Source organism: Caballeronia sp. LZ035 (genome assembly GCF_031451175.1).
In the GTDB taxonomy this organism is placed as follows: Bacteria; Pseudomonadota; Gammaproteobacteria; order Burkholderiales; family Burkholderiaceae; genus Caballeronia.
Window position 1 is genome coordinate 3,004,005 of record NZ_JARUXS010000001.1, and the last position, 115,343, is coordinate 3,119,347.

A 115,343-nucleotide genomic window follows, 5' to 3' on the forward strand; every position below is an offset into this window, starting at 1 on the left:
GGCGCGGCTGGTGAAGCGCTGGCGCGCCTGGTAAAGCGCGAAGGCGGTTGGTGAAGCGCTGGGGCGGTTGATATTGTGCTGGGGCGGCTGGTGAAGCGCTGGCGCGGCTCGTAAAGCGCGAGAGCGCAGTGGCCGCGCCCCAAAAACCAATCAGCCCGAGGAACGCGGCGCGCTCATCGGGCTGATTGACTGACGGGTGATCCGGACGGCGGCGAGCTTACGAAGGCCGTGTGTCTCACACGAACGAATAGAAGACGCGGAACGCCACCTTGCGCTCGGCCCAGAACTCGGCCGCGTCGCGGAAGACATCGAGCAGCACTTCGCGCCCTTCCTTGTCGAATTTCTGCGCAATAGGAAGCTGCTCCAGCACGATCACGAAGCCCGGCTGCGAACCCGCCTTGTGGACGAGCTCGGTCAGCGAATCATAAAGCGCGTCGTAATTCTTGCCGAAGTGCTTCGGAAACAGGAACGACGTGGCGATCGTTTCCAGTATTTCCTGCTTGCTCTGCGCTTGGCCAAGGTACGCATACAAAAAATGCTGGCCGAGGCGCGTGGCTTCGTCGGCCAGATCCTGCACGCGAAACGCGCGGATGGACTGGACGATGTTCGGCCGCACCGTGGCGAACATGGCTTCCGCATCTTCTTCATGCAGGTGAGGCGCATGGGACTCGTCGGGACTGGTCTCGTCGCCGGGTCTGTTGTCGTGTTCTGTCATGCGTAGCCGCAATACTCGCTGGAACAGGTTGCCATCGCCGGTGGCGAAAAGATCACTCGCGACGCTGTGATCGTGCGCGTAGATGCTGTCGCTCATGCCGTTTATCCCTGGTTAATCCGTAATGCGTTTGAAACTGGTGTAGTGATCGTCCGTGTAGAAGCACTCGCCGATCTGCCTGCGCGGCCCGCCACATACGATGCGGCGCGCGCCGCGGTCCCTCGCGCGCGGGGTGGGAACCGTGTATTCATGGTAGTAGCCGCGCGGATGCCGAGGCAGCAGACGCTCGCGATTGCCGAACACCACGCCGTCCTTCTCGAAAGGGAACGGTCCGCCCGCCTCGATGAGCCGCAGCGTCGTGACCGCCTGCTTCGGCAACTGCGCGGTTCGGACGATGGCCAGGCCGTCCTGGCCTGATGCGGCCGGCGCGGCTGGCTGTGCCCGTTGAACCGCTTCTGCCGGCTGAACCGGCGCCGGGGTAGCGGACGCGACGGGTTCCTGGGAATGGCTGCCCGGCTCGTCCTTGCCACACCCGACGAGAACGATGCTCAAGCCGAGCAAGCAGGAAAGAGCCCAGACGCGCCTCACGAAACGATTGTCCCCGGGTTGAACCGAAATCTGGCGACCATTAAAGGTGTAAGGGTATCGCTAATAACAGGGCGAATCAATGTTCGCTCGGAAATCAGAAATTTTTCCCGAAGAAGCGGTCATCGGGCGCTTCGACAGGTTTCGGCGGCACCCACAATTTCGAACTATTCTGAGTGAAATTTATCCTCAACGAGATAATAATCAATGCCTGTGGGACTCGAGACCTCTGGACAAGCCGCCTCACTTGTCGCCAGTCTCACGGCACGCGCTCCGCCGACAGTCTTGCATTTTGGTGAAAAAGACAGCCTCGCATTTCGCCTGGGCGTGCCGCGCATCCTTTGCGGCACGCCTTTTTTTTGGTCATGGCCCTACCGCTCCCCTTTCTGTACTTATTCGGCCGGCTGTTGCGTTGTTTGACAATGACACACTGTGCGTGCGGGATAATTTCTCCGTTCTCTGAATCATGCGGACGGGGTCGTCCGTCTCGCGCCACGCGGCTTCCGATCTACACTGAATGATGTGAAGCCTGGAGCAGCAACCGATCAGCATCGCCAAATGATTGCATCGACTCGCCATTCGCCAGCCAGCACGCTCGACGTCTTCGAGGCGTTCCTGCGCAACGCGCTGGACGCGCAGCAGCGCAACGAATCCATCGTCCGCGACACCTGGCTCGACGCTGCACGACACTTGTTTCCCACGGATGGCGCGTCCGTCGGCGCGATGCTCCGGCAACTGGCGACGGAGCAACGGCTCGTCGATGCCGAAGCCATCGCGGGCACGCTCGCACAACTCGAACCGCACAACGCACTCGCGCAATTCAATCTCGGGCTGGCGCTGCAGTTCGCGAACCGCCACGACGAAGCGATTGCGCCCTATCTCGACGCGCTGGCCATCGATCCCGACCTGTACAGCCTGCGCAACAACCTCGCCGCCGCGCTGCTCGACCGGGATCCGGCGTCGTCCGAAGCGGCCCGGCTGCTCGAAACCGCGCTCGAGTGCGACACACGCGACGCCAACCTGTGGGTCAATCTCGCGAAGGTGCGTCTGGCGCGCTTCGACCTCGCGGGCTCGCTCGCGGCGAGCGAACAGGCTGTCAGGTTTGCGCCGGACGATCCGGTCGTCGTCAGCAACCACGGACAGAAGCTGCGCGAAGCCCAGCGCTGGGACGACGCCGAGCATCACGCCACCCGGGCGTTGCAACTCGCTCCGGACTACGCCGGGCATCGCTCGAACCTGGGCATGCTGCACCTCTTGCGCGGCCGCTACGCCGCGGGATGGCCGGGACACGAGGCGCGCTGGGACGGCTCGAAGGAACTGGCCGGCAAACGGCCGGTGTTCCCCGGCCCCACATGGACGGGCCAGCCGCTCGCGGGCAAGACGCTGCTGCTCTGGGGCGAGCAAGGGATGGGCGACCTGCTTCAGTTCTGCCGCTACGTCCCGCTGCTCGCCGAGCGCGTGCATCGCGAGGGTGGCCGACTGGTGTGGAACTCGTTTCCGCAGATGGGCGGGCTGCTCGGGCGCACGCTGGCCCGATTCGTCGACGAATTCACCCTGGGCGGCGGGCTGGAGTCGTTGCCGCCATTCGACTACGAAGTGTCGATGGTGACGCTCCCGTACGTCTTCGACACCCGCGAAGACACGATTCCATCGCACGTGCCGTATTTGCGGGCCGATCCGGCCGCCATCGATGGCTGGCGCGCACGCCTCGCCGGGGAAACGCGTCTGAAGGTCGGGCTGACCTGGACCGGCAGCCGCACGCACCAGCGCAATCCGTTTCGTCGCGTGGGACTGGAACGCCATGAAGCGTATTTGCGCGACCTCGACAACGTCGCGTTCTATTCCTTGCAGCCCGATGCCGCCGCGGACGTCGCCGCCGCGCGCTCAGCGGGATTCGACATCGCCGATCATACGGGCGAGTTCAAAAGCTTCGACGACACGGCGGCGTTCATCGGCGCGCTCGATCTGGTGATTTCGGTTTGCACGTCGGTGGCGCATCTGAGCGGCGCGCTGGGACAACGCACGTGGGTTCTGCTCGACGTCAATCCGCACTGGGTCTGGCTGCTCGATCGCCCGGACAGCCCCTGGTATCCGACCGCCACGCTGTATCGGCAAAGCAGGTTTGCCGAGTGGGACGCGGTGTTCGAGCGGCTCCGGGCCGACCTCGGCAAGCTCGCGGGCGAAGCGGCGGGAGGCACAGCGTCTTGAGTCATGGGCCATGAGTTGCTGGGCGCGTTTCGCATCGGTCGCGCTGAACGCCCATCCGAAGCCGCTCAAGCGGCGGACGAGAATTCGTCGGACGCCATCAAGGCTCGAATCAGCGGAGCATCAGGTCCAACCGCCCGATGCAGACGTCCCGGCTCACATCGGACGCGCTGAACGCCCATCCGAAGCCGCTCAGGCCGCGGACGAGAATTCGTCGGGCGCCATCAAGGCTCGAATCAGCGGAGCATCAGGTCCAAACGCTTGATGCAGACGTCCCGGCTCGCATCGGTCATGCGGAACGCCCATCCGAGGCCGCTCAATCCGAGGACGGGAATTGGTCGAGCGCCGTCAGGGCCGCTCGAATCAACAGAGCATCAGGTCCACCCGCCCGATGCAGACGTCCCGGCTCGCCGCGATAAAGCCGTCGAGCCTGCGCGGCCTGCGTTCCTCGATTCGAGCGCGGCCTGTCGCCCGGTTCGCGCCGGACAGCCGGCCGGGTTCGCCGAAGCGTCACGCGGCGCCCTCGCCGCGACCGGCGGCCATGCCGCGACGTCGCCACATACGAAAGTCAGCTCGTGCGGATCGGTGACATCGGTCTCCTCGCCCGGCATCGTGGCGACGGTATCGAGCACCGTCACCGACTGTTGCTCGCAAATCGATCTCGCGCGCTGCATGCAGGTCTCGCCGCTTGCGAACCAGCCGTGGCACTGCACTTGCCACGCTTGCTCGCCCGATCCGAGTGTCAGGAGACCGGCCGCGGACATCGGCGAGGACCAGTTCGTGCCGCCCGTCACGACGACCGCGACGAGCGCCACCAGAAGAAGTTGAAGGTTCATGACGTGCATTCGTGGATATCAGGGATCTCCGTCTGGCGCCTTTGCAGGCGGACGACGCGCGCCGTCCGCCTGTGACCGGCCGGAGCCGGAGCGTGTTACCACGGTGTCACCACTGATAAGACGCGCCTGCGCCGAATGCCGTCCCCGCGGCGCTGACACCGGCCCCGATCTTCACCTTGACGTTCTCCATGATCCGCGCCGAAGCACCGAGCGCCGCTGCCTGATAGCCCTTGTAGGTGGCTGTGCCGACACCGACCGCGATCGTCTTGCCCTGATCGACGTCCGGAATCATCGTCAGCGCCGTGGCGGCCGCGACGCCCGAGTAGGCATAGCGCGCCACGGAATTGACCTGATTGCCGAGAGCGTTGAACTGCTGGTTCGTGTAGGCGTTGGCCTGGTTGACGCCTTCCGCGACGCTCTGGTTCAGCTGATTCACGTTCACCGCGTCGGTGCCTTGCGACCCCGGCGCGACGTTCGCGATCTGCCGCTCGCTGCCCGGCGCGCCGACCGACACGGTGTTGTCGCGATCCGCCACCGAATTCGAGCCGAGCGCCACCGAGTTCGCGCCCGTCGCCTGGCTGCCTGTACCGATCGCAGCCGAATTGGCGCCGGAGGCCTTGGCGCCCGAACCGATCGCGGCCGCTTGCGTGCCGGTCGCGCTGGCGTTGTAGCCGAGCGCCGCCGCCTGCGTGCCGGTCGCGCCGGCACTGGCGCCGAGCGCGGTCGAATGAGCGCCGGTGGCGACGGCGGCCTCGGTCGCACGATCGCCATTGGCGGCGACGAGCGGACTGCTGGCAGCCTGCGCCATGTTCGCGACGGTGCCGATGGCCTCGTTCAACTGATCGACGTTCACGGCATCGCCCCCGGCCAGACCGTACCCCACGTTGTGGAGCGTCGTGCCGCCCGTGTGCGTGGCCGTGCTGTAGGTCACGCCGTTCAGCGTGGCGCTGCTGTAGTTGGGCGTGCCGTTGGCGGTGGTGTCGTACTTCACGGCCGAGTTGCCCAGCGTGCTCGCGGTGTTCGAGATGGTCGTCACCTGAGTCTGCAGGCTGCCAACGGCCTGGTTCGTCGCGTTGAGCTGGGAGCCGTTCACGGCGTCGGTGGAGGTGGCGGAGAGGCGTCCCGCCGCCACGTTCGTGAGCGTGCGTTCGGCGCCCGGCGAGCCAACCGATACCGTGCTCGTCGCATTGGTGCCGGCGAACGTGTACGGGTTGCCGGCGATGGTCGCGTTCGGCGTATTGACGACCGGGGCGGTCGTCGAACCGGCGCCAAGGGCGACATCGCCGGGATTGGTCGACACCGCGCCCGAACCGATCGCCACCGAATCGAGACCGGTCGCCGTCGGGGCCGCGCCGGTGCTGTTGGCGTGGAAGTACAGGCTGCCGGTGCTCGTGATGGTGTTGATCGAGTTGATGGCGTTGGTGATGTCGGTCGAGTTTTGATCGATTGCCAGGTTCGAAGCGAAGAGCTGCGAGCCGTTCACCGCGTCGGTCGAGTTGCCGGCGAGGCGCCCCGCGGCGACGTTGGTGATCGTGCGTTCCGCGCCCGGCGCGCCCACCGAGACCGTGCTCGTCGCATTGTTGCCGGCGAACGTGTAGGGATTGCCGCCGATCGTCGCGCCTGGGGTGTTCACGACGGGCGCCGTCGTCGAACCGGCGCCGAGAGCGATATCGCCGGGAAGGGTCGCCACCGCGCCCGAGCCGATCGCCACTGAATTGGCACCTGTCGCCGTGGAGCCGGCACCGGTGCTGTTGTCCTGGAAGTACTTCGTGCCCGTCGTCGCGAGGTTGTTGATGGAGTTGACCGCGTTGCTGATGTCGGTCGAGTTCTGATCGATCGCCTGGTTGGAAGCGAAGAGCTGCGAGCCGTTCACCGCGTCGGTCGAGGTGCCGGAAAGACGCCCCGCCGCGACGTTGGTGATCGTGCGTTCAGCGCCAGGCGCGCCGACCGATACCGTGCTCGTCGCGTTGATGCCGGCGAACGTGTACGGGTTGCCGCCGATGGTCGCGTTCGGCGTGTTCACGACCGCTGCTGTCGTCGAACCGGCGCCGAGCGCTACGTCGCCGGCATTGCTCGAGATTGCCCCGGAACCGATGGCGACCGAATCGAGACCTGTCGCCATCGAGCCCGCACCGGTGCTGTTGGCCTGGAAGTACTTGGTGCCTGTGCTCGTGATGCTGTTGATCGAGTTGAGGGCGTTGCTGATGTCGGTCGAGTTCTGATCGATCGCCTGGTTGGAAGCGAAGAGCTGCGAGCCGTTCACCGCGTCGGTCGAGGTGCCGGAGAGACGCCCTGCCGCTACGTTGGTGATCGTGCGTTCCGCGCCCGGCGCGCCGACCGATACCGTGCTCGTCGCGGTGGTGCCGGCGAAGGTGTACGGATTGCCGCCGATCGTCGCGCCCGGCGTGTTCACGACCGGCGCCGTCGTCGAAGCGGAGCCAAGAGCGACGTCGTTTGCGTTGTTGGCGTGCGCGTTCATGCCAAGCGCAGTCGCGCCGTCTGCCGAAGCCGATGCGAGCGGGCCATAGGCACTCGCCCCGATGCCGCTCGCGCTGGACTGCGTGCCGATCGCCGTTGCGCCCGCTCCTGCAGCCGACGCCTGGGCGCCATATGCACTCGCACCGATGCCGCTTGCGCTGGACTCCGAGCCGATCGCCGTTGCGCCCGCTCCCGCAGCCGACGCCTGGGAGCCAAACGCACTCGCACCGTTGCCGCTCGCGCTGGCCTGTTCGCCAACCGCCGTTGCGCCAATATCCGAAGCGTTGGCGGAAGCGCCCACTGCCGTCGCGCCGTTGGCTGAAGCCGACGCTTGATTGCCGTATGCGCTCGCCCCCTCGTCGCTCGCCAGCGCTCCCCCGCCCGCAGCGACCGAGTCCGTGCCGGTCGCGGCCGCGGCCGGACCGGTGCTGTTGACGTGGAAGTACGCGCCCGTGGTCGCCAGGCTGTTGATCGCCTGATCCGCTGCGAAGAGCTGCGAGCCGTTCACCGCGTCAGTCGACGTGGCGGAAAGACGCCCCGCCGCGACGTTGGTGATCGTGCGCTCCACACCCGGCACGCCCACTGATACCGTGCTCGTTGCAGCGGTTCCCGCGAACGTGTACGTGGTGCCACCGATCGTCGCGTTCGGCGTGTTCACGACCGCTGCCGTCGTCGAACCGAGGCCGAGCGCTACATCTCCGGCATTCCCGGCAGTGGCACGCGCGCCCAGCGCGAGCGCCCCCGCGCCGGTGGCCGTGGCCTGATAGCCCAGAACGCCCGTAAATTCGCCGCTCGCCGTCGCGCCCGCGCCGAGTGCGGTGGCACTGATGCCCGACGCGCTTGCACTGCTTCCCAATGCCGTCGCCGCGGTGTTCGAAGCCAGGGCGCCGTCGCCAAAGGCAACCGCACTGCCGCCATTCGCCGTCGCGCTTGCGCCGATCGCGAGCCCGGGTTGCGCCCCCGCGGCGTCGCCGTTCGCAAACGACCCTTGACCGATCGCTATGGATGCCGGAGTCAACGCCTGCGCCCCGGTCGATATTGCGACCGAATTCAACCCCGCCGCCGTCGTGGTCTGACCGAGCGCAATGGCTGCCCCCACGCCCGACGCGGTCGCTTGATTGCCGAACGCGATCGAGTTCGGCGCCGACGCCGTCGCATTCGGTCCGATGGACGTAGAACCCGCACCGGACGTCACCGCGCCCGTACCGATCGCCACCGAGTCGACGCCCGTGGCCGTCGAGTCCACGCCCGTGCTGTTGGCGTGGAAGTACTTCGTGCTCGTGGTCCCGAGGGCGTTGATCGAGTTGAACGCGTTGCTGATGTCAGTCGAGTTCTGGTTGATCGCCTGGTCCGCGGCGAAGAGCTGCGAGCCGTTCACCGCGTCGGTCGAGGTGCCGGAGAGACGCCCCGCCGCGACGTTGGTGATCGTGCGCTCTGCGCCCGGCGCGCCCACCGAGACGGTGCTCGTCGCGTTGGTGCCCGCGAACGTGTACGGGTTGCCGCCGATCGTCGCGTTCGGCGTGTTCACGACCGCTGCCGTCGTCGAAGTGGAGCCGAGGGCGACGTCGTTCGCGTTGATGGCGTGCGCATTCGTGCCGAGAGCGGTCGCGCCCACAGCCGAGGCTGACGCGAGCGCGCCATAGGCATTCGCCCCGTTGCTGTTGGCGTTGGACTGCGTGCCGATCGCCGTTGCGCCCGCTGCCGCAGCCGACGCCTCGGAGCCCAACGCAATCGCACCGTTGCCGCTCGCGCTGGCCTGGCTGCCAAGCGCCGTCGCACCCGTATTCGAAGCGTTCGCGGCAGAACCCACTGCCGTCGAGCCGTTGCCTGAAGCTGACGCTTGATCGCCGTATGCGCTCGCCCCCTGGCTGCTCGCCAACGCGCCCCCGCCCGCAGCGACGGATTGCGTGCCGGTCGCGGCGGCGGCCGCTTCGGTGCTGTTGGCGTGGAAGTAGGTCGGGCCCGTGGTCGCCAGGCTGTTGATCGAATTGACCGCGTTGCTGATGTCAGTCGTGTTCTGATTGATCGCCTGGTTCGAGGCGAAGAGCTGCGAGCCGTTCACCGCGTCGGTGGAGGCGCTGGAAAGACGCCCCGCCGCGACGTTCGTGACCGTGCGCTCCGCTCCAAGTGCACCCACCGATACCGTGCTCGTCGCATTGGTGCCCTGGAACGTGTACGTGTTGCCGCCGATCGTCGCGTTCGGGGTGTTCACGACCGCTGCCGTCGTCGAAGCTTGGCCGAGGGCTACGTCGCCGGCATTGTTCGCGACTGCGCTCGAGCCCAGCGCGAGCGAACCCGGCCCGATGGACTTGGCCAACGTACCCATGGCTCCAGACAGGTCGCCGCTTGCAATGGCGCCTGCTCCGAGCGCCATTGCGGCACTACCGGTGGCTGCCGACTGCGACCCCAATGCAGTCGCCGCAACGTTCGAGGCGGTGGCACGGAGGCCAAGTGCTACCGTTTGGTTGCCGTTCGCTGTTGCCAGCGAGCCGATCGCGAGTCCGGGTGTCGCCCCCCCGGCGTCGCCGCTCGCAAGCGAACCTTGACCGATTGCGATGGATGTGGGCGTCAACGCCTGCGCCCCGGTCGATATTGCAACCGTATTCAACCCTGCCGCCGTCGCGGTCTGGCCGAGCGCGATGGCTGCCCCCGTGCCAGACGTGATCGCGCCATTTCCGAACGCGATCGAGTTCTGCGCCGCTGCCGTCGCATTCAGCCCGATGGCCGTGGAAGTACCACCTGAAGCCGTCGCATTATTCCCCAAGGCCACGGAGTCATTCCCCGACGCCAGCGTATGATCCGTCCCGGCGCCGCCCAAAGTTCCCATGGCGACGGCGCCCGAGCCGCTCGATGTTGCACCGTTTCCGACCGCGACGGCACCGTTGAAGCCCGTGGCCGTCCCGCCATCGACCGAACCGGCGGAGGCCGTATCCGCCATCGACAGCATCCCTCCAAGCAGGGCCACCGCGCAGGCCGCTGCAATCTTGCTGCTCGCTTTCTTTCCCCGTGCCTTCGCCGATTCCGCCACCGCGACCCACGTGCCGGTGGTCTCGTTCCACACTGTCCGATATGTCTTATTCATTTGTATGCCTAAGTCTTCAATAATGTTGCTGATACTTCATATCCGCAACGCAAGGTTCTTCAATGTCCAGGCGCTCCCCACCGGAACCACCTGACGCGTCAAGCGATCGATGCCGATGCGCCGCGGTCACTGGCGCGCCATGTCGGCATTGCGGCATCACTGATTGCGCAAGCTCCCACTCTTGCTTTCGGGCTTCACCCAACCTCCCCTTGACGGCTGCAGCGTTGCAAATCGACGACGATTTCCAGCGAATCGATCTGACCGAAATCGGCTTCCCTGGTTGATGCCGCCTGTGAATTCACTCGCGTCCCTGAAGCGTCATGTGGGACGCGACGGCTCGCCACGCGCCGTCGCGGCGCACGAACACGTCGGTGAAAGAGAACAGGAGTGCCGCCGGCTGACTGGACTGATTGAACCGGTTGGTCCCCGTGATGATTGCCGTGTCGCCGTAGGTCCTGACCTGCATGTCCTGCAATTGCTGTGTGGAGCCCACGGGCGGAGGCGCTGCGCTCAACACGTCGGCCTTGTTGCGGCGATGCCCGTTGCTGAGCGTCTCCACGAACGACGGGTCGAGAATCCGGTCGAGCGCCGCGATATCCCTGCTCGCCGTGGCCTGAACCCACACGCGCTCGAGCGCTTCCGGCGACGCAGAATCGCCCGTCGTTTGCGCAATGCATTGCATGCTCAACAGCGCGAACGAGATCGAAACAAAGCATTTATTGCGCGCGACACAAGATTTCATGGCGTGGACTCCAATACAGCCGTAACTGCGAACCAGCGATAAAAACGCTCGTTCTTCAAATGACATCGGGATTTCGCAATCAAGCTTTCGGCAATAGCTCACCCGCGCCGCCGAACGAGTGAAATCGTCGGCTGCGTGCGTGCAAGCGCGTTGCGTTCAAAGCGGCGGTCGCGTCACGGAGAGAACGGGATGCGACGGATGGCGACTCCCCAGAATCGCCACATGATTGGTTATCCGAAATTTATATGCGAATATTTACCTAAGACAATCTGTTTCAGCGTTGATCACGCCGTGTTTTCTCCCCAGCCTTCTTTCGCTCTTCCCCGGCGAAAGATTCAGCAGGAAACGTCATGGGTCAACAAAGTGTTGACCTCGATTTTCGATGGAGTATTCGATTGCAAGCAAAGCGCACATTGCTCGCGCCAGATAGCTTGAAACGCACGTTCCATTCCCCGTGCGAAGCGCGCACCGTCCATCAATGAAGAACGCTCCATGACCGTTCTCAGTTCAGACCGAAGCTTGCGCAAGCGACTCAGATCGTGGGCCGCTTCAACCGCCTTTTCAATGAAGCTCTCTTCCGAATCCGCGATCCATTCCGGCATGCTCAGATTGGACAGCAACGCATGACCCGCGCGACTGGCCGGCGTCTGGCCGGTCATCGTGAGGACCGGCACGCCCATCCACAATGCGTCGAGACTCGTGGTGTGGCCGTTGTACGGAAACGTGTCGAGCACGATATCGATCTCGAGATACGTAGCCATATAACGCTCGCGCGGACGGTAATCGACGAAGTCGAGTCGCGATGCCTCGATTCCCGCCGCTTCGAACTTCGCCACCACGTCCTCCCGCGCACGCCCCCAGGCAAGCAGCAGCATCAGGGTCGAGCCGGGAATGCGCCGCATCGCCTCGGCCCACAGTGCAAGAGTCCGATCGGTGAGCTTGCACGGATTGTTCAGGCATCCGAACGTGATGTGTCCCTTGGCGTCGGCGGGCAACGTGTTCACGTGGTGCGCCTGGTTGAGTGGCGCGTAACACCAGAACGTATCGGGCAGGTGAATCGACGTTTCGCTGTAGCAGTCTTCCCGGTTCGAACCCGGCGGATCGAGCCACGGATCGGTGAGGCGGTATCCGATCGCGCTGCTTCCCGTGGTCCCCGGATACGCCAGCCAGGCCACCTGGACCGGCGCGGGCTTCCGCGCGAAGAGCTGCGGACGCCCGCCCGCCATGTGCATGGTCAGATCGACCAGAACGTCGATGCGGTCGTCGCGGATCTGCTGTGCGAGTTGTTCGTCGTCGAGGCTGCGTACCTCGCGCCAGGCATCGGCGAGATGCGCGATCTCGTCGGTGATGCGATCACGGATATCGACGCTCGAATAACAGAATATCTCGACCGCGCGATGATCGTGATTGCGCAACAGCGGCAACATGAACAGGGCCTGGCAATGGTCGCGAAAGTCCGGCGAAACGTAGCCGATGCGCAAGCGCCGTTCGGGTGCCGGATCATTCCGGTACTGCAACGCCGCAGCGGCATGCCGGGCTTCGAAGCGGGCGGCGAAGCGCCGGCCCTCTTCGAGCACGTCGTAACCGGCCTCGCTGACGAAGCTGAGCGCGTAGACCAGATTCGAATGAGCGATCAGACAGTCCGGATCGATCTCGATGGCGCTGCGAAAACAGTTCAACGCCTCCTCGATGTTCCCCGAGTTCTTCGCCAGCAACACGGTGCCCAGTCCGACGTGCGCGGCGGCGAGACGCGGCTGCAATTCGAGCACCCGGCGCGTGAGCCCTTCGGCTTCGTCGAGCTTGCGCCGATTTTTAAGGAAAGCCCCGAAGTTGAAGAGCGCGCCCCAATGATTCGGGTCCACTTCGAGGGCGTGCCGGTAAGCGGCCTCGGCGGCTTCGGCGCGGCGCGTCTCCGCGAGGATATTGGCGAGATTGATCAGCGCCAGCACGAAACGCGGCGTCAATTCGAGCGCGCGACGCAACAATGCTTCCGCTTCTTCGAAACGGCGTTTTTCCGCCAGCAGACTGCCCAGCGCATTCAACGTACCGACATTGTTCGGCGACAGTTGCAGCGACATCCGAAAGGTATCGATCGCTTCATTCGAGCGTCCGAGCTCATTCAAAAGCCTCGCCAGCATTTCGCTTGCGCCTGCGAATTGCGGATCGGCGCGCAATGCATGACGCAAGGCCTGCTCTGCTTCCGCTTTTCGGCCCGTGTCTTTAAAAAGGGAGCCCAGATTGCACAGCGCCTGAGCAAAGCCAGGTCGAATCTCCAGCGCATGACGAAATGCAGATTCGGCATCGTCGAACATTCTTTGTTCGGCCAGCACCGTGCCCAGACTATTGAGCGCTTCAGGCCAATTGGGACGCAGCACGATTGCGCGACGCAGTTGCTCGAGCGCATCGGCGCCATTACCGAGTCTCGAAAGCAATCTTCCGAAATTGAAGCGGTACTCCGCCGAGTTCGGATCGAGTTCGACTGCGCGGTGAAACGCTGTCTTCGCTTCTTCGAGCTGATTCAGCTCCTCGTGCAGCCGCGCGAGATTGAAATGCGCGATGGCGAAATCGGGATCGATGTCCAATGCGCGACGCTGCGCGCTCATCGCTTCCTCATAGCGCTTCTGTGCTCTCAACGCCAGCCCGAGATCGGACTCGCCCGCCGCGCTTTGAGTGATCGAAAGAGAAATCTGAATGAGCGCTTCCGCTTTGGCGGGATCGCCATCCAGCAAATGAAGCACTCCCAGAAGATGATTGGCTTCGCAATGAAGCGGCACTTCGCTCAGGATGCTTCTGCAGCGGATTGCGGCCTGTACGCGGTCACCCGCGCGAAAGCATTCCAATGCAGATTCGAAAGACTGTGAGGTTACGAGTCCGGTGGCTTGCACGTCCGGCTTCCCTATATTGATTTGTATTGCGACCGCGCAGCGGACCAGCAGCCTCCGCTGAATTGCGCCTGCACTGGTGAGGTGCGAGATCCACGCAATGTTACAACAAGCAACTTATTGTTAGGAAGACGATTCAAGTCCTATTTGGTCTTCTCTTCTATTTTCTCGCGACTCCACTGAAACAATGCACAAATCAATTTCATTAAAGTGAATCTTGAGTACACGCATAGCTTTGTGTTTATCCTGAAGACATTCGATTCGGATTTTCAGGTTGTTTCATTGAGCGAATCACCGATAAACATCGACTTCATATTTATGAATCTGAAAGGAATAATATGAGTCAGTTATTTGAATAACAGGCTTCAAACAATTGCGGGAATCGGGTTGGCAAAATGCAAGCGGGCGGCTTGCGCCGTCCGCTTGCAATCAGCCTTGCATTACCACTGATAGGAAGCGCCTCCGCCCACGGCCGTCCCAGCGGCACTGATGCCGGCCCCGAGCTTCAGCTTGACGTTCGCTGACACGCGCGCCGAGGCGCCCAGTGCCGTTGCCTGATAGCCCTTGTAGTTGGCGGTGCCGACACCGACCGCGATGGTCTTGCCCGGATCGACGTCCGGAATCATCGACAAGGCCGTTGCCGCTGCCACGCCGGCATAGGCGCCGCGTGCAACGGAACTCACCTGGCTGCCGAGCGCGGTGATCTTCTGATCCGTGTAGGCGTTGGCCTGGTTCACGCCCTGCGAGAAGCTCTGGTTCATCTGGCTCAGATTCACGGCGTCGGTGCCCTGGGTACCGGCTGCCACGTTCGTGATCTGGCGCTCTTCACCCGCGGCGCCAACCGACACGGAGTTGTCGCGATCCGCGACCGATCCGGCGCCGAGCGCTACCGAATTCGCCGCCGACGCGCTTGCGCCTGAGCCGACCGCCGTCGCACGCGCTCCGCTGGCCTTGGCGAGGGCGCCCATCGCGGTCGAATGGGTGCCGGTGGCCGCGGCGCCCTCCGTGTCGCGATTGCCTTCGGCTGCCATGAACGGGTTGTTGGCCGCGTTTGCCACGTTGGTCACGGTGCCGATCACCTCGTTCAGCTGACTCACGTTCACGGCATCGCCGCCATTGACGCCGTACGCCACGTTGTGGATGGCGGTGCCTCCGGTGTGCGTCGAGCTGTCGTAGGCGCTGCCGCTCAACGTGATGCTGCTGGTATCCGGCGTGCCGTCCGCATGGGTGTCGTATTTCACGGATGCATTGTTGAGCGCGTTGACGTCGGTCGAGATGTTCGAGACTTCCGTCTGCAGGCTGCTGACCGCCTGATTGGTCGCGTGGAGCTGCGAGCCGTTCACGGCGTCGGTCGAGTCGGCCGAGATGCGGCCGGCCGCGACGTTCGTGACGGTGCGTTCAGCGCCCGCCGAGCCGACGCTCAAGGTGCCGACCGGAGCCGCACCGGCGAACGCGTAGTTCACGCCGTTGATGGCGATGCCCGCCGTCGCGACGGCCTCCGACGTGATCGAGTTCGAACCGAGCGCGATGCTGTTGGCATGAGTCGCCGCCGCGCCCTGGCCGATTGCGATGGCATCGAGACCTGTGGCCGTCGAGTCGTCTCCGGTGCTGTTCGCGTGGAAGTACTTCGTGCCCGTGGCGACAATGGTGCTGATCGAGTTGACCGTGTTGCTGATATCGGCCGTGTTCTGATCCACCGCCTGATTGGTCGCAAAGAGTTGCGAGCCGTTCACCGCATCGGTCGAAGTTGCGGAGAGGCGGCCTGCGGCAACGTTCGTCACGGTGCGTTCCGCGCCGACCGAACCCACCGATAACGTGCTCTGCGCATTGCTGCCTGCGAACGTGTAGGCCTTCCCGCCGATCGTCGCGCCGAGGGTATTCATCACGTCAGCCGTCGTCGAGTTCGAACCGAGCGCGATGTCGTTTGCGTTGGCCGCGACCGCGCCCTGACCGATTGCAACCGAGTCCAGACCGATGGCCGTCGAATCGTCTCCCGTGCTGTTCGCGTGGAAGTACTTCGTGCCTGTGGAAACGATCGTGTTGATCGAGTTGACCGTGTTGCTGATATCGGCCGTGTTCTGATCCACGGCCTGATTGGTCGCATGGAGTTGCGAACCGTTCACTGCATCGGTCGAGCTGGCGGAGAGGCGGCCTGCGGCGACATTCGTCACGGTGCGTTCCGCGCCCAACGCGCCCACCGACAACGTGCTCTGCGCATTGCTGCCCGCGAACGTGTAGTCCTTGCCGCCGATGGTCGCGCTGGCGGTGTTCACCACGGCTGCCGTCGTCGAATTTGAACCGAGTGCGATGTCGTTTGCGTTGGCCGCCACCGCGCCCTGACCGATCGCGACCGCGTCCTGGCCCGTGGCCGCCGAATCCGTGCCGGTGCTGTTCGCGTGGAAGTACTTCGTGCCCGTGGAGACGAGGGTATTGATCGAGTTGACTGCGTTGTTGATGTCGGTGGTGTTCTGGTTGATCGCCTGATCCGCCGCGTAGAGTTGCGAACCGTTCACCGCATCCGTTGAACTTGCCGACAAGCGACCCGCCGCGACATTCGTCACTGTGCGCTCCAAACCTGCCGAACCCACCGATACCGTGCTTTTCGCGTTGCTGCCGGCGAACGTATAGGCCTTGCCGCCGATCGTCGCGCTGGTGGTGTTCGCTACGGCAGCCGTCGAGGAGTACGAGCCCAGTGCTACGTCGTCGGTATTGACAGCGTTCGTGTGGAAACCGAGAGCAGTCGATCTCACCGAAGTGGCCGTTGCCTCTCGTCCCATGGCCGTGCTGTTGTCACTCTGGGCAAGCGAAAGCGCACCTATTGCCGTCGTGTTCTGGCCGGAAGCCGTGGCGGCGTACCCCATTGCAATCGCCGTGTTCCTGTTCGCCAGTGAACTCGTCCCGAACGCTATCGCACTCGTTGCCAGCGCTTGAGCGTCCTTGCCTATCGCGGTTGCGGGGAAGGGGTTGCCGCCGCTGGCGATTGCGTTCAGGCCCAGCGCGATATCCGCTTGAGCCGTCGCGGTCGTTGCCTGACCGATTGCGATCGCGTCGGCACCCAGGGCCACCGAATCCGCCCCCGTGCTGTTCGCGTGGAAGTACTTCGTGCCGGTGGAGACGATCGTGTTGATCGAGTTGACAGCGTTGTTGATGTCGGTGGTGTTCTGGTTGATCGCCTGATCCGCTGCGTAGAGTTGGGAGCCGTTCACCGCATCAGTCGAGCTGGCGGAGAGGCGGCCTGCAGCGACATTCGTCACTGTGCGTTCCGCACCCGCCGAGCCCACCGATACCGTGCTTCCCGCATTGCTGCCCGCGAACGTATAAGCCTTGCCGCCGATCGTCGCGCTGGCAGTGTTCACGACGGCCGCGGTGGTCGAATCGGAACCGAGTGCGATGTCGCTGGCGTTACTTGCCTTGGCGCCCGTACCCAGCGCGACGGATTTCGCTCCAGCCGCGTTGCTGTTGCCGCCAAGCGCCGTCGCTCCACTGGTCGCCGAGGCGCTGTAGCCCGTGGCCACGGAGAACTGGCCGGCAGTGCCTCCTCCCGACGCACTGGCATAACCACCTACAGCCGTATCGCCGAAATTTCCTGACTCAGCGTGATTGCCGAGTGCCGACGAGAAGCTGCCGGTCGCGTGTGCATTGACGCCCACTGCCGTAGCACCGTCAACGCCGGTTCCGGTCGCCTTTGCCATGCCGCCAATCGCCAGATCTCCATTGACCGACGTACTCGCCTGGTATCCGATCGCCACGGTATGACTGCCCGAGGCCGTGGTGCTGGATCCGATCGCGATGGCATTCGCACCCGACGCCGTCGAATCCGCCCCCGTGCTGTTCGCGTGGAAGTATTTCGTGCCGCTGGCGACGACCGTATTGATCGTGTTGACCGTGTTGCTGATGTCGGTGGTGTTCTGGTTGATCGCCTGGTCTGCCGCGTAGAGTTGCGAGCCATTGACCGCATCGGTCGAGCCTGACGACAAGCGGCCTGCCGCAACATTCGTCACCGTGCGCTCCGCGCCCGCCGAGCCCACCGATACCGTGCTTCCCGCATTGCTGCCGGCGAACGTATAGGCCTTGCCGCCGATCGTCGCGCCTGTGGTGTTCGCGACCGCGGCAGTGGTGGAGAAGGAACCCAGCGCCACCGAGTTGTTCGTTGACGCGTTGGCACCGTAGCCAAGCGCCTCCGAGAAGCTTCCCGACGCAATCGCATGTTCCCCAATCGCCACGCCGCCGTTGTCAGACGAGACACGCGCATCCACACCAACTGCCACGCCATTCATCCCGCTCGCCGTGGCTACCGCGCCGATTACGGTGTTGTTGCCATACGCAGCGCTGTTTGCATTAGCCCCCACACCGATGGCAGTACTGCGGCCGGTTTGAAAGTCGCCCCCGGTCGTCGTAGTCAGCGCCTGCGCGCCCGCTCCGATGGCAATGCTGCTCTGACCAGCCGCTCCGCCCGCGCTCGCGCCGTTGCCCATCGCCACCGTGTCCTTGGCGTCCGACAACGCGCCCTGCCCGATCGCGATGGCATTCGCCCCCGACGCCACCGAATCCGCGCCCGTGCTGTTCGCGTGGAAGTACATCGAGCCGGCGCTCTTGACGTTGTTGATCGCGTTGAATGCGTTGGCGATATCCGTCGTGTTCTGATTCACCGCCTGATCGGTGGCGAAGACCTGGGAGCCATTCACTGCATCCGTCGAACTCGCCGACAACTGGCCCGCCGCGACGTTGGTCACCGTGCGCTCCCCGCCCACCGAACCCACCGATACCGTGCTTCCCGCCTTGCTGCCGGCGAACGTATAGGCCTTGCCGCCGATCGTCGCACCGGTGGTGTTCACCACGGCCGCCGTGGTGGAGTTGGCACCCAATGCGACGCTATTCGTCTCGCTTGCTTTGGCACCGTAGCCCACTGCGGTTGCGCTGCTTGCGCTTGCCGTCGAACGTCCCCCGACCGATGACGCAGCGGTGGCCGAAGAGAGGGTGTTCGCCCCGAGCGCGAGCGCGTTATCGGCCGACGAAGTGGAGTCGTAACCCAATACGATTGCTGCATTGACGTTGGCCAGTGCATTCACGCCCAGCGCCATCGTGCCCATCGCAGTGGCTTGCGCATTTCTCCCCATTGCCATGGCAGGGTAAACGGATGCGCCGCTCGTCGTCGCGCCCAGGCCGAGCGCAATGTCCCCGGCGTACCCCGCTGTCGCCGCCTGCCCGATGGCAATCGCATTCGCACCCGACGCCGTCGAATCCGCGCCCGTGCTGTTCGCGTGGAAATACGCGGTTCCGGCGGACTTCAGGTTGTCGATCGCCTGATCTGCCGCGTAGAGTTGCGAACCGTTCACCGCATCGGTCGAGCTTGACGACAAGCGGCCTGCCGCGACGTTCGTGACGGTACGCTCCCCGCCGACCGATCCCACCGATACCGTGCTCTTCGCATTGCTGCCCGCAAAGGTATAAGCCTTGCCGCCGATGGTCGCTTGCGTCGTGTTGACGACGGGCGCCGTCGTCGAACGCGTACCGAGCGCGACCGCGTCGTCGTCGCTGGCGATGGCGCCGTAGCCGAGCGCAACGGAATGGCCACCGGTAGCGGTCGTCCAGCCGCCCAGCGCCGACGCGCCCAGGCCCGACACATTGCTTCTCCCGCCCACGGCCGTCGTGCCGTCGCCCGTTGCCGTAGCGAGCGAGCCCAGGGCGGTCGAATAGTTGCCGCTACTGACGGTGTTCTTCGCATACGCACCGCTGCCAATGGCCACATCGCCGGTATAGACCGTCGTCGCGGCTGGGCCTATGGCAATCGAGTTGCCCCCGCCGCTGGTGGCTGCCTGACCGATTGCAATCGAATCGGAACCTGCATCCACGGAGTCCGCCCCCGTGCTGTTCGCGTGGAAATACTTCGTGCCCGTGTTGACGGTGTTGCTGATATCGGCCGTGTTCTGGTTGATCGCCTGATCCGCCGCGTAGAGTTGCGAGCCGTTCACCGCATCGGTCGAACTCGGGGACAAGCGGCCCGCCGCGACGTTCGTTACCGTGCGCTCTCCGCCCACGGAGCCCACGGATACCGTGCTTCCCGCATTGCTGCCGGCGAATGTATAGGCCTTGCCGCCGATCGTGGCGCCGGTGGTGTTCACGACTGCAGCAGTATTGGAATTGGTACCCAGTGCCACCGAGTTGTTCGTTGACGCGACGGCCCCATAGCCAAGCGCAGTTGCAAAACTCGCCGACGAAATCGAATGTTCTCCGATCGTCACGCCGCCATTGTCCGCCGAGACAAGCGACTCCAGACCAATCGCCACGCCATTCACGCCACTCGCCGTGGCAGCTGCGCCGATCACGGTGTTGTTGCCGTACGCAGCGCTGTTTGCATTGGCCTGCGCGCCAATGGCAATACTGCGGCCGGTATGGAAATCGCCGCCACTCGTCGTCGTCAGCGCCTGCGCGCCCGCGCCGATAGCGATGCTGCTTTGACCGGACGCTCCGCCCGCGCTCGCGCCGTTGCCCATCGCTACCGTGTCCTTGGCGTCCGACAACGCGCCCTGCCCGATGGCGATGGCATTCGCTCCCGACGCCGTCGAATCCGCCCCCGTGCTGTTCGCGTGGAAGTACGTGGTTCCGGCAGACTTCAGATTGGTGATCGACTGATTCGTCGCGTACAACTGTGAGCCGTTCACCGCGTCCTGGCTTGATGTCGTGACATCGCCCGCTGCCAGCCCCTTGATCTTGTGCGCCGTGCCCGTGCCGCCCAGCACGTTGTTCGCGCCGTTCATGTACAGGTCGCTCCACGAGTACACGCCGTTCTGGCCATACATCGTCACATAACCCTGCTTCACGCCGGTAATGAACGCGGGTTCGCTGGTGGTAAAGCCCGCGCCGTTGTTGGTGAACAGCCCCCAGCCATTCTGCACGCCGCCGGAACTCGGAAGCGCGCAGGCACTGCTGTTGATGCCGGTGTCCGTGCCGTTCTCGCAGATCTCGATGCCCGCTGCCCCCATGCTTGCTTCCGCCGGCAGACTGCCGCCGCCCAGTGCCATCGCCAGCGAGCTCACCGCCGCCGATATCGCCTTCTGACTGCGCTTGGTTTTTCCCTTGGCGGTCTCGGGAGCGACCACCCAGTTCCCGATGACATCAGACCAAACAGTGCGGTGTGCCTTATTCATTTTCTGATCCTTATTAATTTGCCCATGGACACGACGCGGTGAAAGCGACATGAATCACGTCGCCCGGATGACGGCAGGCCTCTGCTTCGTCTGATGCCGCTCGCGTGTGGAACTCGCGTCAGCCGGATCGGATTCCGTCTGGAGTTCGTGCTGGAACATTAAGGTTCAGGACTAGTCCCTGAAATGGCACGACTCTTAAAACCGTGTCGCGCGTCGGCAGCGCATCATGGCGCGACGGGGGAATGCGCTCGATACCTCAGCGACGGAGGCGGCGCTTCGGAGCGACTGTCAAGAACTGTGCTGAAGCCCGGCGTAAAGCGCGGGAAAGGACGGGGAGAGGCAGAAAACAACCGAATGAAGGCCACGGCGATCCTGATGCCGAAGCATAAAAAAAACGCGGCGGAAAAGATCCGCCGCGTTTCACACTGCCATCATGCCATCAAGCGCCTGGCGCGCTCAAATCACCGCGCCGCCGACGCATCCGCCACCAGCAGCGCCGTCATGTTGACGATCCGCCGCACCGTGGCCGACGACGTCAGCACGTGCACCGGCTGGGCCGCGCCGAGCAGGATCGGTCCGATTGCGATGCCGCTGCCCGCCGCCGTCTTCAGCAGGTTATAGGAGATGTTCGCGGCATCGATGTTCGGCAGCACCAGCAGGTTGGCATCGCCTTCGAGCGTCGACTCCGGCAGCACTTCCTTGCGCAAGCGCGCATCCAGCGCGACGTCGCCATGCATCTCGCCGTCCACTTCCAGATCCGGCGCGCGTTCCTTCAACAGGGCCAGCACGTCGCGCATCTTCTGCGCGGTCGGCGCATTGCTCGTGCCGAAGTTCGAATGCGACAGCAGCGCGATCTTCGGCACGATGCCGAAGCGCCGCACTTCTTCCGCCGCCATGATCGTGATTTCGGCGAGCTGCTCCGGCGTCGGGTCCGCGTTGACGTGCGTATCGACCAGGAAGATCTGCCGGCCCGGCAGCACCAGCGCATTCATCGCCGCATAGACGTTCGCGCCTTCCTTCTTGCCGATCACCTGATCGATGAAGTGCAGGTGCCGGTGCGTTGTGCTCACCGTGCCGCAGATCATGCCGTCGGCTTCGCCCTTCTTGACGAGCATCGAGCCGATCAGCGTCGTGCGGCGACGCATCTCCAGCTTGGCCATCTGCTCGCTGATGCCCTTGCGCGCCATCATCTTCGCGTAGGTCTGCCAGAAGTCGCGATAGCGCTCGTCGTGATCCGTATCGACCACCGTGAAGTCGGTGCCCGGCGTCAGGCGCAGGCCGAACTTCTGGATGCGCTGCTCGATCACCGCCGGCCGGCCGATCAGAATCGGCTTGGCGATCTTCTCGTCCACAGCGATCTGCACCGCGCGCAGCACGCGTTCTTCCTCGCCCTCGGCGAACACGATGCGCTTCTTCTCCGGCTCCACGCTGCGCGCCAGCTGGAACACCGGCTTCATGGTCGTGCCGCTGTGATACACGAACTGCTGCAAGTGCTGTTCGTAGGCGTCCATGTCCTCGATCGGACGCGTCGCCACGCCGCATTCCATTGCGGCCTTCGCCACCGCCGGCGCGATCTTCACGATCAGGCGCGGATCGAACGGCTTCGGAATCAGATACTCGGGACCGAACGAGAGATCCTGAATGCCATACGCCGTCGCGACGATATCGCTCTGCTCCTGACGCGCCAGTTCCGCGATGGCGTTCACCGCCGCGACTTCCATCTCCTTCGTGATGACAGTCGCGCCGACATCCAGCGCGCCGCGGAAGATGAACGGGAAGCACAGCACGTTGTTGACCTGGTTCGGGTAATCGGTGCGGCCCGTGGCCAGCACCGCGTCCGGGCGCACTTCCAGCGCGAGTTCCGGCAGGATCTCGGGCGTCGGATTGGCGAGCGCGAGAATCAGCGGCTTCGCGGCCATCCCCTTGACCATCTCCTGCTTGAGCACGCCGCCAGCGGAGAGGCCGAGGAACACGTCGGCGCCTTCCATCACGTCGGCCAGCGTACGCGCGCTGGTTTCGCGGGCGAACAGTTCCTTGTCCGGATCCATCAGTTCCGTGCGGCCCTTGTAGACCACGCCGGCCAGGTCCGTCACGAAGATGTTCTCGCGCTTCATGCCGAGATCGACGAGCAGGTTCAGGCAGGCCAGCGCCGCCGCGCCCGCGCCGGACGCCACCAGCTTCACTTCGCCGATCTCCTTGCCGACCACTTTCAGGCCGTTGGTGAGCGCCGCCGCGACGACGATGGCCGTGCCGTGCTGGTCGTCATGAAAGACCGGGATCTTCATGCGCTTGCGGCATTCGCGCTCGACGATGAAGCAGTCGGGCGCCTTGATGTCTTCGAGATTGATGCCGCCGAAGGTCGGCTCGAGCGCGGCGATCACGTCCACCAGTTTGTGCGGATCGCTTTCGTTCAGCTCGATGTCGAACACGTCGATGCCGGCGAACTTCTTGAACAGCACGGCCTTGCCTTCCATCACCGGCTTGGACGCGAGCGGTCCGATGTTGCCGAGGCCGAGCACGGCCGTGCCATTCGACACGACGCCGACGAGATTGCTGCGCGCGGTAAAGCGCGCGGCGTTCAGCGGATCCTCGACGATCGCCTCACACGCGAACGCGACGCCCGGCGAGTACGCGAGCGCGAGGTCGCGCTGGTTGATCATCTGCTTGGTCGGGGCGATTGCGATCTTCCCCGGGACGGGAAATTCGTGATAGTCGAGCGCTGCTTCACGCAACTTGGTATTGGCGGGAGTCGTCATAAGGCGGGCCAGTGGTGCGGGATTTAGAATGGAAGTTCGAACGCATTGTAGCGCCAATCAGCGGGCGTTTCGGGCAGCGGCCCGTGCATTTCGGCTACAACTGCCATGACCGGAAAAGGTCTGATCGCCCGGCCAGGCAAGGCTCGCCGCCTGTCGTTCGAGTTTTTCGAGATACGCTGCGGGCGCCTTCGGGCGACGGCGGGCGCATCTCGCTCCGTTCTTGCAGCGCACAAAAAACCGTTCATCGCAGACCATGCTTTCCGAGTTTTCACTGATAGATCGTTACTTTGCCCGCCGCGCGACGGCGCCCGCACCGCGTCATGCCGACGCCGCCGCGACGCCGCTCGGCATCGGCGACGACTGCGCGCTGATTGCGCCGCCTGCGGGCAGCCAGCTGGCCATTTCGACGGACATGCTGGTGGAAGGCCGCCATTTCTTCGCCGATGTCGATCCGGCCGCGCTCGGGCACAAGGCGCTCGCCGTGAACCTTTCCGACCTGGCCGCGATGGGCGCGGCGCCGCACGCGTTCACGCTCGCGCTCGCCTTGCCGCGCGCCGACGAGGCGTGGCTCGCCGCTTTCAGCGACGGGCTGTTCGCGCTCGCGTCGCGGCATGGCTGCGCGCTGGTCGGCGGCGACACCACCAGCGGGCCCCTCAATCTCTGCATCACGGTGTTCGGCGACGTGCCGCATGGCATGGCCCTGCGCCGCGATGCCGCACGTCCCGGCGACGACATCTGGGTATCGGGCACGCTCGGCGACGCGCGCGCCGGTCTCGGCCTGCTGCGCGGCGAGTGGCAGGCGCCCGACGCCGCCGCGGCCGCCAACTGGCGCCGCGCGCTGGAGCGGCCCGAGCCGCGCATCGCGCTGGGGCTGGCGCTGCGCGGCGTCGCACATGCGGCGCTCGACATCTCCGACGGCCTCGCCGGCGACCTGATGCACATCCTGCGGCGCTCGCAGGTGCGCGCCGTCGTCGATGCCGATGCGGTGCCGTGCTCGGACGCGCTGCGCGCGCTGCCGGATGCCGCGCGCCGTCAATGCGCGCTCGCCGGCGGCGATGACTACGAACTCTGCTTCACCGCGCCGCCATCGGCACGCGAAGCGCTCGCCGAGATCGCGCAGCGTGTGCAGGTGCCGCTGACGCGCATCGGTACAATCGAATCCCCGGGTGAATCCCGGGATGCGGCCGCCCTCGCCTGGCGCGATGTCTCCGGCGCCCCGCTCTCCCTGACGTTGCAAGGCTTCGATCATTTCCATGCAGACTGACCCGACCCTCGCGGGCGAAACCGCCGCGCCGCGCCGCGCAAGCGCGCGCTTCATGCTCACGCATCCGCTGCACATCCTGTCGCTCGGCTTCGGCAGCGGGCTGTCGCCGGTCGCGCCCGGCACCGTCGGCACCCTGTTCGCGTGGCTGTCGTTCGTCGTGCTCAATCCGCACCTGACGGTGGCGGAATGGGGCGCGCTGATCGCCGTAGGCTTTATCGCCGGATGCTGGTTCACCGGCTTTACGGCCACCAGAATGGGCATCGAGGATCCGTCGCCGGTGGTGTGGGACGAGATCGTCGCGTTCTGGCTCGTGCTGCTGCTCGTCACGCCCGCCACCTTCACCGGCCAGATGTGGGCGTTCGTCGTGTTCCGCTTCTTCGACATGGTGAAGCCGCCGCCCATCCGCTATTTTGATCGCCATCTGAAAGGCGGCTTCGGCATCATGTTCGACGACCTCGTGGCCGCGTTCTTCACGCTGCTCGTGATCGCGCTGTGGCGCATGACCGTCTGACCTCCACCTTGACCTTCGGGACCCCCGCCATGCCAACCGACACCGTCGTTCACCAACTTGCGATCCGCGTCGGCAACGCCCTGCGCGACGAGCGGCTGATGCTCGCCACCGCCGAATCCTGCACCGGCGGCATGGTCGCGGCCGCGATCACCGATATTTCGGGCAGCAGCGCATGGTTCGAGCGTGGCTTCGTCACTTACTCGAATCTGGCGAAGACGGAAATGATCGGCGTGCCTGTTGCACTGATCGAGCAGCACGGCGCAGTGAGCGAGCCAGTCGCGAAGGCCATGGCCGAAGGCGCGCTGCGCAACAGCCGCGCGCAGGTTTCGGTGTCGATCACGGGTGTCGCGGGCCCGGCGGGCGGCAGCGAGGCGAAGCCGGTGGGCACGGTGTGCTTCGGCTGGAGCAACCGGCTGCACACGACGGTCGAAACGGTGTTGTTCAAGGGCGACCGCGATCAGGTGCGCACCCAGGCGGCAGCGCACGCGCTGCGCACGCTGCTGGAGTTCATCGATCAGCGCGAGCGGTGAGACCCGCGTGCATCGCATGAGCAACGCACGCGGCGACGCGCCCCGTCCCATCCGTTTCACGCGAGACCAGGTGGCCCGCTGGATGGGCCCGAAGACATTCGACAAGGCGCTCGGCTATGTGCGCGCCGTCGCCGACATCGGTTGGGAGGGAGACATTCTGCGCGCGCGGGTCAAGGGCACGCAGCCGCAGCCCTACGTGGTCGAAATCTCGTTTCGCCAGGAGCGTCCGCACGGCTATTGCTCGTGTCCCGTCGGCCATGAATGCAAGCATGTCGCGGCGACGCTCCTCGCCTGTCTGGAACGCGAGGACGACGCCGCGCGAAACGGAGTGAGCCATGAAGTCGAGCAATGGCTTGCGCGTTTTCGCGCAAGCGTTCAGGCGGCACGGCTGGCGGAGGCGAAAGCATCGAAACCCGCGACGGGTGCAAAACACCAGATTCTCTATGTGCTCACGCTGCCGTTTTCCACTGCGGCCAGTCTCGAACTGACGATACTGAAAGCGCGGCTCGGCGTCGACGGCGACATTCGCGCCGTCGAACCGTGGTACCCGAACTACGCCGCGTCGAACAGCCCGCCCAAATTCGTGACCCGTGAAGACGACGGCATCGTTCGCGCGCTGCGGTCCGAGCGTCAAGCGGCGAACCGTGGTTACGTATTGTCGGGCGCGCGCGGCGCGAAGCTCTGGCACATGATGCTGACGACCGGCCGCCTCTACTTCGAAGCGAATCCCGGCGCCATGCAATTGCTCGCGCCGCTGCGAGAGGGCGCGAGCCGCCGCGCGAACATCGAGTGGAATCCACACGGCGACGACATGATCCTCGCGTCGCTTGAAACCGAGCCCGAATCCAACGTCGTGCTGCCCACCGAGCCGGCTTACTACATCGACCTCGCCACGAGCGAAACGGGCGCCATCGACGCGCCCATGCCCGACGCGCTGCTCGCCGATTACTTGTCCATGCCCGCGCTGACCCCGCAGGAAGCGGACGTGGTCCGCGCTGCGCTCGCCGAATGCGCGCCTGAACTGCCCGCCCCGCCCGCGGACGGCGACATGGGCATGCGCATGATCGAGGCCGAGCCGGTTGCGGTGCTGACGCTGGACACGCTTCTGCTCGATGCGCCCGGCAAGCTCGGCATGCCCCCGACCGAGCTCGACCTCGCGCGCCTCGAATTCGACTACGACGGCCTCGTGATCGCGGCGAACAGTCCCGACATGCTCGTGCGCCTCGCGGGCGGTGAACTGGCCCGCATCGCGCGCCGGCACGATGCGGAAAACAGCTGCGTCCAGCGCCTGCTCGACGGCGGCCTGAAACCGATCTCCGGCGCACCCGTCAGTCGCGACGACTCACCCTATGCAGGCGCCTTCTTCATGCCGGACCGGGACGCGTGGCCGGGCTTCGTCGAGCAGCACGTGCCCGCACTGCGCGCAGCGGGCTGGCGCGTGGTGATCGCGCCGAATTCGCGCTTCGACGTTGTCGAGATCGACGAAATCGATGCCACCGCGCGCGCCTCCGAAGACGGCTGGTTCGATCTCGAACTGGGCATCATGGTGGAGGCGGAGCGCGTGCGTCTCGAACCGCTGCTCGCCGAACTCTTCGCACGCGACCGTCGCTGGCTCAACGGCTCGATCGACACGATCGACGACCGCCATGCCGTCGAATTCCGCACGCAGACGGGCCGCCGTTTCGAGTTGCGCGCAGCCCGCATCAAGCCGCTCGTGCATGACCTGCTCGACCTGTTCGACCGCACCGGGTCCGGCGCTGCGGCGCCCTTGCGGCTGTCGGCGCTGGAGGCTGGCCGCCTCTCCGCAACGAAGCTCGCCGGAACGAATGACACACAGCGCTGGCAATTCGATGGCGACGCATCGCTCGTCGAGCTTGCGCAACGGCTGGGCAACGCCGCCAGGCCGCGCCGCATCGAGGCGCCGCGCGGCCTGCACACCACGCTGCGCGATTACCAGCGCGACGGCCTCGACTGGATGCAGTTTCTGCGCGAGCACGACCTCGCCGGCGTGCTCGCCGACGACATGGGCCTCGGCAAGACTGTTCAGACGCTCGCGCATATTCTGGTCGAGAAGGAAGCGGGCCGGCTCGCGCGGCCGGCACTGATCGTCGTGCCGACGACGCTCGTCAACAACTGGGTCGAAGAAGCGCGGCGTTTCGCACCCGCGCTGAACGTGCTGGATCTGCATGGGCCGCGACGGCATGAACGTTTCGCGGAGATCGCCGCGCATGATTTAGTGGTGACGACGTATCCGCTCGTCTGGCGCGACCGTGACGCGTTGGCGCAGCATGACTTTCATCTGCTGATCCTCGACGAAGCCCAGCAGGTCAAGAACGCGTCCAGCAAGGCGGCGGGCGCGCTGCGCACCTTGCGCGCGCGGCATCGGCTGTGCGTCACCGGCACGCCGCTCGAGAATCATCTGGGCGAGCTCTGGTCGCAATTCGATTTTCTGTTGCCCGGGTTCCTCGGCACGCAGAAGGAGTTTGCCTCCCGCTGGCGGAGGCCGATCGAAAAGCTGAACGACACCACGCGCCGCGCGCTGCTCGCTCGCCGGATCCGGCCGTTCATGCTTCGTCGCCGCAAGGACGAGGTCGCGACCGAACTGCCGCCCAAGTCGACGATCGTGCGCCGCGTCGAACTCGAAGGGCCGCAACGCGATCTCTACGAAACCGTGCGCGCCGCGATGCAGCAGAAGGTGCGCGACGCCGTTGCCAAACAGGGCGTGGCGCGCAGTCATATCCTGATGCTCGATGCGTTGCTGAAGCTGCGGCAGGTCTGCTGCGATCCGTCGCTCGTCAAATTGCCCGGCGCGAAGAAAGGGCAAGGTTCGGCGAAGCTCGCCCTGCTGCTGGAGATGCTGCCGGGACTCATCGAAGAGGGGCGGCGCGTGCTGGTGTTCTCGCAGTTCACGGGAATGCTCGCGATCATCGCGAATGCGCTCGATCAGGCGGATCTCGCCTACGTCACCCTGACGGGCGAAACCGTCGACCGGAAGACACCGGTGCGGCGCTTCCAGGCGGGCGAAGCGCCAATCTTCCTGATCAGCCTGAAGGCAGGCGGAGTGGGCCTGAACCTGACGGCGGCGGACACCGTCATTCATTACGATCCGTGGTGGAATCCGGCCGCCGAGAATCAGGCGACGGATCGCGCACACCGCATCGGACAGGACAAGCCGGTGTTCGTGTACAAGCTCGTCGCAGCGGGCAGCATCGAAGAGAGAATTCTGGCGATGCAGGAGAGCAAGGCAGCGCTTGCGGCGGGCATCCTGTCGGAGAGCGCGAGCCTGACGCAGATGTTTTCCGCCGAGGATCTCGAAGCGCTGTTCGAACCCATCCCCGGCGAATGAGGCCTCGCGTTACCGATACTGATTGATGCTGCCGCGCGTCTTCTTTGCCGCTTCGGCCGCGGCCTCGGCGTAGTCGTCGCCCTTGCCGGCGTAGATGATCGCGCGCGACGAGTTGATCAGCATGCCCGCGCCGTTCGCGGTGCGGCCGGCCCGCACGGTTGCTTCGACATCGCCGCCCTGCGCGCCGATGCCCGGAATCAGCAGCGGCATGTCGCCGACGATGCCCCGCACCGTTTCGATTTCCTTCGGAAAGGTCGCGCCGACCACGAGCCCGAGTTGGCCACTCGCGTTCCACTTCTCCGCCGCGAGCCGGGCGACGACCTGATAGAGCGGCTGGCCGTCGGTGGTGAGGAATTGCAGGTCGGAGCCGCCCGGATTCGACGTGCGGCACAGCACGATCACGCCCCGGCCCTCGTGTTCGAGATACGGCTGGATGGAATCGAAACCCATGTACGGATTGACTGTCACGGCGTCGGCGCGATAGCGCTCGAAGGCTTCCTTCGCGTACTGCTCGGCGGTACTGCCGATATCGCCGCGCTTGGCATCGAGAATCACGGGAATGCCGGGATGGCGCTCGTGAATATGCGCAATCAGCGCTTCGAGCTGATCTTCCGCGCGATGCGCGGCGAAGTAGGCGATCTGCGGCTTGAACGACGACGCATAGGGCGCGGTCGCATCGGCGATGGTCTTGCAGAACTCGAAGATCGCATCGGGACGGCCGTTGAGTGCGCCGGGAAACTTCGCGGGCTCGGGATCGAGGCCAACGCACAGCAGCGATTGAGTCCGCGACCACGCGGTCTGGAGGGTCTGGAGAAAGGACATGGCGGGGATTTCAATGAACGTCGATGCGCCGCATTTTAACGTGCGGCGCATCGCTTCACTCTTGCGTCCCGTTCGCTTCCCGCCGGCTTCAGCGCGCGGCGGTCGTGCGCGTCCGCGCCTTGGCTCCGGCCCGCGTCTTCGGACGGCCGCGCCGCGTGGCCTCGCCGGTCCGTTCGACGGTGAAGCGGAAGGTCCGCGTCAGCCGTTGGCCCGGTTCGAGCGCGGTCATGCCGTGCGCTTCGGCGCCGCCAGGCAGGTTCATCGCGTTGATCGGGTGATCGACCGGTTCGAAGCAGAAGAAGTCCTTGCCGGGCGGCGCGTACAGCACGTAGTAATCGGTGTCGGCGGCGATGGTCAGCGACAGCCGCCGCTTCGGCCACAGCACGCTGGTGCGCCCGCTCCAGCCGGTGAAGGCGTTGTTCACCATGGCGGAGGGCATCGGATAGGCGACGCCGAATTGCCACGCCGGCGGCGCCGGCACGTGCCGCACCGGCAGCCAGTCGTCGCCGCACAGCCACAGGCCGCCTGCCGCCGCCGAGAGTTCGGTGTCGGCCTCGCGCATCAGGAACGGATGCAGGCCGAGCCCGAAGGGCAAGGCGGCGTCGCCGGCGTTCTCGATCTCGAGCGTGACGACGAGGCTCGCCTCTTCCAGCGCAATCGTCTGCGCCGCGCGAAAGGCGTACGGCGTGCCGTCGCTGCGATCGAGCGTCAGCCGCACGCGTCCGTCGTCCTCATCGCCCGTGTCGGCGACTTCCCACGCGCCGAGCCAGCCGTCGCCGTGCAGCGGCAGCGGTTCGCCGGCGCGGTTGCAGGGCACGTCGATCGCGCGGCCCGAGAACTGGAAGCGTCCGTTGCCGATACGGTTCGAATACGGCAGGAGCGGATAGCACGCGAGCTGATTGGGATCCGTATCGGGTCCGGGATCGATGCACGGGCGGAAGATCGGCACGAGCGCGCCTTCGTCGCGCCAGTCGAAGCGCGTGATGCCGCCGCCCAGCGCGGGCGCCAGTTCGAGCCGGAGATGCGGATTGGAGAGCGTGATGCGGGCTTCGGTGCGCGTGCCACCCATGGCGATCACGGCCGAGGCCGGACCCGGCCGGACGGGCGGCTCGGTGGCGGCGGCCAGACGCGAGCGGCGCGCCTGGGCTTGAAGCTGGGACGTCGATGCAGGATTCGGTCTTGGTGCTGTGCGGGCAACAGTCATGACGCGTGCTCCATCGAGAGGCGAAGAACCCGGCGCGGCCGGGACGGGTCGGGCGGCGCGTCATCGCGCGCCGCCTCGAATGCTGTTGTCAGGCTCGGCCGGCGAACGCCGTTTCCGCGAGACCGCGCACGCCGGGCGTCGCGACGAACACGCCGCCTGCGTGGGCATCGCGACGCAGCGCGTCGTCGTCGAGACCGATGCGCGCGCTGGTCACGAAGAGCGTGGCGAAATCCTCACCGCCGAACGCGGTGCAGCTTGGCTGCGTGGTGGGCACGTCGATGCGCGCCGTCTCGCGGCCGTCGGGTCCGTAGCGTACGACGCGCGCGCCGCCCCATTGTGCATTCCACAGCCCGCCATCGGCGTCGACGATGGAACCGTCCGGCACGCCGGTCATATCGGTGAGTTCGACGAATACGCGGTCGTCGGTGAAATCAGGATAGTGGCATGCGCGGATCTGGCGCGTGGGTGAGTCGCAGTAGTACATGGTCTTGCCGTCGGGCGCGAAGCCGATGCTGTTCGAGATCGCGCACGCAGCGAGCGGCAGGCGCTCCAGCGAAAGATCCGGATTGAGCCGATAGAACCCGCCGACGGCTTGCGCGTCTTCCACGTCGTGCTTGGTGCCGAACACGAAGCGCCCGTCGCGGTCGCAGCGGCCGTCGTTGAGTCGCGTTGGCAGACCGGCTTCGACTTCCATGATGGTATCGATGCGGCCGCTTGCGATTTCATAGAACGCGAGCCGCGACGCGAGGCCGAGCAGCAGAAAGCGCGAGTCGGCGCAGGGCGCGAAGCATGCGAGTCGCTCGGGCATGTCGAACGACTCGCTGGAACCGTCGAGCGGATTGCAGCGCCATAGCCGGGCGCCTTCGATGTCGGTCCACCAGAAGCGTTGGCTGGCGGCGCACCAGGTTGCGCCTTCGCCGAGCGCGCATTGGCTGTCGATCAGAAGCCGGGCGGAAGAGGTGTCCATCAGGCCCAGCCTCCGTCGACGATGATGTCCTGCGCGGTGATCATGGCGCTGTCGTCGGAGGCGAGGAAGAGCGCGGTGCGCGCGAGGTGTAGCGGCAGCAGTTCGCCGCCGATGCATTGGCCTTGCTTGATGGCTTCGCGGCCGGCGTCGTCGAGCCACAGGCGCTTTTGTTTTTCGGTCATGACCCAGCCTGGCACGAGTGTGTTGACGCGGATGCCGAACTTGCCGAGATCGCGCGCGAGGCCGCGCGTCATGCCTTGTACTGCCGACTTGGCGGTGGTGTAGACGGGGAAGTTGCCTTGCTTGAGCATCCAGCTGACCGAGCCCAGATTGATGATGGAACCGCCGCCGAGTTGCTTCATGTCGTCGATGACCGCCTGTGCGGCGAAGAACTGATGACGGATGTTGACGGCGATGCCGGCGTCGTAGGATTCGGGCGTGACGTCCTCGATGGCGTGACGCTTGTCGTTGGCGGCGTTGTTGATGAGCACGCCGATGGGGCCGAGGGTGCTGCGGACGTCGGCGATGCCTTTTCGCAAGGCGTCGATGTCGGTGAGGTCGACGTTCAGGAACGTCGGGCGGGTTTGGTTTTGTTGCAATGCCGCGGCGAGGCGGTCGGCGAGTGCTTCACCCGCTTTCGTGTCGATGTCGAAGAAGGCGACTTTCGCGCCTTGTGCGAAGAAGTGTTCGACGAAACCCTCGCCGATGCCGGTCGCGCCGCCGGTGATCAGGATTGTTTTGCCCGACAGGCTGGGGTAGGTCGCAAGTTTGGGTTCGGGTTGGGGCATGGTTTGGAGATCAGTGGGTGGTTTGGGTTGCCCCTGCCCGGGGGCGGGGGTCTTCGCTTGGCGTTCTTTTCCTTCGCCTGCGCTTCCATGGACTTCCCGTTATCACGTCGGTCTATTAGCACTGCCCCTCCCCGGGGCGGGGGTCTTCGCTTGGCGCTCTTTTCCTTCGCCCGCGCTTCTATGGACTTCCCGTTATCACGTCGGTCTATTAGCACTGCCCCTCCCCGGGGCGGGGGTAACTTTCTTTGCTGCTGCAAAGAAAGTCACCAAAGAAAGCAGCTTTTTTTCTCGCCCAGCGTCATTTAGCGGCACGACACAGAATTGCCTCACTGGCCCGGCAGTAGCGAGTGCCCTCAAAGGCCTCACCGGGCGTGGATCGCGGACCCACTATGCAACCGCGCCCTCAATCACACTGGTACAGCCCCTCAAAGCTCCGGCGCTGCGCTGCGCGCCGCCGACCGGTCAATCGGGTCTGCCCGTGCTTCCTTGCTAACGGATCCATCTCATTGTTCGTGCCTCCCGCCGGATTCCTTTGCATACCCTTCGGCAGCGCGGAGCGCTGGGCCGGAACTTTCAGGTGCTGCACCAGTTCGTTAAACGGCAGTTTGTCTCAGTGGGTCCGCGATCCACGCCCCGTTTGGCCTATGAGGGCACTCGCTAGTGCAGGGCCAGAAACATCGTTCTGTGCTGCGCCCATTTGATGACGCTGGGCGGAAAAAAAAGCTGCTTTCTTTGGTGACTTTCTTTGCAGCAGCAAAGAAAGTTACCCCCGCCCCGGGGAAGGGCAGTGCCAATAGACCGACGCGAATACAGGAAGTCCATAGAAGCGCGAGCAAAGAACCAAGCGCAAGCGGACGCAAAAACCTTAATCCCTCGAACCGCGATTCTTCAACTGATCAAGCAAGACAGCAGCAAGCAAAATCGCCCCTCTCACGAGATACTGATAAAACGCATCGATATTGAGAAGATTCATCACATTCTCAACCGTGCCCATAATGAGCACGCCAATCACGACGCCGGAGATCGTCGCTCTCCCGCCCAACAACGAAACCCCACCCAACACACAAGCCGAGATCACATTGAGCTCAAACCCTTGAGCAGCATTCGGCTGCCCCGACGTAATCCGCGATGCGAGAATCACCCCCGCCAGCGCAGTCACCGCGCCTTGAATCAAAAAGATCCAAACCCGCGTCCGCTCGACATTAATCCCCGCAAGCCGCGACGCCTCCGGATTACCGCCAATCGCCAGCGTGTTACGCCCATACACAGTCTGGTTGAGCAATACGCCAAAAACGATGAAACACGCAAGCGTGACCCAGATCGGCAGGGAAATCCCGAACATCGCAAGTCCGCCCAGCGCAATGAACGTATCCGACGACACGCCCACCGCCTGCCCGTGCGACACAATGAAACCCAGCCCACGCACAATCTCCATCGTGGCCAGCGTGGTAATCAACGCATTGATGCGCAAGTACGCAATCACCGCGCCGTTGACGAAACCAATCACCGCCCCCGCCGCCACCGCCGCAACAATCGCAATCGCCGTGTTATCCGTCGCGTTCAACACCATCGCGCACAATACGCCAGCAAATGCGATCGTCGAACCCACCGAAAGATCGAAGTCGCGCGATGCGAGACAGAACATCATCGTGCACGCGACCATGCCGATCTGCGAAATCGACAACGCCAGACCCAGCATGTTCTCGATCGAGAAGAAGTGATCGACAGTCGCCGACATCGTCACGAACATCACGATGAAAATCACGATCAAACTGTATTCAGTGATCTGCTGCCACCACTTCTGTTTGTCACTCTTCTGCGGGATCAGCGTATTCGCCACCGTCTCGGCCGCCTGCCCCACGATGTTTTCTCTAGCTTCCATGTTTGACTCCTCTCTTGTCCTTTCCGTCGCCGTCCGGCCGGCTCACGCCGCCTGCGCCACGCTGTCCGACTGCGGCAGCGCAAGACTCAGCACCGCCTGTTCATTCGCCTTCTCACGCGGCAGTTCGCCCGCTATGCGCCCCTGCCGCATCACCACGATGCGATCCGACACACCCAGCACCTCCGGCAACTCCGACGAAATCATCACGATCGCGCAGCCCCGTTCCGCCAGCTGATAGATGACGTTGTAGATCTCATGCTTCGCGCCAACGTCGATGCCGCGCGTCGGCTCATCGAGAATCACGACCTTCAAATCCGGCTCCGCCAGCCAGCGCGACAGAATCGCCTTCTGCTGATTGCCGCCCGACAAGAACCGGATGCGCTGCCTGCGGCTCGGCGTCTTGATCTTCAAGAGTTCGATGAAACGGTCCGCCGTCTGCGCTTCCTTCTTCCGGTCGAGAAACAAGCCACCGCGCAAATAGTGCCGCCGGCACGAGATGTTGATGTTCTCGGCGACCGTCGCCATCGCGACAATGCCCTCTTCCTTGCGGTCCTCCGGACACAGCACGATGCCGTGACGAATCGCCTCGCCGGTGCTGCGCACCTTGATCGGCTGGCCGTCGAGCGCAATCGCGCCGTCCTTCTTCTTGTCCGCGCCGTAGACGAGATGCATCAGTTCGCTGCGGCCCGCACCCACCAGCCCGAAGAACCCGACAATCTCGCCACGCTTCACTTCGAAGCTCGCGGGCGCGCTCAAAGCCGGGCCCTGCACGTTCTTCACGGAGAAACGCACATCGCCGAGCGGGCGCGCGCGGTAGTTGTAGATATCGCTGATCTCGCGGCCGACCATCTCCTGCACCAGCGTGTCGCGCGGCACTTCAGCAAGCGACAGATGCGAGGCAATCTTGCGCCCGTCGCGGAAGATGGTGCACGTGTCGCACAGCTCGTAGATCTCGTCCATGCGGTGCGAGATGTAGATCAGCGCACGTTTGTCGGCCTGGAGATCGCGCACCAGCTTGAACAGCACTTCGGTCTCGCGATGCGAAAGCGAACTGGTCGGTTCGTCCAGCGCAATCACGCGCGCATTGCGCAGCAGCGCCTTGCAGATCTCCACCATCTGCCGCTGCGCGATGGAAAGCTTGCGCAGCTTCGCGTTCGGATCGAGATCGACGCCCATCGCCTCAAGCCGTTCGGCCACGTGCTTCCTGGCCGCGCGCTTGTTGACCCAGCCGAGCCGGTTCGGCAGCGCGCCGAGCAACAGGTTCTCGGACACCGTCAGGTCCGGCACGTACTGCAATTCCTGGTGAATCACCGCGATGCCCGAGGCGATCGACGCCGCCGCGCTCGCGAAATGCACTTCCTTTTCATCGATGAGCACACGCCCCGAATCGGGCTGGTACTCGCCGCCGAGAATCTTGAGCAAGGTCGATTTGCCCGCGCCGTTCTCGCCCATCAAACCGTGAACTTCGCCGGCGTTGACGTCGAACGACACGCCGTCGAGCGCGCGCACGCCTGGGAACACCTTGCCGATATTGTCAAACCGCAGCGTCGCTGACACATCGCCTCCTGATTTCATCGGCGGGCCACGCACGCGCGGCCCGCTTGCTGCACGAAAGACTTAGTTCGACGCCAGACCCATTTGCTGACGCACCGAAGCCACGTTGTCACGCGTCGCCAGCATGCCGGTCGTGAGCGTCAGCGGCGGCGGCGCCTTGCCGTCCTTGATCCACGCGTACATCAGTTCCGAGGTTTCTTCGCCGTGACGCTTCGGGCTGATGATGACGGTGCCGAAGAAGCCGGTCGGGTTCGGCTTCTTGAACTCGTTCAACGCCGAGTCCGAACCGCCAATGCCGATGCCGATCATGTTGTCCGCCTTGAAGCCCCGGCCTTCCGCCGCGCGCACCGCGCCGAGCACGCCTTCGTCGTTCAGCGCGTAAGCCACCCAGTGCTTGAATTGCGGGTTTTTCGTCAGCGCGATGTTGGCCGCGTTGAACGCGTTCTCGGTGTCGGTCTTCGCCTGCGGCGCCATCACGATGTTCGCCTTCGGGAAACCGGCGGCGACCAGCGCGTCAGTGGCACCCGAAGTGCGGTCATGCGCGGTCGGCAGCTGTTCGTAAGTCACGTCGATCGCGCCGACATCCTTCATGTCCCAGCCGCGCTTCTTGATCTCGGCGGCAATGCCGTCACCCACCTGCTTGCCGATGTTGTATGCCGAGATGCCCATGTGCGGCACCGATTCGATCGGCTTGCCCGAGCCGTCGACGAGACGGTCATCGACCGTCATCATCTTGAGCTTGTCGGCCTTCGCCTTCGCGACGATGCCCGGCCCGAGCTTCACATCCGGCGTGCAGATGATGAAGCCCTGCGCCTTCTGAGCGGCGAGGTTGTCGATGGCGCTCATCACCTTCTCACCCGACGGCGCGCCGATCTTCACGAGCGTGAAGCCCTTCTCCTTCGCGGCCATTTCGGCGAACTTCCACTCGTCCTGGAACCACGGCTCTTCCGGCTGCTTCACGAGGAAGCCGATCTTGACGTCGTCGGCGGCCTGCGCGACCGGCGCCGCGATCATGGAGGCGCTCGTGGCCGTGGCGGCAGCGATCAGCGTGAGGAACAGTCTGCGTTTCATCTTGTGTCTCCTGACTTTTTCCGTTATTTCAAAGATGCCCGCGTGCGGGCGCTACGAAGCTACGAAGGTGTGTGGCCGCTTTTTTTCATGTGTGATGTCGCACAGCGGCCAGTGCGTCATTCTTCTCATCTGAATCAGTCGTGGTACAGCGCGCTGCGCCCGCCATCCACCGTGATGCAGCTCGCGTTGATGAACGGCGCCTCGTCCGACGCCAGGAACACGGCCGTCATCGCCACTTCGCGCGGCTGGCCGATGCGCTTCATCGGCTGCAGGTCGAGCGTCGCCTGACGCGCGGCCCGCGGATCGTCCTGTGCATCCCACCAGTCCAGCGTCAACTGCGTCTCGATATAACCCGGCGCGATCGCGTTCACGCGCACGTTGTTCGGCGCGTACTCGATGCCGAGCGCACGCGTCAGGCCGATCACGCCATGCTTTGCCACCGGATACGGAAAGCAGCCCGGGATGATCTTGAAACTGTGCGTCGACGCAATGTTCACGATGCTCCCGCGCCCGCGTTCGACCATGCCCGGCAGCACCGCGCGACAGCCGTTCCACACGCCGTCGAGATCGACGGCGAAGCAGCGGCGCCAGTCGTCGTCGGTCATGGTGAGCGGATCGCAGAACACGTTGATGCCGGCGTTGTTCACCAGCACGTCGAGCGGGCCGAGCCGGGCCTGCGCCTGCTCCACCGCGTCCTTCACCGATGCGCTCTGCGTCACATCCGTGCGCAGCGCGAAGACACGCGCGTTGTTCGTTTCCGCCGCGATGCGTTCGGCCGTGGCCTGCGCAGTGTCGATGTCGAGTTCCGCCAGCACCACCGCAGCGCCTTCGCGCGCGAAGGCCAGCGCGATCGCCGCGCCGATGCCGCGTCCCGCGCCGGTGACCATCGCCACCTTGCCGGCGAGGCGGCTCATTTCTTCTCACCTCCGTGTTCACCTCGCGCCAGCGCCAGTCCGTCGATGAACGCCTTCGCGTGATGCGCGGTCACCTCGGCGTTCTGTCCCGGCTTGTACAGCGCCGAGCCGAGACCGAAACCATTCGCGCCGGCCGTCAGGAACGGCCCCATGTTGTCGGGAGAAATACCGCCGACCGGCACCAGCGGCACCTCTTTCGCAATCACTGCGCGCCAGGCCTTCGTCACGGTCGGGTCGAGCTGCTCGGCCGGGAACATCTTCAGCACGTCCGCGCCCGCCTTCAGCGCGAGAAACGCTTCGTTCGGCGTCGCGACACCCGGCGCGCACGCCATGCCCTGCGCCTTCGCGGCGCGGATCACGTCGGCGTCGCTGTGCGGCATCACGATCAGTTCGCCGCCCGCGGCCTTCACGTTGTCGACGTAGCTCGGATGCAGCACGGTGCCCGCGCCGATGATCGCGTCGTCCGGCAGCGCCTGGCGGATGGCCGCGATGCTGTCGAACGGCTGCGGCGAATTGAGCGGCACCTCGATGATGCGAAAGCCCGCTGCATACAGCGCGCGGCCGTGATCGGCGGCTTCGGCCGGCGTGACGCCGCGCAGGATCGCGACCAGCGGGCAGGCGGCGAACGCCTTTGCCAGGCCGCCGTGCATGCCGTACGGCGCGGGCAGGTTGATGGGAGGCTGCATGTCTCGTGACTCCATCTCAGGCCGCGCGCGACGGCGCGGACACCAGCCCGGCCTGCGCGGCAATTCGGTAAAGACCGCGCTCGGTGGCGTGCGCGACCGTTCGTGCCTCGTGGCATCCGTAGCGCGCCAGTGCGGCGCGGTAGCGGTCGCACAGCGCGTCGTTGCCGATCAGGCGCAGCGTCTTGCCCGCCAGCGCGGCCTGTTCGCGCAACAGCACTTCGTTGAGGCCGCGCAGTTCGTGTCCGATCAGCAAGCCCGACAGATAGTCCGACTGCTGTTCCGCCGTCAACTGGCCGGTGAGGCCCAGCGTGCGCGTGCTGAAGATCGTCGCGAGCACGCCGGGATGACCGGCATCGCGTGCCGTATCGACGCCGCGCAGGAACGCCGCTTCATCGTGGGTCGCGCTTGGATGCATGGTGCGGCCGAGGATCGTGTGGTCGCGCAGTGCGCCGAAGGTCTCGCCCGTCATGAAGGTATAGAAGCGCTCGATGCGGTCCTGCCCGACGAACGCCCACTTGGCGTGCGTGCCCGGCAGGCCGATCAGCGCGCCGCCCGAGGCGCCCAGCGAGGGTTCGCTCGCCAGCGCGCCGAAGATCTGGGTTTCCTCGCCGCGCATCACATTGGGTAGCGTGCCGCGTTCGAGCACGCCGGGCACGACATGCAGCGCCACGCCGCGCGCCGTCTGCACCGTGACGATGCCGCCGACGAGCGCATCCGCGCCGGCGGGCGTTTCGACATAAGGTGCCTCGACCCAGCCTTGCGCGCTGCCGACCATGCCCGCCGCGATCACGGGCAGGTGCGGATGCGCGTCGAGCCACGTGCCGCAGGTGTCCTCGAACGCCTGGTCGAAGCCGCCTTCGGGCAGTTTCATGATGCCCGCCGACGATGCGCGCGTGTCGAGCACGCTGGCATCGGCGCCGAGCAGATAGGCGCGCAGGGAGGTCGTGCCCCAGTCGAGCGCGATGAGTGCGGGTCCGGATGCCGTTGCGCTCATCGCTTGATCCTGCGCGACGGCTGCGGCGCGCGCCAGCCGAGTTCCTCGGAGATCGCGCGCGCTTCGCGCTGCACGACCGGGATCAGTTCTTCCATGCGTTCGTGCGGCATGTACGGAATCGTGCTCGCCACCGACAAGGCCGCGACGATCGCGCCGGACGCGTCCCGCACCGGTGCGGCTACGCAACGGATCGACGCTTCGTTCTCTTCGAGATCGAAGGTGAAGCCGCCTTGCGCGTAGCGCGTCATGCGTTGCAGGAAGGTGTCGAAGTCGGGGCGGTTGTCGGGCTTGAAACTGGTCTTCGCCAGCACGCGATGCGACGCGTCGAGCAACCTCTTCCACGCGTTCGCTTCGAGGTCGAGCATCATCGCCTTGCCGATCCCCGTCGATGCCAGCGGCATGCGGTGCCCGACGCGCGAACGCATTTCCAGCCCGCGTGTGCCAGGAATCTTGTCGATGTAGAGGACGTCGTCGCCGTCGCGCACGCCGAGGTGAATGGTGTCGTGCGTATGGTCGGCGAGCGCCTGAAGATGCGGACGCGCGACCGCTGTCAGCGGCATCTGTTCCAGCGCGATCGTGCCCAGCTCGATCAGCTTCGGTCCGAGCAGATAGCCGCCCTGCACCTGGCGCAGATAGCGCGCCTGCACCAGCGAACTGACCAGCCGGTGCGTCGTGCTGCGCGTGGTGCCGAGCGCCGCGCCGAACGAGCGCAGATCGCGCGCGCCGTTGGCGGCGGCTTCGAGGATCGCGAGGCCGCGCAGCAGCGTCTGCGTGCCGGCCTGTTGCGGCGTGATGTCGACCAGCGCGCTCGGCAGTGCGATCGCGTCCGGATCCGGCGCATGCCGCGCGGCGCCCGTGCCGTTGCGTTTCAGGTCCGGACCGCTCGTGTGAGCGGCCTGGACGTCGGCGGCGTCGGCGGCGTCGGTTTCGGGATTCTGGAATTGAGTCATGGCGCGGGTCTCCTGACGGATCACGAAGCGCGGCGGGACGCGAATGACGGCGTCATCGCGCGGAACGCCGAGGCCGAATGACACTGCGAGGAAGCGAATGGCGCGTACGAAACAGCCCGCGAGCGCGGGCAGGCGATCGAATGCATGACGTGTCTCCGTTGTTCTTGTCGCGTGCCGGAGTCAGCCTGGGCGGCTGATCCGGTGACACGCGCAGTGCCGTTTTCCAGCTTTGGTCGGATTGTAGTTCTGGCCGGTTGATTTATTCAATATGTGATCGTGCGACTCACATAATGGGAGGTTAATGTCTGATGCGCCACTTTACAAAAACAAAAAAGCCCTGACGAATCAGGGCTTTATCTTGTTTATTGGGTCTCAGCTAAAACTCATTGCGGCAGCTCGGCAGCGCCCATCCGGCGTGCAATCACGCCCGCCCGCTGCGACAGATACGGCGCGTTGCGGTGATCGTCGAAGTACTTCGGGCGCGGCAGCATGACAGCGAGCCGGGCGCTCTGCCAGGCCGTGAGCTTCGCCGCCGAGGTCTTGTAATAGTGCTGCGCGGCGGCTTCCGCACCGTACACGCCGTTGCCCCATTCGACCGAATTCAGATAGATCTCGAAGATGCGTTCCTTGTCCATCCAGAATTCGAGCATCCAGGTGATCGCGAGCTCCTGCGCCTTGCGCATGTAGCTCTTCTCACGCGACAGCAACAGGTTGCGGGCCAGCTGCTGCGAGATGGTCGAGCCGCCTGCGACGATCTTTCCGCGCGTCTTGTTCTTCTCCCACGCCTGCAGGATGGCGTCGGTTTCGTAGCCGTTGTTGTTGACGAAGTTGGCGTCCTCGGACGCGATGATCGCGCGCTTCAGATTGCGCGAGATCTGGTCGTAGGGAACCCAGGTGCGCTGCAATGTGACGCCCGGATGCGTTTTGGCGAGCGTCCAGGCGTCGCTGCGCATGAAGGCCGTCGGTCCGGGATTCACGACCGTCCAGATGCCGACCTGGGCAAAGAACCAAAGTTGCGTGGCGAAGAACGCGATGCCCAGCACCGAGACGCCGTAGAGAATCCAGCGCGCCGGCCCGAGCCGCACCTCGCGGCGGCTCCGCGCGCTGCCCGATGGCGTTCGGCCGCCGACCGGCGCGGTGGTCATCAGGCTTTCGCGGCCAGCGACTGGCGCAACTCGCGCAGCACGGCGCCGCCGTCGGGACGCACGCCGCGCCAGACGAAGAACGACTCGGCGGCCTGCTCGACCAGCATGCCGAGCCCGTCCGCCGCGCGCGCGCCGAGCCGCGACGCGTGCTGCATGAACACGGTGGGCTGCGCGCCGTACATCATGTCGTAAGCGAGCGTGGCCGGGCCGAAGGCGCTGTCGTCGCACTCGGGCAGCGCGGCATCGAGACTGCCGGCCGTCGCGTTGACGATCACGTCATACGCGCCGCCCTCGACGCTCGCCGCGCTGCCGCCCGAGAAGCGCACGCCGGCTTCGGCTGCGTTCGGCGCGAACTGGTCGACGAGTTGATCCGCCTTCGCCGCCGTGCGATTGACGATGGTGAGCGCAGCCGGGGCGCGCTCGAAGATCGGCAGCACGACGCCGCGCGCCGCGCCGCCCGCGCCGAGCAGCAGGATGCGTGCGCCCTTCAGGCTCACGCCGAGATTCACTTCGATGTCGCGCACGAGTCCGACGCCGTCGGTGTTGTCGCCGCGCACGCCATCGGGGCCGAACGCGAGCGTATTGACCGCGCCGGCCGCCGCGGCGCGCGGCGACAGCGAATCAGCCAGCGCGTGCGCTTCGAGTTTGAACGGCACCGTGACGTTCAGGCCACGCCCGCCCGACGCGATGAAGCGCCGCACTTCCGGCTCGAAACCGCCGAGCGGCCCGAGCATGCGCCCGTATTCGACCGGCTCGCCCGTCTGCACGGCGAACCTTGCATGGATCCACGGCGACTTGCTGTGCTCGACCGGATTGCCGATCACCGCATAACGATCTTTCATGATCCGCTCGGCTCCGGGGGTTGCGGTGCATCGTCAGGGGCAACAGGCGCATCAGCCGGTGACTCGGCCGACGCCTCGGCCGACGCTTCCGCCTCGCTTTGCGCCGAGAGATCATCGGCCTCGATGATCTCCTCCTCAGCCTCGTCTTCCTCGGCCGGCGCGCTGACGGACGGCGCATCGATCACGTGCAGCAGACGGCACGACGCCTCGACGGTCAGCTCGTCGGTCGAGACGACTTCCAGCATCACGCGCGTGCCGCGCGCATGCACGCCGAGGCCCGGCACGTGCAGCACCAGCGGAATCTCTTCGAGACGCACGAGATCGTCCTTGATCACCGACGCCGGCACCTGCTTGCGATTCTCCTGCCGGAGCCAGCGCAGGCACCAGAAATACTCCATGCGGCGCTGATGATCCGCGTAGGCGCTGTAGGTGTCGTCGAAACCCTGCACGACGGCAAAAAGATCCGCGTCCTTCGGCTTGAACGGCGCGGCGAGCTTGGCCATCACGCCATGCTGCACGCAGGCGAGCAGCTGCCACTGATTCACAAGATCGACATAGCGGCGCAGCGGCGACGTGCTCCACGCATATTGCGCGACGCCCAGCCCTTCGTGCGGCGCGGGCGTTGTCTGCATACGCGTGCGCTTCGGACCCGGACCGCCGAAGCCGCGCTGCGAACGATAGATGCCCGGCACGCCGTGGTCATTGAGGAACGCGCCCCACGACGAATTCGCGAGAATCGCCAGTTCCGCGACGATCAGGTCGAGCGGCGAGCCCCGGCGGCGCGGCGTGATCGTGATGTGCTCGCCATCGACATAGAAGTTGAAGTCGTTGTTGCGCTGCACTTCACGCCGCAGGCCATAGCCGGCGCGCGCTTCCTGGCGCTTTTCGAACAGCGCCTGCGCGAGCGGCCACAGCACCGCGATGTCGTCCTTGTGCGGATACTCGCCCGTGCCGGCGGCGAGACTTTCCTCGGTGACGTGTTCATCGAGATGGTTGTGCCGCAGGTTGCTCTTCACGAACACGCGCTCGGCGCGCGTCTCGGTGGCGACAATCTCCTGCGTCTCGCGATTCACGATGATGTACAGCGACAGCGCCGGACGCAGCCCGCCCTCACCGAGCGTGAAGACCTCGACGACGTTGTCGGGCAGCATCGTGATCTTGTCGCCGGGCATGTAGACGGTGGACAGGCGCCCGCGCGCAATTGCGTCGATGGCGTCGTCGCGCGCAATGCCGAGCGCCGGCGCCGCGATATGGATGCCCACGCGCACGCGGCCATCGGCGAGATGTTCGACGGAGAAGGCGTCGTCGATTTCGGTCGTGGTGACGTCGTCGATGGAGAACGCCTGGACGTTCGCTTCCGGCAGATCCTCGGGCAGCGGCGCTGGCTGCACCGCCGGAAAGCCGATGCCGTGCGGAAAGTGCTCCGACAGGAAGCGCGCTTCATGCAGCGCGCGCGGCGACGCGATGCCGCCGCATTCGAGCATCAGCCGCGCCTGCGAAATGCCCCGCGCGGCGGCGGCCGCCTCCAGCGCCTTGTACTCGCTGGAGTTCTTGTCCGGCTTCGTCAGGAGCCCGATGGCCTTGCCCTTCAGCGCCTCGGGCAGTTTGCCGGCTTTGAGTTCCTCTTCCCAGCCCTGCTGCACGAGCGCCTGCTGACGCTTGCGCTCGAGCGAGGCGAGCGCCATCTGCAACTGCTCTTGCGGCGCGCGCTGATACTGGCCGCGTCCCTTGCGACGGAAGTAGACCGGCGAGCCGTGCATCCGCAGCACGAGCGCGGCGCGTTCCGTGGGGCCGAACTTGTCGCCGAAATAATCCGCGCCGAGCGTGGCGAACGGAAACTCCTCGTCGGGCGCGCATTCCCACAGGAAATCGAGATCGATCTCCTGCGCGATCGCGTCGGCCTCCTGCATCAGGTCGCCGGCGGCGGGCTTCTCGAACTCGATCAGCACGTCCTTCGCCCGTACCTTGGCGCGGCGTCCGCCCGGCAACTCGACCTGGAACGCGTCGCCCTGCTTGGACAGCACCGATCCGGCCTTGAAACTACCCGATTCCTCGAAGAAAACGTTCACTCAATACTCTCGTCAGACAGTGGACCGGAACGCAGGCCGATGGTGATGGGGCCGCGCGCCGGTGGATGAATGGGTTCGACGCCCGGATTCACGCCGCAGCGGGCGTGACGAGCGGCGGCGGCGCCTCATCGCAGAACGCGAGCACGTCGGCGAGATGCGCCGGAAAGTCGCTGATCGCATGATCGCCGCCCTGGATCAGCGTGGTGCGCACGCCGGGATAGTGGTCGAGCATCGTACGGTAATCGAGCACTTCGTCGCCCGTCGCCGCGATCAGGAAGTAGCGTTCGGGCCGCGTGATCCGTTCGACCGCGAGCGCGCGCAGTTCGTCGAGATGACGCGGCAGCACGGTGATGCTGCCGCCGCCGTGCCACAGCGGCTGTTTGCCCAGGAAATGACTCAGGTCGCGCTGCGGCACCACGGCGGGATTCAGCAGCACGGCACGCCAGCCGTGTTTCTCGGCGAGATACGTGGCGTAGTAGCCGCCGAGCGAACTGCCGACCACCGTCACGTCACGCGCCGCTTCGTCTGCCACGAGCGATTCCGCGAGCGCGACGGCATCGGACGGCGAGACCGGCAGCGTCGGGCACCGCCATTCGTCGAGCCGGCCGAGTTCCGCAAGGCGCGCATGCATCACGCGCGCCTTGAAAGACTCAGGCGACGAGCGAAAGCCGTGCAGATAGAGAATCACGCCCGTCCTCCGGCGCCGCGCGCCGACAGCGCGTCGAGCAGTTTCTGATGGACGCCGCCGAAGCCGCCGTTGCTCATGACGAGGACGTGGTCGCCCGGACGCGCGGCGGCCGTGACTGCCTTCACCAGCGGTTCGATTTCGTTGAATGCCCTTGCCTTGTCGCCGAGCGGCGCAAGCGCGTCGGCCAGATCCCAGCCGAGCTTGTCGCGGCCTTCGCGCGCGCCGTAGCCGAACACCAGGTCCGCGCCGGCGAGGCTGGCCGGAAGCTGCGCCTTCATCGTGCCGAGTTTCATCGTGTTGGAACGCGGTTCGAGCACGGCAAGGATGCGCGACGCGCCGATGCGCGTGCGCAATCCGGCGACGGTCGTGTCGATGGCGGTGGGATGATGCGCGAAGTCGTCGTACACGGTGACGCCGTCGACGCTGCCCTTGATCTCCATGCGGCGCTTGACGTTACGAAAGCTGCCGAGCGACTTCACCGACTGCGCCGCCGGCACGCCCACCGAGCGCGCTGCCGCAATCGCTGCGAGCGCGTTCAAGCGGTTGTGCTCGCCCTGTACCTGCCAGTCGACCACGCCCTGACGTTCGCCTTCCCAGTACACGGCGAATTGCTCGTCGACGGCCGCGCCGTCAGCAGCCGGCAATGCCTCCCAGCCGCCTTGCACGCCAAAGCGCTCGACGCCCGACCAGCAGCCGCGCGTCAGCACGCGTTCGAGCGCCGCTTCGCGTCCGTTCGTCACGATGCGCCCGATACCGGGCACCGTGCGCACGAGGTGATGAAATTGCGTTTCGATGGCAGCGAGATCCGGGAAGATATCGGCGTGATCGAATTCGAGGTTGTTGAGCACTGCGGTGCGCGGGCGATAGTGGACGAACTTCGAGCGCTTGTCGAAGAACGCCGTGTCGTATTCGTCTGCTTCGATCACGAAGAAACTCGAATCGGTCAGTCGCGCGGAAATGCCGAAGTTGAGCGGCACGCCGCCGATCAAAAAGCCCGGGTTCATGCCCGAGTCTTCGAGCAGCCACGCGAGCATCGAACTCGTGGTGGTCTTGCCGTGCGTGCCGGCCACGGCCAGCACCCACTTGCCGTTCAGCACATGCTCGCCGAGCCATTGCGGGCCGGACGTGTACGGCAGCCCGCGATCGAGGATGGCCTCCATCAGCGGATTGCCGCGCGTCACCACGTTGCCGATCACGAACAGGTCCGGCTCCAGCGCCAGCTGCTCGACGCCATACCCTTCAATCAACTCGATGCCCTGCGCTTCGAGCTGCGTGCTCATCGGCGGATAGACGCCCGCGTCGCAGCCGGTAACCTTGTGGCCCGCTTCGCGCGCCAGGACGGCGAGTCCGCCCATGAAGGTGCCGCAGATGCCGAGGATGTGGATGTGCATAAAGCGTGTCGCGCCGCGCGGGCGATTCAGATTCAGTGCTGAAAACAGGGAATGGCGCCTGGGTTTAAACCCTTGCGGGAGCGCGCCTGAGAGAGGCTATTGTAACCGAGCGAACCCCGCCCTCCGGCGTCCCCAGCGGCGGGTGCCGAAGCCGGCCAAAATGGCTGCCTGCTGTTATCTAGTATCATTTCGGCATGGTTCGCAAATCACATTTCGATCCGCAGCGGGTGCGCGAGGAAATCGCGATCGCCGCTGCGAGAATGATCGCCGAAGACGGTCTCGACTACGCCACCGCCAAGCGCAAGGCCGCGAAGCAGGTGGTCGGCGAGACGAAGATCGGCGGCGAATTCCTGCCTGATAACGACCAGATCGAAGAGGAAATCCGCGAGTACCAGGCGATTTTCCAGAGCGACAGTCAGCCGGCGCTGCTTCGCCGCATGCGCGAAGCCGCGCTCGACTGGATGGAACGGCTCAAGCCCTTCGATCCCTATCTGACCGGCGCGGTGCTGAACGGCACGGCAGGCGAACATTCGGATGTCCATCTGCAATGCTTCTGCGACAACCCGAAGGAAGTCGCCATCTACCTGCTGAACAACAACGTGCAGTACGACGTCTCGGAGACGCGGCATTTCGCCGGGCGCGGCTACGTCGAGACGCTCAGCTTCCTGCAGCGCACCCCGGGTGAGGAGCCGGTCGGCGTGCATATCGCGCTGTACGGCCCGGACGATCTGCGCGGCGCAGTGCGCGCGGACGGCCGCGGGCGGCTCGCTCGCGCCAATGCCACAACGGTTCGCTCGCTGCTCGATCAATCCGATGCGCCGCCGCTCGACATCGGCGGCTGATACTTTTCCGGACGCTCATGAACACCACACGCATTTTCGCGGCCCTCGTGGTTGCGGTCGCCGCAACGGCCGGCGGCCTCTACGCGGGCCACGTCTTCACCGGCAATGACAGCGAGGCCGCGACGCAGGCCAGCAGCGGCACACCGGCCGGCAACCCCGTCGACCAACTCTGGAAGACAACGCCACCGGGCGCGGCGGGCACGTCGCAGCCGTTGGCCGCATTCAAGGGCAAGCCGGTGGTCGTCAACTTCTGGGCGTCGTGGTGCGGGCCGTGCGTCAAGGAAATGCCGGAACTGTCCGCGTTACAGCGCGAGTACCAGAAGAAGGGCATTACCTTCATCGGACTGGGCGTCGACAGCGAAAAAAACGTCAACGACTTCCTCAAGAAAGTGCCGGTGGCCTACCCCGTCTACGTCACCGGATTCGGCGGTGCAGATCTTGCGCGCAGCTTCGGCAACAGTGCTGGCGCTTTGCCTTTTACCGTCGTGATCGACGCAAAAGGCGCCGTTCGGTCGACAAAATTAGGCGAAGTGGACAGCGCGGAACTCAAACGCATCCTCGATAGCTTGTAAAATTTGACTCAAGTCTGCGCGCAAGTTGCATTAAGTAAGCCGCGAGTTAGGGTACATTACGGCGATCTTGAGCCAAATTCGAGATGAGCAGGCGGCGGGCGCGATAATTTGTCTCGTGCTCGACGCCTGGCCCAACGGGTAAAACTAGACAAAATTCTCTAAACGGCGCTAAAGTGCGCCCAATTCCGCACAACCCGAAGCGACCATGACTACTCTGCCGGTGCTGCGAGCTTGCCTCGACGTTGGGCCTGCCATCCGTGAATCGGGTGACGGCCGCCGTGCAGCACCGGGAGCGGTCATACCCGCGCCGTTCGGGCAGGCGGGCCAGCGCAGCCAGGCGGCTGCCGCATCGGCTCGCGGCTGAACAGTCACAGCACCCAAACATCAAGTCAAGCACCGGGCAGCCCCGGTCTCCAAGTATTGAAAGGGGATTTTTCGATGGACCTTCGTAAACTCAAAACGCTGATCGACCTCGTCTCGGAATCCGGCATCTCGGAGCTGGAAGTGACAGAAGGCGAAGGCAAGGTTCGCATCGTCAAGAACGCCGCGCCGGTGTACATGCAGGCGCCGCAGCAGTACGCGCCGCAAGCGCCGATGCCGTCCGCCCCGCACATGGGCCAGGTGGGCGAAGCCGGCGCCCCGGTTGCCGCCGGCGCACCGGCCGCGGCCGTGCAGGGACACGTCGTGACCTCGCCGATGGTCGGCTCGTTCTACCGCGCACCCTCGCCGGGCGCGGATCCGTTCGTGCAGGTCGGCGATACGGTGAAGGAAGGCCAGACGCTGTGCATCATCGAAGCCATGAAGCTCCTGAACGAAATCGAGTCCGACAAGGCCGGCGTCGTGAAGGAAATCCTCGTCGAGAACGGTCAGGCGGTCGAATACGGCCAGCCGCTCTACGTCATCGGCGACTGACGCGCCACCGCGCCGGATGTGCCGCTTCTTCGTCGAACGCAGCCTGAACGCGCGCTTTTTGCCCATGCCGTCGCCATTGCTGTCCGGCATTGCGTCCAGCGCGCAGACTCGCTTGCAGACCTCGTTCGCCCGAGCCGCGCGCGCCGCCGATTGGATCCCCGAGGGCCGCTCGCGCGTGCCCGTTGATGAGCCGACCCACCATGTTTGAAAAAATTCTTATTGCGAACCGCGGCGAGATCGCGCTTCGCATCCAGCGCGCGTGCCGCGAGCTGGGCGTCAAGACCGTTGTCGTCTACTCCGAAGCCGACAAGGAAGCCAAGTACGTCAAGCTCGCCGACGAAGCCGTGTGCATCGGACCGGCGCCGTCCAACCTCTCCTACCTGAACATGCCTGCGCTCATCAGCGCGGCGGAAGTCACCGACGCCGAAGCGATCCACCCCGGCTATGGCTTCCTCTCGGAGAACGCGGATTTCGCCGAGCGCGTCGAGCAATCGGGTTTCACGTTCATCGGCCCGCGCCCGGAGACGATTCGCCTGATGGGCGACAAGGTCACGGCGAAGCAGACCATGATCAAGACCGGCGTGCCGTGCGTGCCGGGTTCGGAAGGCGCGTTGCCGGACGATCCGCGCGAGATCGTGAAGATTGCCCGCGCAGTCGGCTATCCGGTCATCATCAAGGCGGCGGGCGGCGGCGGCGGGCGTGGCATGCGCGTGGTGCATACCGAGGCAGCGCTGGTCAACGCGGTCAACATGACGCGCGAGGAAGCCGGACGGGCCTTCGGCAACCCGCAGGTCTACATGGAGAAGTTCCTCGAGAATCCGCGTCACATCGAGATCCAGGTGCTGTCGGATTCGTTCCGCAACGCCGTCTGGCTGGGCGAGCGCGACTGCTCGATGCAGCGCCGTCACCAGAAGGTGATCGAGGAAGCGCCGGCGCCGGGTATCGCGCGACGTCTGATCGAACGCATCGGCGACCGCTGCGCCGACGCCTGCAAGAAGATGGGCTACCTCGGCGCGGGCACGTTCGAGTTCCTGTACGAGAACAACGAGTTCTACTTCATCGAGATGAACACGCGCGTGCAGGTCGAGCATCCGGTGACGGAGCTCATCACCGGCGTCGACATCGTGCAGGAGCAGATCCGCATCGCGGCCGGCGAGAAGCTCTCGGTCCGCCAGAAGGACATCCAGTTCCGCGGACATGCCATCGAATGCCGGATCAACGCGGAAGATCCCTTCAAGTTCACGCCGTCGCCGGGACGCATCACGTCCTGGCATACGGCGGGCGGCCCGGGCATCCGCGTCGACTCGCACGCCTATGCCAATTACTTCGTGCCGCCGAACTACGATTCGATGATCGGCAAGCTGATCGCCTACGGCGCGACCCGCGAGCAGGCCATCAACCGCATGCGCATCGCGCTGTCGGAGATGGTGGTCGAAGGGATTCAGACCAACATCCCGCTGCATCGCGAGATGATGATCGACGCGAAGTTCGTCGAAGGCGGCACGAGCATCCATTACCTCGAAAACAAGCTCGCCGCACGTCAGGCGGCCGTGGCCGAAGAGTCCTGAAGCCCGCAAGCAAGAAAACCGCAAGAGAGTCAGCATGAGTTACCGGGAACTGATCGCCGAACTGGACCGCGAGCACGCGGAAGCGCTGTCGGATGCGCTGCTCGACGTGGGCGCGCTGTCGGTTTCCGTCGAGGACGCCGACGCCGACACGCCCGACGAACAACCGCTGTTCGGTGAGCCCGGTCTCGTGCCAGAAAAGAGCGCGTGGAAGCGTTCGCGCGTGGTGGCACTGCTCGCCGAGGACGCCGAACCGGCTGTGTTGCTGGCGGCGGCCGCGAACGAGATTGGCCTGAGTGCGACGCCCTCCTTCAGCGTGCGCGACGTGGCCGAGCAGGACTGGGTGCGGCTGACGCAGGCGCAGTTCGATCCGATCTCCATCGGCGAGCGCATCTGGGTCGTGCCTTCGTGGCACGACGCACCGGACCCGGACGCGCTCGTGCTTGAACTCGATCCGGGTCTCGCCTTCGGCACCGGCAGCCATCCGACCACGCGCCTCTGCATGGAATGGCTCGAGCAATCGGTCCAGCCCGGACAGTCGCTGCTCGACTATGGCTGCGGCTCCGGCATCCTCGCCATTCTTGCGAAGAAATGCGGTGCGGATCCGGTCACCGGCATCGATATCGATCCGCAGGCGGTCGAGTCCGCGCGCCACAACAGCGAGCGCAATCACGCGGCCGTCACCTACGGCCTGCCCGACGAATGTCCGGCCGGCGAATTCGATATCGTCGTCGCGAACATTCTGTCGAATCCGCTCAAGCTGATGGCGTCGATGCTCTCGTCGAAGGTCAGGCCGGGCGGCCGGATTGCGTTGTCGGGCGTGCTCGCGCGCCAGGCCGACGAGGTCGCGGCGGCCTATGCGAAGTGGATCGACATCGGCGTCTGGCGTGAGCACGAAGGCTGGGTATGTCTGGCGGGAACGCGGCGCGAAAGTCATTAAAATAGCGCCATCGTCCACGAACCGGCCGCAAGGCCAACGGCACTTCTTATATGGCGCTGGCAACCCGCTGCCCCCACTGCGAAACCGTCTTCAAGCTCGACCCTCACCTGCTCGCGCCGCATGACGGTCGCGTGCGCTGCGGCCACTGTCAGGAGGTTTTCGACGCCGCGCATCATCGCTTCGAACTTCCCGACGAAACCGCCGCGCCAGCCATGCCGCAGCATGCCGCGATCATCGACGATGAAGCCGCCATCGGCCCGTCCACGTATACCGCTCCCGCTGACACGCCGCCCATAGCGGACGCGCCGCCGAAGCCCCGGCCGTTTGCGCCGCCGCCCGCGGCACCTGCTGCACCTGCTGCTCCCCTTCCAACGCCCGAAGACGACGAAGACCGCACGGTCTACGCGCATGTTCCGGCATCGCCACCGACGTCCGCGCCGGCGCCGCGCGACGACGCGCCGCAAAGCGCATCGAGCGACGCCGCCAACGAACCTTCCGCGGAACCGCAAGCGCCGCCGCGCGTGAAGCAGTTCGTTCGCGCGGGCGCGCCGCAGACGCGGCCCGATGCGCCTTTTGCGTCGCCGGTTGAACCGGCTCCGCCGCCGTTCAGGCCGGCCTCTTCGTCATTCGATCCGGTCGACGATCGCGCTGAGCCGTTCATCGGCCCGGTGGGCAAGCCGCCGGAGCCGGAGCCGCCGCGTCCCGCGCCGGAGCCCGCCGCCGCGCCCGCATGGGCCGACGATCCTGAACCCGGTTTCGGCGAAAGACGCGCCGGCGCCACGCGCGCGGCCAGTGCCAACGAAGCCTTTCCCGCGATGCGCGAAACGATGCATGACACCCTGCACGACGCGCCCCGCCCGCCCGTGACCGAGCCCGTGGGCAGCACGCGCAAGGGCAAGGGCGGCCGTATCGCCGGGATCGTGCTGGCGGTGCTGCTGGTGCTGCTCCTCATCGCGCAACTCGCCTGGTGGCAACGCGAGACCGTGATGGTGACCGTGCCCGGCGCGCATGCCCTCTATGCCGATGTCTGCGATCAGCTCGGCTGCAAGGTGTCGCCGCCGCGCGACATCGACGGACTCCAGATCGAAAGCTCGGGACTGCGTCAGGTGGACGGCCCGCACAAGCTCGAACTGAAGCTCTCGCTGCGCAACCGGATGGATGTCGCGCTCGCCTACCCCGCGCTCGAACTCACGCTGCTCGACGACAAGAACAATGTCGCCATCCGCCGTGTGCTCTGGCCGCAGGATTACGCGCGACCGGGTACGATATTCGCCATCGGCCTGCCGCCGCAGAGCGCGCAGCCGGTCGTCATCCGGCTAGATACCGGCGACGCCGTCGCCGCGAACTACCGGGTTCAGGTCTTTTATCCGTAATGGCGGGCCGGCGCACGCGCGCCCGGCCCCCTGTTCCACACGACGCGCGTCACGGCCTTCGCGGTTCGCGCACGCGCGGTTTTCCCGTCAGCATCTGACAATTCTCTGGAGCGCAACATGAGTCAAGTTACCCTCGGCGGCAATCCCATCGACGTAGGCGGCACGTTCCCGGGCAAGGGCCAGCAGGCCAGCGAGTTCACGCTGGTCGGCACGGATCTCGGCGACGTCAAGCTCGCCAGCTTCGCCGGCAAGCGCAAAGTGCTGAACATCGTGCCGAGCCTCGACACGCCGACCTGCGCCACCTCCACGCGCAAGTTCAACGAAGCCGCCAGCAAGCTGGACAACACGGTGGTCGTGGTGGTGTCGGGCGACCTGCCCTTCGCGATGAAGCGCTTCTGCACGACCGAAGGGCTCGAGAACGTCGTGTCGGCATCGACGTTCCGCGGCCATGAATTCGCGCAGTCCTACGGCGTCGACATCACGAGCGGCCCGCTGCGCGGCCTGACGGCGCGCGCAGTCGTCGTGCTCGACGAAAACAACGCGGTGCTGCATTCGCAACTCGTTCCTGAGATCAAGGAAGAGCCGAACTACGACGCCGCACTTGCTGCACTGAAGTAATTCCGAAACGCGGGCCGCACTGCGCGGCCCGCGCGCATGCGAGGCGCGATGCTCGACATCCGGCAGCCGTCGCGCCTCGCATGCGCTTGCGCTTTTCCTCTTCCGGCTTCCAACAATAAGGACGTTCGCCTTGGCTACGCTCATCTGCGGCTCGCTCGCCTACGACAACATCATGACCTTCCAGGGCCGCTTCGGCGACCACATCCTGCCGGACCAGGTACACATGCTGAACATCAGCTTCCTGGTGCCGACGATGCGCCGCAACTTCGGCGGCTGCGCGGGCAACATCGCTTACGCGCTGAAGTTGCTGGGCGGCGACGCGAAGATCATGGCCACGCTGGGCGAGGCGGATGCGCAGTTGTACATCGACCGGCTCGACGCGCTTGGTTTGTCGAAGGAATACGTGCGCGTGCTGCCCGACCAGCACTCGGCGCAGTGCTTCATCACCACTGACCTCGCGAACAACCAGATCACCGCGTTCCATCCGGGCGCGATGATGGAATCGCACCTCAACCGCACCGAGGAAGCGCGCGGCGTCTCGCTCGGCATCGTCGCGCCGGACGGGGCACAAGGTATGCGCGAGCATGCCGAAGGGTTTGCCAAAGCGGGCGTGCCATTCGTCTTCGATCCGGGTCAGGGATTGCCTATCCTTGAAGGTGTGGAGCTTTGTCGCATGATTGAACTTGCCACCTACGTGGCGGTCAACGATTACGAAGCCAAGCTGTTGAGCAACAAGACCGGATGGTCGATTGAAGACATCATGAGCCGCGTGAAGGCGCTCGTGATTACGCGGGGCGAACACGGCGCGCAGATCTATCACGCGGACGGCGTGCTTGAAGTACCGGCAGTGCAGGCGCAGCAAGTGGTCGACCCCACCGGTTGCGGTGACGCGTTCCGCGGCGGCCTGCTCTACGGCATTGAAAATGGGCTTGGCTGGGAAAAAACCGGGCGTCTCGCGAGCCTGATGGGCGCGCTGAAAATCGAGCATCAGGGGCCGCAGACTTACGCGCCCACGCGCGCCGAGATCGAAGCACGCTACCAGCAGGCATTTGGAAATAGCCTGTCGTAACTGATTTGGAGCAAGGGTATGAAAACGGTAAGTCGTGTCGTGCTGGCGGCGGCGCTCATCGGCTCAGTGGCGATGACCGGCTGCGCCTCTAACAGCAGTTCGCCGGACGTCTATACGTCGTCGCAGGCGCAGCGCGAGGAGACGGTCCGCATGGCCACCGTCGAAAGCGTGCGGGGCGTGAAGATCAGCTCGAACAACGGCCAGCCGAGCGGCCTGGGCGCCATCGGCGGCGGCGCGCTGGGCGGCGTTGCGGCGGCCAGCGCGATCGGCGGCGGCAACGGCTCGATCATCGCGGGCATCATCGGCGGCCTGGCGGGCGCGGTGGCGGGCAACGCGGTGGAGAATAACGTGGCCACCAAGAACGGCCTCGAGATCACCGTGCGTCTCGACAACGGCGACCTCCGCGCCATCACGCAGACCGCCAGCGGCGAAGTCTTCCAGGCAGGCGAGCGGGTGCGTCTGTTGTCGAGCGGCGGCGTGACGCGCGTCACACACTAAGACGTCGAGACACTAAGACGCTGAGGCACATCACGGCGCGACAGGACTGATCGAGCGCATGCATCGAACGATGCATGCGCTTTTTTATTTGCCCGCGCGCAGCGAGTTTCTCGATTCGACGGGCTTGAAGCAATCGCCGCTGCGCGTTCCCGCCATACGAATCAGAAAATGAAAAACCCGCCGCCGGGTTGCCCCGGACGGCGGGTTCAGTCCGGGTAGCATTACCCGGACTCAAGGCACATCGCAATGTGCCGGATTGCTGCCTGCTACGCGAACTTACGGACGGCTGCCCGTCGGGAACGGCCATGCCGCTGCCGGGTTCAACGCCGTCTTGACCGCTGCGGCCGGGGCCGGAGCCGGTGCCGAAACAGTCGTTGCCGTCGTGGCAGGAGCGGCGGCCGTGGTCTTCTTCGCAGCAGCGGCTTTCTTGGCCGGCGCTTTTTTCGCGGGGGCCTTTTTCGCAGCGGGCGCAGCAGCAGCAGGCGCAGGCGCAGGGGCTGCGGTCTTCGCAGCAGCCTTTTTCGCGGGAGCCTTTTTCGCAGCGGCCTTCTTCGCTGCGGCCTTCTTCGCAGGCGCCTTCTTCGCGGCAGCCTTCTTCGCAGGCGCCTTCTTGGCCGCTACTTTCTTCGCTGCGACCTTCTTGGCTGCGGCCTTTTTCGCGGGCGCCTTCTTGGCTGCGACCTTCTTGGCTGCAACCTTCTTCGCCGCGGCCTTCTTCGCGGGCGCCTTCTTGGCTGCGACCTTCTTCGCTGCTACTTTCTTGGCTGCGACTTTCTTCGCTGCAACCTTCTTCGTCGCGACCTTCTTCGTTGCGACCTTCTTCGCCGCTACTTTCTTGGCTGCGACTTTCTTGGCCGCGACCTTCTTCACAGCGACCTTCTTGGCTGCGACCTTCTTCGCCGGAGCTGCCTTCTTGGCGGTGACTTTCTTTGCTGCAGCCTTTTTGACGGCGATTTTTTTCTTGGCAAGTGCCATGGTTTACTCCTTCAGGTTTTCAGATGAGAGTCAGTTCAAACAACACCCTTCGTCAAAACCCGCTTCCCACGTGTCGCCTTTCTCGACAGCGCACGCTACGAAGCGGATTATTCATCGGCGTACGCTGATCCCACCTGCTTACGCTAATGAATACGGCAAGGCGCGCCGTGCCCCGAGGCACCGCGCGCCAAATTGAGTCAACACCACGTCTTCGTGGCGCCGGCCATCGCTTGATCGAGCCAGCGGGCCTGCCGCTGGCATATTCCGGGGGGAAGTTTGCCCATCCCTTTGCAGGGAATGCACAACGCCTGTCTTCTGTTCGGGCCGATAATCGGCGCGTTGAATTGCTAGGCGCACATTGCATCAGGCGACCGTTCTCCTAAACCTTGTTGGTCCGGGCGCGCGTGAGCGACACGCTGCTGCCCGGCCATCCCATCGATTTCGTCTGCAACACGTCCTGGATTTTTATTATTCCCAGGTCAGCGCGCCGCCGGTTTGATACTCAATCACGCGTGTCTCGAAGAAGTTGCGTTCCTTCTTCAAGTCGATCATTTCGCTCATCCACGGGAACGGGTTTTCCTCGTTCGGGAAGAGCGGGTCCAGTCCGATCTGCTGGCAACGCCGGTTGCAGATGAACCGCAGGTAGCTCTTGAACATCGACGCATTCAGGCCGAGCACCCCGCGCGGCATGGTGTCTTCCGCGTAGCGATATTCAAGTTCCACCGCCTGCTTGAAGAGCTCGCGGATCTCGGCCTTGAATTCGGCGGTCCACAGTTGCGGCTCTTCCAGCTTGATCTGGTTGATGAGGTCGATGCCGAAGTTGCAGTGCATCGACTCGTCGCGAAGGATGTACTGATACTGCTCCGCCGCGCCCGTCATCTTGTTCTGACGACCCAGCGCCAGAATCTGCGTGAAGCCCACATAGAAGAACAGCCCTTCCATGATGCAGGCAAACACGATCAACGACTTCAGCAATTTCTGGTCCGCTTCCAGCGTGCCGGTCGTGAAGGCCGGATCGGTCAGCGTCTGGATGAACGGAATGAGGAACTCGTCCTTGTCGCGGATCGACTTCACTTCGTGATACGCGTTGAAGATCTCGCTCTCGTCGAGGCCCAGCGATTCGACGATGTACTGGTACGCGTGCGTGTGGATCGCCTCTTCGAATGCCTGGCGCAGCAGGAACTGGCGGCACTCGGGAGCGGTGATGTGACGGTACGTGCCCAGCACGATGTTGTTCGCTGCCAGCGAATCCGCGGTTACGAAGAATCCGAGATTGCGCTTGACGACGCGGCGCTCGTCGTCCGACAGACCGTTCGGGTCTTTCCACAGGGCGATGTCGCGCGACATGTTCACTTCCTGCGGCATCCAGTGGTTCGCGCAGCCGGCGAGATACTTTTCCCACGCCCACTTGTACTTGAACGGCACGAGCTGATTGACGTCGGTCTGGCCGTTGATGATGCGCTTGTCGGCGACATTGACGCGGGCCTCGCTCTGCGCGGCGATGGCGCCGGCCGAAGGCGTGGCGGCTGCGGGCGGAACGAAACCGTCGGAGAAGATGTTGGTCGTGCTTGCTTGCGGCGCAGACGCAGACGCAGATGATTGGGCAGCTTGATGAGTGGCTTGATGAGCATGCGCAACATGCGTTGCAGCTTGCGTACCGAAAGTCGTGCCTTGAGCGTTACGCAACGCGTTCGGTTGCGGAGCGCTCGAGGGAGCTACGGCAGTGGTCTCGTCATCCCAGTTGAGCATAAATTCTCACCATCAATTTAGATCGGTTTGTACCATCTTTTTCTGAGCGTTAAAAGAGTTTGCTCATGAAAAATCTCGTTTTCTTGCGATTTGGATTCCACGTTGCTACTTGCAAACAACACTCGACAGAGCGTGATGTGTTTGAAGCCCGATGCGATATCCGTTCAAACGTGTGTGAAGCGATCCTGATCGAGTGACTTCGAAGACCTCGCGAGATCAGTGCAGCGTGCTTCATGCAACTTGCCTCGCTGCCTCGAGAGCCTTTCAGTACAAGGCTTTGCGGCTTGGGTACTCAACGCGGCCAACTGATGTTGCCCGTTGTGCCGCGAGCATTGCGACATGCAGCGCGCCCGATGATCGATGCAGCGAAGCGTCGCTCGCTTCATGCATCGACGATGTCTCTCGACGACACTCGATGCGAAACAAAAGATGCGTGAAGAGCGACTGCTTCGCGAGGTGCTCGAACGATGACTCGCACCTCGTGTTCTTGCCACTCGCTTGCGTGCTTCGACGACCTCCATTGCATGTCATCGCACACCCTTCGCACTACACCTTCGCCTCGCTCGAAACATGCTCGCGGCAGCCTGCTGACATCGCTTGCACGACCGCTTGCGCGCTTCGAATTCGTTGCCGAAGTTTAACATTCGATGCTTCGCATTTCCACAATATCTTGTGCTTGCAAAATCCTTCAACACAACCTATAGCGCGTTAACGCAAGCATCCGAAACACCTCGAAGCACCGCTGTCAGGCCTTCCCGCCACGCAAGGGATCGAGCAGCGAACGCAGGTTGTTGTGGTCGATCTCGTGCATCAATGCGAGCAGCCTGCCGAGCTTGCCCTCTGGAAAACCCTCACGCGCGAACCATGCGAGATAGTGCGCGGGCAGGTCGGCGATGACGCGATCCTTGTACTTGCCATAGGGCATCTTCATCGATACGAGTCGTTGCAGATCTTCCGGTTCCATCGTGTCCTCACGTCTTGAGCAATGTTCTTCGCGCCACGTTGCGCACAGCAATCCTTCAGCGACTGCTCCATATCGGTGCCATAATCGCCGCTCTTGCCGCCAAGAGTTGATCGCGATTCGCCATGCCGCTTGCCGTCAAAGCTTTCGTTGCCCCTCTCATCGTCGCATGTGCGATGTTCATGGAAAGCGTCGACGCCAATGTCATCGTCACCGCGATCCCCGAGATGGCCCGCGCCTTCGGCCGCGATCCCGTCACGCTGAAGGTCGCCGTCACGAGCTACGTGCTCGGTCTCGGTGTCTTCATCCCGATCTGCGGCTGGGTGGCCGACCGCTTCGGCGCACGCGTCGTGTTCCGCACCGCCATTGGCATCTTCGTCGTGGGCTCGCTGCTGTGCGCGGCCTCCACGTCACTCGGACCGTTCACGGTGGCGCGTTTCATCCAGGGCGTCGGCGGCGCGATGATGGTTCCGGTCGGCCGCATCATCATCTTCCGTTCGGTGCGCCGCTCGGAGTTCATCCGCGCGATGAACTACCTCTCGCTGCCCGCCATGCTCGGGCCTGCCATCGGACCGCTGCTCGGCGGCTTCATCACGACCTACCTGCACTGGCGCCTGATCTTCTTCATCAACATTCCGATCGGCATCCTCGGCATCTGGCTCACGAATCGTCATATCGCCAACTCGCGCGAGGAGCATCCGGGACGGCTGGACTGGTTCGGCTTCTTCCTTTCGGGAAGCGCCGGCGTGCTGCTGCTGCTCGGACTCTCGCTCGTCGGCGGCGAACTGATTCCGCAAGGCACCGCCTGGGCGATGTGCGCCGCCGGCGCGCTGCTGGTGGTGCTGTACTGCATCCATGCGCGCCGCGCCGACAAACCGCTGCTCGACCTGCGCTTCTTCCGCGTGCCGACCTTCCAGGCCAGCGTGCTCGGCGGCTCGATGTTCCGCATCGGTCTGGGCGCGGTGCCGTTCCTGCTGCCGCTCGCGTTGCAGGAGGGCCTCGGCATGACCGCGTTCAAGTCCGGCGCGATCACCTGTGCATCGGCGTTCGGCGGCATGTTCATGCGCTCGCTCGCCTCGCGCGTGCTGCATCGCTTTGGCTTCCGGCAGACGCTGTTCTATAACGCGGCGCTGTCGGGCATCGCGATTGCGGCATGCGGTGCGTTCTTCCCCGGCACGCCCACCTGGGTGATCTGGGCGGTCGTGCTGCTCGGCGGCTTCTTCCCCGCGTTGCAGTTCACGAGCCTCAACTCGCTCGCCTACGCGGAGATCGAGACGCGCGACGTCGGCCGTGCGACCAGTCTTGCGAGCTTCGTGCAGCAGGTGTCGCTGGGGCTCGGCGTGACGGTCGCGGGCATCACGCTGGAGTTGTCGCAATATCTGAACGGCCATGCCACCGTGCAGTGGTCGGATTTCTGGCCGGCGTTTGTTGTCGTCGGCCTGTTCTCCTTCTTCTCGATGCCGATCACCGCGCGCCTCGCACACGACGCGGGTACCGAGATCTCGCGCGGTACGCGCGGCTGAGCGTTCGGGAGTTCGCTGGAGCGGGGGTGGCGGCGGGGCTTTTGCGCTGTCCGCCTACGTGGCGATCGTCCGCAGGGCGTTGATCTTCGCGTCCTTCGCTTGCATGCCGATTGACTGTGAGGCCGTCGGCTTCGTGCCGCGCCTTCGTCGGCAAGGCTTTCGCCGCGCGTCATTCACCTTCGCCTTTCGCTTTCGTGGCCTGCGTCGTCGAGCCTTTGCTTTCGTGGCCTGCGCCGCCGCGTCTTGCCTTCGTGGCCTTCGTGGCCTTCGTGGCCTGCGTGGCCTGCGCCGCCGCGTCGTTCGCCTTCGTAACCTTAGTCGTCGCGCCTTTTGCCGTCGTAGCCTTCGTGGCCTGCGTCATCGCGCCCTTTCGCTTTCGTAGCCTGCGTCGTCGCGCCTTTTGCCTTCGTGGCCTTCGCAGTAGCACCTTTCGCCTTCGTAGGCTGCGTCGCCCCGCCTTTTGCCTTCGTGGCCTAAGTCGTCGCGCCCTTTGCCTCCGTAAACTGCGTTGTCGCGTCCTTCGCGTAGCCTGCGTTGTCGCGTCCCTCGCCTTCGTAGCCTGCGTTGTCGCGTCCTTCGCGTAGCCTGCGTTGTCGCGTCCTTCGCCTTCGTAGCCTGCGTCGCCGCGTCCTTCGCCTTCGTAGCCTGCGTCGTCACGCCTTTTGCCTTCGTGGCCTTCGCCGCCGCGTCCTTCGCCTTTGTAGGCTGCGTCGCCCCGCCTTTTGCGTTCGTGGCCTATGTCGTCGCGCCCTTCGCCTCCGTGGTCTGCGTCGCCGCGTCCTCAGCCTTCGTGGCTTGCGTCGTCGCGCCTTTTGCCTTCGTGGCCTGCGCAGCAGCGCCCTTCGCCTTCGTGACCTTCGCCCGCGTGCCCTCCGCCGTCGCGCCCGTCACCCTCGCACTCTTCCCCGCCGTCTCACCGCGCCCGCAATCACCCTGACCCGCGCCGTACAGCGCCACAAAACAAACGGGCCGGCACCGGAGCGAAACGCTGCTCCGATGCCGGCCCGCCTGGCCGGCTCACCCCGCGCTTACTGGCAGGCTTCGCACTCGTCGAAGCCCGCATCGCCCGGACGCATCATGCACACGGGACCGTCCGCTTCCGGCGCCGTCTCGACAGCCTGCGCGCTCGCTGCCGCCGCGTTGAAACCGCCGTTGCCCGCCGCCGCACCGCCCTTCACACCGCCGCCAAAGCCGCCGTCCGCACCCGAGGCGCCATGGCCGCCGTTACCGCCGTCGCCCGACGGCACCGCGTTCAGCGCGCCGTGCGCGACCGTCGACTTCTCGACGTGCGTGGCCGCCATCGTGCGGAGGTAGTACGTGGTCTTGAGGCCGCGAACCCAGGCGAGCTTGTAGACCTCGTCGAGCTTCTTGCCTGACGCGCCTGCCATGTAGATGTTGAGCGACTGCGCCTGGTCGATCCACTTCTGACGGCGCGACGCCGCCTCGACCAGCCACTTCGGATCGACTTCGAAAGCGGTCGCGTAGATCGCGCGCAAATCCGCCGGAACCCGGTCGATGCGCGACAGCGTGCCGTCGAAGTACTTCAGATCCGACACCATCACTTCGTCCCACAGGCCGCGCGTCTTCAGGTCGCGGACGAGGTAGTCGTTCACCACCGTGAATTCGCCCGACAGGTTCGACTTCACGTACAGGTTCTGGAAGGTCGGCTCGATGCACGCCGACACGCCGATGATGTTCGAGATAGTCGCCGTCGGCGCGATCGCCACGCAGTTCGAGTTGCGCATGCCGTGGGTCGAGATGCGCGAACGCAGTTCCACCCAGTCCATCGATTCCGACGCATCCACTTCCACGTAGCCGCCACGCGCGTCGGCCAGCAGCTTCAGCGAGTCCTGCGGGAGGATGCCGCGATCCCACAGCGAGCCGCGATAGGTCGCGTAACGGCCGCGCTCTTCCGCCAGTTCCGTCGACGCGTAGTAGGCGTAGTAGCAGACGGCTTCCATCGAGCGATCAGCGAATTCCACGGCTTCCTGCGACGCGTACGGCGTGCGCAGCAGGTGCAGGCAGTCCTGGAAGCCCATGATGCCCATGCCGACCGGACGGTGCTTCAGGTTCGAGTTACGCGCCTTCGGCACCGCGTAGTAGTTGATGTCGATCACGTTGTCGAGCATGCGCATCGCGACGCTGATGGTGCGCTTGAGCTTGGCCTGGTCCAGCGCGTAGCTGCCGTCGGCCTGCTTGACCATGTGCGCGACGAGGTTCACCGAGCCCAGGTTGCAGACGGCGATTTCCGTATCGCTCGTGTTCAGCGTGATTTCCGTGCACAGGTTCGACGAATGCACGACGCCGACGTGCTGTTGCGGCGAGCGCACATTGCACGGATCCTTGAACGTGATCCACGGGTGGCCGGTTTCGAACAGCATGCCCAGCATCTTGCGCCACAGCTGGGCCGCCGGAAGCTTCTTGAACAACTTGATCTCGCCGCGCGCGGCTTTCTCTTCGTAAGCCGTGTACGCCTTCTCGAAGTCCGCGCCGAACAGGTCGTGCAGGTCCGGACACGTGGACGGCGAGAACAGCGTCCAGTCGCCGCCTTCCATCACCCGCTTCATGAACAGGTCGGGAATCCAGTTCGCCGTGTTCATGTCGTGCGTGCGGCGGCGGTCGTCGCCGGTGTTCTTGCGCAGCTCGAGGAATTCCTCGATGTCCAGATGCCACGTCTCCAGGTACGCGCACACCGCGCCCTTGCGCTTGCCGCCCTGGTTCACGGCCACGGCCGTGTCGTTCACCACCTTCAGGAACGGCACCACGCCCTGCGACTTGCCGTTCGTGCCCTTGATGTGCGAACCGAGCGCGCGCACACGCGTCCAGTCGTTGCCCAGGCCGCCCGCGAACTTCGAGAGCAGCGCGTTTTCCTTGAGCGCTTCGTAGATGCCGTCGAGGTCGTCGGCGACCGTCGTCAGGTAGCACGACGACAGCTGCGAGCGATGCGTGCCCGAGTTGAACAGCGTCGGCGTGGACGACATGAAGTCGAACGACGACAGCACGTTGTAGAACTCGATGGCGCGCGCTTCACGGTCGATTTCATTGAGCGACAGGCCCATCGCGACGCGCATGAAGAATGCCTGCGGCAGTTCGATGCGCGTACCTTCGACGTGCAGGAAGTAGCGGTCGTACAGCGTCTGCAGGCCGAGGTAGCCGAACTGCAGGTCGCGGTTCTGGTCGAGCGCGGCGCCGAGGCGCTTCAGGTCGAACTGTTGCAGCTTGTCGTCGAGCAGGCCGGCTTCGATGCCGCGCTTGATGAACAGCGGGAAGTATTCGGCGTAACGCTCGCCCATGTCGGCCTGCGTCACTTCCTCTTGAAGGATTTCACGGCGGATCGTGTGCAGCAGGATGCGCGCGGTGACCTGGCTGTAGGCCGGGTCCTTTTCGATCATCGTGCGCGCGGCGAGGATCGCCGAGTCGTAGACCTGCGACATCGGCACGCCGTCGTACAGGTTCTTCACCGTCTCCGCGAGGATCGGGTCGGCCGACACGGCGTCGCCCAAGTTAGCGCAGGCGGAGGCGATCAGCGCCTTTAGCGCGTCGAGATCCAGCGGATGCGACACGCCGTTGTCGGTCACGTTGATGACGCCGCCTTCATGCGACTGCGCGTCCGGGTTCGCCGAGCGCTCTTGCGAACGCTGCTGCGTGCGCTTCTCGCGATACAGCACGTAGGCCCGCGCGACGTTGTGCTCGCCGCCGCGCATCAGCGCGAGTTCGACCTGATCCTGAATGTCTTCGATATGGAACGTGCCGCCATGCGGACGGCTGCGCACGAGCGCGCGCACGACCGCCTGGGTCAGTTGCTCGACGAGTTCGCGCACACGCGCGGAGGCGGCGCCCTGGCCGCCGTTCACGGCGATGAACGCCTTGGTCACCGCGATCGCGATCTTCGACGGCTCGAACGACACCACGCTTCCGTTGCGACGGATGACCTTGTAGTCGGCGAACGTCGTGTTCGGCGCGAGCGCCTGGGCGCTCACGGGCTGCGCGCCGCCCATCGGCTGGGTGGAGGCGCCTTCGAAGGAAGTCGTGGCGGTGTCGGTGGTTTGCATGTGCAAAACTCCTGGTGTTCGAATGGTGCGGATGGTCCGCGGATTTATCACTTATGCCGCGCGTGCGTCATGGGTGGTCATGCGGCGCGCGGTGTTTTGGCGGTCAAGCCGGGCTGTGAATGCAGCAGGCTCTGGAACGCGATTCGCGGCGATGGCGGCCCGCATCGTTCTTGGCGTCCATGCGGTGCCCGCGTTGGCGCGCGGTGTCGGTCGACGCAACTCGCCTTTCCCTTGCATGCTTCTTCACGGTGCTGCTTGCTGGCGCTCGATGCCCGCGCGGCCTCTTCCTGCATGCAAAGAAACCGCCTCGCGCATCGCCCCGGGCCAGCCAAACTTCTTCTACGCCGGAAAGCCAACGGCGCCGGCTCAAGGAGCGGGCGCCGCTTCAACAACACAAGATCTAGTGCAAATTACGTCTGTCGGCACCAAGTATAGTGGGCATCCGCGCAGTCTCAAAAACTTTTTTCTGCTTCTTTGGGATTGACTTTTTCCGCCTCAAGCGCGGCAAAGGTATCGCGCGTCTCCGTGCTGCGTCGCAACGAGAAAAATCTTGCTCGATGTCAGCAGACCGGCTCAGTCGCGCGGCAGGAACGGGAAAAAGGAGGCCGGCAACGCGCTGTCATGACGCAGGCGCGGCCAGTCGAAGTGCGGGCCGGGATCGGTCTTGCGTCCCGGCGCGATGTCGGAATGCCCGGCGAGCGCGTCGATGGGATAGCGCTTCACGAGCAGGCGCACGAGCGGACCGAGCGCGTCGTACTGCGCGTCCTCGAAGGGCAGGCGGTCGCTGCCCTCCAGCTCGATGCCGATCGAAAAGTCATTGCAGCGCTCGCGTCCGCGAAACGACGAGACGCCCGCATGCCACGCGCGTTCGTCGCAGGAAACGAATTGCTGGATCTCACCGTTGCGGCGAATGACGAAGTGCGCCGACACGCGCAATCCGCGCAGCTGATCGAAGTACGGATGCGCGTCGTGATCGAGCTGGTTGAGAAAGAAGTCGGCGATGGCGTTCGTCGTGAAGTCATCGGGCGGCAGGCTGATGTTGTGCACGACGATGAGCGTCGGCGCCGCGTTGCCCGGACGCGCCTCGAAGTTGGGCGACGGCAGGCGCCGCGCGTGTGTGAGCCAGCCCTGCCCGTCGATGTGCGCCGGGTCCGTACTGCTGCCGCCTGTGCTCATCGCGCGTCGCGGCCGGTCGGACGGTTGGCGTGGGCGCGTGCGTGATCCGGGCAGCAGAAGCGCTCGCCCGCGACGACGATCGCTTCGCTGCGCGGCGTGTGGACGCCGCATTGCGCGCAGCGAATCAATGGATCAGCAAGTTGCGGCGGCTGGCTGGTCGCGCCGCCCGTGCCGTTGCCATAGCCGTTGCCGCTACGTGCGCGGCCCGCGCCGTTGAAGCCGCCCGCGGTCGCGCCGCCGGCCTGGGTATCGCCCTGCTGCGCGCGCTCGTTCGCGCGGCGCAGCTTCTTCAGGAGCCACTGGCTCGCGAAGAAGAGGACGATGAGAAGCAGGAGGTTTCGCATGAGTACGATCAGGAAGAAGAGCGCGCCGCTCAGACCACCGCGCGATGCAGCAGCACTTCGAACACGAAGCGGCTGCCGACATAGGCGAGCAGCAGCGCGGCGAACGACGCGAGCACCCAGCGCAATGCGGCGCGTCCGCGCCAGCCGGAGACGCGGCGCGCGGTCAGCAGCGCGCCGAACATCAGCCACGAGAGAAACGCGAACACGGTCTTGTGGTCGAGGCGCAGCGCGCGATCGACCAGTTGCTCATTGAACGCGATGCCCGATACAAGCGTCAGCGTAAGCAGCACGAAGCCTGCCGCGATCAACCGGAACAACAATTTCTCGAGCGTCAGGAGCGGCGGCAGCGTATCGAGCCAACTGGCGAGCCAGCCGTCGCCGGTGTGACGCGAGGCCAGCCCGCGCATGCGCTGCAGGCGGCGTTCGAGCATCAGCATCAGCACGGCGTGCAGCGCGGCAATGGCGAACAGCCCGTAGGCGATGTTGGCGATCAGGAAATGCACCTTGAACATCGGCGCGGCGGAATACGACAGCACGCGCACGCCGCCGAACAGCAGCGGCATCAGCGACGCGACACACGCGAGCGGCAGCACGAGCAGGCGCAGGCCGTCGAGCGGAAAGAAGAAGCTTTCGATCCAGTAAATGCCCGCGCCGAGCCAGAACATGGCAGAGAGCGCGAACGCGAAGCCGAAGATCATCGCGTTCTGGGGAAAGATGGTGGTGTGCAACAGCACGCCATGCACCAGCAACGCCACTAATAATAGTGAGCGTCCGACGCCGCTCATGCCGGACGCCTTCGACCGTACCGCCGACGGCACCGGAGACCGCACCGCCGCCCCGAATCCCGCCGGCGGCATGCCCGCCATCGCCGGCTCCACGGCCGGGTGGCGATGCGCGCGCCAGCCCGCTACGGCAAGGCCGCCGTAGAGAAGCGCAGTGAGGGCATACAGTACAATATCCATGTTCGAAGTTTACACTAGGGCCCCGAGTCACGACGTTTTGCCCCTTGCGCCAGCGCGGGGCAAAACCTGAACCGGCGTACGACACTGTGCCGAAAATGGCCCCTTTCCTACCGTTCCCCCATGCTCGATAACCTCACTCAACGGATGGCGCGCGTCGTCAAGACGCTGCGCGGCGAGGCCCGCCTCACTGAAGCCAACACCCAGGAGATGCTGCGCGAGGTGCGCCTCGCACTGCTCGAAGCGGACGTGGCGCTGCCGGTGGTGCGCGAGTTCATCGCGAAGGTGAAGGAAAAGGCGCTCGGCGAGGAAGTGCTGTCGAGCCTGTCGCCGGGCCAGGCGCTCGTCGGCGTCGTCCAGAAAGAACTGACGGCCGTGATCGGCGGCGATTACGAAGGCAAGGCCGCCGAGCTGAATCTCGCCGTCACGCCGCCCGCCGTGATCCTGATGGCCGGCCTCCAGGGCGCCGGCAAGACCACCACCACCGGCAAGCTCGCCAAGCTGCTGCGCGAGAAGCAGAAGAAGAAGGTCCTCACCGTTTCCGTCGACGTGTATCGTCCCGCCGCCATCCGTCAGTTGCAGACGGTGACCGAGCAGGTCGGCGCGGACTTCTTCCCGTCCGAACCCGACCAGAAGCCCGCGGATATCGCGCGCGCGGCCATCGACTGGGCGAAGCGTCACTTTCATGATGTCGTGATCGTCGATACGGCCGGCCGTCTCGGCATCGACGAAGCCATGATGAAGGAGATCAGCGAACTGCACGGGCTGCTCAAGCCCGCCGAGACGCTGTTCGTCGTCGACGCCATGCTGGGTCAGGATGCGGTCAACACCGCGAAGGCCTTCAATGACGCGCTGCCGCTCACCGGCGTCGTGCTCACCAAGCTCGACGGCGATTCGCGCGGCGGTGCGGCGCTCTCCGTGCGCAATGTCACCGGCAAGCCGATCAAGTTCGTCGGCGTCGCGGAAAAGCTCGACGGCCTCGAAGTCTTCCATCCGGACCGCATGGCGAACCGGATCCTCGGCATGGGCGACATCCTCGCGCTGGTCGAGGAAGCGCAGCGCGGCGTCGATACCGCCGCCGCACAGAAGCTCGCCGACAAGGTCAAGAAAGGCGGCGACTTCGACCTGAACGACTTCAAGGCGCAGCTCTCGCAGATGAAGAAGATGGGCGGACTGTCGTCGCTGATGGACAAGCTGCCCGCGCAGTTCCAGCAGGCCGCGCAAGGCGCGGACATGAACAACGCCGAGAAGCAGATGCGCCGCATGGAAGGCATCATCAATTCGATGACGCGCCAGGAACGCGCCAAGCCCGAACTCATCAAGGCCGCGCGCAAGCGCCGGATCGCTGCGGGCGCGGGTGTGCACGTGCAGGAAGTCAACCGCATGCTCAATCAGTATGAGCAGATGCGCGGCATGATGAAGAAGCTGAAGGGCGGCAACCTGCAGAAGATGATGCGCGGCATGAAGGGCATGATGCCGGGCATGCGCTGAGCGGCTTCGTCGGAACAACCCGCGCTGCGCTCGTCCGACGCGGCGGCAGGCGCGGGTTTATCATGTGGCGCACGCCGCTGTTTTTTTCCACACTAAGTAATCTGCCTTTCCCCCGCCTGCCTTATGAATCGCGAAGAAGCCCTGCATATTTTCAGCCATTCCGAAGAGATTGTGACGGCCGCTGAAGTCAACGCCTCGATCGGCAAGATGGCCACGGCCATCAAGGCGGCGACGCAAGACGACTTCCCGCTGGTGCTCTCCGTCATGGGCGGCGCGGCCGTGTTCACCGGCATGCTGCTGCCGCATCTGGATTTCCCGCTCGAGTTCGATTACATCCACCTGACGCGTTATCGCAATGCCATCAAGGGCGGCAGCGAAATGCAATGGCGCGTGGCGCCGGCGGAGTCGGTGAAGGATCGCACGGTGCTCGTGCTCGACGACATCCTGGACGAAGGCGAGACCATGGCCGCCATCCGCGACCGCATCATGGCGATGGGCGCGAAGACGTTTCTCTCGGCCGTGTTGTGCGAGAAGATCATTCCGAAGGCCAAGCCACTGCGTCCGGATTTCTGCGGCTTCGAAGTGCCGGACCGCTATGTGTTCGGCTGCGGCATGGATGCCAAGGGCTACTGGCGCAACCTGCCGACCATCCGTGCGCTGACCGAGGGCGCGTGAAGCGTCTTCGTTGCCAATAAAAAGCGGCCAAGGCCGCTTTTTTTACAGCTGATGCACGAAGGTGCGTATGCCGGTGAGCATCATCTCGACGGAAATCGCCACCAGCACGAGTCCCATCAACCGCTCGAACGCCGTCACCACGCGCTCGCCGAGCCATTGCTGAATCTTCTCCGCGAGGATCAGCACGACGGCGCAGACGAGCATCGTCACCGTCAGCGCGCCGATCCACTCGAACATCTTGCCGGGCGCCTGCGAGGTCAGCAGCATCACCGTTGCAAGCGCCGACGGCCCCGCCAGCGCCGGAATCGCCAGCGGCACGATGAGCGGCTCGCCGCCGCGCGAGTCGCCGCCCATCGCGCCGTCCGGATGCGGAAAGATCATTCGCAGCGCGATCAGGAACAGCACGATGCCACCGGCGATGCGCAACGAAACATCCGTGAGGTTCATCGCGCGCAAAAAGCGGTCGCCGGCCAGCATGAACACCAGCAGGATCACGAACGCAATCGCCACTTCCCGCAGCACGACCACGCGACGCCGCTCCTTCGCGACGCCGCGCAGCGCGTTGATGAAGATCGGAATGTTGCCGAGCGGATCGGTGATCAGCAGCAACAGGATCGTCGCCGACAGGAAGTTGTATTGCATTACTTCCCGAGCGCGGCCCGGACCTTGCCCGTCACGACAGCCGCCGCTTCCTCGACCGGCAACAGCGTGGCTTCGGTATCGCGACGGCCCTGGTACTCCAGCTTGCCTTCCTTGAGCCCGCGGTCGCCGATCACGATGCGATGCGGCACACCGATCAGTTCCCAGTCGGCGAACATGACGCCCGGACGCTCGCCGCGATCGTCGAGAATCACGTCGATGCCGGCTTGCTGCAGGTTCGCATACAGTGCGTCGGCCTGCTCGCGGACGGCGTCGCTGCGGTCATAGCCCATCGGGCAGATCACCACTTCGAACGGCGCGATGGCTTCCGGCCAGATGATGCCGCGTTCGTCGAAGTTCTGTTCGATCGCCGCGCCCAGCACGCGCGTCACGCCGATGCCGTAGCAGCCCATCTGCATCGGCGCAGGCTTGCCGTTTTCATCGAGGAAGGTGGCGCCCATCGCGTCCGAATACTTCGTGCCGAGTTGGAACACGTGGCCCACTTCGATGCCGCGGCAGATTTCGAGCGTGCCCTTGCCATCCGGCGAGGGATCGCCCGCGACGACATTGCGGATGTCCGCCACTTCGGGTTCGGGCAGATCGCGGCCCCAGTTCACGCCGGTCGTGTGGAAATCGACCTCGTTCGTGCCGACGACGAAGTCGCTCATGTTCGCGACCGTGCGGTCGGCGATCACGCGCACAGGCTTCTTCGTGTTGAGCGGACCGAGGTAGCCCGGCGGCGTGCCGAACCATTCGATAATCTCGGCTTCCGTCGCGAAGCGGTACTCCTTGAGGCCCGGCAGCTTGTTGGTCTTGATGTCGTTGAGCGAGTGATCGCCGCGCAGCATCAACAGCCAGATGGTGGGTTCAGCGCCTTCGTTTTCCGTCGCGAGAATGATCGACTTGATGGTCTTCTCGAGCGGAATGTTCAGGAGCTGCGCGACAGCCTCGCACTTGGCGGCGCCCGGCGTCGGCGTCTTCTTCAGTTCTTCCGTCGGCGCGGCGCGTTGCGCGATCAGCGGCAGCCCTTCCGCGGCTTCGACATTCGCCGCGAACTCCGAAGCCGGGTTATAGGCGATGTCGTCTTCGCCCGTTTCGGCGATCACGTGGAACTCGTGCGAACCACTGCCGCCGATCGAGCCGTTATCCGCCGCCACCGCGCGGAACTCCAGGCCGATGCGCGTGAAGATGCGCACGTACGCGTCGTACATCTTGCGATACGACTCGGCGAGGCCGGCAAGGTCCTTATCGAAGGAATACGCGTCCTTCATGATGAACTCGCGGCCGCGCATCACGCCGAAGCGCGGACGGATCTCGTCGCGGAACTTGGTCTGGATCTGGTAGAAGTTCACCGGCAGCTGGCGATAGCTCTTGATATCGCGGCGCGCGATGTCCGTCACGACTTCCTCGTGCGTCGGTCCCATCACGAAGTCGCGTTCGTGGCGATCCTTGAAGCGCAGCAGTTCCGGACCGTATTGTTCCCAGCGCTTCGATTCCTGCCAGAGTTCGGCGGGCTGCACGGCGGGCATCAGCAATTCGAGCGCGCCCGCGCGGTTCATCTCTTCACGCACGATGGCTTCGACCTTGCGCACCGAACGCAGGCCGATCGGCATGTAGTCGTAGATACCGCCCGCGACGCGGCGGATCATGCCGGCGCGCATCATCAGCTTGTGGCTGACGATCTCGGCGTCGGCGGGAGCTTCCTTGAGAGTGCCGATGAAGAAACGGGATGCTTTCATTCAATTTTTCCAAAAGCGGCGCGTGCTGCGCTGCTGGTGAGCGCCGGAGCAGGCGAAACGAGGGTGAACAACGGAAACCAGACAGCGTTGCATGGGGCCGGAGTGCGAGTCTTGCGCCGGCCACTCGCCTGTCACTGAAGCGAAGATTTTGCCGCCTTCCGGGTTGTCTGGTAAAGCGTCTGGCAAAGCATTGCAGGCGCGGCGCGGGATTCGTGCCCTGAATTGGGGTTCCTGCCGGTGCGCCAGGCCCGTTAACTGTTTATAATCAAAGCAATTTTAAAGGATTCGAAGGTGGTTGTATGCTGGATCGTGAAGGCTTTCGCCCGAACGTCGGCATCATCCTCTTGAACGCGCACAACGAAGTGTTTTGGGGTAAGCGACTGCGTGAACATTCCTGGCAGTTTCCGCAAGGGGGTATCAAATACGGCGAGACCCCCGTGCAAGCGATGTATCGGGAGTTACACGAAGAAACCGGTTTGCTTCCTGAACACGTGAAGGTCATGGGTCGCACCCGTGACTGGCTGCGTTATGAGGTGCCGGACAAGTTCATCAAGCGCGAGGTGCGCGGACATTATCGTGGTCAGAAACAGATCTGGTTTCTGCTGCGCATGGTGGGCCGCGACTGCGACATCTGCCTGCGTGCGACGGACCATCCGGAATTCGATGCCTGGCGCTGGAACGAGTATTGGGTACCGCTGGATGCGGTCATCGAGTTCAAGCGCGACGTTTATCAACTGGCTCTCAACGAGCTGTCCCGCTTCCTGCGGCGTACCAACTCCCGCAGCGAACGCGGCGAGCGAATTGCGCATCATGGGGCGCGCTATCCACGCGTGCTCCAGACGATAACGATCGAAGCACCTGCGGTAACTGCCTCCGGCGCGGCAGTTCAGGCAGAATGCACGGTCAGCGAAGAAGTCACGGTGATCGTGCAGCAGCGCTCACCGTGCGACTGAGTTCCCTTGTTTCAGGTTCTCGGTTCTTCGCACACTTTGACACTCGGCATGACGTGAAGCGGCAGCCCGGCGATACACTCGCCGGGCTGTTGTTTCTATTTCGCCTTTAGCGGCCTTTAGCGCCGGGCGGGTGCCCGAAGCCCGCGCGCATGTTTCCGGGAAATCCAATTGAAAGTCTCTGCTTCACTCGCGTTGCTCGCGGCATCCACGGCCGCACTCGCCGTGCTCGCCGGCTGCTCAAGCTCCAAGACGCCAACGAATCAGGATGACGGCGTCTTCACCTATCTGCTCGACCGCAAGACCACCTGGGCCGAAGACAAGATCGACACGATGCCGCCGCTGCCGACGGACGCGAATCTGCTGCCGTTCAATGTTTCGCAGAACACGCCGCTCAACTTCGCCGTCGACAAATCCACGCTGACGGTCGGCAAGGACGGCGTCGTACGCTATGTGGTCGTGGTCACGAGTCCGGCCGGGGCGCGCAACGTCAACTATGAAGGCATCCGCTGCGACACCTATGAGTGGCGCCGTTATGCCAGCATCAATGACGATCAGAACGGCTGGGACCAGGGCGCCGCGTTCGACTTCAAACGCATCGAGAACGGTGAACTGAACGCCTATCAGGCCGCGCTTTATCAAGACTACTTCTGCACGAGCAAGCTGGTGGTCGGCACGGCCAAGCAGATCGTCGAGAACATCCAGTACAAGCGCACGCAGCGTTCGATCAACACGCGCTGATTCCTGCCGCCACGCATGAAAAAGCCCGCGGACCTTGCGGTCTGGCGGGCTTTTCTATGGCCGCGGTCTTGATGAACCGGCGTCAGACGAGCACCAGGTTGTCGCGGTGGATCAGCTCCGGCTCCAGCATGTAACCCAGTACGCTCTCGATCTCGCCGCTCGGCCGCCGATGAATCAGCCGCGCTTCCGAACTGCTGTAGTTCGTGATGCCGCGCGCCACCTCGCGGCCCTGATCGTCGACGCACGCAATCACCTCGCCACGGGCGAACGCGCCCTTCACGTCGATCACGCCAATCGGCAACAGGCTCTTGCCGTCGGCGGTGAGCTTGTTCACGGCGCCTGCATCGATCACGACGTGGCCGCGCACCTGAAGATGATCCGCCATCCACTGCTTGCGCGCCGCCATGCGCGCCGTACGCGCGATCAGTTGCGTGCCGATCATTTCGCCCGATGCGAGCCGCGTCAGCACGTCGGCCTCGCGGCCGCTCGCGATCACCGTGTTCGCGCCGCTGTGCGCCGCGCGCTTCGCCGCCAGGATCTTGGTCAGCATGCCGCCGCGACCGAGGCTCGACCCGGCGCCGCCGGCCATTTGCTCGAGCTCGGGCGTGCCGGCATCGGCCTGCTCGACGAGCGTTGCGCTGGCATCCTTGCGCGGATCGGCCGTGAACAAACCGCGTTGATCCGTGAGAATCACGAGCGCATCGCCTTCAATCAGATTCGCCACCAGCGCGCCGAGCGTGTCGTTGTCGCCGAACTTGATTTCATCGGTGATGACGGTGTCGTTCTCATTGATGATCGGCACCGCGCCCAGCCGCAGCAGCGTGAGCAACGTCGAGCGGGCGTTGAGATAGCGTTCGCGGTCGGCCAGGTCGGCGTGCGTGAGCAGGATCTGCGCGGTGCGGATGCCGTGCGCGCCGAAGCTGCTCTCGTACACCTGCGCCAGCCCCATCTGTCCGACGGCCGCCGCCGCCTGCAATTCGTCGATCTCGCGCGGCCGCTTGCTCCAGCCGAGCCGGTGAATGCCTTCCGCGATCGCACCCGAACTCACGAGCACGACTTCCTTGCCCTGTTCGCGCAGCGCCGCGATCTGCGCCGCCCAGCGGCCGATAGCCGCATGATCGAGCCCGCGTCCGTCGTTGGTGACGAGGCTGGACCCGACTTTCACTACGATTCGCTTCGCTGCGGCGATGACTGAACGCATCGTGCGCTTTCTCCCTCGGAAGACGTGTTCTTGACGCTCGTTCTTTGAAGCTCGTTCGTTACTCTTTGCCGGCCTGGTCGTCGCGGAAACGGACATCGGCGGCGAGATCTTCCTCTTCCGCCGCGCGCGACGCGTCCGAGTGCTGCGAGATGTAGTCGAAGACCGCGTAGGTCAGCGCTTCACAGCCCTGGCCCGTCAGCGCCGAGATCTCGAACACGGGACCGTCCCACTCGAAACGCTCGACGAAGTCTTTCACGCGCGCTTCGCGCTCGTCGTCCGGCACCATGTCGAGCTTGTTCAGCACGAGCCAGCGCGGCTTTTCGAAGAGCTGCTCGTCATACTTGCGCAGTTCGTTGACGATCGCCTTCGCCTCGGCCACCGGATCGACGTTTTCGTCGAACGGCGCCATGTCGACCAGATGCAGCAGCACGCCGGTGCGCTGCAAGTGGCGCAGGAAGCGATGGCCCAAGCCCGCGCCTTCCGCCGCGCCTTCGATCAGGCCGGGAATGTCGGCGATCACGAAGCTCTTGCTCGGCCCGACGCGCACCACGCCGAGATTCGGCGCGAGCGTCGTGAACGGATAGTCGGCGATCTTCGGCCGCGCGTTCGACACCGACGAAATGAACGTGGACTTGCCCGCGTTCGGCATGCCGAGCAGACCGACGTCGGCGAGCACTTTCAGTTCGAGCTTGAGCATGCGGCGCTCGCCCGGCTTGCCTTCGGTTTTCTGCCGCGGCGCGCGGTTCGTGCTCGACTTGAAATGCAGGTTGCCGAGGCCGCCCGCGCCGCCCTGGCCGACGAGCACTTGTTGATTGTGTTCGGTCAGGTCGGCGATCAACTCGCCCGTTTCCTGATCCGTGATGATGGTGCCGACCGGCATGCGCAACGTGATGTCGTCGCCGCCCTTGCCGTAGCAGTCGGCGCCGCGGCCGTTCTCGCCGTTGCGCGCCTGGTGTTTCTTCGCGAACCGGTAGTCGATCAGCGTGTTGATGTTGCGGTCCGCGACCGCGTAGACGCTGCCGCCGCGGCCGCCGTCGCCGCCGTCCGGCCCGCCGAACGGAACGAACTTCTCGCGGCGCATCGACGCGCTGCCATCTCCCCCGTCGCCGGCGATGACTTCGATCCTCGCTTCGTCAATGAACTTCATGCGTTGCTCCGTCCCGTGTAATTCGAGCTATTGTGCCGCGACCAGGCGATGCCGGTCACTGACTTCGATGAATCCTGCCGATGCACAATTGCTGCACATCAAATGAAAAAGGCCCCGCGAACTTCGCGGGGCCCTGGATGTTCGACCTTGCGGCCTTGATCCTTTTTTCGGTCCTGAAGCCCGTGCGTAAAATTTACGCTGCCGGGACGACGACGACCGTATGCTTGCGGGCAGCGCCCTTGGTCACGAACTTGACGTGACCGTCGGCCAGTGCGAACAGGGTGTGATCCTTGCCGATGCCGACATTCTCACCCGGGTGCATGCGCGTGCCGCGTTGGCGAACGATGATGCCGCCTGCGTTGATTGCCTGGCCGCCGTACACCTTCACGCCGAGGCGCTTCGACTCGGAGTCGCGGCCGTTGCGGGAAGACCCGCCTGCTTTTTTGTGTGCCATTTGCTTAGCTCCTTAACCGGTGCGCTTACGCGTTGATCGCGTCGATGCGCAGTTCGGTGTAGTTCTGGCGATGGCCAGCGTGCTTTTGGTAGTGCTTCCGGCGACGCATCTTGAAGATGGTCACTTTCTTGTGACGACCTTGGGATACGACGGTAGCCTTGACGGAAGCCCCACTCACCAGCGGTGTACCGAACTGAATCGATTCACCTTCGCCTACTGCGAGAACCTGGTCGAGCGTGATTTCAGCGTCAATGTCTGCCGGTATCTGTTCTACTTTCAATTTTTCGCCAACGGCAACCTTATACTGCTTGCCGCCGGTTTTTATGACCGCGTACATTGAGAACCTCACTCTGAATTCAAACTTGTTTCTCCGAATTTCCTGAGCACGCGGGGAGCATGTCTGGAGTTTGCGGAGAACTTTCCACGCACCACGCGCGGAAAACACGCGATTATACATGGGGTTACGCCCAAGGTCAAAGCGCTTTGCCTGCTGCCGCGCAGGCCCGAAGCGCATGCGAACCTCGGTCAAATGCCGTCGAACGGCGTCCGATTTTCCCTCATACCCGCGGACGCATCACAGCGTGCCCCCGTCGTCCGGCCGATTCGCCTTATAATCCGCCGGATTACCCTAACCGCCGATCATGTCGTCCACCGCCACTTCCTCCCCCAACGCCGCCGCACTGCTCGCCCCGATCGCCGAGGACATGCAGCAGGTCAATCGCGTCATCCGGCAGCGCCTGGCATCAGAAGTGATGCTCATCAACCAGATTTCGGAGTACATCATCGGCGCGGGCGGCAAGCGGCTGCGTCCGGCGCTGTTGCTGCTGGTTTCGGGCGCGCTGGGGGACACCACCGGACATCGCCATGAACTCGCCGCCGTGGTCGAGTTCATCCACACGGCAACGCTCCTGCATGACGACGTCGTCGACGAATCCGACCTGCGGCGCGGCCGCCAGACGGCGAATGCGCTGTTCGGCAACGCGGCGAGCGTGCTGGTAGGCGATTTCCTGTACTCGCGCTCGTTCGAGATGATGGTGAGCGTCGGCAAGATGCGCGTGATGGAGATCCTGTCGGTTGCGACCAACATCATTTCCGAAGGCGAAGTGCTGCAGTTGCTCAACATGCACGATCCGGACGTCGACGAAGCGCGCTACATGCAGGTGATCCGCTACAAGACGGCGAAGCTGTTCGAGGCGGCGGCGCAACTCGGCGCGGTGCTGTCAGGCGCGGATGCGCGCACCGAAGCGGCGGCGGCGGAATTCGGCCGGCGCATCGGCACGGCGTTCCAGATCATGGACGACTGGCTGGACTACACCGGCACGCCCGAGTCGATGGGCAAGAATGCCGGCGACGACCTGCGCGAAGGCAAGCCCACGCTGCCGCTCATCTACCTGATGGAGCACGGCACGCCGGAACAGGCGGCGCTTGCGCGCGAGGCGATCGAACAAGGCGGCACGGACCGCTTCGACACGATCTTCCACGCGATCACCACGTCCGGCGCGCTCGATCACACGCTGGAGTGCGCACGCAAGGAAGCCGAAGCGGCGGCGAACGCGATTTCTTCGTTCCCCTCTTCCATCTACAAAGAGAGCCTGCTAGAATTATGTTCTTACTCGACATCGCGGCAGTCTTGAAAGAGACTAAAGCAGCGAAAGAGTCTGAGTCGAGTAAGTCAGCCGTAAAATTCGGGGTGTAGCTTAGCCTGGTAGAGCGCTACGTTCGGGACGTAGAGGCCGGAGGTTCGAATCCTCTCACCCCGACCAGAATTTCCGAAACCCGCATGGTCCGCCATGCGGGTTTTTTGTTTCCGGCGGCCGTGTTCCTGCTTGCTCCTTCAGGGTCAGTCAGCGGGGCCTGCGGCAAGCTCGGAAACCCGTCTGCTATATTTCCTTCCATCTCCGCCCCCTACCGACCAATCGCGTGGACAGCCTCCCCTTATGGGCGCAAATTTGCGCCATCTTTCTGCTGCTCTTCCTGTCCGGTTTCTTTTCCATTTCCGAAACATCGATGATGGCGCTCAACCGTCATCGGCTGAAATATCTCGCGAGCCAGGGTTCGCTGCGGGCTCGCACCACGCAAGGCCTGCTGGCCAAGACTGACCAGCTCCTGTCCGTGATCCTGATCGGCAACAATCTGATCAACACGATCATCCCGGTGCTCACCACGTCGATCGCCCTGCGCACCTTCGGCCACAACAACATGGTGCTGTCGATCACGACCGGCGTCATCGCGTTCCTCATCATCGTGTTCGCGGAGATTGCGCCGAAGATCGTCGGCGCGACGTATCCCGAGAAGGTCGCGCTGCCCGCGAGCCTGATCCTCGCGCCGCTGATGCGCATCGGGCGGCCGCTCATCTGGTTCGTGAACCTGTTCGCCAACGCGATCCTCGCGGCGCTGCACATCAACACGAAGAACAAGCGCGACCAGCGCATCTCGCCCGAGGAACTGCGCACCATCGTGCTCGAAACCGGCAGCTTCATGCCGACCAAGCACCGCAGCATCCTGTTGAACCTATTCGATCTCGAAAACATTTCCGTCGATGACGTGATGATTCCGCGCCGTCGCATCGAGGCGCTGGACTTCGACGCGCCGTTCGACCAGATCCTGCATCAGCTCGAAACCTGCTATCACAACAAGCTGCTGGTCTATCAAGGCGACATCGACCGCGTGATGGGCATCCTGCACGTGCGCAAGACGCTGTCGGCGCTGCATAACCAGGAGCTGGAACGGGAGACGCTGCGCGAATTGCTTTCCGAACCTTACTTCGTGCCGATTGGAACGCCCGTCTTTCAGCAATTGCAGTATTTCCAGGAAAGCGGCCAGCGGATTGCCATCGTGGTCGACGAGTACGGCGAATTGCAGGGACTCGTGACGCCCGAGGACATCATCGAGGAACTGATCGGCGAATTCACGACGACGATTCCACGCGGCGCCGGCTCGCGCGGCGGCTGGGACGCCAACGGCGAATGCATCGTGGCGGGCAGCATGCCGCTGCGCGAACTGAACCGCTGGCTGCACCTGACCCTGCCGACCGACGGTCCGAAGACACTCAACGGACTGATCCTCGAAACACTCGAGGACATTCCGGACGGCGACGTGTCGGTGCGCATCGCTGGCGTGACGTTCGAAGTGATGCGCAGCGACGATCAAGCGATCCGCACGGTGAAGATTTTCCAGCCGACGCCGCCGGTCCGGCGCAGCGCACGCTAGCCGTTCGGACGACTGGGCGTGCCGGCGCGCAAGCGGGATGATCGATTCATTCCGACTGCGACGACTCCACGCCATGACCCACCCTTCCCGCGAAGCCTTCACGCGCCCGCCGCGCATCACCGACCCCGCCCCGGACCACGAGGCGCCCGCCGTTTCGCTGCTTGCCGAGACGCTGCGCGAAGCGGCTGCGCGCGGCGCCTCCGACATTCACGTCGAACCTGCCGAGCATGACTGGCGCATCCGTATGCGCGTCGACGGCGTGCTGCACGTGCTCAGGCGTCCGCCGTCGCATCTGCGTGACGCATTCGTCACGCGCATCAAGGTGCTGGCGCGCATGGACATCGCCGAGCGGCGCGTGCCGCAGGACGGCCGGCTGCGTCTGCACCTGACGGGCGGGCAGGTCGGCGACTATCGCGTGAACTCGCTGCCCACGCTGTTCGGCGAAAAGCTGGTGCTGCGGCGGCTCGACGCGCTGCCGCCCGATCTGTCGCTCGGCGCGCTCGGGCTCGATGAACCGCAGAGCCGCGTCGTCGAAGGGGCGATCCGCGCGCCGCACGGGCTCGTGCTCGTGACAGGGCCCACCGGCAGCGGCAAGACGCTGTCGCTCTATTGCTTCCTGCAATTGCTGAACGCCGAAGCGCGCAACGTATGTTCGGTGGAAGATCCGGTCGAGATCCAGCTGGCCGGCATCAATCAGGTGAGCGTGCGCGAGAAGGCGGGGCTGACCTTCGCCGTCGCGCTGCGGGCGTTCATGCGGCAGGATCCGGACGTCATCATGGTAGGCGAGATTCGCGACGCCGAAACTGCCGATGTCGCCGTGAAGGCCGCGCAGACCGGCCATCTCGTGCTCTCCACGCTGCACACCAACGACGCGCCCGCCGCGATCGCGCGGCTCATCGACATCGGCATCGCGCCGTATAACCTTGCTTCGGCGCTGCGCCTCGTCACGGCGCAGCGACTGGTGCGCAAGCTCTGCACGGCGTGCCGCGCTGCGTCGGCGCTGGCGCTGGACGGCGGGTTTCATCCCTTCGAGCCGCGCGGGTGCCCGGCGTGTCATGGCATCGGCTATCGCGGGCGGATCGGCGTGCATCAACTGATGCCCGTGTCGGACCAACTGCGCGAACTGATCGTCGCGCGTGCCGCCACGCATGCCATTGCACGCGCCGCGCAGGCGCAGGGCATGCCCGCGCTGCGCGACGCGGCGTTCGACCGGGTGCGCGAAGGCGTGACGAGCGTCGCCGAGGCCGCCGAAGCCACGGAGCTCGAATGATGCGCGCCGCCATGCAGGAAGAATCGGAGCTGCGCTACGCCTGGCGCGGTCTGGATGCGGACGGCCGCGAACAGCGCGGGCGCATCTTCGCCGTCGATGCACCGTCGGCCCGGGCCTCGCTGCGCCGCGACGGCGTCATCGTCACCGCGCTCGACATGACGGGCGTCGCGCCGCCGCCGAAAGCTACCGTTGCCGAGATCACCCTGTTCACGCGCCAGCTGGCCAGCCTGCTGCGCGCGGGCTTGCCGCTCGCCGGCGCGCTCGACCTGATCGGCGGCAGCACGACGCGCAGCGGACTGCCGCGTATCGTGCGCGCGCTGTCCCGTGGCATCACGCGCGGCCTGCCGTTCTCAGCCGCGCTCGCGCATCATCCGGACGCGTTCGGCACGCTCTATTGCCAACTGATCTCGGTCGGCGAAGTGGCCGGCGCGCTGCCCGCGGTGCTCGCGCGACTCGCGGACGATCGCGAACGCGCCGCGTCGCAACGCGCCCGGCTGCGTGCCGCGCTGGCCTATCCGGTGATGGTGCTGCTGCTGTCGCTGGCGATCACGGCGGGACTGCTGATCGGCGTCGTGCCCACCTTCAAGACGATCTTCGACGGCTTCGGCGCCGCGCTTCCCGCGCCTACGCGCTTCGTGCTCGCGCTCTCCGATGGCGTCGCGCGCTTCGGCGTGCCGTTCGTCGCTGCGTCGGGTTCCCTTGCGCTGGCCTCGTGGCGCTGGCTGAAGCGTTCGCCCGATGCACGTGAAGCCGCGGATCGCCTGAGCTTGCGTCTGCCGCTGGTCGGCTCGCTGTTGCGCGCGCTGGCAGTGGCGCGCTGGAGCCGTGCGCTGGGCACCTTGCTGTCCGCCGGCACGCCGCTGTCCGATGCCTTCGACTCGCTCACGCACGCTACCGGCAACCGCGTCTTCGACCGCGCGACCGTCGAGATTGCCGCGCGCCTGCGCAACGGCGAGCGGCTCGCTGTCGCCATGCGTGCATCGGGTTGCTTCCCGCCGGACGTGGTGCAGCCCATCGCCGTCGCCGAGGAATCGGGTTCGCTCGACGCCATGCTGCTCGATCTCGCCACATTGGCCGACCGTCAGGTCGACGAGCGCATCGGCGGCTTCGCCAGCCTGTGCGAACCCGTCGTCATTGCCGTGCTGGGCGCGCTCGTGGGCGGTCTCGTCATCGCAATGTATCTTCCCATCATTCAGCTCGGCAACGTGGTGTAGCATCGCGGGCCAAAGCCATCCATCGTTCATCATGCAACCCTCGTTCGATCCGTCCACCGCGCATGTCGCCAGCCGCTATGCGGAAGCCTTCGCGATGCTGCCCGTCGCCGCGCAGTACGGATTCGCCATCGTGTTCGGTCTCGTGATCGGCAGCTTCCTGACGGTGGTCGTGCATCGCCTCCCGGTCATGCTGGAGCGCGCGTGGCGGGCGGAAGTCGAAGCCGCCGCGGCGGAGGCGCCAACAGCCTCGATCCCCGCAGAAACCGACCCCTACCCCGCGCGCTATAACCTCGCCGTGCCGCGCAGCGCGTGTCCGCATTGCGCGCACGTGCTGCGCGCCTGGGAGAACATTCCCGTCGTCAGCTATCTGGCGCTGCGCGGACGCTGCGCGGCATGCGGCGCCCGCGTGAGCCCGCGTTATCCGCTGACTGAACTGGCAACCGGCGCGCTCGCCGCGCTTGCGCTGTATGCGTATGGTCCAGGATGGAACGCGCTCGCCGCGTTCGGCCTTTGCGCGACGCTGCTCGTCGCGGCCCTCATCGACTACGACACGCGCTATCTCCCCGACGTGCTGACGCTGCCGCTGCTGTGGGCGGGCCTCATCGTCAATCTGGGTGACACCGGCTTCGCGACCTTGCAGGACGCGGTGACCGGCGCGATCGTCGGCTATCTGTTCCTGTGGTCCGTGTACTGGCTCTTCAAGCTCGCGCGCGGCGTGGAAGGCATGGGCTATGGCGACTTCAAGCTGTTCGCCGCCATCGGCGCGTGGCTCGGCTGGGCGCCGCTCGCGCAGGTGGTTCTGATCGCGGCCATCGCGGGCGCGGCATTCGGCATCGTCGCGACGATGCGCAAGCGCATGCGCTTCGAAGAGCCCTTGCCGTTCGGACCGTTTCTTGCGGCCGGCGGAGCGATCACGCTGTTCGTCGGCACCCCGCTGTACGCCATGTTCGGATGAACGGATCGGCATCAAAGGAGAACTCGCGCGCATGTTCAGCATCGGACTCACCGGAGGAATCGGCAGCGGCAAGAGCACGGTCGCGGACCTGTTCGCGGCGCGCGGCGTACCGCTGATCGACACCGACCTCATCGCACACCAGATTACGGCGCCGGGCGGCGTCGCCATGCCGCTGATCGCCGCCGAGTTCGGCCAGGATTTCGTCACGGCGGACGGCGCGCTGGACCGCGCGAGAATGCGCACGCTCGTCTTCTCCGACGACACCGCGAAAGCCCGTCTCGAGGCCATCGTGCATCCACTCATTCGCGCCGAGACCGAACGGCAACGCCAAACGGCAGCGGGTCCGTATCACATCGTGGTCGTGCCTTTGCTGGTGGAATCCGGCTCGTGGTCGGAACGCGTGTCGCGGGTCCTCGTGGTCGACTGTCCGGTGGAGACTCAGATCGCGCGCGTCATGCGCCGCAACGGCTTTACGCGCGAACAGGTGCTCGCGATCATGGCGAAGCAGGCGTCGCGCGAGACCCGGCTCGCCGCCGCCGACGACATCGTCCTCAACGACGCTTCCGCCACACTCGATCACCTCGCCGATCAGGTGAACACGCTTCACGCGCGCTATCTCGCACTTGCGAACGGCAGCGCCTGAGTTGCCCGAACTTCCCGAAAGTTCCCGCTTTTGTGTCGAAAGACGCAACGAGAAGCCCGATTTTGCCCTGATTTGCTAGGGTGAGGATGCGGCATTAGAATGTGCTCACTTCCGCTCATGGAAGCAACCGACCCACGCCGAGGCGAGCGCGCTTGATCCTTTACGAGTACCCCTTCAACGAGCGCATCCGGACGCTGTTGCGGCTCGAAGACCTGTTCGAGCGCTTCACGTTCTTTCTGACTCAGGAAGACGCGCGCGAGCATCACGTCGCGCTCACGACGCTCTTCGAAATCGCCGAAGTGGCGGGCCGTACGGATCTGAAAGCCGACCTCATGAAGGAACTCGAGCGGCAGCGGCAAACGCTCGCACCGTTCCGCGGCAATCCGGGCATCGAACAGGAAGCGCTGGAAGCGGTGCTCGGTGAAATCGAGCAGACGCTGACCGGCCTCACCGAGATGCACGGCAAGACGGGCCAGCATCTCGCCGACAACGAATGGCTCGCGAGCATTCGCAGCCGTACGATCATTCCCGGCGGCACCTGCAAGTTCGATCTTCCGTCGTACTACGCGTGGCAGCAGTTGCCGGTGGAAGAACGTCGCCAGGACATCGCCAAATGGGTCATGCCGATGCTCGCGCTGCGCGACGCGGCCGCCATCGTGCTGCGCCTCGCGCGCGAGTCCGGCCAGGCGTCGAAAGTGATGGCCATGCAGGGCAGCTATCAGCAGATGTTGTCCGGGCGCACCTATCAGTTGATGCAGGTGCGCGTCTCGCCCGATACGCGCGTCATTCCTGAAGCGAGCGCGAACAAGTACATGCTGTGGGTGCGCTTTACGGTGCAGGACGGCGACCTGAAGCCGCGCGCTGTTGACGTCGACGTGCCCTTTCATCTGACGCTTTGCAGCCTTTGAACCCGGTGCGGTCTGGCCTCATATGGTCAAATACCGTCTGTAACCGGCTCGAATCGCACACGTCATGACCACTGTCGTCAAATGCCCGACCTGCAGCAAGGAAGTCCGCTGGGTCCCTGAAAACCGCTTTCGCCCGTTCTGCTCGGAGCGCTGCAGGCAGATCGACCTCGGCGCGTGGGCGGCCGAGAAGTACAAGATCGCGGGTAACGCGCAGGAGACACCGCCGGACGACGACCAGCACGGCGGCCTGAACTAGGACAACCTCCGCAGCCTATTCCCGCTCTTCCTCTTCGAGCCATTCCAGAATGGGGATGGCCGCCGGAAGCAGTGGCGCGACCTCGACAGGCAGCGTCTGCCACGCGATCGCCTGGCCCTCGCGGCCAAGCGGCTCGCCCTTCCACTCCGTCACCTTGCAGAAGAACAAGCGCACGTAGGCATGCGGATAATCGTGCTCGAGCGTGCGCCACAACTGACACGCAGTGACGTCGATGCCCAGTTCCTCGTGCAGCTCGCGCCCGAGCGCCGTCTCGATGCTCTCGCCCGCCTCCAGCTTGCCGCCCGGAAACTCCCAGTAACCCTCGTACGGTTTGCCGGCGGGCCGTTGCGCGAGCAGATAGCGGCCGTCGGGCTGCACCATCACGCCGACGGCCACTTCCGTCACCTTGCGGCCGTCGGGCGCGAGATCGGTCTGTGTGCCGCTCACTGCTTGCGTCCCGACCAGTCGCGCGCGAACTGCCACGCCACGCGTCCTGAACGTGAGCCGCGTTCGAGCGCCCACACCAGCGCATCGCCGCGCGCGCCTTCGATCTCCGCATCCGCGCAGCCGAAATGCTTCAGCCAGTGACCGACGATCGCCAGGTAATCATCCTGCTTGAACGGATAGAAGCTGACCCACAGGCCAAAGCGCTCGGACAGCGAGATCTTTTCCTCGACCACTTCGCCCGGATGAATCTCGCCATCGGACGTGTGCTTGTACGTCTCGTTGTCGCTCATGTATTCGGGCAGCAGATGGCGGCGGTTCGAGGTCGCGTAGATCAGCACGTTGTCGGACTGCGCGGCGACCGACCCGTCGAGCGCCACCTTCAGCGCCTTGTAGCCCGACTCGCCTTCCTCGAACGAGAGGTCGTCGCAGAACACGATGAAGCGCTCGGGCCGCGCCGCAATCAGATCGACGATATCGCCGAGATCGTGCAGATCGTCCTTGTCCACTTCGATCAGACGCAGGCCGTCCTTCGCGTACGCGTTGAGACACGCCTTGATCAGCGACGACTTGCCCGTGCCCCGTGCGCCCGTCAGCAACACGTTGTTCGCGGGCAGCTTCTTGACGAATTGCAGCGTGTTCTGCTGGATCAGCCCTTTCTGGCGATCGATGTTCCGCAGGTCGTCGAGCGAGATGAGCGAAATGGCCGGCACCGGCTGCAAAAAGCCGCGGCCCTGACGCGTGCGCCAGCGAAACGCAACCGCGGATTCCCAGTCGATGTCCGGCGACGCGGGCGGCAACATGCCTTCGATGCGTGCCAGCACGGCCTCGGCGCGTGTGAGAAATTGTTCGAGCTTGTCCATGTCGGTATCGTTCTGCGCCGCCCGATCAGGAGCGATAGTCGGCGTTGATGCTCACATAATCGTGCGAGAGATCGCACGTCCAGATGGTGGCCTGCGCGTTGCCGCGACCGAGCAGCACGCGAATCGCGATCTCGCTCTTCTTCATCACGCGCTGGCCGTCTTCTTCCTTGTAATCCGGATTGCGCCCGCCCGCTTTCGCGACGAGCACGTCGTCGAGATACAGATCGACCTTGCCGACATCCAGGTCCGTTACGCCTGCATAACCGATCGCCGCGAGAATGCGGCCGAGGTTCGGATCCGATGCGTAGAACGCGGTCTTCACGAGCGGCGAATGACCGATCGCGTAGCCGATCTGACGGCACTCCGCCGCGTCGCGCCCGCCTTCGACGGTCACGGTCATGAACTTGGTCGCGCCTTCGCCGTCGCGCACGATGAGTTGCGCCAGTTCCTGCGCTACGTCGGTCACGGCATCGCGCAGGGCCGCGTAGGCCGGGGAATCGGTGGAGGTGATGGCCGGCAGGCTCGACTTGCCCGACGCGATCAGGATGAACGAATCGTTCGTCGAGGTATCGCCGTCAATCGTGATGCAGTTGAACGAGCGATCCGCCACGTGCTTCACCAGCGCGTCGAGCACCGGCTGCGCGACGTTGGCGTCGAAGGCGAGGAAGCCGAGCATCGTCGCCATGTTCGGCTTGATCATGCCCGCGCCCTTGCTGATGCCCGACAGCGTGACCACGTGTCCGTCGATGGTGACCTGGCGCGACGCCGCTTTCGGCAGCGTGTCGGTCGTCATGATGGCTTGCGCCGCGTCGAACCAGTGCGCCGCCTGCTGGTTTGCGAGCGCGGCGGGCAGGCCGGCTTTCAGGCGGTCGAGCGGCAGCGGCTCGAGAATCACGCCGGTCGAAAACGGCAGGATCTGTTGCGCGTCGAGGCCGGCCAGGCGCGCCAGTTCCGTGCAGGTCTCGCGCGCGATCACCATGCCGGGCTCGCCCGTGCCCGCATTCGCATTGCCGGTATTCACGACGAGCGCGCGAATGCCCTTGCCGCCCTGACCCGCGGCCGCGAGATGCTCGCGGCACACGATGACCGGCGCGGCGCAGAAACGGTTCGTGGTGAACACCCCGGCGACGCTCGCGCCTTCATCGACGCGAATGACGAGCACATCCTTGCGATTGGGCTTGCGGATATTCGCCTCGGCCCAGCCTAGCGTGACGCCGGCGACGGGATGAAGCGCTGCGGGATCGATCGAGGGAAAATTGACGGCCATGTTCGCGACTCGCTGGTGGTGGCGAGTGCCGGCGGGCGCGCCGGCACGTGATGAAAGACTGACGCGGACCGGCTGAGCCGGACCGGCGCCGTGAATAAGGGAATCTGCAAAAACAAACGACGCATCGCTGCGTCGCTTGTTATGTGTCAGCAGCGATTAAGCCAGCTTGCCGTGACAGTTTTTGTACTTCTTCCCGCTGCCGCACGGGCAGGGATCGTTGCGGCCGACCTTCGGCACGTCGTCGACACCGCGCGTCACCACGCTGACGTCTTCGCCGCCCGCGCCGGCCATGGCCTGGCTGACCATCTGCGCGGCCGCGTTCGCGGCGCTGGCGGCCGGCGTGGGCTCAGCCGCCGGCGCATTGAAGTCCGCGTGCTGGAACGACACGTTCTCCAGATGGCTGCCCTTCTCTTCGTACTGCTCGGCCGCCTCTTCCAGCTGTTCCGGCGACTGGATCTGCACGTTCATCACGACCCGCGTCACTTCCTGCTTCACGGAATCGAGCATCGCGGCGAAGAGTTCGAACGCCTCGCGCTTGTATTCCTGCTTCGGGTTCTTCTGCGCATAGCCGCGCAGATGGATGCCCTGGCGCAGATGATCGAGCGCGGCCAAATGCTCGCGCCAGCGGCTGTCGAGCGTCTGCAGCATGATCGAACGCTCGAACGCGCTGAACGATTCGCGGCCCACCAGCGTCACCTTCGCTTCGTACGCTTCGTCGGCGGCGGCGAGCACGGCTTCGGAGATTTCTTCGGCGTCGATCGAATTCGACTCGTTGATCATCTCCTGCACCGCGAGATCCAGCGACCATTCGTTGCGCAGCACTTCTTCCAGCTCGGGCGCTTCCCACTGCTCCTCGATGCTGCCTGCCGGCACGAACGTGCGCACCAGGTCGCCGATCACGCTCTGGCGCATCGCCGCGATGGTTTCCTGCACGTCGTTCGCTTCGAGCAGTTCGTTGCGCTGCTGGTAGATCACCTTGCGCTGGTCGTTGGAGACGTCGTCGTATTCGAGCAGCTGCTTGCGGATGTCGAAGTTGCGCGCTTCGACCTTGCGCTGCGCGCCCTCGATGGACCGCGTGACCATGCCCGCTTCGATCGGCTCGCCTTCCGGCATCTTCAGGCGATCCATGATGGCGCGCACGCGGTCGCCCGCGAAAATGCGCAGCAGCGGATCGTCCAGCGACAGATAGAAACGCGACGAACCCGGATCGCCCTGACGGCCCGCGCGGCCGCGCAGCTGGTTGTCGATACGACGCGACTCGTGACGTTCGGTGCCGATGATATGCAGGCCGCCCGCGGCCTTCACGTTGTCGTGCAGCGTCTGCCACTCGTCGTGCAGCTTCTGGATGCGCGCGGCTTTCTCGTCTTCGGGAATCGAGAGATCGGCCTCGATGAACGACGCCTGCTTCTCGACGTTGCCGCCCAGCACGATGTCGGTGCCGCGGCCGGCCATGTTCGTCGCGATGGTGACGACGCCCGGACGCCCCGCTTCCGCGACGATCGCCGCTTCACGCGCGTGCTGCTTGGCGTTGAGCACTTCGTGACGCACGCCTGCCTTGCCGAGCAGGTCCGACAGCAGTTCCGACGCTTCGATGGACGTCGTGCCGACCAGCGTAGGCTGACCGCGCTCGACACAATCCTGGATGTCGCGAATCACCGCGTCGTAGCGTTCCTTCGCCGTCTTGTAGATCTGATCCTGCTTGTCGACGCGTTTCGGCGGCCGGTTGGTCGGGATCACGACCGTTTCGAGACCGTAGATCTCGTTGAATTCGTAGGCTTCGGTATCCGCCGTGCCGGTCATGCCGGACAGCTTCGCGTACATGCGGAAGTAGTTCTGCAGCGTGATGGAGGCGAGCGTCTGGTTCTCGGCCTGGATCTGCACGTGCTCTTTCGCTTCGACAGCCTGATGCAGGCCGTCCGACCAGCGGCGGCCGGTCATCATGCGGCCGGTGAACTCGTCGACGATCACGACTTCGCTTTCCTGCACCACGTAATGCTGGTCGCGATGGAACAGCGTGTGCGCGCGCAGCGCGGCGTACACGTGGTGCATCAGCGTGATGTTCTGCGGCGCGTAGAGGCTTTCGCCTTCACCGATCAAGCCCCATTCGGCGAGCAGGCGCTCGGCCTTCTCGTGGCCCGACTCGGTCAGGAACACCTGGCGCGCCTTTTCGTCCAGCGTGTAGTCACCCGGTTTCTCGACGCCCGTGCCGTCCGCCTTTTCCTCGCCGATCTGCTGTTCGAGCAGCGGCGGCAGCGCGTTCATGCGGACGTACAGGTCCGTGTGGTCTTCCGCCTGGCCGGAGATGATGAGCGGCGTGCGCGCCTCATCGATCAGGATGGAGTCCACTTCGTCGACGATCGCGAAATTGAGCGGCCGTTGCACCCGCGCATTCGGCTCGTAGACCATGTTGTCGCGCAGGTAGTCGAAGCCGAATTCGTTGTTGGTGCCGTACGTGATGTCCGCGGCGTAGGCGTCCTGCTTCTGCTCGTGCGCCATCTGCGAAAGATTCACGCCGCAGGACAGACCGAGGAAGTTGTAGAGGCGCGCCATCCATTCCGCGTCGCGCTGCGCGAGATAGTCGTTCACCGTGACGACGTGCACGCCGCGGCCCGACAGCGCATTCAGATAGGCAGCGAGCGTGGCGACGAGCGTCTTGCCTTCGCCGGTGCGCATTTCCGCGATCTTGCCGTAATGCAGGACCATGCCGCCGATCAGCTGGACGTCGAAGTGACGCATCTTCAGCACGCGCCGGCTGGCTTCGCGGCATACCGCGAACGCTTCGGGCAGGATCACGTCCAGCGACTCCCCGCCCGCGACACGTTGACGGAATTCGTCGGTCTTGGCGCGCAGTTGATCGTCCGAATACTTCTCGACGGTCGGCTCGAGCGCATTGATCGCCGTAACGGTCTTTTGGTACTGCTTGACCAGCCGCTGATTGCGGCTGCCAAAAATCTTTTGAAGGAAACCGGTCGTCATCGGATCAATGTCTGCGTCGCGGCTTCGGACGGGCGACAGCACCAAGCTGCGTCCGGGCTCGGAGAACCTCGGCGACTTAAGTCCATAGGGTGAAATTCGAATCGGGAATTTTAGCACGCGACTATGGCAGACCTTGCGTCGGCTTGCCTGCGCGCGCGTCGGCGCAATGCGACAGTCAATCCGCCGAAAACTTCCCGTGCAATGCGTTTTCCTCAGGGCCTCGTCCGGCGGCACGGCCTGCCTCGCGTACAATCGAACCGTCCTTGAACGGTCCTGTCAGGGTCCGCACCCAATCAAAATGAGCCGCTTTTCTACAAATTCAAGACAAGGCGCCTGGAAGATCGATCCGCGCCGTCCGCAGGCTGTCGCCGACGTGCTCGGCCGCACCGATGCGTTCCAGGCGCTCCGCGCGGGCGTCGAGCAGGTCGCCGCACTGCAGCGCGATCTGGGCGCGCTGCTGCCGGATTATCTTGCTTCGAACGTGGAACCCGGCTTCATCAAGGACGGCGTGCTGGCGCTGTTCGCCGCGCACAATGCGCTCGCTGCGCGCCTGCGGCATCTCGAACCCCGTCTTCTCTCGGACCTTCAGGCGCGCGGCTGGGCCGTCAATGCGTTGCGCATCCGCGTGCGTCCGCAATCGATGAAAGAGCCCGCGCAGCCGAAGCAGGCGCGCATGTCGCAAGCGGGTGCGTCGGCACTGCAGGAACTGGCCGAAACGCTCGAACCGTCGCCGCTTCAGGAAGCGCTGGCGCGGATGGCGTCGCATCATCGGCCGGGGCAAAAAAAATGAGCGGCGCTTGCGCGTCGCTCATTTCTCGTTGGCCTCAACTACAACCGGTTTGATCAGGCAAATGCCGTTTGCGTGTCGAAGCCGAAACCGCGCGGCGCCTGTTTGATGTCCTCGAACGTGACGATCTCGTAGGCATCTTCGTGCGCGAGCAACTCGCGCAGCAGCATGTTGTTCATCGCGTGGCCGCCCTTGTACGCGTTGTACGAAGCCAGCAGCGGATGCCCCACCACGTAAAGGTCGCCGATTGCGTCGAGCATCTTGTGCTTGACGAACTCGTCGTCGTAACGCAAACCGTCGTTGTTCAGGATGCGGTACTCGTCCAGCACGATGGCGTTGTCCATGCTGCCGCCGCGCGCCAGACCCAGCTCGCGCATCATTTCGACTTCATGCGCAAAGCCGAACGTGCGGGCCCGGGCAATCTCGCGAACATACGAGGTCGTTGCGAAATCCACTTCCAGCGCCTGACCGGTCTTGTCGACGGCCGGATGGCGGAAGTCGATGGTAAAGCTCAGCTTGAAGCCGAAATACGGCTCGAGACGGGCGAACTTGTCGCCGTCGCGGACCTCGACGGGCTTCGTTACCTTGATGAATTTCTTCGGCGAATTCTGCTCTTCGATACCCGCCGACTGGATCAGGAACACGAAGGAAGCCGCGCTGCCGTCCATGATCGGGATTTCCTCGGCGGTGACATCGACATACAGATTGTCGATGCCGAGGCCCGCGCACGCCGACATCAAGTGCTCGATCGTGGATACGCGCGCTCCGTCCTTCTGCAACACGGACGCGAGCCGGGTATCGCCGATCGACATCGCAGACGCGGGAATGTCGACCGCCTGGGGCAGGTCGATCCGCGAAAACACGATGCCCGTGTCAGCCGGCGCGGGCTTCAGGGTCAACTCCACCTTGCGGCCGGAATGGAGCCCGATTCCCACGGTTTTGACGACGGTCTTGATTGTTCGCTGCTTCAACATGATGTTCTTTTCCGATTTGCATTCCCTATTAAGAGAATCAATCACTCACTTTATTCCAATAGCCCGAATTATACTCCATTCGCCACGCGCCGTCGTGCTTCGGGACGTATCAACTGTTTCCCTGTGTTACTCGCGCACGGCCTTTCTGAAAGTAGAACGGGCCGATGCCCGGAATGGAGGCATTTCCGGTCATCGGCCCCAAGTTGCAGCGGATTACGAGGGCGCCATGAGCGTTGCGCAACGGCAACGCAGCGCCGCTGAAATCAGCGCAACGTCGCGAGGATGCTCTGAGCGTCGCTGACTTCGAACTTGCCGGGCGCTTCGACGTTCAGCGTCTTGACCACGCCGTCGTCGACCACCATCGCGTAACGCTGGGAACGGATTCCCATGCCACGCTCGGTCAAATCCTGATCCAGTCCGAGTGCCTGGGCGAAACGCGCGCTGCCGTCCGCGATCATCTTCACCTTGCCCGCGGTTTGAAGATCGCGTCCCCACGCGCTCATGACGAACGCGTCGTTGACGGAAACGCACCAGACTTCGTCAATGCCGGCAGCGGACAACTCCGCCGCCGCCTCGACGTAGCCGGGCACGTGCCTGGCGGAGCACGTCGGCGTGAACGCGCCCGGCAATCCGAAGATCACCACGCGTTTGCCCGCGCACCGCTCGCGCGCCTGGAACCCGTTCGGTCCCACGGCGCAGCCTTCCGTGGCCTCCTCGATGAACTCGAAGAGACGTACATCAGGCAGCGTGTCACCCACTTTGATCATGCTCGGTCCTTCCCTGGTCAGTGCTCGTGAACCTGCTCGCGATCGCATCGTCCCGCTACTCCGGCCCGACGGCGTGACGGCCATGCGGCTTCCATCCGGATTCCCCAGCCTCGGGGAGCGGAAGCGTGGGGGTCGGCTGGCCACGGCCCGGCGTCCATCGGTGAATCAGGACGCGGCCTTGGACAGTCGCCCCACGTGATGCCTGCATGAACCGCGCAAGACGTCCGGCGCGGCAACGCGGTGAGCTGCTTCGTCAAACCCTCATCAGCAGCAAATCACGTGCGCGACGCTCAGTCGGCCTGCTTGCGCAGGAACGCCGGAATGTCATACGTATCGACACCCTTCTCCTGCAAAGCCTGCACATGCGATGCCGCCGTCTCGCGCGTCGAACGCCACACAGCCGGGGTGTCGAGCTGACCGTAGTCGGTGGTCGACTGGCCGTGCTGCGAACCGTACGAATTGTGCGCCGTTTGCGGACCGTGTGCGATCGGCTGGTTGTCGGTGCCGGTACGGAGCAGGGTCATCGGCGCTTGCTGCTGCTTCTTCGCCGCGCGGCCCAGGCCCGTCGCCACCACCGTCACGCGCAGGGCGTCGCCCATCGCGTCGTCATACACTGCACCGAAGATCACGGTTGCATCGTCAGCCGCGTAGGACTTGATGGTGTTCATCACTTCACGCGTTTCCGACAGACGCAGCGAACGGCTCGACGTGATGTTCACCAGCACGCCACGCGCACCCGACAGATCCACGCCTTCCAGCAGCGGGCTGGCCACAGCCTGCTCGGCGGCCAGACGCGCGCGATCGACGCCGGCAACCGTCGCCGTGCCCATCATCGCCTTGCCCTGCTCGCCCATCACGGTCTTCACGTCTTCGAAGTCGACGTTGACCAGGCCATCGACATTGATTATTTCAGCGATACCTGCGACAGCGTTGTTCAGCACGTCGTCCGCGCACTGGAAGCACTTGTCCATCTCGGCGTCATCGCCCATCACCTCGAACAGCTTGTCGTTCAGCACGACGATCAGCGAGTCGACGTGATCCTCCAGTTGCTGCGAGCCTGCTTCGGCAACACGCATGCGGCGGCCGCCTTCGAACTCGAACGGCTTGCTCACCACGCCAACGGTCAGAATGCCCATTTCCTTGGCGATCTGCGCGACCACCGGCGCCGCGCCCGTGCCCGTGCCGCCGCCCATGCCTGCGGTGATGAACACCATGTGCGCGCCGCGCAGTGCATCGGCCACGCGCTCGCGTGCATCTTCCGCCGCTTCCTTGCCCTTCTCCGGCTTGGCGCCTGCGCCGAGACCGGTCATGCCCAGTTGCAGCACCGTCGGCGCGCGCGAACGAGCCAGTGCCTGCGCGTCCGTGTTCATCACGATGAAGTCCACGCCCTGCACACCGCGGTTGATCATGTGCTGAACTGCATTACCGCCCGCACCACCAACACCCACGACCTTGATGATCGTGCCGTTGGTTTCCGTTTCCAGCATTTCGAAATCCATGTTGCCTCCGTCAAGAATGAAGATCGGCGTTATTCGATGAGAGATCGGGCAACCTCACATCGCGCGCCAGCCGCCGGTACCAGCGCGTAATCCATTTCATGCGTAATCGTCAGAAATTCCCGAGGAACCAGTCCTTCATCCTCGTGAACACTTGTCCCATCGATCCGTTCTGCACCGCGACCTTGCGGCCGCGCATGCGTTGCGAGCGTCCTTCCGCGAGCAGGCCCATTGCGGTGGAGTAGCGCGGGTTGCGCACGACATCAGCAAGACCGCCCGCGTATTCCGGCACGCCGATGCGCACCGGCTTCAGGAAAATGTCTTCGCCGAGTTCGACCATGCCGGGCATCATCGCGGCGCCACCGGTCAGCACGACGCCGCTCGACAGCAGCTCTTCGTAGCCCGACTCGCGCACGACCTGCTGCACCAGCGAGAACAGCTCCTCGACGCGCGGCTCGACCACGGCCGCCAGCGCCTGACGCGACAGCGTGCGCGGGCCACGTTCGCCGAGTCCCGGCACTTCGATCATTTCGTCCGGATCGGCGAGCGCCTGCTTTGCGATGCCATAGCTCACCTTGATGTCTTCCGCGTCCGGCGTCGGCGTGCGCAGCGCCATGGCGACGTCGCTCGTGATCTGGTCGCCGGCAATGGGGATCACGGCCGTGTGGCGGATCGCGCCTTCGCTGAAGATGGCGATGTCGGTCGTGCCGCCGCCGATATCGACGAGCACCACGCCCAGTTCCTTCTCGTCCTCGGTCAACACGGCCAGCGACGACGCCAGCGGCTGCAGCACGAGGTCGTTCACTTCGAGGCCGCAACGGCGCACGCACTTGACGATGTTCTGCGCCGCGCTCACCGCGCCCGTGACGATGTGCACCTTCACTTCCAGCCGGATGCCGCTCATGCCGATCGGCTCGCGCACGTCTTCCTGGCCGTCGATGATGAATTCCTGCGTCAGGATGTGCAGCACCTGCTGGTCCGTCGGGATGTTGATCGCCTTGGCCGTTTCGATCACGCGCGCGACGTCCGCCTGCGTGACTTCCTTGTCCTTGATCGCCACCATGCCGCTCGAATTGAAGCTGCGGATATGGCTGCCCGCGATGCCGGTGAAGACGTTGGTGATCTTGCAATCGGCCATCAGCTCGGCTTCCTCCAGCGCGCGCTGGATGGACTGCACCGTGGCCTCGATGTTGACCACGACGCCCTTCTTCAAGCCCTTCGAGTCGGCCTGACCGAGTCCGATCACCTCATAGTGGCCTTCGCCCTTCAGTTCGGCGACGATCGCGACCACCTTCGACGTTCCGATGTCGAGGGAAACCAGCAGGTCTTTGTAGTCTTTGCTCATAGCGTGCTCATGCCCGTGATGTCTGCTTACTTCTTGGCCTTGTCGGTGTCATTGATGAAGCGCATGTTCGCTGCTCGTATCGCGAAGCCGTTCGGGTACCGCAAATCCGCATATTCGATCTCCTTGCCCCAGCGCCCCGTGACCGCCGGCCACGATGCGACGAAGCGCTTGCTGCGCTCGAGCAGCGTGTCCTGATTGCGCTCACGCCCGAGTTCGACCTGCATGCCGTTCGAGAGCTTCACCGTCCACGCGAAACGCGGCGACAGCGTCACTTCGTCCGGCTTCGCATCCAGCGGCGCGAACCACTTCTCGAAGTCGTGATAACGCGCAACCACTTCCTTCGCGGTGCCTTCCGGTCCGTCGAACGCGGGCAGGTCGTCGTCCAGTTCGCCCTGGTTCGCGGTGAACAGTTCGCCGTCCGTGCTCACCAGCTGATCCGTGCCCCACGTACCGAGCGGCTTGTATTCCTCGAGCGTCACGGCCAGCGCGTTCGGCCAGACCCGGCGCACGCTCGCATGCCGCACCCACGGCACCTGTTCGAACGCGGTGCGCGCCGAATCCAGATCCACCGTGAAGAAGTTGCCCTTCACGCGCCCGACCACGCTCGCGCGGATCACCGGCGAACTGATGTGGGTCGTGTCGCCGTCGATCTGGATTTCGCGCAGCCGAAACTCGGGACGCTGGATCGCCCAGTAACCCGCCGCGCCCAGCAGCAGCAGCACGAGTACGACGTGCAGCGCATTGGCGGCAAGGTTGAGTTGGCGAACGTTGTTCCACATAGTGTCGCTGCTTCGGGTCCGGTGAGTGATCGCTTTATTGCTTTGCTGCTTTACTGCTTTACTGTTTCAAGGTCAGGGACAGCACCTGCACGACGAGATCGCTGTAGCTGATGCCGACCGCACGCGCGGCTTTCGGCGGCAGCGAATGATCCGTCATGCCGGGCGCCGTGTTCACTTCCAGGAAGTACGGGTTGCCGTCGGCGTCGAGCATGAAGTCGGCGCGGCCCCAGTCGGTGCAGCCAAGGATCTCGAACGCGCGCTTCGTCAGCTGCTTCATGCGCGTTTCCTCGGCTTCCGTCAGGCCGCACGGAATCAGGTACTGCGTGTCGTCGGCGACATACTTCGCGTGATAGTCGTAGAACTCGCCCGCCGGCACGATCTTGATGACCGGCAAATCCAGGTCGCCCGCGATGCAGCAGGTGTATTCGCCGCCGCCCTCGATGCTCTGCTCGACGATCACGATCCGGTCAAAACGCGCGGCTTCTGCCAGCGCCGCGCCGAGCGTTTCAGCGCTCTTCACCTTGATGACCGCGACGCTCGATCCTTCGCTCGCCGGCTTCACGAAGAGCGGCAAGCCGAGCTTCGCGATGATGCCCTTCGCGCGCGCTTCATAGTCTTCGTCGCGGAAGACGGTTTCGAACGGCGGCGTCGGGATGCCGGTCTGCTGCCACACGAGCTTGGTGCGCAGCTTGTCCATGCCGAGTGCGGAACCCAGCACGCCGCTCCCCGTATAACGGATGCCATAGAAATCCAGCGCGCCCTGCAACTGTCCGTTCTCGCCATAGCCGCCATGCAGCGCGATGAACGCGCGCTCGAAGCCTTCGCTCTTGAGATCCGCCAGCGGACGCTCGGCCGGGTCGAACGCATGCGCATCCACGCCTGCCGCGCGCAGGCCTTCGAGCACGAGCCGCCCGGAGTTGAGCGACACTTCGCGCTCGGCGGAATGACCGCCCAGCAGCACTGCGACTTTGCCGAAAAGTTTCGGATCGATTCGATTCACTTGATTGCTCGTTACGTCTGTCATGTCAGTTCTGACCGCTGGTCGCGTTCGTTGCGCCAGTAGCGTTCGCCAGCTTGCCGCACACCCCGCCGATGGAGCCCGCGCCCATCGTGATCACCACATCGCCGTTGCGCGCGAGCGTCGTGATCGCGTCCGGCATCTCGTCCACCGTGTCGACGAACACCGGCTCGACCTTGCCCGCCACACGTATGGCCCGCGCGAGCGCCCGGCCGTCGGCGGCGACGATCGGCGCTTCGCCTGCGGCATAGACCTCGGTGAGCACGAGCGCATCGACCGTCGACAGCACCTTCACGAAGTCTTCGAAGCAGTCGCGCGTGCGCGTGAAGCGATGCGGCTGGAACGCCAGCACCAGACGACGCCCCGGAAACGCGCCGCGCGCCGCCGCGATGGTCGCGGCCATTTCAACCGGGTGATGACCGTAGTCGTCGATCAGCGTGTACGCGCCCTCGCCTGCGTTGGCGTTCACTTCGCCGTAGCGCTGGAAGCGCCGGCCCACGCCGTTGAATTCAGCGAGCGCACGCTGGATATCGGCATCCGGCACTTCGAGTTCAGTGGCAATTGCAATCGCCGCGAGCGCGTTCTGCACGTTGTGCGTGCCCGGCAGGTTCAGCACGATGTCCAGCGCCGGCGCGTCCGCGCGCAGCGTCGTGAAATGCATGCGGCCATGGCGCGCCTCGACGTTCACCGCGCGCACTTCGGCTTCGGCGCCCAGGCCATAGCGGATGATCGGCTTCGACACGAACGGCAGGATCTCGCGCACGTTCGGATCGTCGACGCACAGCACCGCGATGCCGTAGAACGGCAGACGATGCGTGAACTCGATGAACGCCTGCTTGAGCCGCGCGAAGTCGTGGCCGTAGGTGTCCATGTGATCGGCGTCGATGTTCGTGATGACTTCGATCACCGGGAACAGATTCAGAAACGACGCATCCGACTCGTCCGCTTCGGCAACGATGAAGTCACCGGTGCCGAGCCGCGCGTTCGCGCCCGCGCTGTTGAGCCGCCCGCCGATCACGAAGGTCGGATCGAGCCCGCCCGCGGCCAGCACGCTCGCGACGAGCGAGGTGGTCGTGGTCTTGCCGTGCGTGCCGGCAATCGCGATGCCCTGCTTCAGGCGCATCAGCTCCGCGAGCATCACGGCGCGCGGCACGATGGGCACGCGGCGATGACGCGCGGCCAGCACTTCCGGATTGTCCGAACGCACGGCCGTCGACACGACGACCGCATTCGCGCCTTCGATGTTGTGCTCGTGATGGCCGATCTCGACGCGCGCGCCGAGTGTGCGCAGGCGTTCGGTCACGGCGCCGTTCGAGAGATCCGAGCCGCTGACGTGGTAGCCGAGATTGAGCAGCACTTCGGCGATGCCGCTCATGCCCGCGCCGCCGATCCCGACGAAGTGAATATGCTTGACGATATGTTTCATTCAGTGTGCCTCCCGAGCTTGCGCGTCGAAACGCGCGCCCGCCACGTCGGCGCAAATACTCGCGACCTTTTCGGTCGCGTCCGGCTTCGCCAGCTCGCGTGAACGCACGGCCATCTCGGCCAGCGTGTCGCGGGTCTGTACGCGCAACCAGTCGGCGAGCTTTTGCGCCGACAAATCATGTTGTTGTATCAGCTCGGCCGCGCCATTCTTCGCGAGGAACGCGCCGTTGGTCGTCTGGTGATCGTCGACGGCAAACGGGAACGGCACGAACAGCGCAGCCACGCCCACTGCCGCGATCTCGGAAACGGTCATGGCGCCCGAGCGGCAGATCACGAGATCCGCCGCCGCGTAGGCGCTGGCCATGTCTTCGATGAACGGCACGAGTTGCAGGTCGTCGTCCTGTGTGAGACCCGCCGCCGCGTAATGCGCTTCAAGCGCCGCAATATGCTTCGCGCCCGCCTGATGCACGATGCGCGGACGCTGGTCCGATGCGAGCATCGCGACCGCCTTCGGCACGGTTTCGTTCAGCGCCGCAGCACCAAGACTGCCGCCGACGACGAGCACATTCAGGCGTCCGGAACGCGCGGCGTAGCGTTCTTTGGGTGGCAAAGCGCTGGTTAGTTCCGCACGGATCGGATTACCCGTCCATTCCGCATTCGGCAGAGCATTGGGGAACGCCACCAGCACGCGTTTTGCGAGATGCGCGAGCAGCTTGTTGGCGAGTCCCGCGATCGAATTCTGTTCGTGCAGCACGAGCGGGCAGCCCGCGAGCTTCGTCATGATGCCCGCCGGGAACGTGATGTAGCCGCCCATGCCGAGCACCACATCCGGCTTCACGCGGCGCAGTGCAGCGAGACTCTGCGTGCAGGCGCGCAGCAGATTCACCGGCAGCATCAGCTTGGTCTTGATGCCCTTGCCGCGCACGCCGCCGAAGCGCACGTATTCCATCGGGATGCCGTGCTTCGGCACGAGCGTCGCCTCCATGCCGGACGCGTTGCCGAGCCATACCACGCGCCAGCCGCGCGACTGCATCCAGTGCGCGACCGCGAGCCCCGGGAACACATGGCCCCCGGTGCCGCCCGCCATCACCATCAAGGTGCGGTCGCGTCGCGCGCTCATACTTTTCCTCCGCGCATCAGCACCCGGTTTTCATAGTCGACGCGCAGCAGCACCGCCAGCGCGACGCAGTTCAGCAGGATGCCCGAGCCGCCGTAGCTGACGAGCGGCAGCGTGAGACCCTTGGTCGGCAGGAGGCCGAGGTTCACGCCCATGTTGATGAAGGTCTGCGCGCCGAACCAGATGCCCACGCCCTTCGCCATCAGGCCGGCGAAGGTGCGGTCGAGTGCGAGCGCCTGACGGCCGATCTCGAACGCACGGCGCACGATCCAGTAGAACAAGAGGATCACGCAGATCACGCCGACGAAACCAAGTTCCTCGCCGATCACGGCCAGGATGAAGTCGGTATGCGCTTCCGGCAGGTAGTTGAGCTTTTCGACACTGCCGCCGAGCCCGACGCCAAACCACTCGCCGCGTCCGAATGCGATCAGCGAATGTGTCAGCTGATAGGCCTTGCCTTGCGCGTAACGGTCGTCCCACGGATCGAGGTACGCGAAGATCCGTTCGCGACGCCACGGCGACGCCCACACCAGCAGCGCAAAGGTGCCGACGGCCGTTGCCACCAGACCGCCGAACAGCTTGCCGTTCACGCCGCCGAGGAACAGCACGCCCATGGCGATGGCCGCGATCACCATGAACGCGCCCATGTCCGGTTCGAGCAGCAGCAGCGCGCCGACCGCGCCCACGGCGACGGCCATCGGCAGGAAGCCCTTGCCAAAGCTGTGCATGAACTCCTGCTTGCGCACCGTGTAGTTCGCGGCGTAGATGGTCACCGCGAGCTTCATGATTTCCGACGGCTGCATGTTCGTGATGCCGAGCGGAATCCAGCGGCGCGCGCCGTTCACGCCCTTGCCGATGTGCGGGATCAACACGATGATCAGCAGCACCAGCGAGAAGAGGAAGAACTTAGGCGCGTACTTTTCCCAGACCTTGATCGGAATCTTGAAGGCGATCACCGCGCCGACCAGCGCCGTCGCGATCGAGACCAGGTGGCGCATCAGAAAGTGCCAGTCGCGATAGCTCGCGTACTTCGGGGAATCGGGCATCGCGATGGAGGCCGAATACACCATCACCACGCCCAGGCCGAGCAGCGCGATCGTCACCCACAACAGCGAATAGTCATAGTCGAGCATGCGCGAGCGCGCGGGACGCACGCCATTCACTGCGCTCGAAATGCCGCCCGCGCCTTCGCGGCGCGAACGCATGCCGGAATCCGTGCGGCCCGCGAGCGAGTCGTGCGAGACCACGTTGCGCTGGCCCGTCAGTTTCGATCCGAAGCGTTCCGTCCAGCTCATAACATCACTCCCCGCGCGGCGGCGATTTCTTCGACCGCGCCGCGAAACACGTCGGCGCGATGTGCATAATTTTTGAACATGTCGAGGCTCGCGCACGCGGGCGAGAGCAGCACGGCGTCGCCCGCTTCCGCGATGCGCGCGGCGGCGTTGGTCGCCGCTTCGAGCGTTGCGTGGTCTTCCAGCGCGACGCCGGTGGCGGCGAGCGTCTCGCGCAGGCGCGGCGCATCGCGGCCGATCAGCATCACCGCGCGCGCCCAGCGGCCGACCGGCGCTTCGAGCGGCGAGAAGTCCTGGCCCTTGCCCTCGCCGCCGGCGATCAGCACGACGCGTTGCGCAAGGCCGTCGAGTGCCGCGACCGTCGCGCCGACGTTGGTGCCTTTGCTGTCGTCGACATAATCGACGCCGTCGATCTGCGCGATCACTTCCACCCGATGCGGCTCACCGCGATATTCACGCAGCCCGTGCAGCAGCGCCGCGAGCGGCAGGTCGATGGCACGGGCAAGCGCCAGCGCGGCCAGCGCGTTCGCCGCGTTGTGCAGGCCGCGGATGCGCAGCGCGTCGGCGGGCATCAGGCGCTTCGACACGAGGTTCGGCTCGGCGGCTTCCTGCTTGCGGCGGCGCGACGGCGCGGGTTCGCCCGACGCGTCCTGATCGATACCTTCGACCAGCCACAGCATGCCGTTGTCGCGCAGCAGCCCGTAGTCGCCGACGAACGACGGCTCGTTCAGGCCGAAGCTCACCACGCGGTCCTGCGCGATGTTCTTCGCGAGCGCCATCGTGCGCGAGTCGTCGCGGTTCAGCACGCGCACCGTGCGCGGCCCGAAGATGCGGCCCTTCGCGGCGGCGTAGGCATCGAGGCCGCCATGCCAGTCGAGATGATCCTGCGTGATGTTGAGCACCGCCGCCGCATCCGGCGCGAAGCTGTGCGCGGTCTCCAGCTGGAAGCTCGACAGTTCGAGCACCCACACGTCCGGCAGCGCAGTCTGGTCGATGGCGTCGGTCAGCTTGTCGAGCATGGCCGGGCTGATGTTGCCCGCCACCGCCACCGTCTTGCCCGCACGCTCGCACAAGAGGCCGGTGAGCGCGGTGGTCGTGGTCTTGCCGTTGGTGCCGGTGATCGCCAGCACCTTCGGCGCATAGCCGTTCGCGCCGAGTCCGGCGAGCGCCTGCGCGAAGAGTTCGAGTTCGCCCCACACCGGAATGCCGCGCTCGTTGGCGGCGGCGATCAATGGCGCGAGATCCGGTGCGAGCGGCGACAGCCCCGGGCTGATCGCGACCAGCTCGATGCCGCCATCCAGCAATTCAGGCGTGAAGGCGCCGCCGACGAAGTCCGCGTCGATCTGGTGGACGGCCAGTTCGGAGAGATTGGGCGGCGTCTCGCGCGTGTCGGCGATGCGCAGGCGGCAGCCGTGCCTGGCGCACCAGCGCGCCATCGCCAGACCGGATTCACCCAGTCCCAGCACGAGCACCATCGGACTTTGCCGACCCACGAACTTCTCGCCAAACATCGCTTTACCTTTCCCGGAGAACAACCAAAAGACTTGAACAGCTTCGATGCCGCACACGCTCAACGCAGCTTGAGCGTCGAGAGACCGAACAGGCACAACATCAACGTGATGATCCAGAAGCGCACCACCACTTGCGTCTCGGTCCAGCCGGACAATTCATAGTGGTGATGCAGCGGCGCCATCTTGAAGAAGCGACGGCCTTCGCCATAACGGCGCTTCGTGAACTTGAACCAGAACACCTGCAGCATCACCGACAGCGTTTCCGCCACGAAGATGCCGCCCATGATGAACAGCACGATCTCCTGACGCACGATCACCGCGACCGTGCCGAGCGCGCCGCCGAGCGCGAGCGCGCCCACATCGCCCATGAAGACCTGCGCGGGGTGCGTGTTGTACCAGAGGAAGGCGAGGCCCGCGCCGCCCATCGCCGAACAGAAGATCAGCAGTTCGCCCGCGCCGGGAATGTGCGGGAACAGCAGATACTTCGAGTACACGGAACTGCCCATCACGTACGCGAACGCGCCCAGCGACGCGCCCACGAGCACCACGGGCATGATGACGAGGCCGTCGAGGCCGTCGGTGAGATTCACGGCGTTGCTCGAACCGACGATCACGAAGTACGTGAGCGCGATGAAGCCCCACACGCCCAGCGGATAACTGATCGCCTTCACGAACGGCAGCATCAGGTCGGCGCGGGCGGGCAGGCCCATCGAAAGACCGCTGCGCACCCAGGCCATGAAGAGATCGAATACGCGCGTGTTGCTCGCTTCGGACACGCTGAATGCGAGGTACACGGCAGCGAACAGGCCGATCACCGATTGCCAGAAATACTTTTCGCGCGACGACATGCCGCGCGGATCCTTGTGCACGACCTTGCGGTAATCATCCACCCAGCCGATCACGCCATAGCCGAACGTGACGAGCATCACGATCCACACGAAGCGGTTCGTGAGGTCGGCCCACAGCAGCGTGGACACCGCAATGCCGATAAGGATCAGCACGCCGCCCATGGTGGGCGTGCCGGACTTGACGAGGTGCGACTGCGGGCCGTCCTTGCGCACGGCCTGGCCGACCTTCAACGCGGTCAGCTTGCGGATCACCCAGGGGCCGCAGACGAGGCCGATCAACATGGCCGTCGCCGTGGCGCCCACGGCGCGAAACGTGAGGTAGTTGAACACGCGCATGAAGCTGGCGTCATTCTGGAGCCATTGCGCGAGTGCGAGTAGCATGCTGGTCCTTCAGTGAATCAATGTGCGGCGGGCGCTTGGCCCGCTGCGGGTTGATGTGGACTCGTCAAGGCGTCCACCACGCGCTCCATCTTCATGAAGCGCGAGCCTTTCGCGAGATACGTGGCGTGCTCGCCGTAGCCTGCGTGTTCGAGTGCGGCGATCAGGCCGGCCGCGTCATCGAAATGCGCGCCGGTCTGCTTCGATGCCTGCGCGTTGAATGCGTTCACCGCATCGCGGCTGGCGGCGCCCAGTGCGAACAGCGCATCGATGCCGCGCTCCGCCGCATACGCGCCGACTTCCCGATGGAACGCCGGGCCTTCCTCGCCGACTTCACCCATGTCGCCCATCACGAGCACGCGCGGCGCGGCCTGCGAGGCCAGCACGTCGATGGCGGCGCGCATCGAGTCGGGATTCGAGTTGTAGGTGTCGTCGATCACCGTGGCGCCGGCCAGCGCGCCCAGCACCGCGCGCTTGACTTGCAGACGCCCCTTCACCGGCTGGAAAGCTTCGAGGCCGCGCTTGATCGCGTCGAGCGAAACGCCTGCAGCCAGCGCCGCTGCCGCGGCCGCCAGCGCGTTGCGTGCGTTGTGCTCGCCGAGCACGGACAACGCGATATCGCACGCGCCCTGCGGCGTGTGCAGATGGACCGTCGTGCCGTCGAGCGTGCCGGTGACGGCGGCTTTCGAGGTGTCGTCGGTGAGCGCGAAATCCATGATGGGATTCCCCGTCGCCGCGACGCGCCAGATGCTGGCGTAGTGATCGTCCGCCGGGAACACGGCCGTGCCGGTTTCGCCGAGCGCGTGGATCACCGACGCATGTTCGAGCGCGACGGCTTCGACCGTCGCCATGAACTCCTGATGCTCGCGCTGCGCGTTGTTGACCACGGCAACCGTGGGCGCCGCGATCTTGCCCAGCAGTTCGGTTTCGCCCGGGTGATTCATTCCGAGTTCGACCACGGCAAGCTTGTGCGACGCGTTCAGACGGAACAGCGTGAGCGGCAGGCCGATGTCGTTGTTGAAGTTGCCCGCGGTCGCGAGACGCGCCTCTTCGCCGACAGCCGCGGTGAAGATCGAGGCGATCATTTCCTTGACCGTGGTCTTGCCGTTGCTGCCCGTGACGGCGACGAGCGGCATCGTAAAGCGCGTGCGCCAGCCGTGTGCCAACGCACCGAGACCTGCCCGCGTGTCCTTTACCTTGACGACAGGAAGCGGCCAGGCACTACCGTTGCTTGGTTCGCGTGACACGAGCGCGGCAGCCGCGCCGCTTTTCGCCACTTGATCGAGGAAATCATGCGCATCGAAACGATCGCCCTTCACCGCGATGAACAGGTCGCCGGCCTGCACGCCGCGACTGTCGGTGACGATGCGTTCGATCGCAATGTCGTTCTCGCCATGGAGCGTGGCGCCGGGGATAATCGCGGCGGCGTCGCGCAAGGTGAACATCGTCATTCGCCACCTCCGCGCGGTTGCGTGGCGCGCGACGCCAGAGCGAGGCGCGCGTGATCCTGGTCCGAGAACGCGCGCTTCTTGCCCATGATTTCCTGCGTGGCCTCATGCCCCTTGCCGGCGAGCACGACGACGTCCTCGCGCGCCGCCGCACGGATGGCCTGCAGGATGGCGCTCGCGCGGTCCTCGATGCGGCGCGTGCGCGCAGCGTCCGTCATGCCGGCGGCAATCTGCTCGATGATCGACATCGGCTCTTCGCTGCGCGGGTTGTCGCTCGTGATGACCACTTGATCGGCAAGACGCTCGGCAATGGCGCCCATCAACGGACGCTTGGTCGCGTCGCGGTCGCCGCCACAGCCGAACATGCAGATCAGTTGGCCACCGCGCGCCTTCGCCATCGGGCGCAGCGCGGCGAGGGTCTTGTCCAGTGCGTCCGGCGTATGCGCGTAATCGATCACGACGAGCGGCTCGTCGTTCTGGAGGCGGCCGCCCAGCCGCTCCATGCGTCCGTTCACCGATTCGAGCTTCGCGATGCGCGTGATCGCGGCATCGAAAGGCACGCCCACTTCCAGCAGCACGCCGAGCACGGCGAGCAGATTGCTCACGTTGAAGTCGCCAAGCGTGCCGACTTCGACATCGGCCTCGCCCCAGTCGGACGACAGGTGAAACGCCGTGCCCGTTGCCGTGGCGCGCACCTGCGTGGCAAGCAGCAGCGCGTCGGCACCGGGCGCCGCGCTGACGGGCATCTCGACGCCATAGGCAATCGTGCGGACCTTGCCGCGCAAGGATTCGATCAGGCGCTGGCCCGCCGCGTCGTCACGGTTGACGATGGCCGTCTTGAGCGTCGGCCACGCGAACAGACGCGCCTTCGCGGCTTCGTAGGCCGTGAACGTGCCGTGATAGTCGAGATGATCCTGCGTGAGATTCGTGAAGATGCCGATGTCGAAATCCACGCCGTTCACGCGCCCCTGATGCAGCGCGTGCGAGGACACTTCCATCGCGATGCCCTCGACACCCTGCGCCTTCAGCTGCGCGAGATTGCGCTGGAGTTGTGGCGCGTCGGGCGTGGTGAAACCGGTATGCGTGAGCTTGCCCGGCATGCCGATGCCGAGCGTGCCGATGATCGCGCACGGCCGGCCGAGCGCGGTCAGCGCCGTCGCGAGCCACTGGCTGCACGAGGTCTTGCCGTTCGTGCCGGTTACGCCGACGGTGAGCATCGACGCCGTGGGTTCGCCATACCATGCCGCGGCGATGGGACCCGCGAGCTCGTTGAGCGCCTTCACGGCGAGCGTCTTCGATGCGTCCGGCTTGCCCGCGAAATGCTCCGGCTGATAGAGCGCGGCAGCCGCGCCCGCGGCGAGCGCTGCATCGAGGTACGGACGGTTATCGGCGCCATCGACGGCATAGGCCATGAACACGTCGCCGCTCTTGAGCGAACGCGTGTCCGCGTGCAGATGCGCGTCCGCGCGAGCATGCGTGCGCAGCCATTCCACGGCGTGCGAAACGTCCTTCTGCATGCGCGTCTGACGGGCTTGCGCGCTCATCGCACGACTCCCGGATGCGTCTTCGCATTGCTCGACACCGCGACCTTGCGAGCGGCGTTGGCGCTGGTCGCGTTGGCCGGCTGCGGACCTGCGGGCGCGTTCGCCGGGCTCGACTCGTCGTTCACGACCATCTGCTTGACCGGCATGTCGGGCGGCACATTGAGCGCGCGCAGCGTGTCGCCGACCACGCCCGAGAACACCGGACCCGACACCTGCCCGCCGAAGTGGCTGCCCGCCGTCGGCTCGTCGACCGACACGGCCACGACGATGCGTGGATTCGGCATCGGCGCCATGCCGACGAACGAGGCGCGGTACTTCGAATGATCGTAGCCGTGGGCGCCGTGCTTGTAGGCCGTGCCCGACTTGCCGCCGACGCGATAGCCCGGCACCGCCGCATCCGGCGACGTGCCGCCCTTCGCGACCACGGTCTCGAGCATCGCGCGCACTTCACGCGCGGTGGTCGGCGCGAAGACGCGCTGACCGAGCGGCGGCTGGTCACTCGGTGTGCGGAAGATGGACACCGGCAGAATCGTGCCGTCGTTGGCGATGGCCGTGTAGGCGCGCGCCAGCTGGAACAGCGAGGCGGACAGGCCGTAGCCGTAGGACATCGTCGCCTGCTCGATACGGCGCCAGCTCTTCCACGGCCGCAGGCGTCCGGTCACCGCGCCGGGGAACCCGACCTTCGGCGCCTGACCGAGCCCGATGCTCGTGTACATGTTCCACATTTCTTCGGGACGCAACTGCATCGCGATCTTGGTCGCGCCGATGTTGCTCGACTTCTGGATCACGCCGCCCACCGTGAGCGTGCCGAAACCGGCGTCGTCGGTGATGCGCGCGCCGTCCAGCACGAAAGAGCCGCCGCCCGTCTCGACGAGCGTATTCGGCGTCACCCGGTGCAGATCCAGCGCGAGCGAAACGGTGAACGGCTTCATGATCGAGCCGGGCTCGAAAGTGTCCGTGAGAATGCGGTTGCGCAATTGCTCGCCGGTCATGTGCGAGCGGTCGTTCGGGTTGTAGGTGGGATAGTTGACGAGCGCGAGCACCTCGCCCGTCTTTACGTCGATCACGATCGCCGCGCCCGCCTTCGCCTTCGACTTCTCGACGGCCGCCTTCAGGTTCGTGTACGCGATGTACTGGATCTTGCTGTCGATCGACAGTTCGACGTCGCTGCCGTTGTGCGGCACCACCTGCTCGTCGACGTCCTCGACGATGTGGCCCATCCGGTCCTTGATCACGCGACGCATGCCCGGCGTGCCGGCGAGCACGCCCTGGTCGCCGAGCTCGACGCCTTCCTGACCCTTGTCTTCAATATTAGTAAAGCCGATCAGATGCGCCGTGATTTCGCCTTCCGGATAGAAGCGCTTGTATTCGCCGCGCGAATAAATCCCGGGGATGTCGAGCGCCGCGACTTTCTGCGCGACTTCGAGCGGCACCTGACGCTTCACGTAGACGAAGGTCTTGTCCATCGAGAGCTTCGTGCGCAACTCCTTCTGCGACATGTCGAGCAGCTTCGACAGTTCGGCGAGCTTGTCCGCGCCGAGGTCGTTGGGCACGGCTTCGGGAATCGCCCAGATGGCCTTCACCGGCAGGCTCGTGGCCAGCACGAGACCGTTGCGGTCGCGAATCTGCCCGCGCGTGGCCGGCATTTCGAGCGTGCGCTGATAGCGGCTCTCACCCTGCTTCTTGAAGAACGCGTTGCCCGGTCCCTGGATCCAGAACGCACGCCCGGCCAGCGCGACGAACGCCATGAACAGCAGGAACACGACGAACTTCGAGCGCCACATCGGCAGGCGCACGGCGAGGAGCGGATTCGGCGTATGAGCGATGTCTCTCTGCTTCGCGGCTTTTTTCATCGCTTGGCTCCGCGGGCAGGCGGCGCCGACGCCGGCAACGGCGGCGGCATGGGGGCGTCGGCGGCCTTGTTGGCGGCCGCGTCATAGGTGAGATATTGGGTACGTCCGGTCGTCACGGGCTGCATCTTCAGGGACGTGTTGGCCAATTGCTCGATGCGCGAAGTCTTCGACAGCGCGCTCTGCTGATACTGCAGTTGCGAATAATCCTGCTGCAGCTGGCGCTCCTGCGATTGCGCCCGCTGCAGTTCGATGAACACCTGCCGCTGCTTGTTGGTGGCGCTGACGACCGACAGCGCGCACCCGAGCACGACGATCAGCAGCAGGATGTTGAGACGGTTCATGGCGCGATCCGCTCCGCGATACGCATCACCGCGGACCGTGCCCGGGGGTTGTCGGCCACTTCAGCCTCGCTCGGAAACACGCGGCCCACCACCCGCAACGGCGGGCTGGGAAGATCGACCGCACGGATCGGCAAGCGCCGGTCCACGACGGGCGCGCTTGCGTGCGCCTGCATGAACCGCTTGACGATCCGGTCTTCGAGCGAATGAAAGCTGATCACGACCAGCCGCCCCCCTTGCTCCAACAAAGCCAATGCCGATTCGAGAACTACCTGCAGCTCCGCAAGCTCTTGATTGACGTGAATCCGTATAGCTTGAAAGGTGCGAGTTGCCGGGTCCTTGCCCTTTTCACGGGTTTTGACGACGTGACCCACGATTTCGGCAAGCTCGCGCGTGGTGTCGAGAGGCCCAAGACGGTCGGACTCTGCCCGGCGAGCAACAAGCGCCTTTGCAATCTGAAAAGCAAACCGTTCTTCCCCATAATCTCTTATCACCTCCGTCAGTTCCTGCACCGTGGCTCGCGCGAGCCACTCAGCCGCCGACTCGCCCCGAGTCGGATCCATCCTCATGTCGAGCGGACCTTGTGCGCGGAAGCTGAAGCCGCGCTCCGGGTCGTCCACTTGCGGCGATGACACGCCCAGGTCCAGCAGCACACCCGACACTTTCTGCACGCCGCGCTCGCTGGCCGCTTCACGCATGACCGCGAAGCTGTCGTGAACGATCGCAAAGCGCGAATCCTGAATCTTTTCCGCCGCGGCGATGGCCAGCGGATCCTTGTCGAACGCGATCAGCCGCCCCGCTTCGCCCAGCCGCTGCAAAATTGCTCCGCTGTGTCCGCCGCGCCCGAACGTGCCATCCATGTAGATGCCGTCGGTACGCGTGATCAGCCCGTCTACCGCTTCCTTCAGCAGCACCGTGCGATGCTGCAGTTCATTTCCCATCGCAGGTGCCATGTTCTTCAGCGCCGCGTCAGAAGGTGAAGTTCTTCAGCGCGTCGGGCATGCCTTGCGCCATGGCCGCTGCTTCCTTCGCGGCGTAGGTCTCGGCATCCCATAATTCGAAGTGCGCGCCCATGCCGAGCAGCGTCACGTCTTTTTCAAGCGACGCAGCCGAGCGCAACTCGGGCGACACCAGCACGCGCCCGTTGCCGTCCAGTTCGACGTCCATTGCATTACCGAGAAAGATGCGCCGCCACCACATCGCTTCCATGGGAAGCGCGGCGACCTTGGCGCGAAAGACTTCCCACTCCGGGCGAGGAAACAGCAACAGGCATCCATCCGGGCTCTTTGTGAGCGTCACCCGGCTTTCAGCCTGCCCTTGCAGCGCCTCCCGATAGCGAGACGGAATCGACATCCGCCCTTTCGCATCGAGCGTCAGCGCCGACGCCCCTTGGAACACTCGCCCCTCTCCCCTGTGCCTTTTGCCGTCCGGGTGCTCGCCTTCGCGTGCGTCCGGAACTTCTGGCCGACTTCGGCGCCCACGATGGCGCCCCTCTTGCCGCTGTTTAGCTTGAAAATGGCCTGTGAATCACACAAAAGACCACTTTCTCACACTGTCTCCCACTTTAGAGGAAGGCATTTCCTCGGTCAAGACGCGCGACTTTTTTTCGAGACGTTTTTTTCCGCTAGAACAAGGACTTAGCGCAGGAGCTTGAAGTGACAGGAAAATAGAAAAGCGTTATGAATTAGAGAGCTAGTGATGGATCTGAAGGTGATACGTGAAATCAGCGCGTGAAATGAGGGAAATGTAACGGTTCTTGGGGGCGTTTCTCATGCCGAAAGTGGGATTCGGCTGAGTAGTCGTCCGATCGGCCAGACATGGACGATCGGGGACGTGGTCATACTATATATAGTAGGCCGTCGTGGTCATGACCTTCGATGCCGCGCGCATCAGTGCACGCACGGGAAAGGGCACCTCACTGCCACCGGCGCTGGTTGCTGCCGCGGCATGCGCGCTTTCGTCGAGTCGCATCTGCTCGACGATGGCACGCGAGGCACGGTCATTGGTCGGTAGCGTCTTCATATGGCCGTCGAGATGCTGCTCGACCTGACGTTCGGTTTCGGCCATGAAGCCGAGGCTCGCGCGGTCGCCAAACCGTCCCGCGACAAAGCCCAGCGCCAGCGCGCCGGCATACCAGAACGGGTTGAGCAGGCTCGGACGCGATTCGAGATCCTTGAGCCGCTGCGATGTCCAGGCGAGGTGATCCTCTTCCTCGCGTGCCGCGTGCTCGAAACTGGACTTCAGCTCGGGCGAGGTCGTCGCGAGTTTTTGCGCCTGATAAAGCGCCTGTGCGCAGACTTCGCCGACATGATTCACGCGCATCAGCCCGGCCGAGTGCGCGCGCTCCTTTTCGGTGAGTTCCAGTTCCTCAGGGAAGAGATCGTCTTCGGCGCCTGTGCCCGGCGTTGCCTCCGGAAGCGGCCGCGACATGCGGCTTACGCCCGTCATGGAGCGCAGCCCCCGATCGAACTCGCTGATGACTTCATCGAGTGTCATGTTCTCACCTCTCCTCGTTATCCGCCGACGGTGCTTGGAACCCGCCAAACCAGCAATCCGCATTCTCCAGTCCAGCCGGTTGCGGCGGCAAAAACGCGGATTCTAGCGTACCTCGCATCCGCCCGAATGCTCGCCCCTTCGCGTCGCTTGGCCCGCAGCGGCTCATGAAAATGGCAGGGACATGGCCGAAATCTGGCCGCTGCATGTGCGTGGCCTGTACCGAAAAGCGCAAAACCGACCGCTCGAATCAGCCTGAATTTGGAATTAGGGCAAACACGGGTCGCAAAAATCCTGCAAAACCAACATTTTAGCGCCTGTTGCGTAAACGTCACATGAGTCTCAAGGACACGCCCCTTTTCCTTTGTCCGTAAAAGTCTCTTTGTTACATTACGTGTCAACTTCGTTAAGAAGCCCGGCAGGGACCGTCAACACACTGGCGCCAAGAACAGTGACCTTGCCAAAAAGTCGCAATCACTCCCTGGAGATCTATTCAATGAAAAAGTCGCTTCTCGCTCTCGCAGCTTTGGGCGTTTTCGCTGGTGCTGCCCATGCGCAGAGCAGCGTGACGCTGTACGGCATCATCGATGCAGGCTTCGTGTACACGAATAACGCCGCCGGCCAAAAGCAATACCAAATGAGCAGCGGCAACCTGCAAGGCAGCCGTTGGGGCCTGCGCGGTACGGAAGATCTGGGTGGCGGTCTGAAGGCCATCTTCGTGTTGGAAAACGGCTTCAACGTGTTCAACGGTCGTCTGGGCCAAGGCGGCGCGGAATTCGGCCGTCAGGCATATGTCGGTCTCGGTTCGACGCAGTTCGGTACGGTCACGCTGGGTCGCCAGTACGACTCCGTGGTTGACTACACGGGCGCATTCGAAGTCGGTAGCCAGTGGGCCTCGTACTTCGGCGCACACCCGGGCGACCTCGACAACCTGAACAACTCGAATCGCGTGAACAACGCGGTCAAGTACACCAGCGCAAACTACGCTGGCTTCACGTTCGGCGGTCTGTACAGCCTGGGCGGCAATGCTGGCCAGTTCAACCGCAACCAGATCTGGTCGGTTGGCGCAGGCTACGCACAAGGTCCCCTGCAATTGGGCGCCGGCTACTTGAACGTCAAGGATCCGAACTACTCGTTCTTCGGCAACACGCCGTCGTCGAGCACCACGGCCTCGAACATGGCCGCCAGCCGCGTGTACTCCGGCTTTGCTTCGGCAAAGACGCAGCAAGTCATCTCGGCAGGCGGTGCTTACACGTTCGGCGCAGCGACCGTTGGCGCAACGTATAGCAACACGCAGTTCAAGGATGTCGCTTCGGAAGCCGGCACGGGCCTGAACCCGGCAGGTTACACGGGCGGTTCGGGCAAGTTCCACAACGCCGAAATCAACTTCAAGTATCAATTGACCCCGGCTCTGCTGCTCGGCGTCGCATACGACTACACGAAGGGCTACGGCCTGGGCGATGCCAAGTACCATCAGGCAATGCTCGGCGCGGACTACTTCCTGTCGAAGCGTACCGACGTGTACCTCGACGGTGTGTACCAGCACGCAAGCGGTACGGACTCGACTGGCCGCAGCGCAGTTGCCAGCATCAACGGCCTGTCGCCGTCGTCGACGACGAACCAGCTGGCTGCTGTCGTCGGCATCCGCCACAAGTTCTAATAAGACGTAACAAAGCAGCATGCTCTGAAAGGCGCCTTCGGGCGCCTTTTTTTCGTCTGCGTTGGTCGGCTTTCGGCTGCGACGGCTGTCGCTCGCAGCCAACAAAAAAGCCTTCGTGTCTCGCGACACGAAGGCTTTTGCTCGCTTGCCCGATTTTTCAGACTCGTCCGTCGCGAAGCTCGCGCCGCAGGATCTTGCCGACATTGCTCTTCGGCAGCTCGGTGCGAAATTCGATCATGCGCGGACGCTTGTAGCCCGTGAGCCGCTCCCTGCAGTAGGCGATGACATCCGCTTCGGTCAGGCTCGGGTCCCGGCGCACGATGAACAGCTTCACCGCTTCGCCGGAATTCTGATCTTTGACGCCGACCGCCGCCACTTCGAACACCCCGGGCAGCATCGCGACGACATCCTCGATCTCGTTCGGATAAACGTTGAAGCCGGACACCAGGATCATGTCCTTCTTGCGATCGACGATCTTCACGTAACCCCGCTCGTCCAGAACGCCGACATCGCCAGAACGGAAAAAGCCGTCGGGCGTCATCACCAGCGCGGTTTCATCGGGACGGTTCCAGTAGCCGGCCATCACCTGCGGCCCGCGAATGCAGATCTCGCCAGGCTGACCGAGCGGCACGTCACGATTGTCATCGTCACGGATGGCGACTTCCGTCGAAGGCAACGGCAGGCCGATCGTGCCAGTGTATTCGGTGGCGGTCGTCGGATTGCAGGTGACGCACGGCGACGTCTCCGACAAACCGTACCCTTCGACGATCGGCACGCCCGTGGCCGCGAACCAGCGCTTGGCCACCGCTTCCTGCACGGCCATGCCGCCGCCGTTCGCGGCGATCAGCTTGGAGAAGTCGAGCTTGCCGAAGTCGGGATGATTCAACAGCGCGTTGTAGAGCGTGTTGACCGCCGGGAACGTGTTGATCTGAACGCCCTTCAGTTCCTTGATGGTGCCCGCGATGTCGCGCGGATTCGGAATCAGCATGCCGACGCCGCCGCAGCGGATCGTCAGGAAGCCGCAGACCGTCAGCGCGAAGATGTGATACAGCGGCAACGCGACCACGCACACGAACTGGTCGATGTCCGGCCGACGCTTGCGCGCCGGATCGAACCACGCCTGGGATTGCAGCGTGTTCGCCACCACGTTGCCGTGCGTGAGCGTCGCGCCTTTCGCGACGCCCGTGGTGCCGCCGGTGTATTGCAGGAACGCGACGTCGTCAGGGCCCTGCGTCACGGCTCGAAGCGTGGCGCGGCTGCCTTCGGCCAGCGCGTCATTGAAGCGGATGCTTCCGGGCACATTCCATTCGGGCACGAGCTTTTTCACGCGACGCACGACGAAATTGACGAGCAGCCCTTTCACGCCCATCAGGTCGCCCAGTGCCGCGACGATCACGTGTTTGATCGCCGTGTTCCGGACCACGGCCTGCAGCGTGCCCGCGAAGTTTTCCAGAATGACGATCGCTTCCGCGCCGCTGTCCTTAAGCTGATGCTCCAGTTCCCGCGGTGTGTACAGCGGATTCACGTTGACGACGATATACCCTGCGCGCAACACGGCCGCGATCGCCACCGGGTATTGCAGGACGTTCGGCATCATCAGCGCGACGCGCGCGCCGGGCGCCAAGCCCTTCTGCTGAAAAAATGCGGCCAGGTTGCGCGACATCGTGTCGAGCTCGCCGTAGGTAATGGCCTGCCCCATGCACACGAACGCGCGACGGTCGCGATTGGCGCGAAAGCTGTCCTCGAGCAACTCGGAAACCGACCGATACGCCGATACATCGATTTCCGCTGGCACGCCGGCCGGGTACGACTTCAGCCACGGTTTCTCCACGGCGTCTCCTTTATAGGCTTTTAGAATGGTCGTGCGGAAACCAGATCCTATCTGCTTGGATTACGTCCGACAACTGGGTTAGACGCCATGCTGCACACTTGTTCCGGCCCTCGTGAATAAAGCTCGCCAATGCATGGGCTCCACTTCCACCAGGCAATCGTAGAAGGTTGCCGAACGGCCGAGGTCCGTCAACGCCTGGCTGGTCACTTCGTTCGCGTTGCGGC

Annotated in this window: 91 protein-coding genes, 1 tRNA gene and 3 pseudogenes (1 of these 95 only partly in view); 30 read left to right on the top strand and 65 right to left on the bottom strand. The window is 64.5% G+C overall.

Going from position 1 to position 115,343, the window contains the following annotated elements; translation table 11 throughout:
* Positions 1-235: 235 nt before the first annotated feature.
* The 3 genes and pseudogenes from QCE88_RS14150 to QCE88_RS14155 all read right to left on the bottom strand — a co-directional run.
* A pseudogene (locus QCE88_RS14150) lies at positions 236-628 on the bottom strand (barstar family protein); the annotation flags it as partial.
* A gap of 74 nt (positions 629-702) precedes the next feature.
* Positions 703-811, bottom strand: a pseudogene (locus QCE88_RS42045) (barnase inhibitor); the annotation flags it as partial.
* A gap of 15 nt (positions 812-826) precedes the next feature.
* Entirely contained in the window at positions 827-1,300 is a 474-nt protein-coding gene (locus QCE88_RS14155; RefSeq protein ID WP_309902840.1) for a ribonuclease, read from the bottom strand.
* A 555-nt stretch (positions 1,301-1,855) separates the two neighbouring features.
* Between QCE88_RS14155 and QCE88_RS14160 the strand changes: the two genes are divergently transcribed.
* Positions 1,856-3,505, top strand: a complete 1,650-nt coding sequence (locus tag QCE88_RS14160; RefSeq protein WP_309902841.1) for a tetratricopeptide repeat-containing glycosyltransferase family protein — start codon at positions 1,856-1,858, stop codon at positions 3,503-3,505.
* A 371-nt stretch (positions 3,506-3,876) separates the two neighbouring features.
* Here the strand turns inward: QCE88_RS14160 and QCE88_RS14165 are convergent, their stop codons facing one another.
* From QCE88_RS14165 to QCE88_RS14195, 6 genes are all read right to left on the bottom strand, one after another.
* On the bottom strand, positions 3,877-4,338 hold the full coding sequence (locus QCE88_RS14165) for a hypothetical protein (protein ID WP_309902843.1): 462 nt from the start codon (positions 4,336-4,338) through the stop codon (positions 3,877-3,879).
* Between the two features lie 106 nt (positions 4,339-4,444).
* Entirely contained in the window at positions 4,445-9,898 is a 5,454-nt protein-coding gene (locus tag QCE88_RS14170; RefSeq protein ID WP_309902845.1) for an ESPR-type extended signal peptide-containing protein, read from the bottom strand.
* Positions 9,899-10,196: 298 nt separating this feature from the next.
* Positions 10,197-10,640: a nuclear transport factor 2 family protein gene (locus tag QCE88_RS14175; protein ID WP_309902847.1), complete on the bottom strand. Its 444-nt coding sequence runs from the start codon at positions 10,638-10,640 to the stop codon at positions 10,197-10,199.
* A gap of 335 nt (positions 10,641-10,975) precedes the next feature.
* A complete protein-coding gene (locus QCE88_RS14180) occupies positions 10,976-13,525 on the bottom strand; it encodes a tetratricopeptide repeat protein (RefSeq protein WP_409018092.1) in 2,550 nt (849 codons plus the stop codon).
* 437 nt (positions 13,526-13,962) lie between these two features.
* Positions 13,963-20,670 carry a YadA-like family protein gene (locus QCE88_RS14190; protein WP_309902853.1) on the bottom strand — a complete coding sequence of 2,236 codons (6,708 nt, stop codon included), beginning with the start codon at positions 20,668-20,670 and terminating at the stop codon, positions 13,963-13,965.
* A 461-nt stretch (positions 20,671-21,131) separates the two neighbouring features.
* Entirely contained in the window at positions 21,132-23,426 is a 2,295-nt protein-coding gene (locus QCE88_RS14195; protein WP_309902855.1) for an NADP-dependent malic enzyme, read from the bottom strand.
* A 253-nt stretch (positions 23,427-23,679) separates the two neighbouring features.
* On the opposite strand from QCE88_RS14195, the gene thiL reads away from it, so the two are divergent.
* Genes thiL through QCE88_RS14215 form a run of 4 tightly spaced genes read left to right on the top strand, consistent with a single transcriptional unit; the run spans position 23,680 to position 29,077 of the window.
* Positions 23,680-24,690, top strand: a complete 1,011-nt coding sequence (gene thiL / locus QCE88_RS14200) for a thiamine-phosphate kinase (protein WP_309902857.1) — start codon at positions 23,680-23,682, stop codon at positions 24,688-24,690.
* Entirely contained in the window at positions 24,680-25,201 is a 522-nt protein-coding gene (locus QCE88_RS14205) for a phosphatidylglycerophosphatase A (RefSeq protein WP_309902859.1), read from the top strand. Before thiL ends, QCE88_RS14205 begins: the two co-directional genes overlap by 11 nt.
* A gap of 29 nt (positions 25,202-25,230) precedes the next feature.
* On the top strand, positions 25,231-25,731 hold the full coding sequence (locus tag QCE88_RS14210; protein ID WP_309833348.1) for a CinA family protein: 501 nt from the start codon (positions 25,231-25,233) through the stop codon (positions 25,729-25,731).
* Between the two features lie 16 nt (positions 25,732-25,747).
* Positions 25,748-29,077 carry a DEAD/DEAH box helicase gene (locus QCE88_RS14215; protein WP_309902861.1) on the top strand — a complete coding sequence of 1,110 codons (3,330 nt, stop codon included), beginning with the start codon at positions 25,748-25,750 and terminating at the stop codon, positions 29,075-29,077.
* A gap of 9 nt (positions 29,078-29,086) precedes the next feature.
* Here QCE88_RS14215 and pyrF read toward each other — a convergent pair whose 3' ends face one another.
* The 16 genes from pyrF to mpl form a co-directional block, all read right to left on the bottom strand.
* Positions 29,087-29,899: an orotidine-5'-phosphate decarboxylase gene (gene pyrF / locus QCE88_RS14220; protein ID WP_309902863.1), complete on the bottom strand. Its 813-nt coding sequence runs from the start codon at positions 29,897-29,899 to the stop codon at positions 29,087-29,089.
* Between the two features lie 88 nt (positions 29,900-29,987).
* On the bottom strand, positions 29,988-31,103 hold the full coding sequence (locus QCE88_RS14225; RefSeq protein ID WP_309902865.1) for an aldose 1-epimerase: 1,116 nt from the start codon (positions 31,101-31,103) through the stop codon (positions 29,988-29,990).
* An 88-nt stretch (positions 31,104-31,191) separates the two neighbouring features.
* Entirely contained in the window at positions 31,192-32,070 is an 879-nt protein-coding gene (locus QCE88_RS14230) for an SMP-30/gluconolactonase/LRE family protein (protein WP_309902867.1), read from the bottom strand.
* Positions 32,070-32,858, bottom strand: coding sequence for an SDR family oxidoreductase (locus QCE88_RS14235; protein ID WP_309902869.1), 789 nt, complete (start codon positions 32,856-32,858; stop codon positions 32,070-32,072). The genes QCE88_RS14230 and QCE88_RS14235 overlap by 1 nt, the downstream gene beginning before the upstream one ends.
* Positions 32,859-33,723: 865 nt before the next feature.
* Entirely contained in the window at positions 33,724-34,740 is a 1,017-nt protein-coding gene (gene araH, locus QCE88_RS14240; protein WP_309902871.1) for an L-arabinose ABC transporter permease AraH, read from the bottom strand.
* 42 nt (positions 34,741-34,782) lie between these two features.
* Entirely contained in the window at positions 34,783-36,297 is a 1,515-nt protein-coding gene (gene araG, locus QCE88_RS14245; protein WP_309902873.1) for an L-arabinose ABC transporter ATP-binding protein AraG, read from the bottom strand.
* Between the two features lie 60 nt (positions 36,298-36,357).
* Positions 36,358-37,365, bottom strand: coding sequence for an arabinose ABC transporter substrate-binding protein (locus QCE88_RS14250; protein WP_309809827.1), 1,008 nt, complete (start codon positions 37,363-37,365; stop codon positions 36,358-36,360).
* Between the two features lie 134 nt (positions 37,366-37,499).
* Complete coding sequence (locus tag QCE88_RS14255) at positions 37,500-38,279, bottom strand: SDR family oxidoreductase (protein WP_309902876.1); 780 nt, start codon at positions 38,277-38,279, stop codon at positions 37,500-37,502.
* A complete protein-coding gene (locus tag QCE88_RS14260) occupies positions 38,276-38,965 on the bottom strand; it encodes a 2-dehydro-3-deoxy-6-phosphogalactonate aldolase (protein WP_309902878.1) in 690 nt (229 codons plus the stop codon). Before QCE88_RS14260 ends, QCE88_RS14255 begins: the two co-directional genes overlap by 4 nt.
* 16 nt (positions 38,966-38,981) lie before the next feature.
* Positions 38,982-39,959: a 2-dehydro-3-deoxygalactonokinase gene (locus QCE88_RS14265; protein WP_309902881.1), complete on the bottom strand. Its 978-nt coding sequence runs from the start codon at positions 39,957-39,959 to the stop codon at positions 38,982-38,984.
* Positions 39,956-40,909 carry an IclR family transcriptional regulator gene (locus QCE88_RS14270; protein ID WP_309902883.1) on the bottom strand — a complete coding sequence of 318 codons (954 nt, stop codon included), beginning with the start codon at positions 40,907-40,909 and terminating at the stop codon, positions 39,956-39,958. The genes QCE88_RS14265 and QCE88_RS14270 overlap by 4 nt, the downstream gene beginning before the upstream one ends.
* 383 nt (positions 40,910-41,292) lie before the next feature.
* The gene (gene mtgA, locus QCE88_RS14275) at positions 41,293-42,054 is read right to left on the bottom strand and encodes a monofunctional biosynthetic peptidoglycan transglycosylase (RefSeq protein ID WP_309902885.1); all 762 of its coding nucleotides are present in this window, start codon (positions 42,052-42,054) and stop codon (positions 41,293-41,295) included.
* A complete protein-coding gene (gene aroE / locus QCE88_RS14280) occupies positions 42,054-42,896 on the bottom strand; it encodes a shikimate dehydrogenase (protein ID WP_309902886.1) in 843 nt (280 codons plus the stop codon). Before aroE ends, mtgA begins: the two co-directional genes overlap by 1 nt.
* A complete protein-coding gene (locus tag QCE88_RS14285) occupies positions 42,893-44,965 on the bottom strand; it encodes an RNB domain-containing ribonuclease (RefSeq protein ID WP_309902888.1) in 2,073 nt (690 codons plus the stop codon). The genes aroE and QCE88_RS14285 overlap by 4 nt, the downstream gene beginning before the upstream one ends.
* 88 nt (positions 44,966-45,053) lie before the next feature.
* Positions 45,054-45,653, bottom strand: coding sequence for a YqiA/YcfP family alpha/beta fold hydrolase (locus QCE88_RS14290; RefSeq protein ID WP_309902890.1), 600 nt, complete (start codon positions 45,651-45,653; stop codon positions 45,054-45,056).
* Positions 45,650-47,092 carry a UDP-N-acetylmuramate:L-alanyl-gamma-D-glutamyl-meso-diaminopimelate ligase gene (gene mpl, locus QCE88_RS14295; protein ID WP_409018121.1) on the bottom strand — a complete coding sequence of 481 codons (1,443 nt, stop codon included), beginning with the start codon at positions 47,090-47,092 and terminating at the stop codon, positions 45,650-45,652. The genes QCE88_RS14290 and mpl overlap by 4 nt, the downstream gene beginning before the upstream one ends.
* A 146-nt stretch (positions 47,093-47,238) precedes the next feature.
* Between mpl and QCE88_RS14300 the strand changes: the two genes are divergently transcribed.
* The 9 genes from QCE88_RS14300 (at position 47,239) to QCE88_RS14340 (ending at position 55,433) form a co-directional block, all read left to right on the top strand.
* Positions 47,239-47,886, top strand: coding sequence for a UDP-N-acetylmuramate--alanine ligase (locus tag QCE88_RS14300; protein ID WP_309902893.1), 648 nt, complete (start codon positions 47,239-47,241; stop codon positions 47,884-47,886).
* A 17-nt stretch (positions 47,887-47,903) separates the two neighbouring features.
* A complete protein-coding gene (locus QCE88_RS14305) occupies positions 47,904-48,458 on the top strand; it encodes a TlpA disulfide reductase family protein (protein WP_309902895.1) in 555 nt (184 codons plus the stop codon).
* A gap of 438 nt (positions 48,459-48,896) precedes the next feature.
* Positions 48,897-49,370, top strand: a complete 474-nt coding sequence (gene accB, locus QCE88_RS14310) for an acetyl-CoA carboxylase biotin carboxyl carrier protein (protein WP_309902897.1) — start codon at positions 48,897-48,899, stop codon at positions 49,368-49,370.
* 200 nt (positions 49,371-49,570) lie between these two features.
* A complete protein-coding gene (gene accC / locus QCE88_RS14315; protein WP_309902899.1) occupies positions 49,571-50,938 on the top strand; it encodes an acetyl-CoA carboxylase biotin carboxylase subunit in 1,368 nt (455 codons plus the stop codon).
* Between the two features lie 34 nt (positions 50,939-50,972).
* A complete protein-coding gene (gene prmA, locus QCE88_RS14320) occupies positions 50,973-51,875 on the top strand; it encodes a 50S ribosomal protein L11 methyltransferase (RefSeq protein WP_309902901.1) in 903 nt (300 codons plus the stop codon).
* Between the two features lie 50 nt (positions 51,876-51,925).
* Entirely contained in the window at positions 51,926-53,248 is a 1,323-nt protein-coding gene (locus tag QCE88_RS14325) for a DUF3426 domain-containing protein (protein WP_309902904.1), read from the top strand.
* Between the two features lie 117 nt (positions 53,249-53,365).
* Positions 53,366-53,866, top strand: coding sequence for a thiol peroxidase (gene tpx, locus QCE88_RS14330; RefSeq protein ID WP_309833375.1), 501 nt, complete (start codon positions 53,366-53,368; stop codon positions 53,864-53,866).
* Between the two features lie 130 nt (positions 53,867-53,996).
* Positions 53,997-54,935 carry a carbohydrate kinase family protein gene (locus QCE88_RS14335; protein WP_309902906.1) on the top strand — a complete coding sequence of 313 codons (939 nt, stop codon included), beginning with the start codon at positions 53,997-53,999 and terminating at the stop codon, positions 54,933-54,935.
* An 18-nt stretch (positions 54,936-54,953) separates the two neighbouring features.
* Complete coding sequence (locus QCE88_RS14340; RefSeq protein WP_309833377.1) at positions 54,954-55,433, top strand: hypothetical protein; 480 nt, start codon at positions 54,954-54,956, stop codon at positions 55,431-55,433.
* 276 nt (positions 55,434-55,709) lie between these two features.
* Here the strand turns inward: QCE88_RS14340 and QCE88_RS14345 are convergent, their stop codons facing one another.
* The 4 genes and pseudogenes from QCE88_RS14345 to QCE88_RS14360 form a co-directional block, all read right to left on the bottom strand.
* Positions 55,710-56,408 (bottom strand): histone H1-like DNA-binding protein, encoded by a 699-nt coding sequence (locus tag QCE88_RS14345; protein ID WP_309902908.1) that lies wholly within the window; start codon positions 56,406-56,408, stop codon positions 55,710-55,712.
* A gap of 30 nt (positions 56,409-56,438) precedes the next feature.
* Positions 56,439-56,772: pseudogene (locus QCE88_RS14350) on the bottom strand (hypothetical protein).
* A 104-nt stretch (positions 56,773-56,876) separates the two neighbouring features.
* A complete protein-coding gene (locus QCE88_RS14355) occupies positions 56,877-58,157 on the bottom strand; it encodes a ribonucleotide-diphosphate reductase subunit beta (RefSeq protein ID WP_309902909.1) in 1,281 nt (426 codons plus the stop codon).
* 745 nt (positions 58,158-58,902) lie between these two features.
* Positions 58,903-59,121 (bottom strand): DUF3820 family protein, encoded by a 219-nt coding sequence (locus QCE88_RS14360; protein WP_309902911.1) that lies wholly within the window; start codon positions 59,119-59,121, stop codon positions 58,903-58,905.
* A gap of 122 nt (positions 59,122-59,243) precedes the next feature.
* Between QCE88_RS14360 and QCE88_RS14365 the strand changes: the two genes are divergently transcribed.
* Positions 59,244-60,641, top strand: coding sequence for an MFS transporter (locus QCE88_RS14365; protein WP_309902913.1), 1,398 nt, complete (start codon positions 59,244-59,246; stop codon positions 60,639-60,641).
* A gap of 169 nt (positions 60,642-60,810) precedes the next feature.
* Here the strand turns inward: QCE88_RS14365 and QCE88_RS14370 are convergent, their stop codons facing one another.
* The 6 genes from QCE88_RS14370 to QCE88_RS14395 form a co-directional block, all read right to left on the bottom strand.
* Complete coding sequence (locus QCE88_RS14370; protein WP_309902914.1) at positions 60,811-61,002, bottom strand: hypothetical protein; 192 nt, start codon at positions 61,000-61,002, stop codon at positions 60,811-60,813.
* 374 nt (positions 61,003-61,376) lie between these two features.
* Positions 61,377-61,532: a hypothetical protein gene (locus QCE88_RS14375; RefSeq protein WP_309902917.1), complete on the bottom strand. Its 156-nt coding sequence runs from the start codon at positions 61,530-61,532 to the stop codon at positions 61,377-61,379.
* 137 nt (positions 61,533-61,669) lie between these two features.
* On the bottom strand, positions 61,670-64,693 hold the full coding sequence (locus QCE88_RS14380) for a ribonucleoside-diphosphate reductase subunit alpha (RefSeq protein WP_309902919.1): 3,024 nt from the start codon (positions 64,691-64,693) through the stop codon (positions 61,670-61,672).
* 573 nt (positions 64,694-65,266) lie between these two features.
* Positions 65,267-65,869: a 1,6-anhydro-N-acetylmuramyl-L-alanine amidase AmpD gene (gene ampD, locus QCE88_RS14385; RefSeq protein WP_309902921.1), complete on the bottom strand. Its 603-nt coding sequence runs from the start codon at positions 65,867-65,869 to the stop codon at positions 65,267-65,269.
* A complete protein-coding gene (locus QCE88_RS14390) occupies positions 65,866-66,213 on the bottom strand; it encodes a PP0621 family protein (RefSeq protein ID WP_309902923.1) in 348 nt (115 codons plus the stop codon). The genes ampD and QCE88_RS14390 overlap by 4 nt, the downstream gene beginning before the upstream one ends.
* A 29-nt stretch (positions 66,214-66,242) precedes the next feature.
* Complete coding sequence (locus QCE88_RS14395) at positions 66,243-67,175, bottom strand: cytochrome c biogenesis protein CcsA (RefSeq protein ID WP_309902926.1); 933 nt, start codon at positions 67,173-67,175, stop codon at positions 66,243-66,245.
* A gap of 120 nt (positions 67,176-67,295) precedes the next feature.
* Between QCE88_RS14395 and ffh the strand changes: the two genes are divergently transcribed.
* Together ffh and QCE88_RS14405 are read left to right on the top strand one after the other, a co-directional pair.
* Positions 67,296-68,663 carry a signal recognition particle protein gene (ffh, locus tag QCE88_RS14400; protein WP_309902928.1) on the top strand — a complete coding sequence of 456 codons (1,368 nt, stop codon included), beginning with the start codon at positions 67,296-67,298 and terminating at the stop codon, positions 68,661-68,663.
* Between the two features lie 123 nt (positions 68,664-68,786).
* Positions 68,787-69,338 carry a hypoxanthine-guanine phosphoribosyltransferase gene (locus QCE88_RS14405; RefSeq protein ID WP_309809915.1) on the top strand — a complete coding sequence of 184 codons (552 nt, stop codon included), beginning with the start codon at positions 68,787-68,789 and terminating at the stop codon, positions 69,336-69,338.
* A gap of 42 nt (positions 69,339-69,380) precedes the next feature.
* Here the strand turns inward: QCE88_RS14405 and QCE88_RS14410 are convergent, their stop codons facing one another.
* Both QCE88_RS14410 and QCE88_RS14415 read right to left on the bottom strand, forming a co-directional pair.
* A complete protein-coding gene (locus QCE88_RS14410) occupies positions 69,381-69,980 on the bottom strand; it encodes a MarC family protein (protein ID WP_309833395.1) in 600 nt (199 codons plus the stop codon).
* The gene (locus tag QCE88_RS14415; protein WP_309902930.1) at positions 69,980-71,716 is read right to left on the bottom strand and encodes a proline--tRNA ligase; all 1,737 of its coding nucleotides are present in this window, start codon (positions 71,714-71,716) and stop codon (positions 69,980-69,982) included. Before QCE88_RS14415 ends, QCE88_RS14410 begins: the two co-directional genes overlap by 1 nt.
* Positions 71,717-72,015: 299 nt before the next feature.
* Between QCE88_RS14415 and QCE88_RS14420 the strand changes: the two genes are divergently transcribed.
* The gene (locus QCE88_RS14420; RefSeq protein ID WP_309902933.1) at positions 72,016-72,669 is read left to right on the top strand and encodes an RNA pyrophosphohydrolase; all 654 of its coding nucleotides are present in this window, start codon (positions 72,016-72,018) and stop codon (positions 72,667-72,669) included.
* 168 nt (positions 72,670-72,837) lie between these two features.
* Complete coding sequence (locus tag QCE88_RS14425) at positions 72,838-73,407, top strand: CNP1-like family protein (protein WP_309902935.1); 570 nt, start codon at positions 72,838-72,840, stop codon at positions 73,405-73,407.
* A gap of 82 nt (positions 73,408-73,489) precedes the next feature.
* Here the strand turns inward: QCE88_RS14425 and proB are convergent, their stop codons facing one another.
* From proB to rplU, 4 genes are all read right to left on the bottom strand, one after another.
* A complete protein-coding gene (proB, locus tag QCE88_RS14430; RefSeq protein ID WP_309902937.1) occupies positions 73,490-74,608 on the bottom strand; it encodes a glutamate 5-kinase in 1,119 nt (372 codons plus the stop codon).
* A 58-nt stretch (positions 74,609-74,666) separates the two neighbouring features.
* Positions 74,667-75,755 carry an Obg family GTPase CgtA gene (gene cgtA, locus QCE88_RS14435; protein WP_309902939.1) on the bottom strand — a complete coding sequence of 363 codons (1,089 nt, stop codon included), beginning with the start codon at positions 75,753-75,755 and terminating at the stop codon, positions 74,667-74,669.
* A 193-nt stretch (positions 75,756-75,948) separates the two neighbouring features.
* Positions 75,949-76,209 (bottom strand): 50S ribosomal protein L27, encoded by a 261-nt coding sequence (gene rpmA, locus QCE88_RS14440; protein ID WP_014192314.1) that lies wholly within the window; start codon positions 76,207-76,209, stop codon positions 75,949-75,951.
* Between the two features lie 25 nt (positions 76,210-76,234).
* Positions 76,235-76,546 (bottom strand): 50S ribosomal protein L21, encoded by a 312-nt coding sequence (gene rplU / locus QCE88_RS14445; protein WP_008342953.1) that lies wholly within the window; start codon positions 76,544-76,546, stop codon positions 76,235-76,237.
* Positions 76,547-76,850: 304 nt separating this feature from the next.
* Here rplU and QCE88_RS14450 point away from each other — a divergent pair, with 304 nt between their 5' ends.
* From QCE88_RS14450 to yacG, 9 genes are all read left to right on the top strand, one after another.
* Positions 76,851-77,843 (top strand): polyprenyl synthetase family protein, encoded by a 993-nt coding sequence (locus QCE88_RS14450; RefSeq protein WP_309902941.1) that lies wholly within the window; start codon positions 76,851-76,853, stop codon positions 77,841-77,843.
* A gap of 52 nt (positions 77,844-77,895) precedes the next feature.
* Positions 77,896-77,972, top strand: a tRNA-Pro gene (locus tag QCE88_RS14455).
* Between the two features lie 157 nt (positions 77,973-78,129).
* The gene (locus QCE88_RS14460) at positions 78,130-79,419 is read left to right on the top strand and encodes an HlyC/CorC family transporter (RefSeq protein ID WP_309902943.1); all 1,290 of its coding nucleotides are present in this window, start codon (positions 78,130-78,132) and stop codon (positions 79,417-79,419) included.
* Between the two features lie 73 nt (positions 79,420-79,492).
* The gene (locus QCE88_RS14465) at positions 79,493-80,689 is read left to right on the top strand and encodes a GspE/PulE family protein (RefSeq protein ID WP_309902945.1); all 1,197 of its coding nucleotides are present in this window, start codon (positions 79,493-79,495) and stop codon (positions 80,687-80,689) included.
* On the top strand, positions 80,686-81,903 hold the full coding sequence (locus QCE88_RS14470) for a type II secretion system F family protein (RefSeq protein ID WP_309902947.1): 1,218 nt from the start codon (positions 80,686-80,688) through the stop codon (positions 81,901-81,903). Before QCE88_RS14465 ends, QCE88_RS14470 begins: the two co-directional genes overlap by 4 nt.
* Positions 81,904-81,934: 31 nt before the next feature.
* Positions 81,935-82,858, top strand: coding sequence for an A24 family peptidase (locus QCE88_RS14475; RefSeq protein WP_309902949.1), 924 nt, complete (start codon positions 81,935-81,937; stop codon positions 82,856-82,858).
* A gap of 31 nt (positions 82,859-82,889) precedes the next feature.
* Positions 82,890-83,501 (top strand): dephospho-CoA kinase, encoded by a 612-nt coding sequence (gene coaE, locus QCE88_RS14480; RefSeq protein ID WP_309902951.1) that lies wholly within the window; start codon positions 82,890-82,892, stop codon positions 83,499-83,501.
* A gap of 152 nt (positions 83,502-83,653) precedes the next feature.
* Positions 83,654-84,409, top strand: a complete 756-nt coding sequence (gene zapD, locus QCE88_RS14485) for a cell division protein ZapD (protein WP_087127417.1) — start codon at positions 83,654-83,656, stop codon at positions 84,407-84,409.
* Between the two features lie 64 nt (positions 84,410-84,473).
* Entirely contained in the window at positions 84,474-84,665 is a 192-nt protein-coding gene (gene yacG / locus QCE88_RS14490) for a DNA gyrase inhibitor YacG (RefSeq protein WP_309833414.1), read from the top strand.
* Positions 84,666-84,680: 15 nt separating this feature from the next.
* Here yacG and QCE88_RS14495 read toward each other — a convergent pair whose 3' ends face one another.
* The 4 genes from QCE88_RS14495 to secA all read right to left on the bottom strand — a co-directional run bounded on the left by QCE88_RS14495 (position 84,681) and on the right by secA (position 90,215).
* Complete coding sequence (locus QCE88_RS14495) at positions 84,681-85,112, bottom strand: NUDIX domain-containing protein (protein WP_309902956.1); 432 nt, start codon at positions 85,110-85,112, stop codon at positions 84,681-84,683.
* Positions 85,109-85,972, bottom strand: a complete 864-nt coding sequence (locus tag QCE88_RS14500) for an ATP-binding protein (RefSeq protein ID WP_309902958.1) — start codon at positions 85,970-85,972, stop codon at positions 85,109-85,111. Before QCE88_RS14500 ends, QCE88_RS14495 begins: the two co-directional genes overlap by 4 nt.
* A gap of 25 nt (positions 85,973-85,997) precedes the next feature.
* Positions 85,998-87,239 carry a bifunctional glutamate N-acetyltransferase/amino-acid acetyltransferase ArgJ gene (gene argJ, locus QCE88_RS14505; RefSeq protein WP_309902960.1) on the bottom strand — a complete coding sequence of 414 codons (1,242 nt, stop codon included), beginning with the start codon at positions 87,237-87,239 and terminating at the stop codon, positions 85,998-86,000.
* A 156-nt stretch (positions 87,240-87,395) separates the two neighbouring features.
* Positions 87,396-90,215, bottom strand: a complete 2,820-nt coding sequence (gene secA, locus QCE88_RS14510; protein ID WP_309902962.1) for a preprotein translocase subunit SecA — start codon at positions 90,213-90,215, stop codon at positions 87,396-87,398.
* A 298-nt stretch (positions 90,216-90,513) separates the two neighbouring features.
* Between secA and QCE88_RS14515 the strand changes: the two genes are divergently transcribed.
* Positions 90,514-91,005 carry a DUF721 domain-containing protein gene (locus QCE88_RS14515; RefSeq protein WP_309902966.1) on the top strand — a complete coding sequence of 164 codons (492 nt, stop codon included), beginning with the start codon at positions 90,514-90,516 and terminating at the stop codon, positions 91,003-91,005.
* 53 nt (positions 91,006-91,058) lie between these two features.
* Here the strand turns inward: QCE88_RS14515 and lpxC are convergent, their stop codons facing one another.
* The 18 genes from lpxC to coq7 all read right to left on the bottom strand — a co-directional run bounded on the left by lpxC (position 91,059) and on the right by coq7 (position 111,631).
* Entirely contained in the window at positions 91,059-91,976 is a 918-nt protein-coding gene (lpxC, locus tag QCE88_RS14520; RefSeq protein WP_309833422.1) for a UDP-3-O-acyl-N-acetylglucosamine deacetylase, read from the bottom strand.
* A 263-nt stretch (positions 91,977-92,239) separates the two neighbouring features.
* Positions 92,240-92,743: a peroxiredoxin gene (locus QCE88_RS14525; RefSeq protein WP_309902968.1), complete on the bottom strand. Its 504-nt coding sequence runs from the start codon at positions 92,741-92,743 to the stop codon at positions 92,240-92,242.
* A gap of 290 nt (positions 92,744-93,033) precedes the next feature.
* Positions 93,034-94,242: a cell division protein FtsZ gene (gene ftsZ / locus QCE88_RS14530; protein ID WP_309809990.1), complete on the bottom strand. Its 1,209-nt coding sequence runs from the start codon at positions 94,240-94,242 to the stop codon at positions 93,034-93,036.
* 109 nt (positions 94,243-94,351) lie between these two features.
* Complete coding sequence (gene ftsA, locus QCE88_RS14535) at positions 94,352-95,584, bottom strand: cell division protein FtsA (protein ID WP_309809993.1); 1,233 nt, start codon at positions 95,582-95,584, stop codon at positions 94,352-94,354.
* A 26-nt stretch (positions 95,585-95,610) separates the two neighbouring features.
* Positions 95,611-96,363 (bottom strand): cell division protein FtsQ/DivIB, encoded by a 753-nt coding sequence (locus tag QCE88_RS14540; RefSeq protein ID WP_309809994.1) that lies wholly within the window; start codon positions 96,361-96,363, stop codon positions 95,611-95,613.
* A 58-nt stretch (positions 96,364-96,421) separates the two neighbouring features.
* The gene (locus QCE88_RS14545; RefSeq protein ID WP_309902970.1) at positions 96,422-97,363 is read right to left on the bottom strand and encodes a D-alanine--D-alanine ligase; all 942 of its coding nucleotides are present in this window, start codon (positions 97,361-97,363) and stop codon (positions 96,422-96,424) included.
* A 25-nt stretch (positions 97,364-97,388) separates the two neighbouring features.
* Entirely contained in the window at positions 97,389-98,807 is a 1,419-nt protein-coding gene (gene murC, locus QCE88_RS14550) for a UDP-N-acetylmuramate--L-alanine ligase (protein ID WP_309902972.1), read from the bottom strand.
* Positions 98,808-99,926, bottom strand: coding sequence for an undecaprenyldiphospho-muramoylpentapeptide beta-N-acetylglucosaminyltransferase (gene murG / locus QCE88_RS14555; RefSeq protein ID WP_309902975.1), 1,119 nt, complete (start codon positions 99,924-99,926; stop codon positions 98,808-98,810).
* Positions 99,923-101,218 (bottom strand): putative lipid II flippase FtsW, encoded by a 1,296-nt coding sequence (gene ftsW, locus QCE88_RS14560; RefSeq protein WP_309902977.1) that lies wholly within the window; start codon positions 101,216-101,218, stop codon positions 99,923-99,925. Before ftsW ends, murG begins: the two co-directional genes overlap by 4 nt.
* Complete coding sequence (murD, locus tag QCE88_RS14565; protein WP_309902979.1) at positions 101,215-102,726, bottom strand: UDP-N-acetylmuramoyl-L-alanine--D-glutamate ligase; 1,512 nt, start codon at positions 102,724-102,726, stop codon at positions 101,215-101,217. The genes ftsW and murD overlap by 4 nt, the downstream gene beginning before the upstream one ends.
* 59 nt (positions 102,727-102,785) lie before the next feature.
* Complete coding sequence (gene mraY, locus QCE88_RS14570; protein ID WP_309810012.1) at positions 102,786-103,955, bottom strand: phospho-N-acetylmuramoyl-pentapeptide-transferase; 1,170 nt, start codon at positions 103,953-103,955, stop codon at positions 102,786-102,788.
* A 17-nt stretch (positions 103,956-103,972) separates the two neighbouring features.
* Entirely contained in the window at positions 103,973-105,403 is a 1,431-nt protein-coding gene (gene murF, locus QCE88_RS14575; RefSeq protein ID WP_309902981.1) for a UDP-N-acetylmuramoyl-tripeptide--D-alanyl-D-alanine ligase, read from the bottom strand.
* The gene (locus tag QCE88_RS14580) at positions 105,400-106,944 is read right to left on the bottom strand and encodes a UDP-N-acetylmuramoyl-L-alanyl-D-glutamate--2,6-diaminopimelate ligase (RefSeq protein ID WP_309902983.1); all 1,545 of its coding nucleotides are present in this window, start codon (positions 106,942-106,944) and stop codon (positions 105,400-105,402) included. The genes murF and QCE88_RS14580 overlap by 4 nt, the downstream gene beginning before the upstream one ends.
* On the bottom strand, positions 106,941-108,797 hold the full coding sequence (locus QCE88_RS14585; protein ID WP_309902985.1) for a penicillin-binding protein 2: 1,857 nt from the start codon (positions 108,795-108,797) through the stop codon (positions 106,941-106,943). Before QCE88_RS14585 ends, QCE88_RS14580 begins: the two co-directional genes overlap by 4 nt.
* Complete coding sequence (gene ftsL / locus QCE88_RS14590; protein WP_309810025.1) at positions 108,794-109,138, bottom strand: cell division protein FtsL; 345 nt, start codon at positions 109,136-109,138, stop codon at positions 108,794-108,796. Before ftsL ends, QCE88_RS14585 begins: the two co-directional genes overlap by 4 nt.
* A complete protein-coding gene (gene rsmH, locus QCE88_RS14595) occupies positions 109,135-110,076 on the bottom strand; it encodes a 16S rRNA (cytosine(1402)-N(4))-methyltransferase RsmH (protein WP_309902988.1) in 942 nt (313 codons plus the stop codon). Before rsmH ends, ftsL begins: the two co-directional genes overlap by 4 nt.
* Before the next feature lie 28 nt (positions 110,077-110,104).
* Positions 110,105-110,533, bottom strand: coding sequence for a division/cell wall cluster transcriptional repressor MraZ (gene mraZ, locus QCE88_RS14600; RefSeq protein WP_309833810.1), 429 nt, complete (start codon positions 110,531-110,533; stop codon positions 110,105-110,107).
* Between the two features lie 444 nt (positions 110,534-110,977).
* Positions 110,978-111,631 (bottom strand): 2-polyprenyl-3-methyl-6-methoxy-1,4-benzoquinone monooxygenase, encoded by a 654-nt coding sequence (gene coq7, locus QCE88_RS14605; RefSeq protein WP_309902990.1) that lies wholly within the window; start codon positions 111,629-111,631, stop codon positions 110,978-110,980.
* Between the two features lie 493 nt (positions 111,632-112,124).
* On the opposite strand from coq7, the gene QCE88_RS14610 reads away from it, so the two are divergent.
* A complete protein-coding gene (locus QCE88_RS14610) occupies positions 112,125-113,288 on the top strand; it encodes a porin (RefSeq protein ID WP_309902992.1) in 1,164 nt (387 codons plus the stop codon).
* Between the two features lie 157 nt (positions 113,289-113,445).
* Here QCE88_RS14610 and QCE88_RS14615 read toward each other — a convergent pair whose 3' ends face one another.
* On the bottom strand, positions 113,446-115,119 hold the full coding sequence (locus QCE88_RS14615) for a long-chain fatty acid--CoA ligase (protein ID WP_309902994.1): 1,674 nt from the start codon (positions 115,117-115,119) through the stop codon (positions 113,446-113,448).
* A 78-nt stretch (positions 115,120-115,197) separates the two neighbouring features.
* On the bottom strand, positions 115,198-115,343 hold the final stretch of the coding sequence (locus QCE88_RS14620) for a molybdopterin oxidoreductase family protein (protein ID WP_309902997.1). 1,984 nt of this gene lie beyond the right edge of the window; only the last 146 of its 2,130 coding nucleotides appear in the window; the start codon falls outside the window, past its right edge — the gene reads right to left on this strand; it ends in the stop codon at positions 115,198-115,200.

Bases quoted from the DNA above. Each gene is read 5' to 3' on its own strand.
- QCE88_RS14160 (WP_309902841.1), top strand. From the start codon at position 1,856: ATGATTGCATCGACTCGCCATTCGCCAGCCAGCACGCTCGACGTCTTC.
- QCE88_RS14165 (WP_309902843.1), bottom strand. From the start codon at position 4,338: ATGAACCTTCAACTTCTTCTGGTGGCGCTCGTCGCGGTCGTCGTGACG.
- QCE88_RS14170 (WP_309902845.1), bottom strand. From the start codon at position 9,898: ATGAATAAGACATATCGGACAGTGTGGAACGAGACCACCGGCACGTGG.
- QCE88_RS14175 (WP_309902847.1), bottom strand. From the start codon at position 10,640: ATGAAATCTTGTGTCGCGCGCAATAAATGCTTTGTTTCGATCTCGTTC.
- QCE88_RS14190 (WP_309902853.1), bottom strand. From the start codon at position 20,670: ATGAATAAGGCACACCGCACTGTTTGGTCTGATGTCATCGGGAACTGG.
- QCE88_RS14195 (WP_309902855.1), bottom strand. From the start codon at position 23,426: ATGACGACTCCCGCCAATACCAAGTTGCGTGAAGCAGCGCTCGACTAT.
- thiL (WP_309902857.1), top strand. From the start codon at position 23,680: ATGCTTTCCGAGTTTTCACTGATAGATCGTTACTTTGCCCGCCGCGCG.
- QCE88_RS14205 (WP_309902859.1), top strand. From the start codon at position 24,680: ATGCAGACTGACCCGACCCTCGCGGGCGAAACCGCCGCGCCGCGCCGC.
- QCE88_RS14210 (WP_309833348.1), top strand. From the start codon at position 25,231: ATGCCAACCGACACCGTCGTTCACCAACTTGCGATCCGCGTCGGCAAC.
- QCE88_RS14215 (WP_309902861.1), top strand. From the start codon at position 25,748: ATGAGCAACGCACGCGGCGACGCGCCCCGTCCCATCCGTTTCACGCGA.
- pyrF (WP_309902863.1), bottom strand. From the start codon at position 29,899: ATGTCCTTTCTCCAGACCCTCCAGACCGCGTGGTCGCGGACTCAATCG.
- QCE88_RS14225 (WP_309902865.1), bottom strand. From the start codon at position 31,103: ATGACTGTTGCCCGCACAGCACCAAGACCGAATCCTGCATCGACGTCC.
- QCE88_RS14230 (WP_309902867.1), bottom strand. From the start codon at position 32,070: ATGGACACCTCTTCCGCCCGGCTTCTGATCGACAGCCAATGCGCGCTC.
- QCE88_RS14235 (WP_309902869.1), bottom strand. From the start codon at position 32,858: ATGCCCCAACCCGAACCCAAACTTGCGACCTACCCCAGCCTGTCGGGC.
- araH (WP_309902871.1), bottom strand. From the start codon at position 34,740: ATGGAAGCTAGAGAAAACATCGTGGGGCAGGCGGCCGAGACGGTGGCG.
- QCE88_RS14250 (WP_309809827.1), bottom strand. From the start codon at position 37,365: ATGAAACGCAGACTGTTCCTCACGCTGATCGCTGCCGCCACGGCCACG.
- QCE88_RS14255 (WP_309902876.1), bottom strand. From the start codon at position 38,279: ATGAGCCGCCTCGCCGGCAAGGTGGCGATGGTCACCGGCGCGGGACGC.
- QCE88_RS14260 (WP_309902878.1), bottom strand. From the start codon at position 38,965: ATGCAGCCTCCCATCAACCTGCCCGCGCCGTACGGCATGCACGGCGGC.
- QCE88_RS14265 (WP_309902881.1), bottom strand. From the start codon at position 39,959: ATGAGCGCAACGGCATCCGGACCCGCACTCATCGCGCTCGACTGGGGC.
- QCE88_RS14270 (WP_309902883.1), bottom strand. From the start codon at position 40,909: ATGACTCAATTCCAGAATCCCGAAACCGACGCCGCCGACGCCGCCGAC.
- mtgA (WP_309902885.1), bottom strand. From the start codon at position 42,054: ATGACCACCGCGCCGGTCGGCGGCCGAACGCCATCGGGCAGCGCGCGG.
- aroE (WP_309902886.1), bottom strand. From the start codon at position 42,896: ATGAAAGATCGTTATGCGGTGATCGGCAATCCGGTCGAGCACAGCAAG.
- QCE88_RS14300 (WP_309902893.1), top strand. From the start codon at position 47,239: ATGGTTCGCAAATCACATTTCGATCCGCAGCGGGTGCGCGAGGAAATC.
- QCE88_RS14305 (WP_309902895.1), top strand. From the start codon at position 47,904: ATGAACACCACACGCATTTTCGCGGCCCTCGTGGTTGCGGTCGCCGCA.
- accB (WP_309902897.1), top strand. From the start codon at position 48,897: ATGGACCTTCGTAAACTCAAAACGCTGATCGACCTCGTCTCGGAATCC.
- accC (WP_309902899.1), top strand. From the start codon at position 49,571: ATGTTTGAAAAAATTCTTATTGCGAACCGCGGCGAGATCGCGCTTCGC.
- prmA (WP_309902901.1), top strand. From the start codon at position 50,973: ATGAGTTACCGGGAACTGATCGCCGAACTGGACCGCGAGCACGCGGAA.
- QCE88_RS14325 (WP_309902904.1), top strand. From the start codon at position 51,926: ATGGCGCTGGCAACCCGCTGCCCCCACTGCGAAACCGTCTTCAAGCTC.
- tpx (WP_309833375.1), top strand. From the start codon at position 53,366: ATGAGTCAAGTTACCCTCGGCGGCAATCCCATCGACGTAGGCGGCACG.
- QCE88_RS14340 (WP_309833377.1), top strand. From the start codon at position 54,954: ATGAAAACGGTAAGTCGTGTCGTGCTGGCGGCGGCGCTCATCGGCTCA.
- QCE88_RS14345 (WP_309902908.1), bottom strand. From the start codon at position 56,408: ATGGCACTTGCCAAGAAAAAAATCGCCGTCAAAAAGGCTGCAGCAAAG.
- QCE88_RS14355 (WP_309902909.1), bottom strand. From the start codon at position 58,157: ATGCTCAACTGGGATGACGAGACCACTGCCGTAGCTCCCTCGAGCGCT.
- QCE88_RS14360 (WP_309902911.1), bottom strand. From the start codon at position 59,121: ATGGAACCGGAAGATCTGCAACGACTCGTATCGATGAAGATGCCCTAT.
- QCE88_RS14365 (WP_309902913.1), top strand. From the start codon at position 59,244: ATGCCGCTTGCCGTCAAAGCTTTCGTTGCCCCTCTCATCGTCGCATGT.
- QCE88_RS14370 (WP_309902914.1), bottom strand. From the start codon at position 61,002: ATGACGCAGGCCACGAAGGCTACGACGGCAAAAGGCGCGACGACTAAG.
- QCE88_RS14380 (WP_309902919.1), bottom strand. From the start codon at position 64,693: ATGCAAACCACCGACACCGCCACGACTTCCTTCGAAGGCGCCTCCACC.
- ampD (WP_309902921.1), bottom strand. From the start codon at position 65,869: ATGAGCACAGGCGGCAGCAGTACGGACCCGGCGCACATCGACGGGCAG.
- QCE88_RS14390 (WP_309902923.1), bottom strand. From the start codon at position 66,213: ATGCGAAACCTCCTGCTTCTCATCGTCCTCTTCTTCGCGAGCCAGTGG.
- QCE88_RS14395 (WP_309902926.1), bottom strand. From the start codon at position 67,175: ATGGATATTGTACTGTATGCCCTCACTGCGCTTCTCTACGGCGGCCTT.
- ffh (WP_309902928.1), top strand. From the start codon at position 67,296: ATGCTCGATAACCTCACTCAACGGATGGCGCGCGTCGTCAAGACGCTG.
- QCE88_RS14405 (WP_309809915.1), top strand. From the start codon at position 68,787: ATGAATCGCGAAGAAGCCCTGCATATTTTCAGCCATTCCGAAGAGATT.
- QCE88_RS14410 (WP_309833395.1), bottom strand. From the start codon at position 69,980: ATGCAATACAACTTCCTGTCGGCGACGATCCTGTTGCTGCTGATCACC.
- QCE88_RS14415 (WP_309902930.1), bottom strand. From the start codon at position 71,716: ATGAAAGCATCCCGTTTCTTCATCGGCACTCTCAAGGAAGCTCCCGCC.
- QCE88_RS14420 (WP_309902933.1), top strand. From the start codon at position 72,016: ATGCTGGATCGTGAAGGCTTTCGCCCGAACGTCGGCATCATCCTCTTG.
- proB (WP_309902937.1), bottom strand. From the start codon at position 74,608: ATGCGTTCAGTCATCGCCGCAGCGAAGCGAATCGTAGTGAAAGTCGGG.
- cgtA (WP_309902939.1), bottom strand. From the start codon at position 75,755: ATGAAGTTCATTGACGAAGCGAGGATCGAAGTCATCGCCGGCGACGGG.
- rpmA (WP_014192314.1), bottom strand. From the start codon at position 76,209: ATGGCACACAAAAAAGCAGGCGGGTCTTCCCGCAACGGCCGCGACTCC.
- rplU (WP_008342953.1), bottom strand. From the start codon at position 76,546: ATGTACGCGGTCATAAAAACCGGCGGCAAGCAGTATAAGGTTGCCGTT.
- QCE88_RS14450 (WP_309902941.1), top strand. From the start codon at position 76,851: ATGTCGTCCACCGCCACTTCCTCCCCCAACGCCGCCGCACTGCTCGCC.
- QCE88_RS14465 (WP_309902945.1), top strand. From the start codon at position 79,493: ATGACCCACCCTTCCCGCGAAGCCTTCACGCGCCCGCCGCGCATCACC.
- QCE88_RS14470 (WP_309902947.1), top strand. From the start codon at position 80,686: ATGATGCGCGCCGCCATGCAGGAAGAATCGGAGCTGCGCTACGCCTGG.
- QCE88_RS14475 (WP_309902949.1), top strand. From the start codon at position 81,935: ATGCAACCCTCGTTCGATCCGTCCACCGCGCATGTCGCCAGCCGCTAT.
- coaE (WP_309902951.1), top strand. From the start codon at position 82,890: ATGTTCAGCATCGGACTCACCGGAGGAATCGGCAGCGGCAAGAGCACG.
- yacG (WP_309833414.1), top strand. From the start codon at position 84,474: ATGACCACTGTCGTCAAATGCCCGACCTGCAGCAAGGAAGTCCGCTGG.
- QCE88_RS14500 (WP_309902958.1), bottom strand. From the start codon at position 85,972: ATGGACAAGCTCGAACAATTTCTCACACGCGCCGAGGCCGTGCTGGCA.
- argJ (WP_309902960.1), bottom strand. From the start codon at position 87,239: ATGGCCGTCAATTTTCCCTCGATCGATCCCGCAGCGCTTCATCCCGTC.
- secA (WP_309902962.1), bottom strand. From the start codon at position 90,215: ATGACGACCGGTTTCCTTCAAAAGATTTTTGGCAGCCGCAATCAGCGG.
- QCE88_RS14515 (WP_309902966.1), top strand. From the start codon at position 90,514: ATGAGCCGCTTTTCTACAAATTCAAGACAAGGCGCCTGGAAGATCGAT.
- lpxC (WP_309833422.1), bottom strand. From the start codon at position 91,976: ATGTTGAAGCAGCGAACAATCAAGACCGTCGTCAAAACCGTGGGAATC.
- QCE88_RS14525 (WP_309902968.1), bottom strand. From the start codon at position 92,743: ATGATCAAAGTGGGTGACACGCTGCCTGATGTACGTCTCTTCGAGTTC.
- ftsZ (WP_309809990.1), bottom strand. From the start codon at position 94,242: ATGGATTTCGAAATGCTGGAAACGGAAACCAACGGCACGATCATCAAG.
- ftsA (WP_309809993.1), bottom strand. From the start codon at position 95,584: ATGAGCAAAGACTACAAAGACCTGCTGGTTTCCCTCGACATCGGAACG.
- QCE88_RS14540 (WP_309809994.1), bottom strand. From the start codon at position 96,363: ATGTGGAACAACGTTCGCCAACTCAACCTTGCCGCCAATGCGCTGCAC.
- murC (WP_309902972.1), bottom strand. From the start codon at position 98,807: ATGAAACATATCGTCAAGCATATTCACTTCGTCGGGATCGGCGGCGCG.
- murG (WP_309902975.1), bottom strand. From the start codon at position 99,926: ATGAGCGCGCGACGCGACCGCACCTTGATGGTGATGGCGGGCGGCACC.
- ftsW (WP_309902977.1), bottom strand. From the start codon at position 101,218: ATGAGCTGGACGGAACGCTTCGGATCGAAACTGACGGGCCAGCGCAAC.
- murD (WP_309902979.1), bottom strand. From the start codon at position 102,726: ATGTTTGGCGAGAAGTTCGTGGGTCGGCAAAGTCCGATGGTGCTCGTG.
- mraY (WP_309810012.1), bottom strand. From the start codon at position 103,955: ATGCTACTCGCACTCGCGCAATGGCTCCAGAATGACGCCAGCTTCATG.
- murF (WP_309902981.1), bottom strand. From the start codon at position 105,403: ATGACGATGTTCACCTTGCGCGACGCCGCCGCGATTATCCCCGGCGCC.
- QCE88_RS14580 (WP_309902983.1), bottom strand. From the start codon at position 106,944: ATGAGCGCGCAAGCCCGTCAGACGCGCATGCAGAAGGACGTTTCGCAC.
- QCE88_RS14585 (WP_309902985.1), bottom strand. From the start codon at position 108,797: ATGAAAAAAGCCGCGAAGCAGAGAGACATCGCTCATACGCCGAATCCG.
- ftsL (WP_309810025.1), bottom strand. From the start codon at position 109,138: ATGAACCGTCTCAACATCCTGCTGCTGATCGTCGTGCTCGGGTGCGCG.
- rsmH (WP_309902988.1), bottom strand. From the start codon at position 110,076: ATGGGAAATGAACTGCAGCATCGCACGGTGCTGCTGAAGGAAGCGGTA.
- coq7 (WP_309902990.1), bottom strand. From the start codon at position 111,631: ATGACACTCGATGAAGTCATCAGCGAGTTCGATCGGGGGCTGCGCTCC.
- QCE88_RS14610 (WP_309902992.1), top strand. From the start codon at position 112,125: ATGAAAAAGTCGCTTCTCGCTCTCGCAGCTTTGGGCGTTTTCGCTGGT.